Source organism: Streptomyces sp. NPDC008317 (genome assembly GCF_042955955.1).
GTDB lineage: Bacteria > Actinomycetota > Actinomycetes > Streptomycetales > Streptomycetaceae > Actinacidiphila.
The window spans coordinates 627,536-742,878 of the sequence record NZ_JBIBFQ010000001.1; the positions used below are offsets into that span (position 1 = coordinate 627,536).

Consider the following 115,343-nt stretch of genomic DNA (forward strand, 5'->3'; position numbering starts at 1 on the left):
CCACGCCCCTCGTCCTGCTCTACCAGGGCTGGACGTACTGGGTCTTCCGCAAGCGCATCGGCACCCAGCACATCGCGGGCGCGGCGACCGGTCACTGACGCGACCGATCACTGAGGGCCGATCACTGAGGGCCGATCACTGAGGGCCGATCACTGACAGCCGGTCACTGACCGAAGGGAGATGTTCCACGTGAAACCTGTCGATCCGCGACTGCTGCGGTACGCGCGTACGACCCGGGTCTTCCTCGTCGGGGCGGTGCTGCTCGGGCTGGCCGGGGCGGGGCTGATCATCGCCCAGGCGGTGCTGATCGCCGATGTGGTGGTCGGCGGGTTCCGGGACGGGGAGGGTGTCGGGGAGCTGCGCGGGACGCTCGCGTGGCTGGTGGCGGTCGCCGTCGGGCGGGCGCTGGTCGGCTGGCTCACCGAGCTGTGCGCGCACCGGGCGGGGGCGGCGGTGAAGTCGCAGCTGCGCGGGCAGCTGCTGGAGCGGGCCACCGCGCTGGGCCCCGGCTGGCTGACCGGGCGGCGCAGCGGTGAGCTGACCACGCTCGCCACTCGCGGGATCGACGCGCTGGACGACTACTTCTCGCGGTATCTGCCGCAGCTCGGCCTCGCGGTGGTCGTGCCCGCGGTCGTGCTGGCCCGGATCGTCACCGCCGACTGGATCTCGGCCGCCACCATCGCGGTGACGCTGCCGCTGATCCCGCTGTTCATGGTGCTGGTCGGCTGGGCGACCCGCGAGCGGATGGACCGGCAGTGGAAGCTGCTGGCCCGGCTGTCCGGGCACTTCCTCGACATCGTCGCGGGGCTGCCCACGCTCAAGGTCTTCGGCCGGGCCAAGGCGCAGGCCGACAACATCCGCGCCATCACCGGCGAGTACCGGCGGGCCACGCTCAAGACGCTGCGGATCGCGTTCCTGTCCTCCTTCGTCCTCGAACTGCTCGCCACCATTTCCGTCGCGCTGGTCGCGGTCGGGATCGGCATGCGGCTCGTCCACGGCGAGCTGTCCCTGCGGACGGGCCTGCTGGTGCTGATCCTCGCGCCCGAGGCGTATCTGCCGCTGCGGCAGGTGGGCGCGCAGTACCACGCGGCGGCCGAGGGGCTGGCGGCGGCGGAGCAGGTCTTCGAGGTGCTGGAGACCTCGCCGCGGACCGGGGCTGGTGCGGTACGGGGGCGGGCCGCCGCGCCGGATCCGCGGGGTGCCGCGATCAGGGTCGAGGGGCTGGTCGTACGGGAGGGCGGGTCGCTGGCCGCGACGACGTTCACCCTCGCGCCGGGTGAGACGGTGGCCGTCACCGGGCCCAGCGGGGCCGGGAAGACGACCCTGCTCAACGCGCTGCTCGGCTTCGTTCCCGCCGCCGAGGGGCGGATTCTGGTCGGTGACACCGACCTCGCCGCGATCGACCCGGCCGACTGGCACCGCTGGATCGCCTGGGTCCCCCAGCACCCGCACCTGTTCGCCGGGACCGTCGCCGACAACGTACGGCTCGCCCGGCCCGACGCCGACGACGCCGCCGTACGTACCGCGCTCGCCGACGCCGACGCGCTCTCCTTCGTCTCCCCCGCCACCGTCCTCACCGAGGACGGCACGAACCTCTCCGCGGGTCAGCGCCAGCGCATCGCCCTGGCCCGCGCCTTCCTCGCCGACCGCCCCCTGCTTCTCCTCGACGAGCCCACCGCCAACCTCGACGGCGCCACCGAGGCCGAGATCGTCACGACCCTCCACCGCCTCGCCGCCACCCGCACCGTCCTCCTCATCGCCCACCGCCCCGCCCTCCTCCCCCTCGCCACGAAAGTCCTCTCCCTCCGCCCGCCCCGCATCTCCGCCGTCGACGGCGACCCGACCGCGGCGGGGGACGGGGCGTCGGCGGCGACGGATCTGGTGCCTGGCGGCACGGTGGTCTCCGCGGGGGACGTCACCCCGTCCGAGCCCACGCCTGTCGTGGCGGCGGCTCGCGCGGCGGCGACGGCGACGCCTGTGGTGGGGGATGGCGGGGTTCTCTGGCGGGTGGGGCTGCGGGTGCGCCGGGCGGCTGTGGGGGTGGTGGGGCGGTCCGGGCCGGAGGCGCTTCGCGTTCGTGGTGGCGGGGCGCGGGGGCGGTTCGTGGGGGCCGTCGGGCTGGGGGCGGCGGCGTTGCTGTCGGCCGTGGGGCTCATGGCGACGTCGGGGTGGCTGATCAGCCGGGCGTCGCAGCAGCCGCCGGTGCTGTATCTGATGGTGGCCGTGACGGCGACGCGGGCGTTCGGGATCGGGCGGGCCGTGTTCCGTTACGGCGAGCGCCTGGTGGCGCACGACGCGGTGTTCCGGGCGCTGGCCGGGGTGCGGGTGGCGGTGTTCCGGCGGCTGGAGCGGCTGGCGCCCGCGGGACTCGGCGGGACGCGCCGCGGTGACCTGCTCTCGCGCCTGGTCGCGGACGTGGACGCCGTCCAGGACCACTACCTGCGGTGGCTGCTGCCCGCGCTGACCGGCGGCCTCGTGTCCGTGGCGACCGCGGCCTTCACCGGCTGGCTGCTGCCCGCCGCCGGGCTGATCCTGGCCTGCGGGCTGCTCGCCGCGGGCGTGGCCGTCCCCGCGCTGTCGGCCGCCGTCGCCCGCCGTACCGAGGCGCGCCTCGCGCCCGCCAGGGGCGAACTGTCCGCCCGCGTCCTCGGCCTGTTCACCGGCACCGCCGAACTGACCGTGGCGGGCGCCCTCCCGCGCCGCCGCGCCGACGCCGCGCGCGCCGACCGTACGCTCACCCGGATCGCGGCCCGTTCGGCCGCCGCGACCGCGCTCGGCGCCGGACTGACCGCGCTGGTCAGCGGGGTGACGGTGACGGCGTGCGCGTACGTCGGCGTCCGGGCCGTCAGCGGCCACCACCTCCAGGGCGTCGCGCTGGCCGTGCTCGTGCTGACGCCGCTGGCCGCCTTCGAGGCCGTCGCCGGGATGCCGCTCGCGGCCCAGCAGCGGCAGCGGAGCCGGCGCTCGGCGGCGCGGGTGAGCGAGGTGCTGGACGCGCCGCTGCCCGTACGCGAGCCGGAGCGGCCCGCGCCCCCGCCCGCGTCACCGTTCCCGCTGGTCGTACGGGAGGTGACGGCCCGCCACCCGGGCCAGGACGCACTGGCGCTGGACGGCGTCGGCCTCACCCTCACCGAGGGCCGCAGGATCGCGGTCGTCGGCGCCTCGGGCGCGGGCAAGACGACCCTCGCCCACGTACTGCTGCGGTTCCTGGACACCGAGTCGGGCACGTACACGCTGGCGGGGCAGGACGCGGCGGGCCTGGACGGCGACGACGTACGCCGCCTCGTCGGCCTGTGCGCCCAGGACGCGCACGTCTTCGACAGCACCGTCCGGGAGAATCTGCGGCTCGCCCGCCCCGGCGCGGACGACGGCGAACTCCGGGAGGCGCTGGCCGCCGCCCGGCTGGACATCGACCTGGACACCCTCGTCGGCGAACACGGCGCCCGGCTGTCCGGCGGCATGCGCCAGCGCCTGGCCCTGGCCCGCGCGCTGCTCGCCCGTTTCCCCGTCCTCGTCCTGGACGAGCCCGCGGAACACCTCGACCTGGCCACCGCCGACGCCCTGACCGCCGATCTGCTGGCTGCCACGCGCGGCCGTACGACGCTGCTGATCACCCACCGGCTGGCCGGTCTCGCGGGCGGCGCGGTCGACGAGATCGTGGTGCTGGAGCGGGGACGGGTCGTGCAGCGCGGCGGCTACGAGGAACTGGCGGCGGCCGAGGGGCCGTTCCGCCGCACCCTGGAGCGGGAACGGCTCGCGGACACGGCTCTGGCGGGGGCCACGGCCGCCGCCTCGGGACCGCGTTCGCTCGTGGGGACGGGTACCGCCTGACTTTCCCGGACATACGCCACCAAATAACCTCGGCTCATGGCCTCAGACAGCGAGACGCCCGGCGGGACGCCCGAGGAAGCGCGCCAGGAGACGGCCGGGGCGGCCCCGAACGACGAGGGCGCCCCGGCATACGCCCCGGCCTACGGCGCGGCACCCCCCGCGGGACCGACCTCTTCCGGAGACGCTCCGGGCGACGGGGAGACCCCCGAGCCGACCACCCTCAGCTTCCAGGGCATCGCCTCCCAGATCACCGTCCGGCTGCCGGAACTGCTGGAAGCGGTCGTCTCGGTCGGCACCGGTATCGAGCTGCACACCACGCTGCGCCGCATCGTGGAGACGGCGGCCGAGCTGGCCGGGGCGCGTTACGCCGCGCTCGGCGTCCTCGACGCGGACGGCTCGGGACTCGCGGACTTCATCACGTACGGGATCAACGAGGCCGACGCCGAGCGGATGGGCGCGCTGCCCGACGGCCACACCGGGCTGCTCGGCGAGCTGATCCGGCACCCGGTGCCGCTGCGGCTGGCCCACCTGTCGGACGACGCCCGCGCGGTGGGCCTGCCACCGGGCCATCCGCCGATGAGCAGCTTCCTGGGCGTCCCGATCCGCGTCCACACCGAGATCTTCGGCAATCTCTACCTCACCGAGAAGCGCGGCGGCCGTCCGTTCACCGACGAGGACACCGCCATGCTGCGCATCCTCGCCATGGAGGCCGGGATCGCGATCGGCAACGCCCGGCAGTACGAGGCCACCCGGCAGCGCGAGCACTGGATCAGCGGCGCCGCCGCCGTCACCACGGCCCTGCTCACCGGGGACGGCACCAGCGACGCGCTCGACGTCGTCGCGGTGTGGGCCCGCAAGCTCGCCGAGTCCGCCGCCGCGCTGGTCATGCTGCCGAGCCTCGACGAGAACGGGGCCGGGGACGGCGGCCTCGAGGTCGTCGCGGCCTCCGCCGCCGAGCCGGCCGGCATGGTCGGCACCGTCATCCCGCCGCAGAATCCGATCGCGGCCCAACTCCTCAACGGCGAGGCCGTCTTCGTGGCGGACGCCGCCTCCGACCCGCGCACCACCACGCGGCTGGCGGAACGCTTCGGGCCGACCATGATGCTCCCGTTGCGGAGCAACGACCGTGTCATCGGCATCCTCGCGCTGCCGCGCGAGCCCGGCGGCCGTCCGTTCACCGAGGCCGAACGCGTACTGGCCACCCAGTTCGCCGCCCAGGCCGCGCTCGCCCTCGTCCTGGCCGACGTGCAGCGCGACCGCGAACGCCTCGCCGTCTACAAGGACCGCGACCGTATCGCCCGCGACCTGCACGACCTCGTCATCCAGCGGCTCTTCGCCACCGGCATGATGCTGGAGGGCGCGGGGCGCAGGGCCCGCACGCCCGAGGTGCGCGAGGGCATCGGCCACGCCGTCGACGAACTCGACGCCACCATCCAGGAGGTGCGCACCGCCGTCTACGCCCTCCAGCAGGCGCCCGACGACGCCCCCTCAGGACTGCGCGCCCGCGTCCTGCGCGAGGTCGGCACCGCCGCCGTCCCGCTCGGCTTCCAGCCGTCCGTACGTTTCATCGGACCGGTCGACGCGCTGGTGGGCGAGCCCACCGCCAAGAACCTCGTCGCGGCGCTGCGCGAAGTCCTCTCCAACGCCTTCCGGCACGCCCGCGCCTCGCGCATCGACATCACTCTCGACGCCACCGCCACCCTTCCCGGCGGCGGCGACGCGGTCCGCCTGACCGCCACCGACGACGGCGTCGGCATCCCCCCGGCCGGCCGCCGCAGCGGCCTGCGCAATCTCTCCCGCCGCGCCCAATCGCTGGGCGGATCGAGCCAGTTCGGGCCGGGCCCCGAGGGTGCGGGCACGACGGTGCGGTGGGAGGCGCCGCTGCGTACTGACTGACCGGGCGGTGCGGTGCGACTGGCCGTCCCCGTACAAGCTAGGGCCTGTCCGCGTGCCGGGCGGCGATGATCCGCTCGATGACGCGGGCGACCCCGTCGTCGTTGTTGGACTCGGTGCGGTGCGTGGTCGTGGCCAGGACGCGGGGATGGGCGTTCGCGACGGCGTACGACGTACCGGCCCATCCGAGCATCGCGAGGTCGTTCGGCATGTCGCCGAAGGCGACGACCTCGGCGGCGGACACCCCGCGCTCGGCGCAACATCGCGCCAGCGTCGTGGCCTTGCTGACGCCCTCGCCGCTGATCTCCAGCAGCGCGCTGTCGCTGGACCGGGTGATCTCGCCGTGCTGTCCCGCCACGCTCAGCCCGATGGCGAGGAATTCGTCCGGGTCGATGGACGGGTGCTTGGCGAGCAGCTTCAGCAGCGGCTGGCGCGGGTCGCGCACGGCGAGCAGTTCCTCGATCGGGGCCGTGGGGCCGAAGTCCGGCTCGATGACGCGGGGGTAGTCCGGCTCGCGGTAGAAGGTGTCGGCGCGTTCGACGGCGAAGGTCGTGCCGGGCACGGCGGCGCGCAGCGCGTGCGCGACGGCGAGGGCGTCGTCCTCCGGCAGCGGGAACGCCTCGATCAACTCGCCTTTGTGCAGGTCCCAGACGGAGGCGCCGTTGGCCAGGATGGCCATGCCGTGCCCCGCGAGGTGGGCCGCGACGGTGTCCATCCAGCGTGCGGGGCGCCCGGTGACGAAGAAGACCTCGATGCCCGCGGCCTCGGCGTCGGCGAGCGCCGCGACCGTACGCGGGGACACCGTCTTGTCGTCGCGCAGCAGCGTGCCGTCCAGGTCGGTGGCGATCAGCCGCGGCGGAGGGGCGGTGTAGGAGGCGGCGGACGACACGTCCGCTGATCGATGCTGCCCGCTGGGCTCATTGGCTGAGGTCACGGGCCCATCCTTGCGCATCCTTGCCCCGCCCGCACAAAGGTGCGGATACCCGCTCAGCCGAGCCCGTTTCGGCCGCGATTCCGGCTTGATCCCATCGCTCCCGGGGGCGTCACAGGGGCGCGGGTCACGCGATCACGGCAGGGGTACGGGCTGACGGACTGGCAGCGGATACGGCTGACGGTACGACTGGCTGGTGCGGCCGCCGGCGCGGCTGCTGGTGCGGCTGCTGGTGCGACGAGGGTGAGCGCTGCGCTTGTGGGGCGCAGAAATCTGTGGGGTTGGTGCGGTGCTGGTCGTACAACAAGCTTGTACAGAAGGGGAGTTCGTGCGGGGACTGGGTCCCGGGAAGTTCCTGCGGGATCTCCGTGCGGGGACCACCTACGGGATCTACGTACGCGGTCCGGCTCAGCGGACGAGCACCGCTTCGTCCGCGGTGCTGGTCAGGGCGTGGTCCGCGAGGGCCGGACTGGCGGGGTACGGCAGGGCCTCGCCGGTGTCCGGGGCGATGCTGCGGGCGGAGGGGGAGGAGCCGTGCGCCTCGGCCCTGATGCGCTGCTTCATCGTGGGCGGCAGCGAGCGGCTGCTGGGGCGCGGGGCCGGCAGCAGTGCGGCGCAGGACGGTGTCCTGGTGGGGGTCGGCTTGGCGCCCGTACCGTTCGCCGCGGCGACGGTGGCGGCCGGGACGGCGGCGGCCTGGTCGGCGGCGGTGTGGACGCGGGCGGTGCGGGCCGGAGTGGCGAAGCCGAGCCCGGCGACGAGCTTGAGGAGCACGCCGACGAAGGCGCTCCAGAAGGCGGTGACGTTCTTGAAGACGTTCATGACCTCTCGATTCCTTGGTGCGGAAATCTGACTTCTCCGATCATGAGGAAGACGGCACGGAATCGTGGGAGCCGCACCCCGGATTCGCGGATATACACATAAACGCCACTCATTCGGACCAAGGGGGTCCTGTGCCGCCCCGCACCGACGGGGCCGCGGCCGGTCCTGAGGCGCTGGATAAGGTGGCGGCGTGTCCCCTCCCGAGGAGCCGCCCCGGCGCGGCGAACAGGCCGAGGTCGCCGCGTTCCGCCAGGCCCTGGGCCTCGACGCCCTCATCGACGTGCACACCCACTTCATGCCCGAGCGCGTCATGGCCAAGGTGTGGGCGTACTTCGACGCGGCCGGTCCGCTCGTCGGCCGCGCCTGGCCGATCGCGTACCGCGAGGAGGAGCGGCGGCGTGTCGAGACCCTGCGCGGCTTCGGCGTACGGGCCTTCACCTCGATGCTCTATCCGCACAAGCCCGGCATGGCGCGCTGGCTGAACGACTGGGCCGCCGACTTCGCCGCCCGCACCCCGGACTGCCTGCACACCGCGACGTTCTTCGCCGAGCCCGGCGCCCCCGACGACGTACGCCGCGCCCTCGCCCAGGGCGCGCGCGTCTTCAAGTGCCACCTCCAGGTCGGCGGCTACGACCCCAACGACCCGCTGCTCGACGACGTCTGGGGCCTGCTCGCCGACACCGGCGTTCCCGTCGTCACCCACTGCGGCTCCGGCCCGGTCCCCGGCCCCTTCACCGGCCCCGCCCCCGTCGCCGCCCTGCTCGCCAGGCATCCGCGGCTGCGGCTCGTCGTCGCCCACCTGGGAATGCCGGAGTACGAGGACTTCCTCGGCCTCGCCGAACGGCACGAGCGGGTCCTGCTCGACACCACCATGGCCTTCACCGACTTCAGCGAGTCCGCCGCCCCCTTCCCGCCCGCGGCCCTGCCCCGCCTGTCCGCCCTCGCCGACCGCGTCCTGCTCGGCACGGACTTCCCCAACATCCCCTATCCCTACGCCCACGCCCTCCACGCCCTGGAATCCACCGGCCTCGGCGCCGCCTGGCTCCGCGCCGTCTGCCACGACAACGCCGCCCGCCTCTTCGCCCTCCCGGCCCTCCCCTAGCGGGCGGAGTCGGGGTCCGGGGCCGGGTCCGGGCCGGAGTCGGGGTCCGGGCTCGGGCCTTGGGGGGTCAGCATCTGGAGGAGGAGGGTGCGGAGCTCGGCGTCGGGGAGGGCGGGGAGGCGGGTGAAGGCGCCGGAGCCGCGGGCCAGGACGACGCCGATGAAGGCGGCGGCGATGAGTTCGGCGCGCAGGGCGGGGTCGGGGGTGCCCTCGGCGAGCAGGCGCCGGTGGAGGGGGTCCACGACACGGCGGTGCAGCTCCGCGCGGGTGGCCTGCTGACCGGCCGGGTCCTCGTGGGGGCGGACGGCGACCTGGTAGACGGGGTTGGGGCCGTGGCGCCGGGTGCGGTCGAGGATGGTCGCCAGACGGTCGGGGTCGAGGAGGTCGACGATGTCGTCCGGGCCGTCGTTGGTGCGCAGCGTGGCGATGTAGAGCTGGGCCTTGCCGCCGAAGTAGCGGGCGATCATCGCCGGATCGACTCCGGCGCGGCTCCCGATGGCCCGCGCGGTGGTGCGGTCGTACCCGTGCTCTGCGAACAGCTCGCCCGCGGCCTTCAGCAGGCGTTCGCGGCTGCCCGCCGCGTCGCGCCGGTGCTGGGCCGCCCCGGCGGGCCGTTCGTCGGCCGGTGTCGTTCCACTCATTCCGCGGCCGTTCCGTCCAGTTCGTGGAGGTCGTCGTGTTCGCCGGGCCGCGCCCGCACCCGGGGGCGCGCCTGGGCCGCCGCCGCGGGCCGTGCCGACGCCGCAGGCCGTGCCGACGGACCGGGCCGTGCCGACGAACCGCGTCGGCGCCACGGCACGGCCACCGCCACCACGGCGGCGGCGAGCCAGACGCCGCAGCTCAGCAGCCCCACCGCACTGTACCCACCGGACGTGGGGAACGCCGCGCCTTCCGCGGTGTGCGCTTCGAGCATGGCCGCGCTCAGCGCGCTGCCGACCGCGTAACCGATGTAGCGCAGCACCTGGTTGAAGCTCATGGCGCTGCCCGTCTCGTGCGCGGGCACCGCGCGGACGAGGAAGCCCGGCACGACCGCGAAGATGACCCCGACGCCGAGGCCCGCGACGAACATGACCGCCATGATCTGCGCCATGTTCCCGCGCCATGCGGTGAACAGGGCCATCGCGGCGAGCAGCACCAGGCAGCTCATCGGCAGGACCCGCTGGGGCGAGATCCGGCGGACCAGCACCGGGGTGAGCCGGTTGGCCAGGAAGCTGCCCAGGGAGAACGGCGTCAGGGCGAGACCGGCCACGACCACCGTCCGGCCCAGCCCGTACCCCGTGGTGGCGGGCGTCTGCACCAGCCTGGTGACGGTGGACAGCAGCAGGTACATGCCGACGCCCGCGAGCACCGCCGCGACGCTCGCGGTCAGCACCGCCCGGTCACGTACGAGCCGCAGTGTGACCAGCGGATGATCCGTACGCAGCTCCCACCACACCCAGCCCGCGAAGAGCAGGACGGACGCGGCGATCATGCCGTCCACGCGCGCCGAGGCCCAGCCCCAGCTCTCGCCCTCGCTGATCGCGACCAGCAGCGACGCGGTGGCCACGGCCAGCAGCACCGCGCCGACCCCGTCCAGCCGGACGCGGGCGCGATGCCGCGCGGCCGGGACGACCCACGCGGCGGCGGCCAGGCCGAGCACGCTGACGGCCACGCCGAACCAGTACGCCGCGCGGACGCCGCCGCCCTGCGCGATCAGACCGGTGAGCGGATAGCCCAGGCCCACCCCCGTCACGGCCGTGATCGACAGCAGGGCGATCACCGGAACGGCGCGGGCGGCGGGCAGTACGTCCCTGGCCACGGCGATGGTCAGCGGCGTGAGCCCGAGACCGATGCCCTGGAGGGCGCGGCCGACGAGCAGCGCGGCGAAGCCCAGGGGGAGCGCCGCCAGCACGCAGCCGACGACGACCAGCGCGAGGGTGCCGACGACGACGGTCCTGCGGTGCGGCCCGTCACCGAGCCGCCCCATCACGGGCGTGGCCACCGCCGCCACCAGCTGGGTGATCGTCAGCGACCACTGCGCGTCGGTCACGGACACGTGGTCCATCGAGGCGATGGACGGGATGAGCGGTGCCCCGAGGCTGCCGATCACGGCGGTGACCAGGCATATGAACGCCAGACAGGGCACCAGTGCCCGCGACCGTGCCGACTCCATCGTGCTCCTCGCGCCCGGGCCCTGAGGCACCGTGTGATGCGTTCGCCCGACAGGGGCGGACCGATGCCTACAGCCGATGTCTACATGTGATGTCTACACCTGATGATAAGCAAGGGTGAGCGGCGCGATCAGCCCCGCCCCCGGGGTCCGGGGCCCGGGGGCGGGGGGGCGGGGGGGCGGGGCGGGTTTGGCGCGGGCGGCGCGGGCCGGAGCGGACTTCCCGGTGCCGCCCGTCAGCCCACGGCTCCGGCTCCGGTTCCTGCTCCTGCTCCTCCCACGGGGCCGACCGGCGTGTCCCCGCTCAACGTGATGCGGTGCATGACGCGGTGCTGGTCGCCGTAGTCGCGGTTGGCGTAGTGCGCGGTGCTGCGGTTGTCCCACAGGGCCACGTCACCGGCGCTCCACCGGTGGCGTACGAGGTGCTCGGGCTTGGTGAGGTGGGCGTAGAGGATGTCGAGCAGCCCCCGGCTCTCGTGGTCCGACACCCCGAGGACGTGCGAGGTGAAGCCCGGGTTGACGAAGAGCCCCTTGCGCCCGCTCTCGGGGTGCACCCGCACCACGGGGTGCTCCACCGGCTTCAGCTCGGTGTACTCCTCTCCCTCCCACACGTTCCCGCGGCCCTTCCTGCGCTGGGCCAGGTAGTACCCGAACTCGCGGGTGCCGTCGTGCACCGCCGTCAGCGAGTCGGCCCACGCCCGCAGCCCCGGCGACAGCGACTCGTAGGCGAGCTGGCTGTCGGCCCATGTCGTGTCGCCGCCGTTGGGCGGCAGCAGCACCGCGCGCAGTACGGAGATCGCCGGCGGGCGCCGTACGAACGTCACGTCCGTGTGCCAGACGTCCGCGAAGCCGTTGTCCTGGCTGTCGACGGCGTACACCTCGGGGGCCACGTCGCCGGAGTCGTGGATCGGGTGCCCGGTGGTGACCTCGCCCAGGCGGCGGCCGAACTCGATCTGCGCCGCGTCGTCGATGTCCTGGCCCCGGACGAAGAGCACCTTGTGCTCCACGAGGGCCGCCCTGATCGCGGTGACCTGGTCGTCGTCCAGCCGGCCGAGGTCGATGCCGTGGATCTCCGCGCCGAAGCGCGGGCCGAGCGGGGTGATCGGCAGACGGGACGCCGTTGACGACGCGGTCGCCCTCGGCGACGGGGACGGCGTTGACGACGGGGACGGCCTTGACGACGTCGTCGGACGGTCGGCGTCGGTTACGGCGGGCTGCTCGCTGGTGATGCTCACCTGTGGTTCCTCCTCTGTCGCGGATGGTGTGGGTGTCGCGGGTGTCGCGGATGTCGCGGATGTCGTCGATACGGAGCGCGGGTGTCGTGGACGGAGAGGTCGTGAGGACCGGGGACCAGGGATCAGGCCGCCGCGGCCTTCACGGTGTGCGCGACCCGGGCGCGCAGCTCGGCGAATTCCTCGCTGTCGCGCAGCGCGTCGGCGTCGATGTCGCCGCGCGGCAGCGGGATCGGCAGGTCGAGGGCCACGGTGCCCGGCCCCTTGGTCAGCACCACGATGCGGGTGCCGAGGAAGACCGCCTCGTCCGCCGAGTGCGTGACGAAGACGGTGGTCCGCCCGGTCTGCGCGGTCACCAGGCGTACGTCCTCCTGGAGCCGTTCGCGGGTCAGCGCGTCGAGCGCCGCGAACGGCTCGTCCAACAGGAACAGCGGGTGGTCGGCGGCCAGGGCGCGGGCGATGGCGACGCGCTGCTGCTGGCCGCCGGAGATCTCCCAGATCCGCCGCTTCTCGGTGCCCTCCAGGCCGACGCGCGCGAGCAGTTCCGCACGGCGCCGGGGCCACTGGTCCCGGTCGACCCCGGCGTAGCGCAGGGCCAGGTCGATGTTGCCCTTCACCGTGCGCCACGGGAAGAGCCGGGGCTGCTGGAACACCACGCCGGCCGCCTTGCCGGGCAGCGGCTCGACGCCCGACACCCGTACCGAGCCGTGGGCGGGCCGCTCGAATCCGGCGATCAGCCGCAGCAGCGTGCTCTTGCCGCAGCCGGACGCGCCGACGAGCACCAGGAACTCGCCCGCGGGCACGGTCAGATCGACCGGTCCCACGGCGGTGACCGCCTCCTCGCCCTTGCCGTACCGGTGGGTGACGCGGTCGAGCGCGATGACCCCGGCGGCGGGTGTGGCGTCGGCACGGTTGGTGTCGGAGCGGGTGGTGTCGGCACGGTTGGTGTCGGAGCGGGTGGTGTCGGCAGCCGCGGCAGCCTCGGGCCCGGTGGTCTTGTCGGCCGTCCGGCCAACGGTCCCGCTCGCCGTCTCACTTGAGGACATCGGGCAGCCCCTTCAGATACAGCGCCTTGCCGACGACGTCCTCGGACGGCGCGGCGTCGATCTGCTTCTGGTCGGCCAGGAACCGGGCGGTGCCGGTGAGATACGTCGCGAGCTTGCCCGGCTGCCCCTCCGTACCCAGCCACGCGGCGGAGGCGACCTCGTCGGGGGTGAGGAACACGCCCTGCGCGAGCTGCTTCCTGGCGTCGTCCGCGCTGATGTTCAGCTCGGCGGAGACGGCCTTGACCGTGCCCTCGGGGTCGGACTTGAGCAGCCCGAGCGCCTGCGCCTGCGCCTTGCGCCACACGTCGATCGCGTGCGGGTCCTTGGCGATCAGCGCGTCCGAGACCACGGCCAGGTCCAGCGTCGGCTTGCCGCCCGCGCTGATCTCCTTGCTGCTGATCAACTGCGTTCCGGTCTTGCGCAGTTCGTCCAGGGTCGGCAGCCACACATACGCGGCGTCGATGTCCCCCCGCTGCCACGCGGCGAGGATCGCCTGCGGCTGGAGGTCGACGAGCTTGACGTCCGACGCCTTGAGGCCCGCCGCGTCCAGCGCCGCCAGCAGGCTGTAGTGCGAGGTGGAGGCGAACGGCGTCGCGACCGTCTTCCCCTTGAGACCGGCCACATCGGATATGCCGGTGCTCTTGCGGGCCACCAACGCCTCGTTCTCGCCCGCGACATCGAGGATGAACGCGGCCTTGTACGGGATCGGCGAGGAGCCGGAGATCCCGCGCGCGAAGGGGCTGGAGCCGAGGGCGCCGATGTCGAGGGACTTGCCCAGGAACGCCTGGTTGACGCTGGCGCCCGAGTCGAACTTGATCCAGGTGATCTTGTAGTCCGGCAGCGCCTTCTCCAGCAGCTTGTGGTTCTTCACGAGCAAGTCGCCGCTGGGGAAGGCGAAGTAGCCGATGCGCAGCCGCTTGGAACCGCCGGACGAGCTGCCGCCGTCCGAGCCGCAGGCGGTGAGGGCGACGGAGGCCGCGGCGGCCAGCGCACCGCCGAGCAGCAGGCGGCGCGAGGGTCCTTGGGCGGCGGTGCCGACGGGAACTCGGTGCTTCCAGGCAGACATGGGGAGCCGTTTCTGTGCGAGGAGGGGACGGGCGGGGCGAAGGGCGTACGGGGTACCGGTTGCGGGTTGCGGGTTGCGGGTTGCGGGTTGCGGGTTGCGGGTTACGGGGGCCCGGAGTCGCGGGCTGCTCGCTGCGGGCCGCGAGGGACCGGGCCACGGACGGGGGGCGGGCGGTCGGCCGGGAACTAGGAACGGCCGCGCCACGGCACGACGCTGCGCTCCAGCCACAGCAGCAGACCGTCGATGACGAGTCCCGAGACGCCGATGGTGAAGATGCCGACGAGCACCACCGGCGTGTTGTTGTAGTTGGCGGCGTCCTTGACCATGCCGCCGATGCCGGGCAGCCCGTTGACCAGCTCGGCGGCGACGAGGGAGGAGTACGTGACCCCGACCGCCAGCCGGACGCCGGTGAGGATCTCCGGCAGCGCCGACGGGGCGATGACGTCCCGCATGACGTCCCACCGCGACCCGCCGAGCGCGTGGGCCGCTTCGACAAGGCCGCGCGGCGCGGCGGCGACGGCCGCGGTGGTCGACACCGCCACGGGCGGGAAGGCGGCGATGGCCAGCAGGGTGATCTTCGGTTCCTCGTTGATGCCCAGCCAGATGATCAGCAGGGAGAAGTACGCCAGCGGCGGCAGCGTCCGCAGGAAGGTGATCCAGGGTTCGAACAGCGAGCGCACCCAGCCGACCGTGCCCATGAGCAGGCCGAACAGCACTCCGAGGGCGATGCCGATACCGCCGCCGATCGCAATGCGGCGCAGGCTGATGGCCAAGTGGTCGACGAGAGTGGTGCCGTTGTAGCCCCGCACCCCGTCGTGCGTCGTGGACACGTCGATGAACGCGTCCCACACCTTGGCCGGGGGCGGCACCAGCGTCTCGCTCCACTTCCCGCTCGCCGCCAGCAGTTGCCACAGCACGAGGAAGAGCAGGAGCGAGCCGAGCGGCAGCGCGAGACGGCGTACGCGCGCCCAGACGCCCTTCGCGCGAGGACGGCCGCGCCCCGGCGGCTCGGCCGGATCGGTCGGCTCGTCGGATATCGCGGCGGGACCGGCTTCTGGCAGGCGTGAGGTGGCGGACAACGGACTGCCTCCATGGGGGTGCCAGGGCAGGCGCGGTCGACGTCAAGCGACAGCGGCGACTGTCCCCGAGCGAGAGCAGAAGGGGAAAAGGGCAGAGCCGAACGCCCCACGACGGGGTGGGCTCAACGAAGTTCGGGAAAGGGGCCGCGCCGGGTCGAGGACCGAACGGCGGGCGGCGTCAGAGACGCGTGATCAGCGACAACACGAAACCGGGCGTCGGCACAGGTCGATGACCAGGCGTCGCACCAAAAGATCGTGATTCATGGGTCATATTTGTACAGCAGACCCGTCCCCGCACCAAGAGTCCGTCCACCCTCTGGTACAAACCCCTCCGCCCCCGCCCCTCCTGACGCGCCCGTTCCGCCACTACGGACGGCGCCCGGCGCCCCGCGTATCGTCGGGCCCATGCGTCTGAGTGTTGTGATTCTGCCGATCTACCGCTGGGCCGCCGAGGGGCGGGAGGTGTGGCGGCGGGCCGAGGACCTGGGGTTCGGGACCGCCTATACGTATGACCATCTTTCCTGGCGGAGCTTCCGGGACAAGCCGTGGTACGGCGCGGTGCCGACGCTGACCGCCGCCGCCGCGGTCACCGGCCGGATGCGCCTGGGCACCCTGGTGACGTCGCCGAATTTCCGGCACCCGGTCACGCTCGCCAAGGACTTGATGACGCTCGACGACGTGAGCGAGGGGCGGGTGACGCTGGGGATCGGTGCCGGGGGGAGCGGGTTCGACGCGACGGCGCTGGGGCAGGAGCCGTGGTCGCCGCGGGAGCGGGCGGACCGGTTCGGGGAGTTCGTACGGCTGCTGGACCGGCTGTTGACGAACGGCCAGGTGTCGTACGAGGGGGAGTTCTACTCGGCGCACGAGGCGCGGACGATTCCGGGGTGTGTGCAGCGGCCGAGGATTCCGTTCGCGGTGGCGGCGACGGGACCGCGGGGGATGCGGCTGGCCGCGCGGTACGGGCAGGCGTGGGTGACGACGGGGGACCCGGCGCTGTACGAGACGGGGACGCCGGAGGAGTCGCTGGCGGCGGTACGCGGGCAGGTGGAACGGCTGGGCGCGGCGTGCGCGCAGGCCGGGCGGGACGTGCTGAAGGTGCCGAAGGTGATGCTGATCGGCTTCACCCCTGACCAGGGGCGCCCGCTGGAGTCGGTGGACGCCTTCGTGGACTTCGCCGGCCGCCACGCGGAGGCCGGAATCGACGAGATGGTCATCCACTGGCCCATCCCCGACAGCGACTTCGACACCGACCCCGCCGCCTTCGAGCGGATCGCCCTGGAGGCCCCCGCCCAACTGGCCTGATCCGCGCGCCGGGTGGTCAGTGTGCAAGGTCGTCAGCGCGCCGGGTCGTCGGGGCGCCGGTCGGTCAGGGCGTCCATGCGGCGGGCCGCGATCTCCCGGTCGGCGGCGGCCGTCACGAACTCCGGTACGTGGTCGGGCCCGACCAGCTCCCGGACCGCGGCGACCGTGGCCGCCGGGAGGGGCACCGGGACGTGCGAGGGCGGCTCGGCGGCCGGGCGCGGCGGCGGCGCGGGGAGCACGGCGTCGCCGAGGTGACGGCGTACGTGCTCGGTGGCGAGCATCCGCATGGCGCGTGCCAGCTCCGCGTCCACGGTCTGCTGGGCCAGCGGGCGCAGCCGCCGGACCAGGGCCGCCGCCTCCTCGGCTTCCTCGTCGGTCGGCGGGTGGCGCAGGAACCGCTCGAAGACGTACTCCGTGGTGAACTCCAGGAACCGCTCCGAGATGTGCTCGACCTGGACCCGCAGCTCCCGCAGGTGGCCGGTGATCGCGGGCAGCGGCACACCGGCGGCGTGCAGCTCCGCGGCGACCGCCAGCTCCTGGGGGCTCGGTACGAGGAATTCCTCGTCGCTGCCCGGCACCGGCTCCAGGATGCCCAGTTGCAGGCCCTCCTCGACGGCCGTCAGATCCGCCGTCCCGCCGAACGCCTCGATCAGCTCGGCCAGGCTGATACGCGCGGGCGTCTCGTCCGACCACGGCCGGTCCACCTCCCCGACCAGGCCGAGCACTCCGCCGAGGCCGGTGCCCGCGTCCCACGCCGCCAGCAGCTCCTTGATGCTGGCCAGCGTGTAGCCGCGCTCCAGGAGATCGGCGATCTGCCGCAGCCGGGCCAGATGCGTGTCGTCGTACACATTGGCCCGGCCGCGGCGCTCCGGCTTCGGGAGCAGCCCGCGGTCGGTGTAGGCGCGGATCGTACGGACCGTCGTCCCGCTCAGATGGGACAGGTCCTCGATCCGGTACGCGCGCTGCTCGGCGGCGGTGGTCACGCCCACACTCCTCCGTACTCCTCGGTGGTCAGGAGGCCGCGGTGCGGCCCGCCGGTCTTTCGCTGGCCCTGGCCGCGGGGGACATGGCCAGATACTCGACGGCCTTGCTCAGCGACCCCTCCTGTGACGGATGGTACGACCGGCGCAGGTACCTGGGCATCGCCCCGTTGAGCGCGGCCCAGGACGGCAGCAGGCCGCGGCGGGCGGCGGCGCGGTGGTTCCTGAACCGGTACTTGCCCTTGACCAGCCCCGGGTCGTGCCGCATCAGGTAGCGGGCCCCGACCACCCACAGATAGAACAGCGTCGGCCACGCGAACGCCATGCCCTCCGCGCGCCGCAGATACCGCCCCGCGCCGCCCCCGCCGACGTGCTGGTACATGTCGAACGCGACCGCCCGGTGCTCGACCTCCTCCGCGCCGTGCCAGCGCAACAGGTCCAGCATCACCTCGTCGGTGTCCACCTCGTCCAGCGCGTCGGCGTCCAGGATCCAGTCGCCGAGGACGGCGGTGAAGTGCTCGATCGCCGCGATCAGCGACAGCCGGAACCGCAGCCACTCGCGCCGGGTGACCGGCGCGCCCCACGGCGGCTTCTCGCCGAGCAGCACGTCGAACATCCACTCCACGTGCTTGGTGTAGCCGCTGGTGTCGAGATTCTGCTCGGCCAGGTGCTCCAGTACATACGCGTGCTGCACGCTGTGGGTGGCCTCCTGGCCCATGAACCCCTTGACGTCCTTGAGTAGTTGCTCGTCGCTGACGTAGGGGAGCGCCTCCTTGAACACCTTCACGAACCACCGCTCCCCCGCGGGCAGCAGCAGATGCAGCACATTGATGACGTGCGTCGCGGTCGGCTCGCCCGGAATCCAGTGCAGAGGGGTCTGCTTCCAGTCGAACGTGACCCGGCGCGGCTTGATCGCGTAACTCATGGCGGTGCGTCCTCCTTCGGAGAAGATCGGCGGTGTCGGCGTGGGGATCGGTGCTGCCAGCAGGGTGCCGGTGGTGAGCCGGCGGCGGGCCTACAGCGGCGGGTCCACGCGGGCCAGCGCCCGCAGCGTCTTGGGGGAGAGCCGGGACAGCAGCCGCGCCCCGCGGGCCTCCGGCGTGACCGGGACGACCGCGGAGTTGCGCTCCACCGCCCGGACGATCGCGCGGGCGACCTTCTCCGGCGGGTAGTTGCGCAGCCCGTAGAGCCGGGCGGACCGCGCCCTGCGCCGCTCCTGCTCCTCCTCGCCGACCCCCGCGAACCGCGCGCTGCGGGTGATGGGCGTGTTGACCAGCCCCGGGCAGATCGCGCTCACCCCGATGCCGTGCGGCGCCAACTCAGCCCGCAGGCACTCGCTGAGCATCAGCACCGCCGCCTTCGACGTGCTGTACGCGGGCAGGGAGCGGGACGGCTGGAAGGCGGCGGCCGACGCGGTGTTGACGATGTGACCGCCCTGGCCGCGCTCCACCATCTGCCGGCCGAATAGGCGGCAGCCGTGGATGACGCCCCACAGATTGACGTCGAGCACCTGCTTCCAGTCCTCGGGGGTGGTGTCGAGGAAGGCGCCCGCCAGACCGATCCCCGCGTTGTTCACCACCACGTCGGGGACGCCGTGGAGGCCGGCCGTGCGCTCGGCCAGTTCCTCCATCGCCTCGGCGTCCGACACGTCGACGGTCTCTGGCCACGCGTCGGGCGCGCCGATCAGCCGGGCCAACTCGGCGGTTCTGGCGGCGCCTTCCGCGTCCCGGTCCACCGCGACGATCCGGGCACCCGCCTCCGCGAAGGCGAAGGCGGTGGCCCGGCCGATGCCGCTGGCCGCGCCGGTGACCAGCACCAGTTGGCCGCCGAACCGCTCCTTGGCGCCGGTCTCCGCCTTCCCGAGCACCGTCCCGCCCGCCCCGGTGACGGTCGAGGTCGCGGCCGGGACGGCGGGGCCGCCGTACTCGTGCGCCGTGACGAACTCGCCGATCCAGCGCGACAGTTGCTCGGGCCGGGAGCGCGGCACCCAGTGCTTGGCGGCCACGGTGCGCCGGGTCAGCCGGGGCACCCACTGCTCCAGGTCGTCGTAGAGCCGCTGCGACAAGAAGGCGTCGCCGGTCGGCGTGATGAGCTGCACGGGGACGTGGGCGTACGCGTCGGTGCGCGGACTGCCCAGCCTGCGGCGGACGTTGTCCCGGTACAGCCAGGCGCCGTGCGCCGCGTCCTCGGGGAGCGAGGCGGTCGGGTAGCCGTCGGACGGCAGCTTCTCGGCGCGGGAGAGCAGCTTGGGCCACTGCTTGCCGAGCGCTCCGCGCCAGGCCAGCTCCGGCAGCACCGGGGTGTGCAGCGCGTACACGTACCAGGACTTGGCCCCCTGGCCGAGCACTTGGGCGACCCGGCGCGGGGTGGGGCGGCGCACCCGGCGCTTGATCCAGTGGCCGAAGTGGTCGAGCGACGGGCCCGAGATCGAGGTGAAGGAGGAGATCCGGCCCTCGGTCCCGCCGACCGTGACGAATTCCCAGCCCTGCACCGAACCCCAGTCGTGCCCGACCAGGTGCACCGGGCGGTCCGGGCTGACCGCGTCCGCCACCGCCAGGAAGTCCTCGGTGAGCTTCTCCAGCGTGAAGCCGCCCTTGAGCCGCGCCGGGGCGCTCGACCTGCCGTGCCCGCGCACGTCGTAGAGCACCACGTGGAAGCGGTCGGCGAGCAGCCCGGCCACCTCCGACCACACCTCTTTGCTGTCCGGGTAGCCATGCACCAGCACCACCGTCGGCAGCGCCGCGTCCCCGTACTCGGCGACGCACAGCCGTACGCCGCCGCCCCCGGTCACGAACCGCTCCCGCGCCGCCGCGTCGGCCGCCCCGTCCCGCACCTCCCCGTCCCGTACCGCTTCGCCCGGGCTCTCGCCGCCCTCGCCCGGACCCGCGCCCTCGTCCCGGTCGTCCCGCTCTTCCCACTGGTCCCGCGTCATGCCGCCACCCCCGTCCCCGTCCCCGAACTCGATTCCGTGCCCGTCCCCATCCGTGACCTCGACATCGATCCCGTCCTCGTGTCCGCGTCCGTCTCCCGCCAGCGCCTGACGTGCGGGAGGTCGTCGTCCAGCCAGTAGGCGCCGGTCTCCGTGACCACGAGGATCTCCTCGAACTTCGCGCCGGTGCCGCGGAATCCCACATGTGGCTCCACCGCCCACAGACCGGGGTATGGGGGGTGGTCGGACATGCGGTGCGGACTCCACAGCGGTGACCAGCCCTCGCGGTGTCCGTGCAGCGCGTCGGAGGCCAGGCCCTTCAGGCTCCGCGTGCCGAATCCGGCGATCCGCGGCGACCAGCGGCGCTCGCGCACCCGGTCGACCTTGTGGGCGATCACGCCGAAGGGATACGCGCGATGCCGGTTGGCGTACCCCTGCCTGACCATCAGCCGGTCGACGTCCTGGTAGACGGTGCGCAGCGGGCGCCGCTCGCGCACCCCGCGCAGGATCAGCTCGCGGTGCTCGCGCAGATCCGCCATCAGCCGTTCCTGCACCGGATTGGGGCCGAGCGAACCGGAGTAGCCGACGTCGGCGGTACAGCCCGCGTATACAGGGGCCAGGTCGAGGATGAACGGCATGCCGGGTTCGAGCCGCCGCCCGGTCGGGAAGAACTGGAGCGGCACCTTGAAGCCGGTGAAGGCCGTACGGTCGCCGAACCAGGCGAAGGGCAGATGGAACCAGTCGCGGACCCCGCGCTCCCGCGCCCACACCCGCATCGCGTGCGCCGCGTCCCGCTCGGTCATCCCCGGCCGCAGCTCCGCCGCGACCGCCTCCGCGCACGCGTACGCCAGCCGCTGCACCTCACGGAACCCGTCGAGCCCGTCGACCTCACGGAACCCGTCGCGCCGGTCGACCTCACCGCGCCCGTCGAGTTCGGTGAGCCGATCGTGTCCACCGAGCCCGTCGAGCCCGTCGTGTCCACCGACCCCGTCGCGTCGACCGCGCGCGTCACACCCGTCGCGCCCGCCGTCCCACCCCTCGCCCATGGCCGCTCACCCCAGACCCCGCGCCGACATTCGAAAGCTGACAGCAATCAATGTGACATCGGCTCGTGGCAGGGTCAAGAGCCCCGCGACCCCCTGTGGATAACTCCCCGAAACCCCCCGACCCCTACGGGTGGTCAGCCCGCAGGAGTACCCCGATCGCGGCGGATCCGATCCTCGGGACGGACGCGGGAGCGTGGCGCCCGCCACTACGGTCGGACACGTGACTGTGATCGCTACCGAAAGCCTGAGCAAGCGGTACCCGAGGGTGACCGCTCTTGACCGGCTGACCGTCGACATCACCCCCGGTGTGACCGGGCTGGTGGGTGCCAACGGCGCCGGGAAATCGACCCTGATCAAGATCCTGCTGGGACTGTCCCCGGCGACCGAGGGTCGTGCCGCCGTGCTCGGACTCGACGTGGCCACCAACGGCGCCGAGATCCGCGGCCTCGTCGGCTACATGCCCGAGCACGACTGCCTGCCGCCCGACGTCTCGGCGACCGAATTCGTCGTCCACATGGCCCGGATGTCGGGGCTGCCGCCGACCGCCGCGCGCGAGCGGACCGCCGACACGCTGCGCCACGTCGGCCTCTACGAGGAGCGGTACCGCCCGATGGGCGGCTACTCGACGGGCATGAAGCAGCGCGTCAAGCTCGCGCAGGCGCTGGTCCACGACCCGCAGCTCGTCCTGCTCGACGAGCCGACCAACGGCCTCGACCCGGCGGGCCGCGACGAGATGCTGGGCCTGATCCGCCGCGTGCACACCGACTTCGGCATCTCGGTGCTGGTCACCTCGCACCTGCTCGGCGAGCTGGAGCGCACCAGCGACCACATCGTCGTCATCGACGGCGGCACACTGCTGCGCGCCTCCTCCACCAGCGACTTCACGCAGGCCACGGCGTCGCTCGCGGTCGAGGTCACCGACCGTGAGAAGGAGCTGCTGGCCGCGCTGACCGGCGCCGGGCTCACCGCCCAGACCAAGGGCCACCTGCTGCACGTCGACATAGCGGACGACGCGACGTACGACACCGTCCGCGACGCCGTCGCCGCTCTCGGGGTCGGCCTGGTGCGCATGGAGCAGCGCCGCCACCGCATCGCCGAGCTGTTCACGGACGACGAGGACCTGACGTACGACGACCCGGACGACCCCGACCGCCCGGACCCCGACCCCCCGCACGACCCCGGCACCCGGCCCGACAAGAGCACTTCGCACGACAAGAGCACCCCGCCCGGCAAGAGCACTTCGCCCGGCAAGAGCACCCCGAACACCCCGGACACCGCGACCCTGACCAAGGAAGGAGAAGGCCGTGACGCAGCCTGACACGGTGACGCCCGGCACGCCGAACCCCGGCCCCCCGGGCACCGGCACCGCCCCCGACGTCATCCACAACATCGGTTACCGCAAGTACACCGGCCCGCGCCTCGGCCGCGCCTACGCCCGGCGCTCCCTCTTCAGCCAGAGCCTGCGCGGCGCGTACGGCCTCGGCCGCAGCGCGAAGTCCAAGGTGCTGCCGATGATCCTGCTCGCCGCGATGTGCGCGCCCGCGCTGATCATGGTGGCGGTCGCGATCTTCACCAACATGACGAAGCTGCCGGTCGACTACACCCGCTACGCGGTGATCCTCCAGGCGGTCATCACCCTCTTCGTCGCCTCGCAGGCCCCGCAGTCGGTCTCCCGCGACCTGCGGTTCAAGACCACGCCGCTGTACTTCTCGCGGCCCATCGAGCGCGTCGACTACGTGGCCGCCAAATACGCGGCGCTCGCCACGGCGCTGTTCCTGCTGACCGCGCTGCCCCTGCTCATCCTCTACGTCGGCGCGCTGCTGGCGAAGCTCAGCTTCGGCACCCAGACCGCCGGGTTCGCGAAGGGTCTGGTGTCCGTACTCCTGCTGTCGCTGCTCTTCGCGGGCATCGCGCTCGTCATCGCCGCCATCACCCCGCGCCGCGGCTTCGGCGTCGCCGCGATCATCGCGGTGTTCGTCATCACCTACGGCGCGGTCTCCAGCGTCCAGGGCGTCGCCTCCGTGCAGGAGAACTACGAGGTGATCGGCTGGCTCGGCCTCTTCTCGCCGATCACGCTGATCGACGGCTTCCAGACCTGGTTCCTCGGCGCGAGCTCGGCCTTCCCGCACGCCTCGGGACCGCCGGACGCGCTGGCCGGCATCGTCTACCTCCTGGCCGTCCTCACCATCATCACCGGCAGCTTCGGCCTCCTGATGCGCCGCTACCAGAAGGTCGGTCTCTCGTGACGACGATCAGCATCGACAACGTCTCGCGCTGGTTCGGCAACGTGGTGGCGGTCAACGACATCACCATGACGATCGGCCCCGGTGTCACCGGCCTGCTCGGCCCCAACGGCGCCGGAAAATCCACCCTCATCAACATGATGGCGGGCTTCCTGGCCCCTTCCACCGGCGCCGTCACCCTCGACGGGACGCCCATCTGGCGCAATGAGCAGTCGTACCGCGAGATCGGCATCGTGCCCGAGCGCGAGGCGATGTACGACTTCCTCACCGCCCGCGAGTTCGTGGTCGCCAACGCGGAGCTGCACGGCCTGCCCGACCCGGACGCCGCCGCCCGGCGGGCGCTGGCCACGGTCGAGATGGAGTACGCCCAGGACCGGCAGATCGACACGTACAGCAAGGGCATGCGGCAGCGCGCCAAGATGGCGTCCGCGCTGGTCCACGACCCGTCGGTGCTGCTGCTCGACGAGCCGTTCAACGGCATGGACCCCCGGCAGCGGCTGCACCTGATGGAGCTGCTGCGGCGGATGGGCGCCGAGGGCAGGACCGTCCTGTTCTCCTCGCACATCCTGGAGGAGGTCGAGCAGCTCGCCCACCACATCGAGGTCGTGGTGGCGGGGCGCCACGCGGCCTCCGGCGACTTCCGCAAGATCCGCCGCCTGATGACCGACCGCCCGCACCGCTATCTCGTACGGTCGAGCGACGACCGGCTGCTCGCGTCCGTGCTGATCGCGCACGCGTCCACCGCCGCGATCGAGCTGGACTGGTCGGAGAAGGCGCTGCGCGTCCAGGCCATCGACTTCGCCGGATTCACCGAATTCCTGCCCCGGATCGCCCGCGACCACGGCATCCGGCTCTTCACCGTCTCGCCGTCCGACGAGTCCCTGGAGAGCGTCTTCTCCTACCTGGTCACGGCATAAGGAGCCGACACAGATGTCCGCCACACAGACCCCCGCGCCGCCGAGCGGCAGGGCCGCGGCCCCCGCCCGCTCAGGGCCCGCCGTGTTCCACCCCACCGTGGCCCGGCTCACCTACCGCGCGCTGCTCGGCCGCCGCCGCGCCCTGCTGCTCTTCGCGCTGCCGATGCTGCTGCTGATCATCTCCGTCGCGGTCCGCGCGCTGACCGGCGCGGACGACTCCACCGCCAACGACATCCTCCAGGGCTTCGCGCTCAGCGCGATGGTCCCGCTGGTCGGCGTCATCGCCGGCACCGGCGCCATCGGTCCGGAGATCGACGACGGCGCGATCGTCTACCTGCTGGCCAAGCCGATCAGACGGTCCACGATCGTGTCCACCAAGCTCATCGTGGCGATAGGCGTCGTCGCCGCCTTCTCCGCCATCCCCACCCTGCTCGCCGGATTCATCCTCAACGGCAACGGGCAGAACGTCGCGGTCGCCTTCGGGGTCGCCGCCGCCGTCGCGTCCGTCGCCTACGCGGCGATCTTCCTGATGCTGGGCGTCCTCACCCGGCACGCGGTGATCGTCGGCCTGGTCTACGCCCTGGTCTGGGAGTCCGTCATCGGCAATGTGGTGCCGGGCGCCAGGACCCTCAGCGTCCAGCAGTGGTCGCTCGCGGTCGCGCAGAAGCTGGGCCACGGCGGCATCGTCAGCTCCGACGTCGGTCTGCCGACGGCGATCGTGCTGCTCGCGGTGGTCACCGTCGGCACCACCTGGTTCGCCGGACACAAGCTGCGCACCCTCAAGCTCGCGGGTGAGGAGTAGGGACCGGGGTACGTCACCCGCAGGGAAGGGACCGGGGCCGAGGCACCGGCAGGGAAGGGGCCGGGGCCGAGGCACCGGCGGGGAAAAGACCACCCGCGGGAACGGGAACACGGTGTGACGGCGGCGCAAGCTGTGAATGCGGTGTCAATGGAAGGGAGCGAGTCGCAGCCCGGCTGTGATCGGTGAAGACTGGTCGCGATGGCCCCGGCTCACGAGTCCTCCACCGCCGCCCGCGAGCGCCGCCGCGTCACCCCGAGTGACGCGCGGCGCTTCGCCGCGCAGTGGATACGTGCCTCGCCCGGCACCCACATCTGGCTGCTGATCCTGATCATCACCAGCGGCATCGTCGCCGTCGTGTCGCCGCACGTCCGCTCGTATCTGCTGCACCACGTCAGCACCAACCTGGTCCAGCTGCGGCAGCACCCGCTGCGGGTGCTGTTCGCCAGCGCCCTGTGGATAGAGACGCCCTCGGGCCTCGTCCTCTACTTCTTCCTCTTCGAGCTGATCCACGCCCCGGCCGAACGTTGGCTCGGCACCTGGCGCTGGCTGGTCGTCGTCGCGACCGCGCACATCGGCGCGACGCTCGTCAGCGAGAAGGCCGTCATGTTCGGCATCAGGGACCAGCGGCTGCCGCGCTCCCTCGCGCACACCGTGGACATCGGGGTCAGCTACGGCCTCGCGGGCATCGTCGGCGTCCTCACGTATCTGGTGCCGCGCCCCTGGCGCTGGGGATATCTCCTCGGCGTGCTGGGCTTCTTCGGCTATCCGCTGCTCGGCGACGCGACCTACACCGACCTCGGCCACTTCACGGCCGCGCTGATCGGCCTGAGCTGTTACGCGATCACGCCGCCGGGGCGCGCCCGCGAGAAGACCGCCTGAGCGCCGCGACCCAGCCGCGACCCAGCCGCGACCCAGCCCCCACCCCGCCCCGACACGTTTCAGCCCCGCCCCGGCCTCCTGCGCACCCCCGGCACACCCGGCCGGGCCGTTCAGAACGGCCCGAAGAGCCGTTCCAGCACCACCGCGATGCCGTCCTCGTCGTTCGACAGCGTCACCTCGTCGGCGACCCGCCGCAGCTCCGGGTGGGCGTTGGCCATCGCCACGCCGTACCCCGCCCAGGCGAACATCGGCAGGTCGTTGGGCATGTCACCGAAGGCGATCGTCTCGGCGGCCGTCACGCCGAGCCGCCGCGCGGCCAGCGAGAGCCCGGTCGCCTTGGTGAGGCCGAGCGGCAGCAGCTCCACGATGCCCTCGCCCGCCATCGTCACGCCCACCAGGTCACCGGCCACCTCGCGGGCGGCCCGCGCCAGACCGTCGTCCCCCAGCTCCGGGTGCTGTATGTACAGCTTGTTGATGGGCGCGGACCACAGCTCGGCCGGGTCGGACATGAGGATGACCGGCAGCTCGGGGTTGTACCGGTACCCCTCGCCGATCAGGACGTCGCCGGCCAGGCCGTCGCGGCTGGCCGCGAGGAACAGCGGGCCCACCTCGGCCTCGATCTTGGCCAGCGCGAGCCCGGCGAGCTGCCGGTCGAGGGTGACCGAGGTCAGCAGCCGGTGCGCGCCCGCGTCGTAGAGCTGCGCGCCCTGGCCGCAGACCGCCAGGCCCTCGTACCCGAGGTCGTCCAGTACGTGCCGGGTCCACGGCACCGAGCGGCCGGTGACGATGATGTGCACCGCGCCCGCCGCCACCGTCGCGGCGAGCGCGTCCCTCGTCACCCGCGAGACGGTGTTGTCGCCGCGCAGCAGCGTCCCGTCCAGGTCGGTGGCGACCATCCGGTACGGAATCCGCGCCGGGTCGGTCGCGTCGGCGGCCGGGGCCCTGTGCGCGGCCCTGTCCGTGGCCCTGTCCGTGGCTCTGTCCGCGGCTCCGGTGACGGTTCCGGCTCCGGTCACGGCTTCGGCGCCGGTCACGGCTTCGGCTCCGTCCGCGGCACCCGCACCCGGTCCCGTACCGGCGAGGGCCCCGGCCTCCGACTCGCTCACTTGGCGCTGGACGTGACGGGCTCCAACAGCTCCCGGCCGCCCAGGTACGGCCGCAGCACTTCCGGCACCCGTACGGAACCGTCCGCGAGCTGGTGGTTCTCCAGGATCGCCACGATCGTCCGCGGCACCGCGCACAGCGTGCCGTTCAGCGTGGCCAGCGGCCGGGTGCCCTTCTCGTCACGCAGCCGGATCGACAGGCGGCGGGACTGGTACTCGGTCGTGTTCGACGTCGAGGTCAGCTCGCGGTACTTGCCCTGCGTCGGGATCCACGCCTCGCAGTCGAACTTCCGCGACGCCGAGGAGCCCAGGTCGCCCGAGGCCAGCTCGATCACCTGGAACGGCAGCTCGAGCGCGGACAACCACTGCTTCTCCCAGGCCAGCAGTCGCTGGTGCTCGGCCTCCGCGTCCTCCGGCGTGGTGTAGACGAACATCTCCACCTTGTCGAACTGGTGGACGCGGATGATGCCGCGGGTGTCCTTGCCGTACGAGCCCGCCTCGCGCCGGTAGCAGGGCGAGAAACCGGCGTAGCGCAGCGGCAGCTTGCCCGCGTCGATGATCTCGTCCATGTGGTACGCGGCGAGCGGGACCTCGGAGGTGCCGACCAGGTACAGGTCGTCCTTCTCCAGGTAGTAGACGTCGTCCTCGACCTGGCCGAGGTAACCGGTGCCCGCCATCGCGGACGGCTTGACCAGGGTCGGGGTCAGGACGGGCGTGAAACCGGCGGCGGTGGCCTGCGCGACGGCCGCGTTGACCAGGGCCAGTTCGAGCAGGGCGCCGACACCGGTCAGGTAGTAGAAGCGCGAGCCGGACACCTTGGCACCGCGGTCGACGTCGATGGCGCCGAGCAGTTCGCCCAGCTCCAGGTGGTCCTTGGGGGTGAAGCCCTCGGCTGCGAAGTCGCGCGGCGCGCCGTGCTGTTCGAGGACGACGAAGTCCTCCTCGCCGCCGATCGGCGCGTCCGGGTGGACGAGGTTGCCGAGCTGGAGCAGGAGCCGCTGGGCCTCTTCCGCCGCCTCGTGCTGCTCGGCGTCCGCGGCCTTGACGGCGGCCGACAGCTCGCCGGTCCGCTTGAGCAGCTCGGCCTTCTCCTCGCCCTGCGCCTTCGGGATCAGCTTGCCGAGCTGCTTCTGCTCGGCGCGCAGCTCGTCGAAGCGGGTACTGGACGACCTGCGCCGCTCGTCGGCGGAGAGGAGGGAGTCGACGAGCGCGACGTCCTCTCCACGGGCGCGCTGCGAGGCGCGCACACGGTCGGGGTCCTCACGAAGCAGACGAAGGTCAATCACGCGACCAGGTTACCGGGGAGCGGGCATCGGCCGCGACAACTTACGGACTTTATGGTGTGCTTTGTCCGCTTCGGGGGTAAAGCGAGGAAATTCCGTAAAGGGGAGAAAGGGGGGACGGTCAACCAAATTCGCCGCGTCCCTCCCCCGGGTCATCGCGCCTGTGGAGAACCGGAGTTGATCATCGCCGCCGGGGCTCCGGCGGGGCCTTCGCGGGCCTCTCGGGGGCCGTCCGGCCGAAAGTTATCCACAGGCTGCTGGGGATTTCCATTCTTTGTCCACAGGGTGTGGGGAAGATCTGTGGAGAAGGAGGGAGATCTTTCGGCCGGGCTCGATGCTCGGCTATGGATTCCCCCTTCAAACCCGTTCCACACTCACTTTCGAGTGAGAAGTGTTCCCTCGGGAGAGTTGGTCGGGGGAATTGGGGTGACGAGGGGTGACCTGCCCCGCTGTGGACAGCGATGGTGTCTGTGTACAGATTTGTCGACTAGGTCGGGTTGCTGTGTCGACATGTCCCCAGTTACCCACAGGCTGCGCTCGAAGCCTGTGGATAACTTTTCCCCACGGTGGAAGAACACGCCCTGCCCGGTTCAGTGCCGCCCGGTTCAGGCCCGCCCGCCTCAGGGCCGCCCGTCCAGCGCCCGCCTCAGGCCCGCCCGTCCAGCGCCCGGTTCAGCCAGTCCGCCGCGTCCGTGAACTCCGAGTCCGTCGTTCCCCGCGCCACCCGCACCTCGACCTCGTCGGCCCGGGGGTACGAACCGAGGAAGCGGACGTTCAGGCAGCGGCGGCGCAGCCCCATCAGCGTCTCGCCGACCCGGCGGTCCGTGAGGTGACCCTCGGCGTCCACCGAGAAGCAGTACTGACCGAGGCCGCGACCGGTCGGCCGGGACTCGATCCGCATCAGGTTCACCCCGCGGATCGCGAACTCCTGGAGGAGTTCGAGCAGCGCGCCGGGGTGGTCGTCGCGCAGCCAGAACACCGCCGACGTCTTGTCCGCGCCGGTCGGCGCCGCCAGCCGCGCCGGACGCCCGACGAGCACGAAGCGCGTCGTCGCGTTCTGCGCGTCGCGGATGTCGGTGGCCAGCGGTTCGAGACCGTACGTCGGCGCCGCGAACTCGCCCGCGAAGGCGCCGTCGAAGCGGCCCTCCTGCACCAGCCGCGCGCCGTCCGCGTTCGACGCGGCCGACTCCCACACCGCGTCGGGCAGATTGCCCGACAGCCAGTTGCGCACCTGAGACTGCGCGGCCGGGTGCCCGGTCACCGTCTTCACGTCGGACAACGCGGTGCCCGGCCTGACCAGCAGCGCGAAGGCGATCGGCAGCAGCACCTCGCGGTAGATCATCAGCGGGTCGCCGAACGCCAGCTCGTCGAGCGTGGCGGTGATGCCGCCCTCGACGGAGTTCTCGATCGGGACCAGCGCACCGCCCGCCTCGCCGTTGCGCACCGCGTCGAGCGCCGCGGGCACCGACACCATCGGTACCAGCTCGCGCGTGGCGGCCTCGGGCAGCAGCCGCAGCGCGGCCTCGGTGAACGTGCCTTCGGGACCCAGATAGGTATAACGGCTCGCTGGCGACATGCGTTCAGCCTAATGGCCCGCACCGACCCGGAATGCCGGTCTGTTCATCAGCCCGGAACACCGCCACCAGATCGTGCGATCACTCTTCGAGCAGCCGCTGACCCACGTATTCTCCGGGCCCGCAGCCGCCCGGCACCGCGAAGAGTCCGCTCGCCTCGTGCCGCAGGAAGCGCGACAGGCCGTCGCCGCCGTCCAGCTTGCGCTGCACCGGCACGAAACCCTTGAGCGGATCGGCCTGCCAGGCCACGAAGAGCAGCCCGGCGTCCGGAGTCCCGTCCGTCCCGATGCCGTCGTGGTACGAGAACGCCCGCCGCAGCATGGCGGCGCCGCCGTTGGAGGCCGGGGCCGCGACCCGGACGTGCGCGTCGCCCGCGATGGCCAGGGCGCCGTCCGCGCCGACCTTCGCCAGGTCGACCGGCGTGGTCTCGGTGCCGCCCGACAGCGGCGCCCCGTCCGACTTGCGGCGGCCGATCACCTTCTCCTGCCGGGCCACCGACAGATGGTCCCAGGAGTCCAGCAGCATCCGGATGCGGCGGACGACGGCGTACGAACCGCCCGCCATCCAGGCCGGGGAGCCGGAGTCGGCGGAGCCGCCCGCCGGTACGAAGATCCGCTGATCGAAATCGGCGTCGGTCGGCTTCGGATTGTTGGTCCCGTCGATCTGGCCCATCAGATTGCGCCCGGTCATCGGGTGCGCGGTCGCGCCCGGCGTCCGGTTGAACCCGTTCATCTGCCAGCGCACCCCGGCGGTGTCCCGCGCCGCCTTCTGGAGCACGCGCAGCGCGTGGAAGGCGACCAACGCGTCGTCCGCGCCGATCTGCACCCACAGATCGCCGTTGCTCCGCTTCGGGTCGAGGGCGTCGCCCGCGAAGTCCGGCAGCGGCGCCAGCGCCCCGGGCAACCGCCCGGTCAGCCCCGTACGGCCGAAGAAGGTCCGGCCGAAACCGAAGGTGACCGTCAGCGAGGACGGCCCGGCGTCGTACGCGATCTGATCGTCGTACGACGAGGGCAGCGCGTCCCGGCCCCCCGGCGAGGTCCCGCTCCGCGTCCCCGGCCGCGTCATCGTCGTTCCCGGTCGCGTCATCGTCCGTACCGCGTCCGACCAGCGGCGCAGCAGCGCGGCGGCGGCCTTGCGGTCCGCGCCCGGTACCAGGTCGAAGGCGACGAGGTGGCCGACGGCCTGCGCGGGCCCGACGATTCCCGCCTGCCGCGCGCCCTCGAAGGGGACGTACGCGGAACCGACCGTGTTCAGCGCGACCGGTTCGTCCCGCACGGCCCGCGCGACGCCCGCACCGGCACCGCCGCCGACGACCAGTCCGGCCGCGCCCGCGGCCCCGGCCGTAGCGAGCAGCCGCCGCCTGCTGAGCCCGGCGGGGGCCGCGTCCTCGGTCCGCACGGACTCCGCGGGCTTCACGTCTTCCGCCGAATCGGATGACTTCACGGGTTGACCTGCATGTTCCTCGTCTCCGTCACTTCGTCGATGTCCGAGGTGCGGACGGTGACGGCCACCTGCCAGGCGCCCGGCAGCGGCAGTTGGACGCCCGCCGCGGTCCAGTGGCCCACCGTCAGGTGCTGCAAGGGGACGTCGATGGGGCCGATCTTCTTGGCCGGCAGCGTGAACTGGAGGCGCACCTCCGGCACGTCCACCGAGCTTCCGGCGGGCGTGCTGAGGAAGAGGTGGACCTCGTTGGCGCCCGACCGGGCGGGGGAGACCGTCAGGCCCGCCGTGCCCTTGCCGTGGGGACCGCCGGTGTCGTACGGGATGGACAGGACGACCTCGGTCGGGGCCGTCGCGTTCCCGCCGCCGGTCGCCGCGGGCGGCGCCTTGAGGTCCTTCTGCTCCTCCGCGGCCCGGCCCGGCTGCGAGCCGGTCAGCATCGTGGTGACGGTCAGCAGGACGACGGCGATGCCGACCTCTATCAGGACCGAACGCCGGAGCCGGTTGCGCGCGGGATCCGCGTCGCGCACCTTCTTCGCCTTCGCCGAGTCCCGCGCGTCCTGCTGCCGCCGCAACTGCGCGGCCCGCGCCGGGTCGTCGGAGCCGGACCCCGTACCCGCCACGGCGGAATCCGAACCCGAACCCGAACCCGAGCCCGTACCGGAGCCCTTGCCCCTGGCGGAACCCGTACCGGACCCGGTACCGGACCCCGTACCCGACGCCGTACCGGCGGACGCGGCGGCCGGAGCCCCCACCGCGGACGCCACCGCCTCCGTCCGCGCCACCGGCGTCACCCCCAGCTCCCGCGTCCAGCGCCGCGAGAACCAGGCCACGCCGACCAGCGCGCACACCAGCCAGATCTTGATGAAGAGCAGCTGCCCGTAGTGGGTGTCGAAGAAGGCCGCCCAACTGCCCATCTGCCGCCACGCCTGGTACGTGCCGGTGCCGATCAGGGTCGTCACGGCGGTGAGCGCGATGAGGGAGAAGCGGCGCACGGCGTACGGCTCGACCGTACCGGCGGTGGAGCGGGCGAACAGCGCGGTCAGCAGGGTGATGAGCCCGCCCAGCCAGACCGCCATGGACAGCAGGTGGACGATGTCGACCGGCATCGCGACCTGCCGCTGGATGCCGACGGAGGCGTGCTCGGCCATCGCCCAGGTGGCGGCGATGCCGATCGCGACGACCGTGCCGCCGATGCCCAGACCCCAGGCCAGGTCGGCGCGTTCCTCCGGGTCCTCGCGCTTGGCGTAGCTGCCGAAGAGCACGGCGAGGAAGACGGCCGCCGCCGCGAGCAGCAGCAGCCGGGAGACGAGCGCCGCGCCCGGCCGGGTCTCCAGCACCGCGCGCATCACATCGGGGTCGACCGCGTCGCCGAGCCCGGTGCCGTTGGCGTACGGGCCGCGCAGCATCAGCAGCGCGATGGTGGCCGCGACCAGCGTCGCCCAGCCGCCCGCCGCGATCCGCCGCATGGGACGCAGCAGGGCGCCGCGCGGCCAGCACACGGACAGGAACACCGCGCTGCCGACCAGCAGCGCGAAACCGGCGTAGGCGAAGTAGCGGGCGATCCCGTAGAGCGTGGACGCCGCGCCGCCGCCCGCCGCCGCCGCGCCCGACAGGTCGACGCTGGTCTTGGAGGCCGCGCCGACCGAGAAGGTGAACGCCCCGGCCACCGGGTGGCTGTCCTGCGACACCGCCTTCCACGCCACGGTGTACGTGCCGTTGCCGATGCCCGGCCGCAGCCCGACGGTGGCCGTGGACCCGGAGTCCTTGCCGCTGTCGTGCTGCGGCTTGCCGACCGCCACGTCCTTGCCCTGCGGGTCGAGCACGCGCAGCGAGTCCGCCGACAGCAGCACGCCCTCCGAGAAGGTGAGCACCACGCGCTGCGGCGCGCTCTGCACGACCGAGCCGTCGGCCGGGTCGGTACGGAGCAGCGCCGCGTGCGCGGACGCGGGCGCAGCGACGCCGAGCAGCAGCGCGAGCAGCCCGCCGAGGCAGGCCGCGAGCGCCGCCAGCCGCCGCCCGCCGGTCTGGCGACGTGGTGGCCTCAAACGTGGCAACCGGGCGTTCTTCTTCGCTGCGGGCGCTGTGCGCGCTGGCGTCGCTGGGTTCACTGCGGTCAGCCCTTCGGGTCCGGGCGGTACGTCGTCGCCTCGACGGGCACGGTGACCGTGACCGTGGCGGGCGTGGCGTGGGCGAAGTGGAGTCGCAGGGTGACTGTTTCACCGACCCGCGGCTTGTGGGTGAGGTTCTCCAGCATCATGTGGTCGCCCCCGGTGCCGAGGGTGAGGGTGCCGCCCGCCGGTACGGTCAGGGCCGTCACCTGGCGCATGGTGGTGCCGGTCGTGCTGTGCAGGGTGACGTGCGCGGCCAGCGGCGTGCTGACCGAGGTGAGTTCGGCGTCCCCGCCCCCGGCGTTGGCGACGGTGACGTACGCGGCGGCCTCGTCGGTCAGCAGCGGCTGCGGTATGTACCCGCCGCTCACCGACACTTTGCCGGACCCGCTGCCCGACCCTTTGCCGGACGCGCTGCCGGACGCCTTGTCTGACCCCGCGCCGGACCCGGCGCCGGACCCGGACGATCCGTCGCTCAGCGCGACGCCCGCGCCGGTCGCCAGCGCCACCGCCGCGACACCGGAGACGGCGCCCAGCAGCGCGCGCCGCCTCACGGCGCCTCGCTCCTGACGATCTTCGGCAGGTCGGCCGCGAACTGCCCGGCCGTCGTCCCCGACATGTAGAGGACGTGCGCCTTGTCGTCCTTGGGCCAGAAGGCCAGCACCTCGGCGCCGTGCGTGACGGTGACGCTGCCGTCCTTCTCCTTGACCGGCGGGTCGATGCCGACGCCGACCGAGCGGGCCGCGGCCTGGATGGCGTCGAACTTACCGGTCAGTCCGATGAAGGACTTGTCCATCGCGCCGAGCCACGCCGTCAGCCGCGCAGGGGTGTCGCGCTCCGGGTCGGTGCTGACGAAGACGACCCGCAGCGCGTCCTGGTCGGCCTTCGGCAGCTTCGCCTTGGCCAGCGCCAGGTCGCTCATGGTCGTCGGGCAGACGTCGGGGCAGTGCGTGTAGCCGAAGAAGAGCAGCATCGGGTGGCCCGCGGTCTCTTTCACCAGGTCGTACGGCTTGCCCTGGTTGTCGGTCAGCACGAGCGCGGGCTTCGTGAACGGCGTGTCGAGCAGCGTGCCCGCCTTCTGCGGGGCTTCGGCGGACACCGCCGCCACATTGGCGTTCGCCGACGAGTCGCCGGAGCCGCCGCAGCCGGACAGCAGCAGCGCCCCCGCGACGGCGAGCGCGGCGGCCCCGGTCACGGCGGTGGTACGGGCACGGGTGCGGGTGCGCGTACGGGTCGTGCCGGACGTGCCGGTCGTGCGCGGGGAAGCGGTCGTGCGGGTGGAGCGGGTGGTGCGCATGAAGGTGATGCCCCTTCAGTGGACGGGTGGTGCCGGGCGGCCACGGCTCGCGTGGCCGCCCAGCGGGCTGTTCGGGTCGAACGGGACCGCGAGCGGTCCGGTGGATCCGGTGGAGCAGGTGCTTCAGGTGCTACAGGTGAATCCGGCGATCCGGCCGACACCGGTCGAGCGAGGACCGGCGCCGGCCGTCAGCCGGACCAGCCGTCGGTCGGACCAGCCGTCGGTCGGACCAGCCGTCGGCCGGAGCCGTCGGCCGGACCGGCCGTCAGGTGTCCGGCGTCAGGCCGACGGGTTGCGGCGGCGACCGGCGAAGACGCCGTAGCCGATCCCGATCGCGCCGACCACGATTCCGGCGACGCCCAGCGCACGGGCGGTCCCGTCGCTCGTGTCGGACGAGGCCGCCTGCGTACCGGCGGACGAGCCGCCGGACTTGGCGTCGGCGGCCGGGGTCGCCGTCACGCTCGGCGTGGCCGATGAGCCGTCGGAGGCCGCCGCCGCCGTCAGCTTCAGGGTCGGCGCCGGGTGCTGCGGCTCGGCCTGGCCCTCCTTCGGCACGTCGATCCAGCGCACGATGTCACCGTTGTCGTACGTCTGGAGCGTCTTGAAGACCAGCGCGTCGGTGGTGGCGGGCAGCGGCCCGAACGACACCGGGAACTGCTGGAACTGGCCCGGCGCGATCTTCCCGCCGCTCCAGGTGATCTTCGTGACCGCCTCGTCGATGGTGCCGTCGTCCGACTTCAGCGGGGTCGCCAGCTTCGACTTCGTCACCTGCGCCGTCCAGCCGGGCACCGGCTGGATCGAGACCGAGGCGACCGGGTGGTCGGTGGGCAGATTGACCTCGACCTTCGTCGTGGACGCGCTGTCCTCCTCGTTCGGCACCTTGAAGGCGACCGTGCTGTAACTGCCCTGGGCCGCGCTGTTCGGCGTCACCGTGACATGCGCGAAGGCGGGCACGGCGGCCAGCAGGACGGTGGCACCGGCGAGGGCGGCGATGGTCGCGGCACGGCCGCGCATACGTGAGCTGCTCATTACGAGGGTGCTCCAGTTCTCCACAGGTCTGTGGGAAGTGGGCTGACGGTGGCATGGAACCGCGGACCACGGCGCGTCAGGCGCCCGCGGTCGGCGGAGGCGTGGGCGGACCCGCGCGCCACCGTCGCCGTGCTCCCCGGAAGGCGGCGTAAGTCCTATGGACCTATGCCGTATAAGTCCTATGGACCTACGTAGGACCGATGGACTCATCAGCCCAGTGAGGGCCTCTCAGGTCCGCAAGGACCTGCGAGTCCCCGGGGGCCTACGCCAAGGGGGAGTCAGCGGGGGTGCGTCGCGTCAGACCGCCGCGAGGCCGAACGGCGGCCCGCGCCTGGCCAGCGAGTGCCGCAGCAGCCACACCGTGCGGTGCCTGGCCGCCGTCGCGTCCGCCGTGCAGCGCCGCCGCGGCCGTACGCCCGCGGTCCCGGCCGCCTGCGCCGCGAGCGCGGACAGCAGCGCGTGGGCGCGGCGCAGTACGGCGGGCGAGAGCGCGGCCAACTCGGCGGCGCCGCGCACCGACAGCCGTATCAGCCGCCAGAGCGCCGCCTCGCCGCGCCGCAGCACCCAGCCCGCCACCACGGCGGCGAGCAGGTGGCCGAGGAACATCGGCAGGGAGCAGAAGGGCAGCGACATCACGGCGTGCGCGACGCTTCCCGTACCGCCCGCGGCCGTACCGCCGCTCATGTCCATGCCCGGGGTGTGCACGGGCGCGCCCATCGCGGACGGGTCGAGCCCCGCCTGCTGGACGACCCACTGCGCCTTCCGCGGGGTGAGCGGCGCCGCGGCCGTGCTCCCGCAGACCAGCCGGGCCGCGACGGCCAGCAGACCGCCGGAGCCGGACCCCGCGCCGCCGCCGTGCCCGGCGGCCGTCGTACTCGCGCACATCTGCCCGGCGTTGAAGACGCTGTGCAGCGCGAGCTGTCCGACAGCGAGGGCGGCGGCGATGCCGGGCAGGGTGCGTTCGCGCCCCGCGAGCGGCGCCACGACCGCGAAGACCGAGAGCCAGCCGACGACCAGCGCCCACACCGGCACCGTACGGCCGGACGCCATCGCGTGCCCGACCGCGGCCAGCACGACGCAGACCGCGGTGAACACCGCGGCCCGCAGCAGTCGCATTCCGGCGCCGGCGCGCACGGAGGGGACGGAGCCCCGCGTGGCAGTCATGACGGCGGTCATCTTCTCACCGCGCGCTCCGGGCGGATACGGCGGGTGTCCGGCTCGCGGGGGTGTGCGCGTGAAGTCCCCTTACACCCGTACGCCGGGCATGGGCATCCGCCGAATGAGCGATATCACGTCAACATCGCGCTTACGGGACGCTCTTCGCGGCAATACGTAACCTTATGTCGAGCCGCAGCCAGGAGGCTGGAGCATGAGCATCTGGTGGTCACTCCATTTGCGGCGCGAGGCTGCGAGCGTTCCGCTGGCCAGAAGGCTGCTGATCGGGACCATGGAGACGGCCGGAGTCGATCCGGACATCTCCTTCGACCTGGCGGTGGCCCTCTCGGAAGCGTGTGCCAACGCCGTCGAACACGCCGGATCCGGCACGGAGTACAGCGTCACCGCGCGGATCGACGGCGACCAGTGCCGTATCGAGGTCGCCGACTCCGGTCCCGGATTCCCCCGCGACCGCTTCCGCCACCCGGCCCGGCCGCTGAGCCCCAGGGGCCAGCAGGCCGAGCACGGACGCGGACTCTTCCTCATCGAGGCGCTGGTGGACCACGTCCACTTCCAGAACCGGCCGGGTCACGGCACGGTCGTCTCCTTCGACAAGGTGCTCAAGTGGCGTGACGACGCCCTGCTGAAGGCGTCGTAGCGCCACTCGACTCCGGTTCCGGTGGGACCGGCCGGTGAGACCGGCCGGGACCGGCGGACCGGCTAGGGTCGGCGGACCGGCTGCGCCCGGCGGGACCTGGTGGGGACCATCGGCCGGGCCCGGTGTTCAGCCGCGCAGCCCCGCCATCCACGCCTCGACCTCGTCCGAGCGCCGCGGCAGCGCGTCCGACAGATTGCGGTTGCCGTCGTCCGTCACCAGGATGTCGTCCTCGATCCGGACGCCGATGCCCCGGTACTCCTCGGGCACCGACAGGTCGTCCGCCTGGAAGTACAGGCCGGGCTCGACCGTCAGCACCATGCCGGGCTCCAGGGTGGAGTCCACGTACGCCTCGGTCCGCGCGTGCGCGCAGTCGTGGACGTCCATGCCGAGCATGTGGCCGGTGCCGTGCAGCGTCCAGCGGCGCTGGAGGGCCAGTTCGAGCACCCGGTCGACCGGGCCTTCGAGCAGCCCCCACTCGACCAGCTTCTCGGCCAGCACGCGCTGCGACGCCTCGTGGAAGTCACGGAAGGCCGCGCCCGGCTTCACCGCGTCGATACCGGCCTGCTGGGACTCGTAGACCGCGTCGTAGACCTTGCGCTGGACCGGCGAGAAGCGGCCGCTGATCGGGAGGGTGCGGGTGACGTCCGCGGTGTACAGGTGGTGGGTCTCCACGCCCGCGTCGAGCAGCAGCAGGTCGCCGGAGCGGACCGGGCCGTCGTTGCGCACCCAGTGCAGGGTGGTGGCGTGCGGGCCCGCGGCGCAGATCGAACCGTAGCCCACGTCGTTGCCCTCGACTCGGGCGCGCAGGAAGAACGTTCCCTCGATGTACCGCTCCGAGGTGGCCTCCGCCTTGTCCAGGACCTTGACGACGTCCTCGAAGCCGCGCGCCGTCGAGTCGCACGCCCGCTGCAACTCGGCGATCTCGAACTCGTCCTTCACCGCACGCAGCGCGGACAGGAATTCGGTCAGCTCGGCGTCGCGCTCGGCCGTCACCTTGTCGGTGAGCGCCGCCTCGATGCCCGCGTCGTGCCCGCGCACCACGCGGACCGGACCGGCCGCCTCGCGCAGCGTCTCCGCGGCCTTGCGGACGTCCCGGCACGGCATCCCGAGCAACTGCTCGGCCTCGGTGAGGCTGTGCCGCCGCCCGACCCACAGCTCGCCCTGGCCGTCCAGCCAGAATTCGCCGTTCTCCCGGTTGGAGCGCGGCAGCAGATACGCGGTCGCCGCGTGCCCGCCGCCCTTGCGCGGCTCCAGCACGAGGACGGCGTCCTGCGTCTGGTCACCGGTCAGATAGGCGTACTCGGTGGCCGCCCGGAAGGGGTACTCGGTGTCGTTGGAGCGGGTACGGAGATTGCCCGCCGGTACGACGATCCGCTCGCCGGGGAAGCGCTCGGACAGCGCGGCACGGCGCGCGGCGGCGTACGCGGCCTGCGGCAGCGGGGCCAGGCCGTGCAGCTCCGTGTCGGCCCAGTCGGCCTTCATCACGGCCGCCAGCTCGTCGGAGACAGCCGGGTAGAGGCGGTTCTTGCGCTGCTTGATCGGCTTGTCGTCGCCGTCCGCCGCGTCGCCGTCCGCCGCGTCCGTGGCCGCCGCGTCGCCGTCCGCCGTGGCCGCCGCGTCGGTGGCCGCTTCGACTGCCGCGTCCGTGGCCGCCTCGGCCGCCTTCACGGCCGTCCCCGTCGTCTCAGGAGTCTCGGGCGTCTCCTGTCCGACCCGCTCGACCTGCTCGTCCGGCTGTGCCTGGGCCTCGGCCACGTCCTGTCCTCCTCGCTGTCGTCGCCATAGCTGCCTGGAGGTCCCGCCGGGACCCGCTATGGACCTCTACGCATCGTATGTGCGCGCGGAAGAGGGCGTGCGGGGGGCATAGGTCCTGAATCGCTCACGAATCAGGACCGGGCGGACCGAAGCGGACGCGGGTGACCGCGGCCCGTCTCTCTCAAGGGCCCGTCTCGCAGGGGCCCGTCTCTCAGCCGCCCGTCTCCCGCAGCCGCCCGTCTCCCGCAGCCGCCCGTCTCTCCGTGCCCCGTCTCTGTCAGCCTCAGCCGAAACGGACGGCGAGCAGGACCACGTCCTCCACGCCCTCTGACCGGTCGAGGCCGTCGGGCAGGACGGCGTGCAGGATGTGGTCGACGAGACGGTCGGGGTCGTCGCGGGCCGGGCGCGGGGCGCTCTGCGCGGCGGCGTGCAGCCGGGCGAGCGCCCGGTCGGCGGACTCCCCCGTACGGTGCAGCAGCCCGTCCGTGAACAGCACCAGGGTCTCGCCGGGCCGCGCGTACAGCTCGACGCTGGGCGCCTCCCAGCAACTGAGCATGTTCAGCGGCGCGGACAGCGACGTCTCGACGTACTCGCAGCGGCGGTCGCCGATCACCAGCGGCGGGCAGTGTCCCGCGCCCGCCAGGATCAGCTTGCGGCCGCCGGGGCCGCCCGCCGGGCGCGGGCCGCCGTTCGCCGCCTCCGCCTCCACGTACGCGAACAGCGCCGTCGCGGACCTGGCGGGCTCGGTGAGCCGCATCAGCAGTTCCAGGTCGGACAGGACCGCGACCGGGTCCTCGCCCTCCATCACCGCGTACGCGCGCAGGCTCGCGCGCAGCCGACCCATCGCGGCCACCGCGCCGGGGCCGCGCCCCGTCACCCCGCCGACGGCCAGGCCGAGCGCGCCCTCGGGCAGCGGCAGCGCGTCGTACCAGTCGCCGCCGCCGCGCGGATTCGTCCGGTGCCTGACCGCCAGCCGTACGCCGGGGACGCGCGGCAGCCGTTCCGGCAGCAGTTCCGCGGCCAGCGCCGCCGTGGTGTCCCGTGCGCGCCGCAGGTCGAGCACGCGTGCGGTGTGCTCGGCGGCGAAGCGCAGATACAGGCCCATCAGGCGGCGCTGCCGGTCGTCGGGCTCCGCGGGTTCGTCGTAGAACCACACGGCCGTGCCCAGCCTGCCGGCCGACTGCGCCGTCAGCCGCAGCGCGTAGCTCGCGCCGAGGCCGAGCTGGACGGCGACCTCGCGGTGCCGCCGGTCGAGGCCGGGTTCGTGCAGCAGGTCGGCGTGGACGCGTTCGCCGTCCGCGTCCCGCGCCGCCGATCCGTCCTTCGCCGCTGATCCGTCCTCTGCCCCCGATCCGTCCCGCGCTCCTGACCCGTCCCGCGCTCCTGATCCGCTCGCGTCACTCGGCACGCCGGTGTCGGAGGCGGACGTACGGGGTACGGGCACGGTCTCGATCGTGCCGAGGTCGGCGTGGCCGAGGCCGAGGCCGACGGTGCGTTCGGGGCCGAGGCCGTCGGCTGGCTCCAGCGCGACCATGCCGCGGCGGGCGCCGACCAGGGTGGCCCCGGCGCGCAGCACCTCGTGCAGCGTGTCGTCCAGCGCGGTCGTCCGGGCCAGCCGCTCGGTCAGCTCGTGCACCAGGGACAGGTCGCACACCCAGGAGGCCAGCCGGTCCTGCACGGCGGGGGAGCCGTACCGGTCACCGACCGCTTGCTCCGGCGCCCGGGGACGGCCCGCACCGGGTACGGTCACGGGCTTGGCCGCGGGTTCGGCGGCCTGGTCGGTCGCGGAACCGGTCGTGGAATCGGGTGCGGAATCGATCGTGGAATCGATCGTGGAATCGGCCGCCGGTTCCGTCGCCGGTCCCGTCACCGGTTCCGTCCTCGGTCCCGCTGGTTCCGTCGCGGGTGCGGGCGGAGCGGCGGGGGAGACGGCGGGGACCGCGGAGGCGGCCGTGACCTGCGCGGGGCCTCCCGCGGGGGACGCATTCTGCGCCGCCGCGGAAGGAGGTGGCTCTGTTCCGGCCACTTTTTTCATGTGAGCGGCGCTCATGGCCGGGGGCTTCCGGCCAGTCGCCAATGGATGGGGCATTCCGCGCTTTTCGTCCGCAAAGCGCGGCGCATCTGCATCAATAGCATCGCAAACCCCCATGTCGTGGCGCGTCGCTACCAAGGAACCCACTTGTACACGCACAATCGCGGGCATGTCCAGGATTGTCCTGGTAGACGGAGTGGTGTCGGGACGTGACCGGCGTCACGTGCCGTGGTGCGCCGGTGGCCTGGAGTAGCCGTCAGACCGCCGCAGGTTGGCCAGAAAGAGCTACCCCCGTCTCATGCGCGCTGTCGACTGATCCCGGCCAACAGCGCGTCATATTTGCGGGTGATGGGTAGGAACCCGGAGTCCGGCTCAAGCGTCGTAGTACGTAAGCAATTGACAGCCGACCCCACCCCGAGTGGCGAGCGGGAGCTGCGCCCAACGGGATCCACGACTAGTGGCTCGCGATCGGGGCAAGTGAGCAAGCGCCATGCGCACGCCACCCACCGCCACGTTCCACGCTCGGCCGGCGGCGTGATGCGCTGCCTCGTGAACGGCGTGCTCGACAGATACGTGTGCAAGGGCAGATCCCTGGGCGTTAACGGAAAGGAACGAGCGCTGATGCGCGAGATCCTCGGAAGGCGACGCAAGCTCTCACTGCCGCGAAAGGGGCGGACCGCGTTGCGTGACGCGGCGCTCACCTATGCCGAGCAGTGGCAATGGCGTGTGGTGCCCGGTGTCGGATACGACAAACGCGGCACATGGCGGGCGACCGGTGCGCAGCCGTGCGCCTGCGCCCGCCCCAACTGCCCGGTGCCCGGCGCCCATCCGCACGAGCCGGGACTCCTGGCCGCCACCCGTGACCCGCGCATGGTGCGCTGGTGGTGGACGCGCAGGCCGGACGCGCCGGTGGTCCTCGCGACCGGCGACCGGGTGTCCGCGGCGAGCCTGCCCGCGGTGGCCGGCACGCGGGCGCTCGACGCGATCGAACGCCTCGGCGTACGGCTCGGCCCGGTGGTCGCCACCCCCACCCGGTACGTGATCCTCGTCGCGCCCTACTCGCTCGCCGAGCTGGGCGAACTCCTCGACAGCCAGGACTGGGTGCCGACGTCGCTGCGCTACCACGGCGACGGCGGATACGTGGCGCTGCCGCCGTCGAGCAGCAGCGCGGGGCAGCTCCGCTGGGTGCGGCCCCCGGTGCCCGAGGCGACGGGGCCCGACGCGCCGGTCGGGCTCGGCGGCGCCGCGCCGTGGCTGCCGCGGATCGGCGACCTCGTGGACGCCCTCGTCCGCGCGGGCCGGACCGCGCCGGACGGCGACCGGCTCACCTATTGATCCGCGTATTGATGCGCCGCGTTGACACCGCGCCTGTTCTGAACGCTGTTCAGGGCGGGCGCGGTGTCGTTCGCCGCGCGCTCTGTCACTCGTTCGGGTAGCCGAGGGCCCCGGCCCTGCGCTGAACGGCGCCTGATCGTTCCGAAGTCCCCGGTCCGCCCGCTACGTTCGGCGGACCGCAACCGTCGAGCGCAGGTGGGGTCGTGCCCGTGGAGCCGAAGTCACAGCCGCAGCCGCATTCGCAGGCCGTTCAGCAGGTCGCGCAGGACCATGTGTCGGGGCTTCGCATGGTGGCCCTCGCGAGCGTCGCCGCCCTGGCCGTCGTCCTGCCGCTGGCCGCCGCCACGGACGGCCCCTCGGAACACCCGGGCCACGGCGGCCACTCCGGTCACGCGGGCCTCGGCGCCCCGCACGCCAGGACCACGTCCGTGGACGGTTACGGAATGCTTCCGCCGCCCGCCGAAGGCACCTGAACCGCTACCGACCGGTACGACGAAAAGCGTCGCCGTCGTCTCCCTCGCATGGCGAAAAGCGCCGTCCGGCGCCCCGCGGGCATGGAAACGCCCGGTCGCTGGCGACGGGGGATGCACCAGCGACCGGGCTGACCAAACGGTAACAAGACTTCGTCCGTTAGCAAATTCCCCGATGCCGACGGGGCGCCGATTAGCCGCGATTCAACGGGAGTTGTGACCGGAATCACGGCCTCCCCCTCCGCGCAGCCCCCGCCCCCACCGGCCGGTGGTCCGCAGACCTCCCGATCTGCCCCGCCGGGGCGGGCGGTGACGTCCGGGAGCGCCGTGGCTGGTGGCGCAGTCCCCCGCGCCCCTGAAAAGACCGGCCCCCGCCTGGACGAAAGTGGGTGCGCCCCGTCAGGGGCGCGAGGAACTGCGCGAGCAACCCACCACCGGCGGGTGGTCCGGGGGCGACCGGTTTGCCCTGCCGGGGCGGGTGGTGAGGTGCGGGAGCGCTTCGGCTGAGCGCGCAGTTCCCCGCGCCCCTTAGAAGATCGGCTCGCCGCGAGGCGTAAGGCGGTCGGCGTCAGCTCAGGGTGATCTGGCGGTTGGTGAAGCCGCTGCGGGCGCGCCGCTCGTCGGCGGTGAGAGGGCCGGACTTGGCAAGCGTCTCGGCCAGACGCTCGTTGAAGGCGGCGGCGGGCTTCTCCACCTCGTCGGCGCCCATGCCGACCGGCAGGTCCCACACCGGCACCACGAGCCCGTGCGCGCGGAAGGAGCCGACCAGCCGCGTACCGTCACCCAGCGACGACACCCCGGCGGCGTGCAGCCGGGCCAACGCGTCGAGCAACTCCTCCTCGGGGTGCGGCATGACCCACCGCAGGTGGTTCTTCTCCGGCGTCTCGCACCAGTACGCGGCGTCCACGCCGGTCAGCCGTACGGTCGGGATCGCCGCCTGGTTGGCCCGCTCCAGCGAAGCGGCCACCTCGCCGGTCGCCGCGTCGGCGTCCTCCAGCCAGAACTCGAAGCCGCTGTGCACCTCGGGCGTGAAGGGCGCGTCGAGGTCCAGCACGTCCTGGAGGCGCGGCCCGTCCTGCGGCGGGCGGCGGCCGTCCACCGGATTGCCGGGCGCCGCGGTGAGCGCGCGCAGCAGCGTGTCGGCGAGGTCGCGGCTGACGTCACCGGACGCCGCCTCGTTCTGGAGGCCGAGCAGGACGGCCCCGGTGTCGCGGCGCAGTCCGGGCCACGCCATCGGCAGCACGGTGCCGAGCGTCACCGAAGGAACGCCGTCGGGCAGCGCGTCCTTGAGGGTGAGCGGGGCGGTCGCCGCCGGAACCAGCTCGCGCAGGGCGACCCAGTCGCACTCGCCGGGCAGCCCCTCGAACGGGCGGCGCACCAGCTCGGTCACCGCGTGCGACGCCTCGCGGCCGTGACACGCCTTGTACCGGCGGCCCGAGCCGCAGGGGCAGGGCTCGCGCGCGCCGACCACCGGGACCTCTCCGCTCGTCGGGACCTTCGTCTTCGTCGCGGTCGCGCGCTTCTTGGCCATGGCTCGGTCTCTCCCGTAACGGCGGTGTTCCGGCCGTGAGCCTAGCGCCCGGCGCGGTCGCCGCCGGACCACGGCGAGGCGTGCGGAGGGGGCGGGGGAGGCCACCGGGGCGCCCTGCGTGCTGTACCCCGCGCGGCCCGGCCCGGCTCTGTGCGGCCCGGCGCGCGGCCCTACGCCTGGGCCCGCGACCTCAGCCGCGTTCGTCGACCGCGCCGAAAGCCGTGTTCAGCGACCCGAGCGCGTCGAACGCTTCGATCGATTCGGCCAGGTCCATCGACATGCCCATCGGCAGGCCGCCGCCCGCACCGACGATCGGACTGATGCCCGTACCGCCGATTCCGCCGAGTCCGGCCCGCTGGCCGCGCGTGCCGCCCGTACCGCCCGCGATCAACGGGTCGTCGCGGCGCGCGTGCCGGGCGCGTACCGGAAGGACCGCCCAGACCGTCACCTCGCCGGGCGCGTCGTCGCGCACGCCCCAGCGCAGCGACAGGCTCCCGACGATGCCAAGGCCCCGGCCGCCGTGCGCGCTCAGGGAGGGGGTGGAGGGGCGTGGCCTGGTGGGGCCGCCGCCGTCGGTCACCTCGACCGCGAGGAGTCCGTCCGTGCCTATCGCCCACGCGGCGCGTATCCCGCACTCGCCGCAGTCGGCGCGGTCGCTGTCGGTACGGCCGCCGTCCGTAAGGCCGCTGCCCGTACGGCCGCTGCCCGTACCGCCGTTGCCCGTCCGTGGGCTGTCGTGACGGCCGCCGGCCGTCCAGTCGTCGTTCACCGTACGGGGAGTGTCCCGGGCGGACCGTGCGCCATTGGCGTCACCGCCGCCCCCGGCCTCGTGCGTCTCCAAAGGACGCGCGTGCCGGAAGGAGTTGCTCAGCAGCTCCGACAGGATGAGGACGGCGTCGTCGATCACCGGCTCCGGCACGTCCTGCGCGCACAATTCGTTCCGCAGTTTCCGGCGCGCCACCGCGACGCCGGTCGGACCATGGGGCAGGGCCATGGTCGAGGACGTAGGCACCTCCTGCGCCACCATCAACGACACCCCCGAGACCTCCTTCACGCCCTTGCGCCACGGGATGGATGCCCTCTGCGACTCGGCCGGAAACAAGCCAACCGCGATCTATTGACGTACTCCGTACACATTCACGACGCACAATTGCAGCCCGAACACGATACGAACGCGCCGGGGTACGCCCTGTGACGGCTGTCGCCTGGTGATGTCGGCTGCTCTGTGTTGACTCCTGCTGTGGCCTGCGGACATCTGTGAACTTCAACGACCCAGTTGGGACAGAACCGCACTCGGGCGGTTGGTGATGATGGAATCCACCCCGAGCCGTACGCACAACTCGACATCGGCGGGTTCGTCCACCGTCCAGACGTGGACGCGGTGCCCCGCCTGGCGCAAACGCGCCACGTATCCCGGATCGGCGCGCACGATCCGCATGCTCGGCCCCGCGATCCCGACGCCCGCCGGCAGCCACCCGCTCCAGCGCCGGGGGAGCGCGTGGCGCACCAGGAAGACGGTGGGTACCGCTGGCGCGGCCAGCCGTACCCGGCGCAGCGCCCCCGGCGAGAAGCTCATCACCCGCACCTGAGCGGGCTCCCCGCGCGCCGGGCGGTCCATACCGAAGTGCCGCAACAGGTCGAGCAGCCGCCGCTCGACCTGGCCCGACCACCGCGTCGGGTGCTTCGTCTCGATCGCCACCTCCAGGCGGCGGTCGGTGTCCGCGACCAGTTCCAGCAGGCGGCGCAGCGTGAGGACGCCGCTGCGTTCGCGCACGGCGTTTTCGTCCTCTTCTTTTACGCGTCCCGCGCGAGCACCTCTTATATGCGCGTCTTTCGCACGGGCGTCTCCTGGGTGACGGTCCCGGCTTCCGGCGCCGCCGGGTCCGCCGCGGCCGTCCTTCCACGAGCCGAAGTCCAGCGCGGCGAGGTCGGCCAGGGCGAGGGAGGAGACGGCGCCCCGGCCGTTCGACGTACGGTCCACCCGCCGGTCGTGGACACACACCAGCTCGCCGTCCGAGGTCAGCCGGACATCGCAGTCCAGGGCGTCGGCCCCGTCCTCGATGGCTTTCCGGTACGCGGCGAGCGTATGTTCTGGTACGTCCGCGGAGGCGCCTCTATGGGCGACGACCTGGACAGGTCGCCCGTCCGGAAACGCCTCCGGGACCGCGCGCGCGTAAGTCACCGTGTCATGGTGCCACCGTCTCCCCGGCGGCCCGGTAACACGGCCGTACGACGGGTACGCGAAGATGCACAGCTACCGCTTACGGCGGTCCGACACGCCGTGGGAAATGCTGTGTTCGGCCCACCACCTTGTTCCGCACCCGGTTCGGAATCCTGTTCAGAACCTGTCCCGACCCTGAGGAGAATCGCTGTGAGCACCGAGAACGAAGCCGGCTCCGGCTCGGCTGCGGAGTCGGCAGCGCCCGCGCCCGACGGTGCCTCGGCGGCCCAGGCCCCCGTACCTCCTGCCGCTCCGCCGCTCGCCCCGCCGCCCGCTCCTCCGACGGCCCCTCCGGCCGCCCCGCCCGCGCCCGCCGCTCCCCCGGCGTCCGCGGACGGCGAGTCGCGTACGGAGATCCTGCCGGAGGTACGGGACGCGGCTCCGGTGCCGCCCGCGGATCCGTACCGGGCCCCGGCCGACCCGTACTCGTCGCCGTCCTCTTCTTCCTCTTCGCCCGCGCCCTCGCCTTACGGTCCGCCGAGTGGGCCGCCTTCGCCGTACGGGACGCCGCCTGCCGCGGTGTTCGCGGCGGAGCAGCCGCCCGCGGGGCCGGGCGCGTTCGGTGCGTCGGGTGCGTCGGGTGCGTCGGGTACGGAGCAGGGCGCGGGGGCGGGCCACGGCGGGGCGGGCCACGGCGGGTCCGGCCACGGTGGCGGGCCGCACGACCCGTTCGCCGCGCCGTCGTCCCCCTACGGCGCGGCGAACGCGCCCGGTACCGGCCAGCCCGGCGGCCCCGGCGGTCTGCCGCCGGCCTGGGGCACGCACGTTCCCCCGCCGCCGAACGACGGCCGCAAGCGCCGCGGCGGCATCGGCGGCATGGTCGCCGCCGTCCTGGTGGCCGCGCTGGTCGCGGGCGGCGTCGGCGGAGGCGTCGGCTACGCGATCGCCGACCACAACGACAAGTCGAGCTCCACCTCCTCGACCACCGTCTCCGACTCCGGCAGCCAGAAGGCGTTCAACCGCGCCCCGACCTCGGTGGCGGGCATCGCCAACAAGGCGCTGCCGAGCGTCGTCACCATCAAGGCCAGCGGCAGCCAGGAGAGCGGCACCGGCACCGGCTTCGTCTACGACACCGAGGGCCACATCCTCACCAACAACCACGTGGTCGCCCCGGCGGCCAGCGGCGGCAAGCTCACCGTCACCTTCTCCAACGGCAAGACGTACGACGCGGCCGTCATCGGCCGCGCCCAGGGGTACGACGTGGCCGTCATCAAGCTGAAGAACGCGAGCGGCGTCAAGCTCACCCCGCTGCCGCTCGGCAACTCCGACCAGGCGCAGGTCGGCGACGCCACCATCGCCATCGGCGCTCCCTTCGGCCTCTCCGGCACGGTCACCACCGGCATCGTCAGCGCCGTCCACCGCCCCGTCGCCTCCAGCGACGGCCAGGGCAGCAGCGCCTCCTACATGAGCGCGATCCAGACCGACGCCTCGATCAACCCCGGCAACTCCGGCGGCCCCCTCCTCAACGCCAACGGCGCCGTCATCGGCATCAACTCCGCCATCCAGCCCGCGGGCAACAGCGACCCCGGCACCCAGGGCGGCAGCGTCGGCCTCGGCTTCGCCATCCCCATCAACCAGGCCAAGCGCGTCGCCGACCAGCTCATCAAGACCGGCCAGCCCGTCTACCCGGTGATCGGCGTCAGCCTCGACACCCAGTACCAGGGCGACGGCGCCAAGATCTCCACCGACTCCAACACCGCCATCACCTCCGGCGGCCCCGGCGCCAACGCCGGCCTCAAGCCCGGTGACGTCATCACCCGCTTCGATGACACCCTCATCGACAGCGGCCAGACCCTCATCGGCGAGATCTGGCAGCACTCCCCCGGCGACAAGGCCACCATCACCTACACCCGCAACGGCACCTCCCACACCACCACCGTCACCCTCGGCCAGCGCACCGGCGACAGCAACTAGCCCCCACCCACTAAGCTGTCCCCGCGCCCCGCGCCAGGAGGCTTGCCCGAGCGGCCTAAGGGAACGGTCTTGAAAACCGTCGTGGCAGCGATGTCACCGTGGGTTCAAATCCCACAGCCTCCGCCGAGGTAGTTGTATGTGCAGGCCAAAAGGGGTGTCCCGGAAATCGGGACACCCCTTGGTCTTGCTCCCTGTCCCACCCTGACCCGCGTATGTCCCGCCGTCGACCAGTGCGTGTGGACCACGCGTGGACCGGGTCCACGGCTCTTCGTGAGCATCACTCGGGGTATTCGGCCTGTTCAGCGAGGGCGCGGGAGATGCGGTCGTTGTCCTGGTCCTGGCGGCCCTTGATGACCTTCGCGTAGAACCGGAAGAGCACAGCGACGCTGTGCCCAGCCCGCCGGGCTACCTCCACTGGATCTACGCCGGAACTCAGCCAGAGGGAGACTCCGGCGTGACGGAGGCTGTACGGCACCTCGGCGAGGGGCGTCATGCCGTCCTCTGCCGAGAGAGCCTTGCTCCGAGCGGCCTTCCAGATCCCCGTGTACTCCGTCGACCGGACCCGCCCTCCACCTGATGCCCGGAAGAACCGGCCGTCAGGGGCGGTGCCGTATGTCGCCCGGTGCGCGCGGAGCATCCCGACGAGGACGGGAGGGATCGGCACCGGACGTGTTGCCTTGCGGGCGCGGCGCTTCAGACCGCGCTTGTCGTAGGAAACGCCGTCATCAGTCCATCCCGATCCGACCTCGGGGCGGCTCTCCGAGAGCACGAGTTCGCCCCACTGACTCTCCGCGGTGCCGTTCTTCGGCGCGGGGGGAAGGCGGCATGCGTCGTCGCCGAGGGCGGCGACCTCGGCGGGACGCATGGCGGCGTAGTAGAGGCACCCGAAGAACGCTGCCAAGTGCTCGCCGCGTGGCCCTTGCTCACGCACCGCGGCGATGAGCCGCTGGGCCTGCCCCGGACTGGGCACAAACCGAAAGTCGATCTCGTCGTCCGTCTCCGGCGGCTTCCAGTCGACTTTCCCCAGGGGGAACGAAGCGAGGATTTCGCGTTCCACGGCGTAGCGAAGCGCGTTGGTGAAGACCGTGTACTTCCGGTGGACGGTCGTCTCCGCTGCCTTCGTTCCATCCAACTTGATGGAGAGGGCGCCGAGAGCAGCGCGTAAGTGGGTCGGCTTGTCGAGTTCGGCCGCGTCGACAGACTTGCGCGTGATCCATTCCAGCGCGGCTGCGATGTCCGCCGGGGCGCTCTCGGTCTCCTGCCGAGGCTTCAACTCTCCGGTTACGTCATCACGGTTGAACCGGAACGCCCACGAGTAGAGGGCAGTCCTGAGGGCCTGTTGCTTCGGTCCGCCCCGAGAGTCCTTGACGAGGACGGGCGTGATGGTGGCGAGGGCTTCGGCGATGCCAGCGCGGTGCTTGGCCGATGCGGTCGGCCATTTCATCTTGGCGTAGGCGCATGCGTGCGCGTACCACGTCGGGGACTGGAGACGGTGGAACTCGGACGCTGGGACTCCTGTCGTCTCGTCGAACTGCTCGCGGTTGCGCAGTGCGGCCAAAAGCTCCGAACGGCGGCCGTCGGCCTGCTCCTTGATCTTGTAGCTCTTGGAGTGTGGTGTTGTCCCGACCCGCCAGCGGAGCTGAAAGGGGGTCGCGCGGTCGGGGCGTTTCCGGATGCCCCAAATTTTCACGTCGTAGGTGAGCATGCTTCTCCCCTGGGTGGGGGCGCGCGCCGAGAGACGCTCACCCCCAACGTCATCGTTTCGGAGGGCGTCAGAAGGCGGACTCTTCGTGGCCCTCAAGCCAGGAGTCGAGGTCGCCGCGGCGCACGCGGAGCTGGCCGTTCGGCAACTTGATGCACTTCGGCGCCTTGCCACGCGCCCGCATCCGGTAGAAGGCGGACCTGGACATGCCGATCTCGTCCAGGACTTCGGGGAGTTTGAGGCTCGGGTGCCGCGTCGGCGGACGCGGGCGGCCCGGCGCGCGGCTGCCGCGCTGCGAGGGCGACGAGTTGTGGGGCATGCTGGGGGCTCCTCCTGTGTCGTGTTCGGGATGGGAGGGCCGGGGCAGCGGGTGTTCTTGGCGGATTGGCCGCTGCCCCGGGCGGAGTCAGGTGTCGGTGGGGTCGTCGGTCGGCGTGGCCGGGGCGACCTTGACGCTGGCGATCAGGGAGACAGTGCCTTCGGGGTCGCCCTCGAAGAAGGTCTCCATCCACTCCCAGGCGGTGTCGGCGGTGAGCGGTGCGTAGCCGAGGGCACGCAGAGCGGCGGTACGGGCGCTGACGGTGGGGACACCGTCGCCGACCGGGAACGGGACGTGCGCCCAGCGGGATTCGTCGGGCTCGGCGACGAAGACCTCCCAGGCGGCGCCGTCCCAGGAGTGGATCATGTGGGCGTTCAGGGGGCGGGTGTAGGCCACGGTCAACCCGCCTGGAGGAAGCCGTGGGCGTCCGCGAAGCGGATGAGGTGCTGGAGGGTGCGCCCGGCGCGCTCGCCGTAGGCGTACGCCAGGTCGGCGACGGTGGTGGAGAACTCCGCTTCCCCGTGGGCTTCGGCGGCGTTCTGCGCCTGCTCGCTCTCGATGAGCAGGGCGCGGAGGTCGGCGAGTTCGTGGCTTCCGGCGTCGCTGGTGACGGACTGGCTGACGTCGGGGATGCCGTCCGCGGTCACGGTGTAGTTGCCGTGGCGGTCGCGGGGGAGTTCGACGTGTCGGGGGCGCTCGCTGCGCAGGACGGCGGCGATGGCTGCGGCGGTGCCGTGCGCGTAGCCGAGCGCGGCGTTCTCGTACAACTCCTTCGTCTGGTGCTCCAGGACCATGTAGAGGTCGCTGAGCTGCCAGAGCGCTTCGTCGTGCGGGCGGACGGGTTCGGCGTCGGGGACGGTGAGGACACCGACGACGGGGACGATGCGTGCGGGGTCGGCGGTCCACGCGGTGTGGCGGGCGTGGCTGTGGGCGGTGCGCAGTTCACGGGCGGCTGCGCCGAGGGCGTACACGCTGTCGGTCAGGCTGAGGTGCCAGTCCGGGGCGATGTCGGGCATGGGGTTCCTCCGTTAGGCGGGCCGGGCGGGCTGTCCGGTCCTCCGCGCGTGCCCAACCCCCTCCTAGGGACGAGGGGTTGGGCACGCACAGGGGATCGTCAGGCCTTCAGGCGAGGTGCGGGAGGACGGGGGCGCCGACGGAGGCGGCCTGGAGGACCGTGCGCAGGTCGCCGCCGACGGCCGCGAGCCGCTGCTCGATGGCCTGCCAGGACTCGGGGTCGATGGCCATCAAACCGGCGACGGCGGTGGGGCCCTGGCCGAGTTCGAGGGCGGTGAGGACGTCGCGGAGTTCGCTGATGGCCATCAGGGAGATGCGCGGCTGGGATGCCGCGAGTGCGGGCGTGCACATGAAGTTGCCTCCTTACGAGGACACTTGACGGCTACTTGCCGGAGCTGGGGATCGCGTCCCTGAGCGCGGACATGATCTGGTCGATCGAGGGCGCGGCGTTGCTGCGTGCGAGGTAGAAGCCGAAGAGCAGGGCGACGGCGGCGGCCCCGGCGCCGACCGCGCGGTAGCGCATGAGCAGGGCCAGCAGGACGCCGAACAGCGCGAGGGCGGAAATGCTGAAGGCCATCAGCGGACCCCCTCGCGGTACAGCCGGGTGGCTACGTTGTAGAGGTGACGTCCCACGCGGATCCGTTGGCCGTATCCACGGCAGCGTCGGCACTCCCGGCCGCGCACGATCCGGCCGCGCCGGTTCTGCTTGACCTTGAAGCCGAAGCCGTGGCACTTGCGGCAACTGCCGAGCGGACTCGCGGCGCACAATGCGGCGTAACAGAGACCCGCGATGACGATGAGCGCTATAGCGCTGACGAGCGAAGGCATGCGAACCCCTTCCAGGGCGGAATCAGGGCATGCGTGAAGTGGGTCGCTAGCGGCTAGACGCCAGGTCAGAGGACCATTGGGGCGCTAGCGAGGGTGCTAGACCTAGCGGGGTGTGGTGCTAGCCGGAGTCGCTAAGCGGCGGCGCTGTCGCCGTCACGCTGCGCTATGGCGGCGAGCACGTCGGCGCGCCGAACCCCACGCCGATTCGCGCCCTTGCCGTCCTCCGTCGTGCCCCACACCTGCACGGTGCGGATGCCGTACGGCTTTACGGCGGAGGCCAGTTGCTCAGGGCTCCACTCGCCGTAGACGTCGGGCCGGAGTTCGGCGAGGCGGGCGATGATGTCCTCGCTCCAGGTCTTTGACGTCCCGGCCGGGATGGCGGTGAGCAGATCGGCGAGAAGGTCGTACGAGGGGGAAGCTCCGCCCTCGGGTTCCTCGCCGAGGGCGTGCCCGGTGAGGCGACCCGCTGCCTTGCGCAGCTCGTACAGGCGCAGCGCGAGCGCGTCAGCCGTGGGCGCGTCGAGATAGACGGAGCGCACGATCCGTGCGTCCGAGCCCTCGCCGACGAACCACGCGATGCCCTTGTCGGCCCAGGCCAGCAGATTCGCGCGGATGCCGCGCTTGTACGAGCCAGTGCCGAGGACCATGTCGTTCTCGATCTGACCCATGACCTTCAGGCACCAACGCAGCGTGGCATTCGCTGAGATGCCGGTCGGCAGTGACTTGGAGTCGGGCCGCTGTGTGGCGAGCAGCAACGTCATCCCGAGTGCGGGGCCGCGCTTGACGAGGTCGGTGCAGTGCTCCTCGAACTCAGCGCCATACGTGGGGTGTTCGAACCACTTCTGGCACTCGTCCACGCCGATGAGGATGGGGTGCAGGCCGAGCTTCCTCATGTCCGCCAGCGTGGACGTGACCTTGGACTCGGGACAGAGATCCTTGGGCAGTTCGCGAAGGACCTTCGCCCGTCGCCTCAACTCGGCGCGCAGCTCGCGGAGATCGGCGAGGGCGTAGGCGATGTCCTCGTCCTCCTCGCCCGCCCGGTAGCGGTGGGCGACGCGGCCGACCGTCGACAGGTCGCCCGTCCCCTTGAGGTCGTACGCGTGGATCTCCGCGCGCAGGTCCATGCACGCGATCAGGAGCAAGAGCCGTAGTAGGAAGGTCTTGCCCATCCTGGGCACGGCGCCGACGATCCCGGAGACGTACATCAACGACGTCAGCACCCACCGCCCGCGCTGATCGGTAGCGAACGGCTGCGCTTTGAAGAGGTCGAGCGGTTTGACGTCCAGAAGCGGCCACTTCGGTTGCCTCGTCTGCGACATGTCCTGATCGCCGACCCACAGCCGCAACCGCCCGGTGTGCTCGTCCGGCACCGCCTCCGGCCATACGCAGCCGAGCGGACGCCGCAGTCCGGACGCCAGCCGTTCGCGGCGGTCGATCACGTCCGTGACGGTGACGCCGTACGGGAGGTCGCCCTCGGCGAGCCAGCCGGGGCCGTCGCGGGTGATGGGCGCGGTGAAGGCGAAACCGGGACCGCCCTTGGCCTGAGCCTGGTTGATCGCGGGGATGCCGAGCGCTCCGAGGGCCCGCAGCACGATGTCACTCGTCAGCTTCGTGGCCTTGGGGATCTCCACAGCCCTGTGGATAACCGGATCATCTGCCGGTTGGCCGAGCCGTCCCAGAGCCGCGGTGGCCACCACACCTGACATCGCGACCAGCCAGCCCGGCGCCAGGACGTACGACCCGAGGGCGACGACCGGCCCGACGACCGAGGAGACGATGCCGACAACCGCACGCCACCGCACTCGCCGGTCACGCTGCCGCGAGAGCTTCAGGTACTCCTCGATGTCGCCGCGCGTGGCCGCTGCCTGCCGCAGCGGCTCGCCCTCGGCGTCGACCAGCCACCGCAGCGATCCGCCGACGAAACGGGCAGCACCGCGTGGCGCCCGAAGCGTAAGCCGCAGCACGTACCAGGGCGCTCGCACCACGTGATACGCACTGACGTGTCCGGCGTACACGGCGACGCCGTGCGCCGCCGACTCGAACTCACGTCGCGACCGCGCCCACGCCGGGACGACCGGCCGTCGCTTGGCGCCGCGTACGCGATCGATCAGCCCAGGGCCAGTCGGGCTGCGGGGCTTGTCGACTTCGATCGACCCGTCAGGGTCTGCCGTCTCTTCCGGGGCGAGCGCTAACGGCGCCCGCCCCGGGTCTTGCCTGTCGTGGTTCACTGGCGATTCCTTTCCTGGTTGGGAGGGAATGTCGGGGCCTGGCCCTACCCGCCAAAGCAGCGGCCGGGCCCCGGTGTTGAGAAGTGAGCGGCGAGCCGTCAAGGCTGCTTCGCCGTACGCGCTGATCCGGCCGGTCCGTTCACTGGACGGGGACCGCGTTCTGCGTCGAGCCGTACGAACACGCCGTGTACGTAGCTCGGCGCGCGTGTCGCCCGCCGCGCCGTTTCGCGGACGCTGAGACCGTCGGCCCAACCGCGCTCGATGGCCGCCATGGCCTCGGCGGTACCGAGCTTGGCGGGCGTGCGTTCAGGTGATCGGCCGCCGTCGTCCGGGTCATCCATCGGCGGAAGGTCGGTGAACAGCGTGCGCGGGTAACGGCGGATGTTCGCGGTGGCCCGTGCCATCTCGTCGCGTGTGTGCGCGGCGAGGGCGAACGCGGTGGGGTCCGGTGAACGTTCATCCCACGGCGACATCAATTCAACGGTCGCCAGCGCGGTTGCGTTCCGCCGCGCGGCGAGTTGGTCGAGCAGTACGCGGCGCTGCTCGCGGTCGTTGCCGACCGAGGACTTGGCGACCGCGACGGAAAGGCGCCGCGCGATCCCGCGCCCGCGCCGCTTCCCACGGTCGGTGGGACTCATCTCGGCGAGGCGGGACGCGAGAGCGACCGCTCGTACGGTGGCCCGGTCGCGGGTGATCTGCGCCGCGTCCCGCTGCCGCTCGGCGATGCCGAGGCGAGAGAGGAGTCGTTCACGCAACTCCCTTGCGACCAGGGCGCCGAAGCCGTTGGACGATGCCTCGGGCTTGTGGTGCCGTAGCTCGATTCCCATGGCGAGGTGCCACAGCATCGCGGCCATCACCGGACCGACGAAGGCGCGTACGGTTCCGCCGACCAGGCCGGACTCGGCGTACGCCGGGATGATCTGCACCCCGGTGATGACCCACACCAGGACTCCGGGGACGCCCGGCGCCGCGTTAGGCCCGTTGAGGTTCTGCCGGGCCATCAACGCGGTTGCGAACAGGGCGAGTTCAGCGGCGCCGAACATCGCGGCGCGCTCGACCGTACCCGCCATGTCGAGGTAGTCGGCGGCGAAGCGCCAGGACGTATCCGCGCTGTAGGCGGTGCAGCCGATCGCCGCGAGGGCGGCGACCCGGACGGCGGGAGTACCCCGGCTGCGTTTTTGTCCGATGAGCCAGACGAGGGCGACGGCGACCAGGGCGACGGAGACGTACGCCGCGTCGAGCGTGCTGGCAACGGGTCGAGGCGGGGCCGCGATCACGCCGCCTCCCCCGCCCGACTCGGCCGCATGGTGTGGCGACTGCTCCTCAGCAGCGCGACGCCGCCGAGCCACAGTGCGCAGAGCGCGTCTTCCCTGGTGATGTGGTCGGACGCGCCCTCTTCCAGCAGCTCCGCGAGCACTTCGCGGGCCGCCTCCACACGGGCGGCGCGTTGTTCGTCCGACTCGTCCGGGGGACCGAGGAACAGTTCCCGGAAGTGGTCAGGGGCGTCCGCTAACTCACATTCGTCGTCGACGACGTCGCAGCGGCCTCCATACGTACACATGGCTCTCTCCTGAGGCTGAGGGGTGGGAGAGCCGACGGCGGTGTCTGCGATCTGACGACGGCTGTTGCTGCCACCGGCTCTGGGAGCGAGTGGTCATGACCTCCGGCACCGCAGCTCAGGGCCGCCGTGCCGGGATCAAAAGCACTCGTTCGTTCAGGCGCCCTATGGAGTTCTCAAGGGACCGGCGCTGCCTTCGGACCCGTGTCACGAGGTCCTCCGGGCGTCCTTCTCACGTCTCTCCTGAAGAGAACCTGTCCTCAAGTCCTCTTTAGGAGTGGAAACGACTATGAGGCATGGGTCACTCACTCGTCAAGACCTCTTGATGACTTGTATCCTGGGGCTGCTAACGGATCAGGACGGTGAGGCCCCATGGCCAAGGCATACGAGCGGATCGCTGACGATCTCCGCCAGCTCATCCGTGCAGGTGAACTGCATCCTGGTGACCAACTGCCCTCCGAGACCAAGCTCGTTGAGCAGTACGGGAAGAGCCTTCCGACCCTCCGGCAAGCGCTCAGCCTGCTTCAGGCCGAGGGCCTGATCGAGAAGGTGCACGGCCGCGGCAACTTCGTCCGCCGCCCCCGGACCCTCGTCCAGCGCACCAATGGCCGTCACCAGTGGGAGAAAGACCGCGCTCGCGAGCCCGAGCCCCAGCGGGCCCAGACTGGTTCGACCGAGCGCGACACCGGTCTCGAACTGAACGACCTCGTCTTCTACGCCGCGTACCGCGAGATCAAGGCGGAGGAGGAGATCGCCGAGGCGTTCGGTGTCCCGGTCGGGACCGCGCTTCTGGAGCGGACCTACCGCACTCGGTATCGGGCGGAGAGCGCGCCGTTCAATCTCGTACGGTCCTACCTCGTCCGGGACGTGGTCGCGGAGAACCCTGATCTCCTGGACGAGACCAAGGAGCCCTGGCCAGGGGGCACGCAGAGCCAGCTCTTCACCGTGGGGATCGAGCTGGGCCGGATCGAGGAGCGCATCACCGCCCGCCCGCCGACCGCTGAGGAAGCGGAGGAGCTGGGGCTGCCACCGGGGACTTCCGTCCTCGTCCTCCGCAAGACCTCGTACGACATCGAGGGCCGCCCGGTCGACATCTCCGACGTCACGTTGCCCGGTGACCGCACGGAACTGCTCTTCACCACCGACCTGGAAAGGTGGTGAACGCCGTGACCCGGCGCACCATCGACGTCATCACCGCCGTCCACGAACCGGCCGCGCCGTATCTCGCGGACGCGTACAAGTCGCTGGTCAGCCAGGAACTTCCGGACGGCTGGGACTGGCACTGGATCATCCAGGAGGACGGTAAGGGCGACGCGGTCGCCCCGTTCGTACCTGACGATCCGCGTGTGACTTTCGGCCAGGGGCGCCCTGGCGGCCCCGGCGTCGCGCGCATGATGGCGATGGCCCACGCGGGCGGCGACTACGTCAAAGTCCTCGACGCCGATGACCAGTTGACGCCGGGCGCCCTGGCCCGCGACCTGGCCCTCCTGGAAGCCGACCCCACCCTCGGCTGGACCACCTCCCGCGTCCTGGACCTCCTCCCTGACGGCTCCACCGCGGGCTTCGACCAGGACCCTGACGGCGGCCCCGTCGAACGCGGCGCCGTCTTCGACCACTGGAAAGCCCACAACTTCCGCGCCCAGGTCCACCCCGCAACCCTCTTCGTCCGCCGCGACCTCCTCCTGGCCCTGGGCGGCTGGATGGCCCTCCCCGCCTCGGAAGACACCGGCCTCCTCCTGGCCCTGAACGTCGTGAGCCGCGGCTACTTCACCCGTGAATACGGCCTGCTCTACCGCAAGTGGGAAGGCCAAGCCACGGCCCAGCCCACCCATACGGACGAGGCAGAACGCGAAGCCCGCATGGCGGTCGTCGCGGCGCGGGTGCGAGCAGTCGAGGGCTATGAGTGGCGCTATCCACGCTAATCGCGTCGTGCAGAGCCTCCTGATCAGTATCAGTTGAATCTCTTGCGTCGGATACTGCCTTACCGCAGCTATCACAATGGGTTGATCAGCCGCAGAGCGTGATCGGGCAGTTGGCGAGTTAAAGAACGCATCCGTGGATGTCGGCTTGTCGTTCCGGGCGCATGCGGAGCGAAGCCATGGAGCCAGGCGAAGGACTACTCGACGACCCACCCGTACGCGCTCAGTCCGGCACCCCGTCGGGTGATGGTCGGCACTGTAGGCGGGCGAGAACGTGGTCGCGGCAAGGGGCGGGGCTGCAGGCGCGGTTACAGGAGTCCGGTTTGTACCTGTGGCCCGTGCCGACTGCTGACGGTCGGAGCTGCCGTCGTTGACGATCTTGCCGACATTCTCAGCCAGCCCGCAGTCTGGATCACATGAAACCAGGACATCACGGTATCCCGCGCGTAGACTGGTGACAATCTGCTTGAGGGGGAGTTTCCATGAAACCGATGTCTAAAGAGGAACTATGCGAGAAGTACCCTGACGTGCAGTTCCAAGCCAAGCTATTTCGACTTACCTCAATGAGTGAGATAATAGCAGCATGTTTGATAGCAAACAACTTCCGGCCATCGAAAGATTTCTACGATGCCATAAAACTGACGCCTTATGGGGATGAAAAGGTTCAGCAGCTAATCCGGAAGAAGATTCCTTATCAGGAAGCACGTTTGTACTGCTTTCTAGAGTTTTCCTGGGTAGATCTTCTCGTAGACGTAAGCGCTACGGATGACACCGCGCTCCAGTCTGCAATCGGTGAGCAGATTAGAAAGAAAGATATATTCTTTCCCTTCACGTTCGGGCGGGAGCTCTACGACCGAGCATTTCGCATGATCGATTTGAATGATGAGACCGCAACTTTGACGCTACCTCAAACCCTTGATTTCCTTGACGCCACGCCTCAAGGTGTTTTCCAAGTTCACGACATGGTCACAGGTCCGTTTGGTCTGCTCACTAGCCAACAAAAGCGTTTCTTCTCGCCGGAACGCCACCCTGGGCTGATGCATTGCAGCGACGTGAATTGTTCCACCATCCACCAAGTCCATCTGAGCACGTCTCAACTTGCTTTGATTAACAAGCATCGCCCTGAGATGGTCCGCCTCATGAAAAAGGAGAGCGAAACTCCGAGTGCGTGGGGGTCATTCCTCAGCGATTTGTTCAGTAAGGAGATGAAATCTGCCCGCGATGACATCGGTGACGGACTTATTCCTTTGATCGGGGATGCATTGACCGACGACGAACTCAGGCGCTCAACTGCATGGCTACTCGATAACACGAAAGGACGCCTGCGAAGCGTAACTGATTCGCTCTCGCTACGAGGGAGAGCGGAAGATATAACGAAAGACCTAAGTCGGGCGGAAATGATGCAACTTTGCCTATCTCTTGATGACAGAGACATCGTTAATTGCCTCGATACCCTCGTCTTCTCCAAAGAAATAAAGATTCCTACAGGAGAATATCGAGTTCCTATTGTTAACGTGAGAGCATTCGGAAAGTTTCACATGATGGCAGAAATTGGGCCGTACGGCGTCCATCTTTTGTCGCACACAATGAACTTGGCTCCGCTTCGCCTCCGTCGTCTCATCGAGAGCATGTATCGACTCGAAACCGAGTCGGACAGAGAAGAACTAGAATGGCAACTGCGCGAAGAAGAAGCCGAATCTCTCGAAGCAAAACTTGATATTTATCTACAGAAGCGCTCCCCTGAGCGTGTGCTTACGTCCCTAGTGCTTGCGAGGAAGAGCAATGCGATCACGGCCTGCGAAGTGCTCGGGTTGCGAGATGGTGCTTCAGATGATCCTGATTTTATTTCATTGATTTTGTGGAAGCTAGGATTTGCCTCTCAGCTCGACTCTGATCCACACGCGAAATTCTGGCGCCTGCACGACGAAATGGAAAAGATGGTGCGGAGCGTGCCCGGAAGCCCTCTAGGGCCTACCTATGACGACTTCCGCGGAACCGCAGCTAACTATTTTGTCGAGTTGGAATCGATATTGGATGACAGTCTGTGCTTCACCAGTTGGGCGCTAACGAACGACCATGTCATAAGCCAGAAGCCTTTCGTTTACCAGGTCGATCATGAGATTAATAATAGTCACAACTGGCTCCAAGGAGCAGCGGAACGGTCATCCGATAACATCTTGGAATACGGGGAAAATGTCTCCCTCTACGGTCTATGTCGTGGCTTTCAAGTTCTGGGTGGAGAACTGATTCACATCGCGAGTGAGAGGGAAAATTATAGGCGTTCAGTTGATCAAATACCCGAGTGGGCGCAGCAGCAAGATCTTCAGAAGTTTCCGTTTCTTCACACTGTCCCGTATCTTGATCTCACAGACGAGGCGCGCACCAATATTGCCAGCTCTCTGCACTATGTGAGCAAGATCCTAGTGAATGAAGAGGTGTACCTTGCGCGCAATGACTGGCTTCATGGACGCAGAAACGAAACGCCTGTTGAGAAGATGCGAACAAGCCTTCAGGTCATAAAGACCGCCATCCAGATGATAGAGGACTCCGGATTTGCCCGTATACCCTACGCTATATCGAAACAGTCTAGCGATGGTCATGGGCGTAGCACTACGATCATGACAAGCACTAGAGGCTTTCAGTTCAGCATTTACAATCCGAACCAATATGAATGGCTAAAGCTACCCGGTGTGGGAGATGCAAACCATGTGATGAACGCGGCGGTATTTTCGGCTCCTAATCACGTATTGCGATTCCAATCGGAAACTTCTTCGCCTTACACTCGAATGTGGGCCGACTATCCGAAGCGAAAGCCGCGGTCCCAAAGGGCCATCAAGGCCATCGATAAATTGGAAGTAGCGGAAGAGTAGCGTATTCGCTCCTGTGCAGCTTCGAGTTGGGGCCGTTCGCGGGCGCGGTAAGCGCGCTCGGAGCTTTATGCCCTTCAATGTGCCAGTGCCTATTCTCCTGAGAGTTTTTAAACCGCTGTGGTCACAAACTGGCGGTCGACCTCGCCGATACTACTCAAACGCATGCAGGCAAAGGGCATACCGTCAGCGTCGCCGTCGGTCACCGTGAAATTAGGCCCTCGATCCAAACTTTGGGGCACCGTCGAACACCGTCTATGTGTGAGCGTTAGCTATTAACGGGGACTTCGTAGACGATTTCGCAGAGTGCCGCGGGCACCACGATGTCCGCCGTCTCTACCGGGTGGCCATCGTCGCTGTAGTACGTGCGCCTGATGTGGGTGACCAGTGAGCCGCGCTGGATGCCGAGAAGTGTGGCCTCCTCTGTCGTGGCGACGCGGGGTTCGGGGCGCTCGACGGCGTGGCTGACCGTGATGCCGATTTCTGCCATGCGGGTCACGACTCCGGCGCCGGCGTGCGGGCCGCCCTCCGGGAGCACGACCAGCGTGCCGGCCGTCAGGGCGTAGGGCTCCCAACTGGTCGAGAGCTGGACGGGTTTGCTGTCCGCCAGGAACTCGTAGGCGGTGCGCACGGCCAAGTCCCCCTCGGCGATGCCGAGGCGGGCGGCGATGTCAGCCGGTACCGGCACCTTGGCCTCGGTCCGGCTCTCCCAGGTCCCGCGCTTGCCGAGCGCGGACATGTCCGCGCGGAACGGCGATCCGCCAGCCTGCTCGCGGTAGGTCGCGCGCACGATGCGGACGCGTTCGCGCGGCGCGGCCACGTACGTCCCTGATCCCGCTCGCCCTTCGAGGATGCCGCGCGAGATCAGCAGCTCCTGAGCGCGCCGGATGACGTTCTCGCCGACGCCGTGCTCCTGGGCCAGCTCGCCGCGGGACGGCAGGCGGTCCCCGGGTGTCCACTCCTGGCTTTCGATGCGCTCGCGGAGCACGTCGGCGATGCGGAGATAGGGCGGCTGCTCAGGCATGTGGACAATCTAGTCCACTAGCTCTAATCTAGTTAACTAGCTTCACTGAGAGTGCTTCCGAGGTGACGGAGATGCGTTGTGCCCGAACCCGAAGCCCGCACCGAAGACATCCGCGCGGGCCTCGCCGCCGTAGGACTCACCCCGGCCGTGAAGGAGTACCGGGACCACACGCGGATTGAGGCGGCACTGCCCGCCGCGTTCCCCACCGAAGCGTGGGGCGAGGTGCTGGCACTGCTCGCCACGGCGGACTGGTTCGGCCTCGCCGACAGCGGCGCACGCGGCCGTTCGTTATGGGCCGCCGTCACCAAGAACACCCCCACGTCTCCCGACGCCACCTGACGCCGAGGGACACCACCATCAGCCGTAGGAGCTGACTAGCGTGTTCAACCACATTCGCCGCGTTGCTACTTGGATAGCGCGACAGTTCGCCTCCGCTCCGGGACGTCACCGACAACGCCCGTCCGTGCAGGGCCCGTTCGCGACGCACGTGAGCCCGCAGACATGGCCTGTCTTACGTCGCCCGCAGCGCTCACAAGCCGCTGTGATCTGGCTCGCCGACGACACCCCGCTCGTCCGCCCGTACGTCCTGAGCCCTGAGGAACGGGCCTGGCGACGCAACCCAGCGCTGGCCGGGGAGGTGCTTGCCTCCCCATGACTTCCCGCCATCAGCATGTCGCCGACGACCTCCGCCGCCTCATCACTTCGGGGGCGCTCGCGGTCGGCGAGCGGCTGGCGCCGGAGACCCGGCTCGCCGCCCGCTATCACGTCAGTACGCCGACTCTCCGTGATGCCCTAGAACTGCTCCGCACGGAGGGGTTGATCGAGAAGTTCCAGGGGCGCGGCAACTTCGTCCGCCGACCGCCCCAACGCCTCACCTACCCGGGTGTGGCCGTCGATGGCGATGACGGTCTCCAAGTGATCGTCAGCTCAGCGGACATCACCGCGACCGGAGACCTGGCCGCCCGGCTCCGCACACCGCCGGACGCGCCGATCACCCAATACGTCTGCCTGAGCCATCGCGACGACTCCCCGCAGGGGCTCGCGCACCTCTACATTCCCCACGCCGTCACCCGTGCGACCAGCGATGTCAGGAACCCCCCTGTCAGCGCGTCTCCTTGGGCTGACGACATCGTCCGCAGCCTCACCACTGCGACGGGCGAGCCCGTGGCGAACAGCACCGACCTGGTCACCGCCCGATTCCCCACGGGGGCGGAAGCACAGTCGCTGCGGATCGCCACCCGTACACCCGTCCTCTCGATCGAGCGCACCATCACCGCCGACGACGGCCAGGTGTTGGCGTACGTCCTTCTCGTACTCCCCGGCGATCGTGCGGAGGTCGCCTTCGTCACTCCGATCGACAAGAAGACCGACAAGAAGATCGACAAGAAAGCGGAGACGCGATGAGCGCACTGCCCTGTCCCGAGAGCGCCACGCTGGTCTGGGTGCGTCGGTGGTCTCGCAGCCCCCGGCGCGTCCAACAGGCGCGGCGCGAACTGCGAGATGTGCTGAATGCCTGGGGGCTGGGCGAGTTGGCTGAATCAGCCGAACTCGTCCTGTCCGAACTCCTCACCAACGCGGTTTGCCACGCGCGCCCTCCGTACGGTCGTGAGATCGAGACGCGATGCGAGCGCGAGGGTGGCGGAGTGCGGATCGAGGTGCATGACGCCAGCGAGAAGCGGCCGGTGCTGCGGAAGGTACCGACGGACGCGGAGGAAGGGCGTGGCCTGGCACTGGTCGACGCGATCACGGGCGCGCAGTGGGGAGTGAGCAAGCGCGAAGGAGTCGGCAAGCTCGTGTGGGCGGTTGTCAGTGTCGACGGCAACGCCGAGTAGAGGGGGTCACGCCGTGAGTAGTAGCAACGCAGCGGATTCCCGTACGCGTGATGGGTCGGTGCCCGCGCTCGGGCCGGAGAAGAGGCCGGGCGAGGCCGCCGAAACGGGAGGCCGTACCTGGCGCATCACCACCACCTGTGGCTGCACCGCCTCGGGCTACTTGCCCGACTGGGCCGAGGCCGACCCGAGCGAGACGGGTGTACTCCTTGAGGAACTACCCACGCTGCTCGCCGACATGAACCACTGGGCTCGCTTCCTCGGCCAGCGTCTACCGGTCGCCTGCGATGGCGAAGAGGGGCAGGAGACTGAGGTCTTCCGGACGAGTATCGATTGCAACCCGTACGTCGGCGGCCCGCTGCCGAGGATGCCAGTGGTCAACATCAAGATCGTCGGCAACTACTGGATGCACGCCCTCTCCCCGCCCGCTCTTGCCGAGGTCGCAGCCAAGTTACGGGCTCACGCGGCGCTGTTGGACGACGAGGTACGGCCACGGCTCGTCGCCGCCCGCGAGGACTGGCTCGGCCGTCACGCGACATGATCCCGCAACCTGACGGGCACAGGTCCGGTGCTCCAATTCCCGGAGCGCCGGGCCTTGTTGGCGCTACGGCAGCGTCTCGGCGTCCATCTTGGAGAAAATAAGGTCGCTCTCGTCCGTGACGGGCCCCCGCCAGCGGACGGGTACGGCCGACGGGCCGCGTAGTGCGGACGGATACGTCGCTGCGGCGTATTCGTTGGCGAGCCGGTAGACGTGGAAGCCGTGCTCGCGCATTGAGTCCAGCAACTCCTCTACGGAGTCGCCGAGTTGGGTCATGCGCTCCGGGGTCACCTCGACCGTGATCTCCGCGTCCGGCCGGAGCTGGTCGAGCAGCGGCACCATGCCGCGTACGACGCTGCCCTCCGCGCCCTCGACGTCGATCTTGATGACGCGCGCCTTGGTGATCTCCTCCGCCTCAAGCACCTCGGGCAGCGGGAACGCCTCGATGTCGAACGTCGACTCCGCCGGACCGTCCCACGGCACGATGCTGTTCGCGCCCATGTTGGCGGAGCTGGCCAGTATGAAGGTGAGCGTCTGCTGCTTGTCGGAGACGGCGGTGTGGACGGCGCGGATGTTGGTGAGGTCGTTGAGCCGGGCGTTCTGCTCCAACCGGTCGTTGAAGGCCTGAGACGCTTCGATCGCCACGACCCGCCCCTCGGTGCCGACGAGTTGCGCGGCGAGCACGCTGAAGTACCCCACATTGGCGCCGACATCGACGTACGTGTCCCCGGGCCGGAGCCGCCGCTGGAGCCACTGCGTCATCCGCGGCTCCCATACCCCGAACAGGTAGAGATATCGCTGGATGAGGTCTTGGGTATCGACAGCGAAACGGGCTCCGGTCGTGGATTCGATGACGCGCCGCCGCGGCTCGTCCCGTAGCCGCGGATTGAGGTAGCGACCCGCCAGCGGCGCCTTTCCGAAGGTCCCGGGCGCGTTGCGTACGTACCAGCGCCCGAGGGTGACCAGCGTCTCTGACGTGGGGTTGCTCATCGGATCACCTCTCCACAGGGGCCAACGGGAACCGTAGCACTGCGGGTCGGCCCACTCTCAGAGCTTCGCCGTGGGAGGTGCGGTCTCAGGCGTCGGCGGCCTTACGGTCTCGGTCGAACGGCAGGTCCAGCATCCGGATGGCGTTGCCGCGCAGCAGTTTGTATGTGACCTCGTCGGACAGCCCCGCCATGTGGTCGGCGGCGACCTGCTTGGTGTCGGGCCAGGTGGAGTCGACGTGGGGGTAGTCGGTCTCGAAGGTCGCGTTGTCCTCACCGATGGTGTCCAGGGACGCGACGCCGTGCTTGTCGCGGAAGAAGCAGCAGTAGATCTGCCTGCGGTAGTACGTGGACGGCGGCTCGGGTATCAGGTCCTTGACCCCGCCCCAGGCCCGGTGCTCGCGCCACACGTCGTCGGCCCGCTCCAGCGCGTAGGGCACCCACCCCATCTGGCCCTCGCTGTACGCCAGGGTCAGGCGCGGGAACTTCACCAGCACCCCGGAGAACAGGAAGTCCATCATCGACGCCATCGCGTTGTTGAAGCTCAGACTCGCCTGCACCGCCGGAGGCGCGTCGGGGGACGCGGCGGGCATCTGCGACGACGACCCGATGTGCATGTTCACCACCGTGCCGGTCTCCTCGCAGGCAGCGAAGAACGGGTCCCAGTAGCCGGAGTGGATCGACGGCAGCCCCAGGTAGGTGGGGATCTCGCTGAAGGTGACGGCGCGCACCCCCCGGGCAGCGTTTCGCTTGATCTCCGCCACCGCGAGGTCGACGTCCCACAAGGGGATCAGGCACAGCGGGATCAGCCGCCCGCCGCTGTCACCGCACCACTCCTCCACCATCCAGTCGTTGTAGGCCCGCACACACGCCAGGGCCACCTCCTTGTCGTGCGCCTCCGCGAACGTCTGTCCACAAAACCGGGGGAAGGTGGGGAAGCAGAGGGATGCCTCGACGTGATTGAGGTCCATGTCCTTCAGCCGCTCGACCGGGTCCCAGCACCCGCGCCGCATCTGCTCTCTGGTGATCCCGTCGAGCGTCATCTCGTCCCGCGAGAACCCCACCGCCGCGATGATCCGCTTGTACGGGAAGAACTCGCCCTCGTACTGCCACCAGTCGGTGAGCTGACCCTCGGGATCGGTGGTGAACCGGTACTTCCCGCCGATGTAGGCCAGTTCACCGATCCCCGCCGTCAGCGGCTGCGGTCCCCGCTCGCGGAACTTCTCCGGCAGCCAGGTCGAGAAGAGATGCGCGGGCTCGATCACGTGATCGTCCACGCTGATGATCCTGGGCAGTTCCATCGGCTACTCCCTCACGCACCCGGCCGGACTCACTGATCTGACGGATCGTCAGATTGAGAGTATGGGCTCCTCTCTCAAGCGGCAAGCCTGGTGCGCCCGGACGCCATCGTGTGAGGGGCAGGGGCTTCGGGGGTCATCGTTTGACGCGTCCGCGGATCGCGAGGACTGCAAGGCCAAGCAGGACAGGTTCTGCGATCCGGGATGCCATTTCGGTGTAGGTGCCAAAAGTCGTGAGGTCGTCACTGGAAGATCGGAATATCACGGAGTTCACAACCACGCGCAGAGACTTCTCCCATCGATCACTAGTTAGTTGCGGTGGCCAGCCCTTGGGGTCGACTGGGTCGGGAGTGTCTGTAGTTAGCTTGATCCTGCCTTGGGACAATGTCCCGGTGAAATCAGGTTGCGGAGCAGACTGCGGTAGACCCCACCCCATCATCATGAAAATGGTCAGAACCATCGCGATCAGCAACCAACCTAGAGCCCGCGAGGCGCGCAACCCGTAACCGGACAAGGCCCAGTAAGCATTTATGAGCACACGTTCAGCTCTCGGCCGATCATTATCATGTCGCCGCATCTCCATTTCCCCGTAGTAGAAATCTGCGGCATCTGGCTCGTTCTTTCCATCTTCCAGAGCTTTGCGGAGGTGGCGATAGCTGGCGGCAATATGACGTGGGCCGTTGTTTATTACGTGTAAATCGGTAGGGTTTTGCCTCCATGGATTCCGAGCCCTAGGGGAGGAGGCGGCGTCGTGTCGCCAGTAGTGCTCCTCTGCAAGCATTCGGCGGGGAGTCCATCTAGTCGGAATCCCAATATTCCAAACTATCCCAGTGGGCGCCTCGGCGAACTTGTTGTCACCGTTGAAGTTGATCTGGTCAAGATGAAATGCCCCAGTAAACATGCACTGAGATAGATCTAGATCCGTAATAACAAGTTGTGCCGCATCTACGCCAGCTATAGAGAGTAGCTTGGGCTGACGAGGGGCCGGGTCACTACCGAAAGTCGTCATGGCCTCCGTCCGCTCGTCTCCTCTGAATGGCAGTAGGGAAGCAGAGACGGCCATTGGTTGATCCAGGACGGCATCCTCAAGATCCAGTAGTGCGTACCTGAGTCGCAGCGTCGCCGTGGACTCCCAGTGCGTTCGAATACATCGGACCTGGCTTGCCGATATCTTGATTGTTACCGGGGCCTGAAAAACAGCTCCGGCTAAATTTACTGAAGTTCTGCAATAAAGTGGCCCGAGTTGAGGCGTGTTCCCGAACTTTGATTTCGAGAAGTCTACGTTTTCGTGGAATCCGGTCGCGTGGAAAGAAGCTTCCCCGTCGAACGTTACATTGGAGAAGTCTGCTGGTCCGGAAAATGTCGCTGCGTCAAATCTAGCATTCTTGAGATGACGTCCTACCGCGACTAGCAGTTGAGACAGTAGAGTAGAATCGAATGCTGTTCCGCGATGATCTACATGAGAGCCAGGTGCGAGGCCACGAAAGTACGATGCGCGGTCCTCAGTCGATAGATGTGAGAGGCAGGTCTGTCGCATTACCTGCGCTCCGTAACACTCATATCTTTCGCACACGGCCCAATCTAGGGTAGTGAATGGTGCTAGTTCGCTAGTGGACCACATAAAACGCCCTCTTTTCTTCTATTCTGGTCGGCCGCTCGGATATTGTTCATTAGTCCTGAGGGTCGAACTGAGGGTACTGATCCCCTCGCTCGCGAGTAGGGGGATCGTACTTTTTGGGCTGGAAGGTGGCTATCGGGATTGTTCTGTGAGAGCGGAGCTGCAACACCTCAGTCCTTGGCGGCGCCCATTGGAACAGGTCACTTCATACACGGGGCACCCTGCTTGCGTTGCCGCCTGGACCTTTGGCACAGCCGCACCCTGGCTGCTCACAACCTGCATGCGTTCTCGGACTCCTGCTGCGGTGCAACCGTCCCCGCTCCTAAAATCCTCAAGACATCTTTACGACTCGCGGGTGGGGGATGGGGACAGCTTGGGGACCTCCGAGCAACTGTTGACGATCGCGGCCGTCCTCCTGGGCGCGATGACCACGTACGTCACCAACTACTGGACCGAGCGGCAGCGCATCCGCCGTGAACAGCTCACCCGCTGGGACAGCAAGAAGCTCGACGCATACGAGAACTATGTCGACGCGGTCCGTGCCAGCGTCTTCCTTGCCGTCGAGCTGTACGAACACCGCGAGGGCATCCGCCGCAGCGATGACCCCGAGTCCCAGATGCTCGCCGACGTGGCCGCCGCTTCCCGTTCCCGGGGCCGCGCCTTCGAACGCATCATGCTTCTGGGCGGTGACGACGTCGTTGAGGCCGCCCACGACCTCAACGCCGCTGCCCTCGCCGTCGACTGGCAGGCCACCGGCAAGACCCCGGACACCCTGGAAGCCTGGCGCGACCGCAACCGCGCCACCTTCCGCGCCATCAACGCGTTCCACGAGGCCGCCCGCGTGGACCTCGGAGTCAGCGGCACCGTCACGGGCGACACCCACCCGGACCGAGACCTCTTGCTTCCGCCAGCCCGGCGTGACGATGACGCTGGCGTTTGAGAGTGATGCAGCGCTCTACTCGCTGCTGTCCCTTGGCCGTTCGCAACTCTTGGGTGGCATTCGATGCTAATGATTGACACGAGCGACTCGCTCCCGGCCTGCGGGTCGCTGTGCTGACGAGCGAGTAGGTATCGACCTGATGGCGAATTGCATCAGTATGCGCCAGATGATTACGAGAGGGGAGATATGCCGGAGTCTCGTGAAGTAAGTAAAATCGGCTGTCAACCCGCGTAAAGCACCAGGTCACTTCCTCTGCTCCCCGCCCGCGCGGGGCTGTTCCCAGCGAGAGCTCTGGCTCGAATCGCAGCCCGGTCTGCTCCCCGCCCGCGCGGGGCTGTTCCCGTGGAGCTGGACAGGTCGAGCTGGCTGGCCAGCTGCTCCCCGCCCGCGCGGGGCTGTTCCCTTGCTGACGTCCAGGGTGATGCTGCGCGGCGCCTGCTCCCCGCCCGCGCGGGGCTGTTCCCAGGTTCGCCCACCCGCCGTTGTACGACTCCGCCTGCTCCCCGCCCGCGCGGGGCTGTTCCCAAGGTCATCGCGAGGGAGTGGCCGCTGATCCCCTGCTCCCCGCCCGCGCGGGGCTGTTCCCAAGGCCGGAGACGTGTCCGGCTCAACCGGTGTCTGCTCCCCGCGTCCGCGAGGACGCCTTTCCGCCCGCAGGCGCGGTACATCGCTGTGGCCCACCGGTGGCCCGGATATCGATTCAGCGCAGGTCAGGGTCGGCATTTCAGCAGGTCAGAGGCGGAGAGGGTCCGTCCGGCTGACCCGTCTTGAAAACCGTCGTGGCAGCGATGTCACCGTGGGTTCAAATCCCACAGCCTCCGCGGTAGGTAGTGAACATGCAGGTGGGGTCGGGTCTCGATGCGATCGGGAGCCGGCCCCACCTTTTGTGCGTCCCGCTCGTGTGCCACCGAATCCCACCGATGACCAGTGCGTGTGGTCAATCTGTGGTCAGGTTTCGCGACCCCTTCTGCGGACTACGCTCCGCTATCCCGCCTGGTCAGCGAGTGCTTGGCTGATCAGCTCGCTGGCCCGGTCCTGCACGCCGCGAAGGATCTTCGCGGAGAAGCGAAAGAGCACGGCGACGCTGTGCCCGGCCCGCCGTGCGGCCTCCACCGGGTCGACGCCCGCCTTGATCCACAAGGAGATGCCGGCCTGCCGCAGGCAGTACGGCACCTCGGCGAGCGGCGTCTCCAACTCCTCGGCGGAGAGCACCTTTCCCCCCGCCGCCTGCCGCATCTCGGTGTACTCGGTGGAGCGAACGCGTCCCCCGCCGACAGCGCGGAAGAGCCGGCCGTCCGGAGCGGTGCCGTACGTCCTGATGTGCTCGCGGAACATGCGGACGAGGACCGGCGGACGGCACCGATCTGGTCGCCTTGCGTGCACGGCGCTTGAGTCCGCGCTTCTCGTACGGCTGCCCGTCGTCGGTCCAGCCCGATCCGACTTCGGGCCATGACTCGGAGAGGACGAGTTCGCCCCAGGCATCCTCGTCCTCCTCGTCGGGGAGGAGGCACCCTGTTTCGCCGAGTGCTGCGGCTTCGGAGGGTCGTGTCGAGGCGTAGTAGAGGCAGCCGAAGAACGCTTCGAGATGCTCGCCGACGTGGCCGCCGCTTCCCGTTCCCGGGGCCGCGCCTCTGGGCGGTGACGACGTCGTTGAGGCCGCCCACGACCTCAACGCCGCTGCCCTCGCCGTCGACTGGCAGGCCACCGGCAAGACCCCGGACACCCTGGAAGCCTGGCGCGACCGCAACCGCGCCACCTTCCGCGCCATCAACGCGTTCCACGAGGCCGCCCGCATGGACCTCGGAGTCTCGGGCAATGTCACCGGCGAAGCCCACCCCGCCCGTGATCTCCTCCTCCCCCCCGGCCCGCCGCGACAACAACGCCGGCACCTGAGGGCGATGCGGGGCTCTCCTTCCTTGCGTCCTCTCGGCCGTCCATGGTCCCTGGGTGGCCAATGGATGCTAAGGATGTCGTGGGGCTCGCTCCCCGCCTGCACGTTGCTGTGTCGAAGAGCGGGCAAGTCTTGCCCTGGTAGCGAAGTGCCTGAGTGTTGGCAGATTATTGCAATAAGGAATATATGTCCGAATCTCGGCAGGTGAGTAAAATTGGCCGTCGAACCGAATAAAGCCCCAGGTCATTTACCTGCTCCCCGCCCGCGCGGGGCTGTTCCCTGACGGGCACCCGTGCCCGCATGCTCCACCATCTGCTCCCCGCCCGCGCGGGGCTGTTCCCAAATCGGCGAAAAGGTCGGTTTCCAGCTCGAACTGCTCCCCGCCCGCGTGGGGCTGTTCCCGACACCGAATATGAGGTGTTACCCGGCTCCTGCTGCTCCCCGCCCGCGCGGGGCTGTTCCCCGCAGCCGAGATCGAGCGCCTGCAACTGCTTCCTGCTCCCCGCCCGCGCGGGGCTGTTCCCACCCGCGTAACGGCGCACGACGGCACTCTCGTCTGCTCCCTGCCCGCGCGGGGCTGTTCCCGGGCTGACGTCGCTCCTCACCGACGGCTGGGACTGCTCCCCGCCCGCGCGGGGCTGTTCCCCGCCGGAGGTTTGCCACCCGACGAGTTCGACTCTGCTCCCCGCCCGCGCGGGGCTGTTCCCCACGACATCAACGGCTACGGCACCTACGTCCTCTGCTCCCCGCCCGCGCGGGGCTGTTCCCTCGAAGCCGCCGCCGCACGAGACGACCAGGACCTGCTCCCCGCCCGCGCGGGGCTGTTCCCGGCACGTCGGGATGATTTCCAGCTCCTGTACGCTGCTCCCCGCCCGCGCGGGGCTGTTCCCCACACCGGCATCGTGACGTTCGCCGGGGACAACTGCTCCCCGCCCGCGCGGGGCTGTTCCCCTCGCGGCGGCGGGCGGCGACACGGCCTCTGGCTGCTCCCCGCCCGCGCGGGGCTGTTCCCGCGTCTGGAGCGTGGACCAGCGCGACGAAGACCTGCTCCCCGCCCGCGCGGGGCTGTTCCCTCCGACAGTGCGATGCTGAGCTGTCCGGCGGCCTGCTCCCCGCCCGCGCGGGGCTGTTCCCTCCTTGGGTACCTCCGCGTCCGAGCCCAGCACCTGCTCCCCGCCCGCGCGGGGCTGTTCCCCGCTCGCTGGTGCGGTGGCGATCACCCGCAAGCTGCTCCCCGCCCGCGCGGGGCTGTTCCCTCCGACAGTGCGATGCTGAGCTGTCCGGCGGCCTGCTCCCCGCCCGCGCGGGGCTGTTCCCGGGAAGAAGAAGCGCGAGGTCGGCGTGGGCAACTGCTCCCCGCCCGCGCGGGGCTGTTCCCCCATCTGGACGGCGAGGATCTGGGCCTGCTCGCTGCTCCCCGCCCGCGCGGGGCTGTTCCCAGGGCGCCGACCTGGATGCCGCGCCAGGTCGCCTGCTCCCCGCCCGCGCGGGGCTGTTCCCAGCCGGGACCGGCGCGGGAGGCAGAGGCTCGTCTGCTCCCCGCCCGCGCGGGGCTGTTCCCTTCGCATGGGTCGCCGCGACCTGAACGTTCGTCTGCTCCCCGCCCGCGCGGGGCTGTTCCCTCTTCAGATCTGAAGTAATTACCCCTCAACTGCTGCTCCCCGCCCGCGCGGGGCTGTTCCCCGCTTGTCGAGCCGGTACTCCGACCAGCCGATCTGCTCCCCGCCCGCGCGGGGCTGTTCCCCGGCGGGGCCTCGGATGTGGTGGATTGCCCCGCTGCTCCCCGCCCGCGCGGGGCTGTTCCCGCGAACAGGGAGCCGTATGCCTGGCGGATCTCCTGCTCCCCGCCCGCGCGGGGCTGTTCCCAATGCGGCTTCTCCGGCGCCGCCCGCTGTCGACTGCTCCCCGCCCGCGTGGGGCTGTTCCCGCTTACGTTGGACGTGTGCTCCCCGCGCGCGGGGCTGAACCCCAGGTGCAGGCGATCACGGCGAACCTCTTGTAGTGCTCCCCACACACGTGGGGTTATTCAGCCGGGTCGGTCTGCATCGAGAACTTCCGCTGTGTGGCGCAAACTTGGCTTGTCGGACTTGATGGCGGCAACTGGGCGGCGCCTCAGCCTGTCGACGCTCGACGCTCTACTCGGCGTCGGTCTTATGAGGGTTGCTCCGTAGGTCTGCATCTCGCGCACCGGCAGCGTGCGACAGGAGGTCGGGTCAAGACTCGCGTCCCTGTTGGTTAGACCCTCGGCGTTGGCCCCTACCTGGGTCCGTGCCGGGATCCGTGCCCTGGGAGGCGTGCAGGCGGCACGGGCGTGGCTTCGCGTCGCGGTGCTCGTGTTCGTGCTCGTGTTCGTGTTCGTGATCCAGGTCATCCTGGTAATGCCGCGAGCATACCGATCATCCTGGTCGCCGGTGCGGTTCTAAGGACACCTTGTGTGTGCGGTGAGTAGCTTCGACTCACCGCACACACGGCAAGTAACGGGTTCGATCAAACATCTACCTTCGGACAGCCGTGGGTGAAGAATCGTTGGCACCGGTGATCACTATTGGTCAACGTGTGCAATGGTGTTGTCGCACGGGGATCGACGGTGTCGAATATGCCGATGGCTCAGCCTCGAATAGCACTCCTGAGGTCTGCCTTCTCCCTCTCTGTCGCGGCGCGGAGCGCGTGGGGGAAGCATGATCGGGACACCGATGGGTGGCTGCCGTTGTGGCGGCACATGGCGGACAGCGGGGCTGTGGCCTGCCGGTTGTGGGATGCGTGGCTGCCGGGGAATGTGAAGGCGCTGGTGGGGGAGGCGCTGCCCGGAGGGGTGGAGGACGGGCGGCGGTTGGTGGGGTGGCTGGCCGGGGTGCATGACATCGGGAAGGCCACGCCGGCCTTCGCGTGCCAGGTTGATCCGCTCGCGCAGGTCATGCGGGACCACGGTCTCGACATGCCGTCGTTCGAACGGCTCAGGGAGGACCGCAAGTTGGGCCCCCACGGGCTGGCCGGTCAGCTCTTGTTGAGTGAGTGGCTCAATGAGAGGCACGGGTGGTCCAACCGGGTCAGCGGACAGTTCGCCGTGGTGATCGGCGGCCACCATGGTGTGCCGCCAGGGCACCAGCGCCTTCACGATCTCGCGCTGCATCCTGAGCTGATACGTACGCGGGGGAAGAACGAATCGCGCTGGAAGGCCGTGCAGTTCGAGCTGATGGCCGCCTGCGCGGAGGTGGCGGGCATCCGTGAGGACGACTTCAGCGCGTGGAAGTCGGTGAAGCTCTCCCAGCCGGTCCAGGTCACGCTGACCGCGATCGTGATTCTCGCGGACTGGCTCGCCAGTTCGGCAGACCTGTTTCCGTACATCACGGCGGAGGGGACGCGGCAGTCGCAGTCGGAACGGTTGGAGGCGGCCTGGCTGGGCCTCGACCTTCCCGGCCCCTGGGAGCCGGACGAACCGGCGGGTACAGCAGCCGACTTGTTCGCCGCGCGCTTCGACCTACCGCAGGGCGCGTCCGTCCGCCCCGTGCAGGAACAGACGGTCGGCATCGCGCGGGAAATGGACCCGCACGGCCTGTTGATCATCGAAGCACCCATGGGTGAGGGCAAGACGGAGGCGGCTCTCGCGGCGGCAGAAATTTTGGCCGCGCGCACCGGGGCGGGCGGTCGCATGATCGCATTGCCCACGCGGGCGACCGGCGACGCGATGTTCGCCCGGCTGATCGACTGGATCGGCCGACTGCCGTCCGACGGGCCGCAGTCCGTCTTTCTCGCCCATGCCAAGTCCGCGCTCAACGACACCTGGGCGGGCCTCGCCAGCCGCAGTGCCCGCACGGTCGCGGCGGTCGATCTCGACGGCGGGGACGAGTTCGACGGCCCCAACGCCCGGCAACGACGTCGTCCTTCCGGACTCCAGGCCCACCAGTGGCTACGTGGACGGAAGAAGGGGCTGCTCGCGTCCTTCGCGGTGGGGACGATCGACCAGGTGTTGTTCGGCTCGTTGAAGAGTCGCCACTTGGCCCTGCGCCACCTCGCATTGGCGGGCAAGGTCGTCGTGATCGACGAAGTCCACGCCTATGACGCCTACATGAGCACGTACCTGGAACGTGTGCTGGAATGGCTGGCCGCATACCGGGTTCCGGTCGTGCTGCTGTCGGCGACCCTGCCCGCCGGCCGCCGCCGGGCGCTCGCCGAAGCGTACGCAGGTCACCCTGTGTCCGAGGCCGACCGGTCCGGCGACACGTCCGCCGCAGCGTCCGCCGGGACGTATCCACTGCTGACCGCCGTCTCGCCCGGCGGCCCCACCGTGGTCCGGCAGCCTCCCGCCGCGTCCGGCCGCCGCACCGACGTCCATGTTCAGCCGCTCGACGACGACGTGACCATCCTGGTCGACCGCTTGGAGGACGAACTCAGCCAAGGCGGTTGCGCACTGGTGGTACGTAACACCGTCGACCGCGCGCAGGAAGCGGCGGCGCGGCTGCGGGAGCGCTTCGGTGAGGAGCGGGTCACGGTCGCCCACTCGCGCTTCGTCGCTGCCGACCGGGCCCGCAAAGATGTTGAGCTGCTCGACCGCTTCGGCCCCAGGAGCAGACGCCCCGAAGGCGCGCACATCGTCGTGGCGACCCAGGTTGTCGAGCAGTCCCTCGACCTCGACTTCGATCTCTTGGTCACCGACCTTGCCCCGGTCGACCTGATATTGCAGCGGATGGGTCGGCTCCACCGGCACGACCGACCGCGCCCCCCTCGCCTCCGGGACGCGCGCTGCCTGATCACCGGCATAGCCGACTGGGCACAGGATCCGCCGGAGATCGCCCGCGGCTCGGTCAAGGTCTACGACGGAGAACACCTGCTGCTGCGCTCGATTGCCGTCCTCCGGCCGCACGTGGAAGGGCGCCGCTTACGTCTGCCCGAGGACATCAGCCCACTCGTACAGGCGGCGTATGGCGATGATCCGCTCGGCCCGGACAGTTGGGCCGCAAAGATGGCGCAGGCCAGAGTCGCCTACCGCGCGCTCCTGGCCGAGAAGTCCGACCGGGCCGAGGCATTCCGGCTCGGTCCCGTACGCCGCGCGGGTCGACCGATCATCGGCTGGATCGACGCCGGAGTCGGCGACGCCGACGACACCGCGGCAGGACGCGCCCAGGTGCGCGACACCGACGACACGCTCGAAGTCCTCGTGATCCAGAGGCGAAGCGACGGAACGCTGACCACATTGCCGTGGCTGGACAAGGCAAGGGGCGGACTCGACCTGCCCGAGCACGCCGTACCGCAGGGGAGAGCGGCCCGCGCCGCCGCCGCGAGTGCGCTGAACCTCCCCTGGCACTTCTCCAAATCCTGGGTGATCGACCGGACGATCCGCGAGTTGGAGAAATTCTGTCCTGCGGCCTGGCAGGTGAAGGAAAGCCCTTGGTTGGCAGGGGAGTTGTTCCTGGTCCTCGACGAGGACCGCCGAGCCCGGCTGGTCGGTGCCGAGGTCCGCTACAGCCCGTCCGACGGGCTTCTCGTGGTGCCGGAAGGTGCCCACGACGTAAGGGTGGTAGACGGAGTGCCCTCATTCGACCTGGTGTCCCGGCCCTGGATTCCCGTGCAGCGACTGGACGGGACGACGGACGAGATGTCCCTGCGCGACGTCTTCGCAGAGGCTGCCGGGCTGCGGCGGATCGTCGGCGACGTACCGACGCAGGAGTTCGCCCTGATTCGACTACTGCTCGCCGTCCTGCACGACGCCGTGGACGGCCCGCGAGAGATCGAGGACTGGGGTGAACTGTGGGAGTCCGACGAGCCCTTCACCGCGGTACCGGAGTATCTCGACCGGTATCGCGACCGATTCGATCTGCTCCATCCTCAGCAGCCGTTCCTCCAAGTCGCCGGTCTGCACACGGAGAAGAACGACATCGGTCCACTGAGCAGAATCGTCGCCGACGTTCCCAACGGCGATCCCTTCTTCAGCATGCGTCAACCCGGTCCCGATCGGCTCGGATTCGCCGAGGCGGCGCGCTGGCTCGTGCACACTCACGCTTTCGACACATCTGGGATCAAGTCGGGAGCCGTTGACGATCCGAGGGTGAAAGGCGGCAAGGGCTACCCGTCAGGTGCTCTGGGCGTCGGTTGGGCCGGGAACCTCGGCGGCGTCTTCGCCGAAGGCGACACCCTCAAGGAAACCCTGCTGCTCAATCTGATCTCTGCGGACAACGACTTCCTCCAGGTCCACACGGACGACAGGCCCGTATGGCGCCGACCTCCCCTCGGCCCGCAGCCGATCGCGGCGGACCCCGACGACCCCCGCCCGTCCGGCCCTCGTGACCTCTACACCTGGCAGAGCCGACGCATCCGTCTGCACCACGGCGACGGCGAGGTGACGGGTGTCGTCCTCTGCTACGGCGACCCCTTCGCCGTGCGCAACCGGCATCGGCGCGAACCCATGACCGCCTGGCGCGACAGTCCGACTCAGGCGAAGAAGTGGGGCGAGCCTCAAGTCTTCATGCCCAGCCAGCACGACCCGAGCCGCGCGGCGTGGCGCGGTCTCGCCGCTCTTCTCGGTGACAAGGGCCGGGGGAGGGAAGGCGCCGAGCAGCGGCAGAGAGCAGAGCGCACTCTGCCGCCCGGAGTCGTCCAGTGGCTTGCCCGGCTCACGTACGAGGAGTATCTGCCGCGACTCGGCCTGCTGCGCACCCGGATCGTCGGGGCCAAGTACGGCACACAGCAGTCGGTCATCGACGAGATCACGGACGACGAGATCCTGCTCCCGGTCGTCGCGCTTCACGCGGAGCGACCCCTCTACGGGAAAGTCGCGGTCGCTGCCGTCGCCGACGCCGATGACGCGGTGAGGGCGCTGGGTCACCTCGCGGGCAACCTCGCCCAGGCAGCTGGTTCCGACCTGGGACCGGCCACGGCCACAGCCCGTGACCTCGGCTTCGCCGCGTTGGACAGCCCGTACCGGGCGTGGCTCAGCGGCCTGCGGAACATCTCCGACCCTGAGGAGTACCGCGGTCAGTGGCAGCGGACGGTCGGTACGACGATCCGCGCCCTGGGGCGAGAACTCCTCAACGACGCGGGGCCGGCGGCGGCCGAGGGACGGTACGTGGACCTGCCGGACGGCAATGGCCGACGCTGGCTGAATGACGCACAGGCCGAACTGTGGTTCCTGGTGAAGCTGAGGAAAGTCCTGCCGTTGGCGCCGAGTCCGTCTGTCGCGCCCACCGGCGCCGCGATCGGCTCGGGCGGTGCGGAGTCCGGTGAGGAAACAGTGCTCGTCGCTCACTACGCGGCCGGCACACAAGACGCAGCAGACGCAGCAACGGAGCCCGCGTGATGACCACAACCGTCCCCAACCCGTCCGGCGCCCGCGGATACGACCTCATTGGCACAGCGACCGACCGCTGCATCCGCAGGCTCCAAGGCGGCTACCGAAACGACCGGCCGGCCGCGGTCGCGACCGTGGCCAGGCTGCGGCGCGGCGTCGGCCGTCCCGCCTACGACGTACAGGACCTCTGGGGACTGACCGGCACGGAGGAACTCGCCCTCGTCATCGCCGAATCCGCGACCGGCACCGTACAACGGCCGGACGAGGAGCGAGCGGACGAGGCGCTGAACATGGCGGTCACCTTGTGGGCCCTGCACCAGCAGTCCCACCGCGACACCGACACACACGTCCCCGGTTACGGGCTCGGCCGGTCCGTGCGCCTGCTGATGGTGCCCGCGGCCGTCAGGACAGTGGGCGGTCCGGCCCCGGCATCACCGGTCCCTGTGCCTTCCGAACCGGAGATCGACGAGGTGATCCGCCGACGGTTCGTGCGGGTCGGCACCGCCACCACCCTCGATGTCCTCGCCCAGCGCCTGCGGGAGATCGTCCTGCTGCTTCGGAAGAACTCCATTCCGCTCGACTACGCGCTCCTGGCCGATCAGCTCTACCGCTGGCAGCGGCCCTCGGCCCAAGCCGACGTCCGCAGGACATGGGGCCGGGACTTCCACGCGGCGGGTGTGGTGCCCGGCCGCCGAACGCCAAAGGACTGAAAGCGCGCACGCCGGGCAACGCCGAACGGCCTGCTGGCTTCTGACGTTCCCTCAGACACTTATCCGCACTTCCATGCGACAGGACTCAGGACCGTGACCCGAACCATCATCGACGTGCACATTCTTCAGACCGTTCCGCCGAGCAACATCAACCGCGACGACACCGGATCGCCCAAGACCGCGGTCTACGGAGGTGTCCGTCGGGCCCGGGTCTCCAGCCAGGCCTGGAAGCGGGCCACGCGAAAGGCGTTCGACGACCTCGTTGACCCTGCAGAATTGGGCGTGCGAACCAAGAAGGTCGCTGAAGCGGTCGCGGAGCGGATCCTCGCGCACGAGCCGGCCCTCGACCGTACGGCCGCGCTCGCGCTGGCCGCCGAGACGCTGCGTACCGCCACCGGTTCGAAGATCGATCCGCCCAAGCGCAAGGCCAAGGAGGGCGAGCCCGAACCAGCGCCGGAAGCGTCGTACTTGATGTTCCTCAGCGCCCGCCAGCTCGACGCGCTCGCGGAACTCGCCCTCAAGGGCAGCGAAGGCAAGGGCGATGTCGCCGTCCTCAAGGGCTTCTTCAAGAACAAGGACAACAAGGCTCTCGCCAAGCACCTGGTGGACACCCGCCACTCGGTCGACATCGCACTCTTCGGCCGAATGGTCGCCGACGATGCCGGACTCAACGTCGAGGCGGCCACCCAGGTCGCCCACGCCCTGAGCGTGCATGCCGTCGACAACGAATCGGACTACTACACGGCCGTGGACGACCGGAACACCGGCGCGGAACCCGGCGCGGGCATGATCGGCGTCATCGACTTCAACTCCGCGACGCTCTACCGTTATGCGGCTCTGGATGTCGACCGCCTGCATGCCAACCTCGGCGCGGGACTGCGCGAGGAAGAGCACGCGGCGGCTCCTACCCGTCGCGCCGTCGAGGCGTTTCTGGAGGGCTTCATCACGTCTCTGCCCAGCGGCAAGGTCAACACCTTCGGCAATCACACGCTGCCGAGCGTCGTCCTCGTCAAACTCCGTTCGAAGCGGCCCGTCAGCTTTGTGGCGGCCTTCGAGCGAGCCGTCGCCCCGAAGCGCCGCGAGGACGGCTTCGTCGAGGAGGCGTGCCGCCGACTGGCCGCTCACGTACCGGAGTTGGAAGCGGCGTACGGCATCGCGGGCGACGAAGGAACCTGGCTTGTGCGGGTGGGCGAGGGAACCGGGCCGCTCGCCGCCCTTGGCGAGAGCATCAGCATTCCCGAACTGGTCTCGTCGATCGGCGAGTCGGTGGCTGAGCGGTTGATCCATGGCACGGCGGATTCCGCAGGGCGGGAGTCCGGCGCGTGAGCGTGCTCCTGCTGCGCCTGGCCGGTCCATTGCAGGCATGGGGCTCAGCCGCGCGATTCGCCCGCCGCACCACCGAGAACGCCCCCACCAAGAGCGGCGTACTCGGCTTGCTGGCCGCTGCCGAGGGCAGGGAACGCGATGCCGACCTCAGCGATCTGACGGAGCTGCGCTACGGCGTCCGCATCGATCAACCCGGCACGCGTATCAGGGACTTCCAGACCGCCCACCACTTCGACACGGACAAGGCGATGCCGTTGTCGGAGCGCTTCTACCTGGCCGACGCCGTATTCGTGGCGGCGGTCGAGGGGAACCCGCGCTGATCGGGCGCTTGAACGCGGCCGTACGGGCACCGGTGTGGCTGCCGTATCTGGGACGCCGCTCGTGCCCACCGTCCCAGCCGCTCGACCTGGGTGTGTGCGACGACGCGGACATTGTGACGGCGCTGGGAGAGGTGCCCTGGCAGGCATCGGGCTGGTACCGGCATCGTCACGGCACGCCGCGCGAGCTTGCGCTGCTGCTCGACTGCCCGCCCGGCACGTCCCCCGACCAGAGCTTCCGTGACGCGCCGGTCAGCTTCGACCCGCGGCACCGGCGTTACGGGCTGCGCGGTGTGGTGGCGGACTGTGTTCCGAACCCGTCTGTCGAGCGCGCCTCTGTTCACGATCCGACGTCGGCCCTGGGAGCCGTGTGATGTTTATGACCCGGTTTCGCCTCAACACCGCCCGCCGTGACGGCCGCGCATTGCTCGGTTCGCCGCACCGGATGCACGCCGCCGTCGCGATGGCGTTCCCCGAACTGCCCGTGCGAGACGGCTCAGGGCCGCGTGTGCTCTGGCGCGTCGACCGCAACTCGGCCGCCGAAGTGGTGCTGTTCGTCGTCAGCCCCACCCGTCCTGACCTGACACATCTGGTGGAACAGGCCGGCTGGCCCGCCGCCTCGGACACACCGGGCTGGCAGACGTACGACTACGGGGCCTTCCTCGCCCGGCTGTCCGTCGGGAGTACGTGGACCTTCCGGCTCACCGCCAACCCCGTGCACTCCATCCGTCGCACGGACGACGAGCAACGCAAGCGCACCGCGCACCTCACCGCCCGCCATCAGAAGGCGTGGCTGCTGGAGCGGCAGGCCCCAGCGGGCTTCGCCGTCGTCGAAAAGCCGCCCGAGACAAGGCTGTTGGAGTACGGCGACGAACTCCAGCTCGTCCTCCGGGACAAGCGGGACCTGCGGTTCGCAAAAGCAGCCGAGCGCCGCACCGTCTCCCTCACCTCGATCACGTACGACGGCCGGCTCACGGTGACCGACCCGGACGCGCTGCGCCGCACCCTCACCCAGGGTCTGGGCAAGGCGAAGGCGTACGGGTGCGGGTTGATGACCCTTGCTCCGGTGGGCTGACCGATGAGCACGGTCGGCAGGCGCGGCGCCGCCACGCCGCGCGAACTCACCCGTATCGGGGACCGGTTGTCCTTCATCTACCTGGAACGGTGCGTCGTCCACCGTGACGACAACGCCATCACGGCCGAGAGCGCCGACGGCGTGACACACATACCGTCCGCCACGATCGGCACGCTGCTGCTCGGTCCCGGCACGCGTATCACCCACCAGGCGATGAGCGTCCTCGGCGACTGCGGGGCGGGCGTCGTCTGGGTCGGGGAGCACGGCGTCCGCTTTTACGCGGGCGGGCGCGCTCTGACCCGCTCCTCCGGACTGGTCGAGGCCCAGGCTCTCGCGTGGGCGAATCCGCGGCGACGGCTGGACGTCGCCCGCGCGATGTACCGTCTGCGGTTCCCCGACGAAGACCCGGCGGGCAAGACGCGCCAGGAACTCCTCGGCATGGAGGGGCGCCGCCTGCGCCAGTGCTACCGCGCCGAATCCGAACGCACCGGCGTTCCGTGGCGCCGCCGTGAGTACAACCGGGACGACTTCGCGGCTGGTGACCCGCCCAACCAGGGTGTCACCGCTGCGGCTCAGTGCATGTACGGCATCGCGCACGCCGTCGTCGCCGCCCTCGGCTGCTCGCCGGGCCTCGGGTTCGTGCACTCGGGTCACGAACGCTCCTTCGTCCTCGATATCGCCGACCTCTACAAGACCTCGGTGGGCATTCCCGCGGCCTTCGACGCGGCGGCGGAAGGACCGGAAGACGTGGCGTCCCGAACGCGGCGGGCCGTCCGGGACCGGGTCAACAGAACGCGGCTGCTGGAGCGTTGCGTACAGGACATCAAAGACCTGCTGGGCTACGACGCCGTGCGGGAGGATTCGGACACCGCGGCAGGCGACCGCGTAAGTCTCCAGTCCGACCACGGCGTCGAAGTCGAGAGCGGCCGCAACTACGAATCCGAGATCGTTTGGTGAGGGCATCCCCGTGACCGTCATCATCCTCACCAACTGCCCGGCCGGTCTCCGTGGCTTCCTGACCCGCTGGCTCCTGGAGATCTCCCCGGGCGTCTTCCTCGGCACCCCGTCCGCCCGTCTTCGCGACGTCCTCTGGGCCGAGGTCCGCCAATACGCCAACCAGGGCCGTGCCCTCCTCGCCTACCAAACCGACACCGAGCAGGGCTACACCTTCAAGACCCACGACCACGCCTGGCACCCGGTCGACCACGAGGGCCTCACTCTCATCCACCGCCCCCACCCCGGCCGCCGCTCCGACTCCTCCCGCTCCTCCGCTTCCCCACCCACCACCGGTTGGAGCAAGGCAGCGAAGCGCCGCCGCTTCGGCGGCGGAAGCTGAGGGGTGCGCGATGCGGTGGCGCGGAACCCGCGCCGCGCCGTGCGCGGCGCGGGAGCGACGGGGACATCGAGGCGATATGTCGGAATCTCTCAACTTAAGTAAAATCCGGGGCTGGCCGTTCCAACACACCAGGCCAAACACTGTGCTCCCCGCGCCCGCGGGGCTGTTCCCACCAGGCCGGCTGCTACCTGTGCGAGGACGAAGTGCTCCCCGCGCCCGCGGGGCTGTTCCCCTACAGCCTTGCCGAGGCTCACTCCCGCGGAAGTGCTCCCCGCGCCCGCGGGGCTGTTCCCTCGCGGCCGAGCACCTCGTCGTAATGTACGACGTGCTCCCCGCGCCCGCGGGGCTGTTCCCGCGTACCGGCTGAGGGCCGGGTCGGCGGCCAGGTGCTCCCCGCGCCCGCGGGGCTGTTCCCCGGACTCCCCAGGCAGCCGGGCGGCACGCGAAGTGCTCCCCGCGCCCGCGGGGCTGTTCCCTACTTGGTCCCAATCGGCCCTGATCGTGGCAGGTGCTCCCCGCGCCCGCGGGGCTGTTCCCTGGCCGCGCTTGACCGGCATGTGCTGTGCGGCGTGCTCCCCGCGCCCGCGGGGCTGTTCCCGACCCGGCCGTGCACGCCGAGATCGAGAAGGCGTGCTCCCCGCGCCCGCGGGGCTGTTCCCGGTGTCAGTAACGCCCCGCGTAACGGCGTTACGTGCTCCCCGCGCCCGCGGGGCTGTTCCCGGCGGCAGGTCGATGTCCCGGAGACTGCCGTCGTGCTCCCCGCGCCCGCGGGGCTGTTCCCCACGAGGCGCAGATCGTCGGCGCCACCGAAACGTGCTCCCCGCGCCCGCGGGGCTGTTCCCATCGAGTAGAGCCGAAACGGCTCCAGGTCCAGGTGCTCCCCGCGCCCGCGGGGCTGTTCCCCACATCGTGGGCTGTCCGCTGGACTGCGGATAGTGCTCCCCGCGCCCGCGGGGCTGTTCCCCGCGAGTTGTCGCCCGGGGCCGCCGCACGATGGTGCTCCCCGCGCCCGCGGGGCTGTTCCCGCGCAGTTGAGCAGTGCCGACGGATTCGAGCAGTGCTCCCCGCGCCCGCGGGGCTGTTCCCGTCCTCTCGGAGCTGGCGCTGATCGACGTCAAGTGCTCCCCGCGCCCGCGGGGCTGTTCCCTGCTCAAGGCCGCAGTCGCAGAGGTCACGGAAGTGCTCCCCGCGCCCGCGGGGCTGTTCCCCGACGAAGTCCGCCAGCCACGCCAGCGTCGAAGTGCTCCCCGCGCCCGCGGGGCTGTTCCCCAGCCGCCTCTCCCGCACGTCGGTCCTGCGGTGTGCTCCCCGCGCCCGCGGGGCTGTTCCCATCTGGGCGGCCCGCCTGGTCCCGACTGCCGCTCTGCTCCCCGCGCCCGCGGGGCTGTTCCCCCGGCGTCGACGTAGGCGGTGTACAGCTTGTGCTGCTCCCCGCGCCCGCGGGGCTGTTCCCTCCCAGCCCAGCCCGGTGAGGTCGACGACGCCCTGCTCCCCGCGCCCGCGGGGCTGTTCCCCAAGTCCCCGGCCGCCATGGCGGAATTGGGCACTGCTCCCCGCGCCCGCGGGGCTGTTCCCAGGAGGCGGCGATCCGCGCCGGCGGCTGGGTCCTGCTCCCCGCGCCCGCGGGGCTGTTCCCATGCCCCAGGGTCCCGGCGAGCCGGAAGTACCCTGCTCCCCGCGCCCGCGGGGCTGTTCCCAGGCCGGTGTCCTGCGGCGGCAGCGCCTTCAACTGCTCGCCGCGCCCGCGGGGCTGTTCCCTGGGGCCGACGACGGACCAAGGTGGGGTGCGTCTGCTCCCCGCGCCCGCGGGGCTGTTCCCGGACAGGGCGCGCTCACGCAAAGGCGAGGCTCCTGCTCCCCGCGCCCGCGGGGCTGTTCCCCGGGCGGCGGCCTCGCGGTAGGACGGCGGCGACTGCTCCCCGCGCCCGCGGGGCTGTTCCCGGGGCGCAGGTTCGCTGCACCGGCGACGATGTCTGCTCCCCGCGCCCGCGGGGCTGTTCCCGGCACCAGCGTGTCGGGCGGTGCCAACAACGCCTGCTCCCCGCGCCCGCGGGGCTGTTCCCGCACGGCCGCAGCGGTGACACGTCGCCAGGTCGTGCTCCCCGCGCCCGCGGGGCTGTTCCCCCCGGCCCGCAGCAACTCGCCCTCCTCCGCCGCTGCTCCCCGCGCCCGCGGGGCTGTTCCCTTCGGGATTGAGGTCGGGTGGCGGCCGATCATCTGCTCCCCGCGCCCGCGGGGCTGTTCCCAGGCCGAAGGTGATCCCCTCGCTACTGCCGCTCTGCTCCCCGCGCCCGCGGGGCTGTTCCCTCCGGCCGCATCATGGGCCGCATCCGGAAGGCCTGCTCCCCGCGCCCGCGGGGCTGTTCCCGCGGCCAACACCTCCAGCCGCGGCACCTGGCCCTGCTCCCCGCGCCCGCGGGGCTGTTCCCTCGTGCCCCGACGACGAGATTGACGTACCGCTCTGCTCCCCGCACCCGCGGGGCTGTTCCCATGCCCTTGACCGCGCGGAGGGACTGGACAAGCTGCTCCCCGCGCCTGCGGGGTTGCTGCTCGGGGTGGGAGGGCGTTGGTTCTGCGCCCGTGTCGCGGTCATGCGTGTGGGCGACCTGTGGTCGGGGCGTCGTCTTCTTGAGAGGAAGGGCCAGGCTCTTCGTAGGAAGGAAGCGGGGCGAGTCTGTATGGCCGAGCGGTTTTGAAGGCCGTCGTGGCAGCGATGTCACCGTGGGTTCAAATCCCACAGGCTCCGCGGTAGGTAGTGAACATGCAGGTGGGGTCGGGTCTCGATGCGATCGGGAGCCGGCCCCACCTTTTGTGTGTCCCGTCGCGCTCCCTGTGCCGTCGGTTTCTGGTGGTGACCGGAAAATGGCTGAAAAGGGGCAGGAACGTTTTGGCGCTTGGGGGGACTGGGGGGGTGGGGGGTGCGGGTGGGGGAAAGGTGGGGGATGGGGGGTTTGTCGACAGATCGTCACGCTTGCGGGGGAAAAGAAGGGGAGGGGCGGGTTCGGGAGGGGTGGGGTGGGCAACTCTGGTCTCGGCGACGCCGCTCGAAGAAGCAAGACGGCACCGCGGTCGGCCAACCGCGGTGCTCCGGATCGGACCGGGCTTCCACAAGTCCGGACAGTTCAACTAGTCCCGCAACATGTCCCCTTGGAGGGAACACCATGGCAAGCATCCGTACCGTCCGTGCCCTGGCCGCCGTTGCCGCACTGCCGCTGGCGGCTGTGCTGTTCGCCGGCACGGCCTCGGCAGACGACGGCGCGTTCGCGGGTGGCCACTCGAACGCGACGGTGGTGAGCAACTCCGGCGGCAACGTGGGGGGTGGCAACTTCGGCAATGTGACGACGACGCAGCAGGCGGCCACCGGGGCCGGGGCGTCGAACCAGAACAACACGGCGAGCGTGGCCGGTTCCGGCTTCACCGCCATCCACCAGGACAACGTCAGCATCCACTTCGCGCAGCTCTGGTGACCCGCGCCGCGGGTTCGGCGGCGGCGTGAGGGGGCGCCCCGCCACTCCTGACCGGTGACGCGTACGCGCGGCGGCACGCCATGTGCCGCCGCGCGCACGCGTTCCACGGCAGGATGATCGAAGCGGGGAACGGCGAGGACGGTGAACGGTGGGCAGGAGTACGGCGGACGGCGTGACGCTGCTGGTGGTGGGGTCGGCCAACGCGGACCTGGTGGTCAGGGTCGACCGCCATCCCGCGCCCGGCGAGACGGTGCTCGGTACGTCGGGCGTGGCCGTGCACGCGGGCGGCAAGGGGGCCAACCAGGCCGTCGCCGCGGGCCGGTTGGGCGCGCGGGTGGGTTTCTGCGGGCGGGTCGGGGTGGACGCGTACGGGGAACGGCTCACCGCCGAACTGCGGTCCGCCGCCGTGGACACGACCGCGCTCGGCACCGAGAAGACGGTGCCCACCGGCATCGCGCTCATCACGGTCGCGGCCGACGGCGAGAACGCGATCGTGGTCGTACCGGGCGCCAACACCGTGCTCACGGCGGCCGAAGTGACCGCCGCGGTCGGGTCGGCCGTGCGCGTGGTGTCCGCGCAGTGCGAGGTCCCGATGGACGCGGTACGGGCCGCCGCCCGCGCGGCCGAGCGGCACGGCGCCCGCTTGGTGCTCAACCCCTCACCGCCCGAAGCCGTCAGGGACGATGCCGAGTCGGGTCAACTCCTGTCCTGCGCAGACCCGTTGGTGGTCAACGAGCACGAGATGCGCGTCCTGCTCGGCGCGGCTTCCGCCGCGGAGGCCGACCCGCGTGACCTGCTCCGGCTCGGTGTCCGGTCCGCCGTCGTGACCTTGGGCGGCGCGGGCGTGACCGTCGTCGAGCGCCAGGACGTAAGCGCGGGCGGGCGCGAGGACGTAAGCGGGGGCGTACGCGAAGACGTGAGCAGGGACGTACGTGCGGGCGTACGCGAAAACGTACGCGCGGACGCGGAGCCGCCCCGGGGGCGTACGACGCGGCTGCCCGCCGTCCCGGTCGAGGTGGTCGACACGACCGGTGCGGGTGACGCCTTCACCGGGGCGCTGGCCTGGCGGCTGGCGGAGGGGGACGGGCTGGTCGAGGCGGCGGGCTGGGCGGTACGCGTCGGGGCGGCGGCGGTCGGCGAATCCGGTGCCCAACTTTCGTCCACAGCCTGTGGAAAACTTCTGGCCGAGAGCGAGGGGGGTCGCGGGCCGGGCGGAAAACCCGCACAAGAGTCCGCCCCCGCCGCTGTCCCCGGACCCGCGCCCGCCTCCGGACCCGCGCCCGCCTCCGGGCCCGCCCCCGCTCCCGGGCCCGCCCCCGATCCCGGCACGGAAGAGCCCCCGGCCTGAACCCGCCACCCCCGCACGCCCATTGACAACAGCCGCCCTCCCGTCCGAATCTGACGGACAGTCAGATTGTCGAGGGAGGGCGGCACCGCCATGGACGGATCGGACGGAACGGCAGAAAACGACCCGCTCCACGCCGAGTTGCGCCGCTACGAAGGCACCCCGGCCGCCACGGGCGGCATCGGCAAGGACCCCGTCAACGCCCCGATGATCCGCCACTGGTGCGAAGCCCTCGGCCACCCCGTACCCCCAGACGGCACCGCGCCCGCCACCATGCTCCAGGTGTGGACGATGGGCGGCCTGTCCGGCCACGAGGGACGCACTCCCGGCTACGACGACCTGCTCGGACGGCTGGACGAGGCCGGTTACGCGGCCGTCGTGGCGACCGACTGCGAGCAGGAGTACGTGGCGCCGCTGCGGCCGGGTCAGCGGGTCACCTTCGACGCGGTCGTCGAATCCGTCTCGCCGCGCAAGTCCACCAAGCTCGGGGCCGGTTACTTCGTCACCACCCGCACCGAGGTCCGCGCCGACGGCGTCCTCGCGGGCACCCACCGCTTCCGCATCCTCAAGTACGCACCCGCGCGGGCCGCTTCGGCGCGGGACCCGGCTCCCGCCCCCGCACGTACGAAGTCCGCGACCCGCCCCCGCCCGGTCGTCAACCGCGACAACGCCGCTTACTGGCAGGCCATCCGCGAGGACCGCCGACTCCTCATCCAGCGCTGTACCGCCTGCGGCACCCTGCGCCTGCCGTGGCTCCCCGGCTGCAACGCCTGCGGCTCCCCCGACTGGGACACCGTCCCCGCCTCCGGCACCGGCACCGTCTTCTCGTACGTGGTGATGCACCACCCGCCGTTCCCGGCCTTCGATCCGCCGTACGCGGTCGCGCTCGTCGAACTGGCCGAGGGCGTACGGCTGTTGGGGAACGTCATCGGCGTCCCGTACGACAAGGTCCGGATCGGCGCGCCCGTCCTGCTCGACTTCCTGGACGCGGACGACGACCTCACCGTGCCGGCCTTCCGCGCCGTCGACACGGAACCCGCCGATACGGGACCCGCCGACACGGAACCCTCCAGTACGGTCACCACCCCTGAAGCGGAGGCCCCCGCATGACCGCCGTCGGCGACACCCTCCCGCCCTGCCGTATCGACGTCACCCGCACCCTCGTCGTCGCCGGGGCGCTGGCCACGCGCGACTTCCAGGACGTGCACCACGACCCCGAACTCGCCCGCGCCAAAGGCTCACCCGACATCTTCATGAACATCCTCACCACCAACGGCCTGGTGGGCGGCTACGTGGCCGCGCACTTCGGCCCTGACGCGGTGACGACGGCGGTACGCATTCGGCTCGGCGCGCCCAACTACCCGGGAGACACGATGGAGTTGACGGGTACGGTCACAGCGCTCGCGGACCGGACGGCGACCGTCGAGGTGGTGGGCGTGAACGCGCTCGGCCGGCACGTCACCGGCACGGTCACCGTGGAGATCCCGCAACTCCCGGAGGGGTCATGAGTGTTCGGCGGCGGGACGCGCTCGGCGGGCGGGCGGCCGTCGTCGGGATCGGGGCGACGGAGTTCTCGAAGGACTCCGGGCGCAGTGAGTTGACGCTGGCCGTCGAGGCGGTGCGGGCGGCGCTGGACGACGCGGGGCTGACGCCCGGGGACGTCGACGGCATGGTGACGTTCACGATGGACACCAGCCCCGAGATCACGGTGGCGCAGGCGGCCGGAATCGGCGAGCTGTCCTTCTTCTCGCGCGTGCACTACGGCGGCGGCGCGGCGTGCGCGACGGTGCAGCAGGCCGCGATGGCGGTGGCGACCGGGATCGCGGAGGTGGTGGTCTGCTACCGGGCCTTCAACGAACGCTCCGGCCGCCGCTTCGGCTCCGGCGTCCTCGGGCGCGAGCCGTCGGCGGAAGGGGCGGCGCTCGGCGTCAACCTGCCCCCCGGTCTGCTCACCCCCGCCTCGTGGGTGGCAATGTCGGCAAACCGATATTTGTCCGTCTACGGACTGGAACCGTCGGTTTTCGGCCATGTCGCGGTCGCCGACCGCAGGCACGCGGCGAACAACCCGGCCGCGTACTTCCACGGCCGCCCGATCACCCTCGCCGACCACGCCGCCTCGCGCTGGATCGTCGATCCGCTGCGGCTGCTCGACTGCTGCCAGGAGACCGACGGCGGCCAGGCGATCGTCGTCACCTCCGCGGAACGCGCCCGCGACCTGCGGCACGCACCCGCCGTCGTCACGGCCGCCGCGCAGGGCGCGGGGCGCGCGCAGGAGCAGATGACCAGCTATTACCGGGACGCCGACGACCTCGCCCGGCTGCCCGAAATGGGCGTGGTGGCACGGCAGTTGTGGCGCACGAGCGGCCTCGGCCCGGCTGCCGTCGACGTAGCGGTGCTCTACGACCACTTCACGCCGTTCGTGCTCATGCAGTTGGAGGAGTTCGGCTTCTGCGGGCCCGGCGAGGCGGCGGACTTCGCCGCGGACGGTGGCCTGGAGATCGACGGCCGCCTCCCGGTCAACACCCACGGCGGCCAGCTCGGTGAAGCGTATCTGCACGGCATGAACGGCATCGCGGAAGCCGTCCGCCAGGTGCGCGGCAGCAGCGTCAACCAGGTCGCCTCCGTCGGCCACGCCCTCGTCACGGCCGGCACCGGCGTCCCCACCTCGGGCCTGATCCTGTCGGCGGACGGGGCCTGAGGCGGGCGCGGGGTTCCGAAGGCCCGAAGGCCCGAAGGCCCGAAGGTCCGACGGTCCCGGGGCCCGGTGGGATCGGGGTCCCGGACCCCCGGAGGGAAGGGCGGCGGCCGACCGGCCCAGGCCGTCGGCAGCCGCCGGAATCGTGTCAGGCCGTCGGAATCGCGCGCGTCGGGCAGTAGTCGGGATTCGGCGCGTTGAACCAGGCGTCGCCGCTGAACGCGTTGTACCGACAGGACAGCTCGGCGTGCGGGCTGTAGCTGCACACCAGCCAGCCCTGCCCGTACGTCCACACGTACAGACCGTGCGCGCCGTCGTTGAGGAAGTAGGGGCACATGTACGGGGTGGGCGGGGTCGACGCCTGAGCGGACGGGGCGGTGCCTGCGACAAGCCCTGCGGCGGCCAGCGCCACGGCGGCGCCCGCGGCGGCGATACGAGCACGGAGCACGAGAAGGTCCTCCCTACTGGGCCACGCGGTCGACGCCGAAGCGGCCCCGCTCGCGTGGGTGCAAATAGCGACGGGGTGACCGTAGCAATCCGACGCCATCATGCAAATAACCCACGTACTACGGTAATTTGCGTATCAGGCCCGCGTTCCGTCGGCGTATCCGAGTGCCGGGAAGCGCGCACGCGCAGCCGAGCGCGGTAGCGGGTCAGCAGGTCCGGGAGGGGGGAGGGACGGCCCCGACCTCGGGTCCGGCGCCAGGCCCGGCGGAGCCGACGCGGCGGCAGTGCCCGCCGCCCGAGCGGTTCGGGGCCCGTACGGCCCGACCCGGCGGCGTGTCTCCGCCCGTGCGGGCCGCCCGCCACGTTGACTCGGCGAATGACCGAAACAAGTAGGTTTATCCGTTACGCGCACCGCGTGCGCCGTACGCGCCGCACTCGTTACGTCCTCGCCGCCGCGCTGACGCTGACCGGTCTGCTGTTTCCCGCGGTGTCGGCCGTCGCCGACAGCGATGTCCCGGCGGCCAGCGCGGGCCCCGCGAGCGCGGGGGCAGCGGCGGCCGATGGGCACATCGACCCCGTCGACAACAGGACGGACCCCGCCGGCTGGATCGCGGACGCCGAAGCCCAAGCCGCGGCCGCCGAAGCCCAGGCGTCGGATGACGGCCAAGCCTCGGATGACGGCCAAGCCTCGGACGACGGCCAGGTTCCGGACGGCGCCCAGGCTCCCGACGACGCCCAGGCTCCCGACGAGACCGGATTCCCCGGCACCGACGACGCGTCCGACGACGCCGCCACCTTCCCCGAGGACGCCGCCGTCGCCCCGCGCGTCTTCAAGGGCCGCGGCTTCGACACCTGCCAGGCCCCCGACCTCGCCACGATGCGCGCCTGGCGCGCCTCCTCCCCGTACCGCGCCGTCGGCATCTACTTCGGCGGCCGGGCCCGCGCCTGCAAGACGCAGCGCAATCTGACGAACAACTGGGTACAGCAGACCACCGCGGCGGGCTGGAGCCTGCTGCCGATCTACGTCGGTTCGCAGAGCCCCTGCGTGAGAGGGTCTAACAAGAACCCGTTCCGCATCGACCCCCAGCGGGCGACGGCCCAGGGCACGAGCGAGGGCGCGGACGCGGCGAAGGCCGCGGGCGCGCTCGGAATGAAGCGCGGCAGCGCGCTCTACCTCGACATGGAGGCGTACGACCTCAGGAAGGCGAGCTGCGCGAACGCGACGCTGTCCTTCGTACGCGCCTGGGACCGCCAGGTGCGGGCGCGCGGTTATGTGCCCGGCTTCTACAGCAGCGCCGACTCCGGCATCGCGCACATGGAGAAGGCCCGCAGGGCGGGTACGTCCGACCTCCCGGGCGCCATTTGGTACGCCCGCTGGGGCGTCGCCCCCACCCTCACCGCCGAACCGGTCCTGCGCCCCTCCGCCTGGGCCTCGCACAGCCGCATCCACCAGTACACGGGCGCCGTCACCGAGACGCACGGCGGTCACAAGCTGTCGATCGACCGGGACCTGATCGACGCGCCCGTCGCCAAGCTCTGAGCGCCCGAGTCGTGAGCACCTACCGCTGAGCACCGGTCCGAGGCCGGTCCGAGCTTCCAGGACGCTCGGACCGCGCTGATGTACGACCACGGGCTGACGCCGAGGTCGTACGGGGCTGACCCGGGGATGACACCGGGACCGCCCCGGGGCGGACGTCAGGGCCGACCCCGGCGCGGCCCGTGGCGGCGACGGCCGCACGCGTACGGCGACGGCCCCCGCGTACGGCGGCAGCCCGCACACGTAAAGCGGCGGTCCGCCCATACGGCCACCAGGGCAGCGCCCGGACGGCGGCCACGGGCCCGCGCAGGGACCGTGTCCGCCCCCCGGACCCCGCTCTTCTCCGGAGGAACCCCTGCGGGACCCCGGCCCCCGGCTCCCCCCTCGGGGGGTGGGGACAACCCCCGTCCTACGACCTGAGAGTGATCCCGCTTCGGCACCTGCGGCCGATCCGCCACGGGCATGTCGGCTCCTAACGTGAAGCCATGACCACGCCTGTGTGCACCAGCGCCAATACGACGCAGTTCACGGCCTACGTCCGGACCAAGGGCCCGACGCTGCTGCGCACCGCGCGCTCCCTGACCCCCAACCCTTCCGACGCCGAGGACCTGCTCCAGACCGCCCTGACCAAGACCTATCTCGCCTGGGACCGGATCGACGACCACCGGGCCGTCGACGGATACGTCCGCCGTACGCTCGTCAACACGCGCACCTCGCAGTGGCGCAAGCGCAAGGTCGACGAGTTCAGCACCGACGAGGTGCCGGAGCCCGCCGCGACCGGCGCCCCCGACATCACCGAGCAGCAGGCCCAGCGGGACGCGCTGCTCCGCGCGGTCGGACGGCTGCCGCCGCGCCAGCGGGCCATGGTCGTCCTGCGGTACTACGAGGACATGAGCGAGGTGCAGACGGCGGAGGCGCTGGGCGTCTCGGTCGGCACGGTGAAGAGCGCGGTCTCGCGCGCCCTCGGCAAGCTGCGCGACGATCCGGAGCTGGAGCTGTGCGTCGCCTAGGGCCTGCCCGGGCCCTGAGGCGGGCGTCGCACACATCCCCACGACACGTGCCACGCCGTCCGGCGGGCCGCGCCCCGGTCCCCCCGACCGCCGCGCCGCCCGGAACGAACCGGCGGCAATACCGCGCGGGGTAGTGACGTACCGATCGGTATGCACGCAGAATCGCGAGGACATTACCCTCGCGTAGCCGCCGGAGGCCCCCTGTGCTGAGCACGATGCAGGACGTACCGCTGACCGTCACCCGCATCCTGGTCCATGGGACGCTGGTCCACGGAAAATCGCAGGTCACGACCTGGACCGGGGAGGGTGAGCCGCAGCGCCGCTCCTTCCGCGAGGTCGGTCTGCGCGCCGTCCGGCTCGCCAACGCGCTGCGTGACGGGCTCGGGGTCGCCGAGGGCGACCGGGTCGGGACCCTCATGTGGAACAACGCCGAGCACCTTGAGGCGTACTTCGCGATCCCCGCCATGGGCTCGATCCTGCACACCCTGAACCTCCGGCTGCCCGTCGAGCAGCTCACCTGGATCATCAACCACGCCGCCGACCGCGTGATCCTCGTCAACGGCTCGCTGCTCCCGCTGCTCGCGCCCCTGCTGCCGCGGCTCGACTCGGTCGAGCACGTCGTCGTGGTCGGCCCCGGCGACCGCTCGGTGCTGGACGGCGTACGTCCCTCCGTGCACGACTACGAGGAGCTGCTGGACGGGCGGCCGACCACGTACGCCTGGCCCGAGCTGGACGAACGCAGCGCCGCGGCCATGTGCTACACCTCCGGCACCACCGGCGACCCCAAGGGCGTCGTCTTCTCGCACCGGTCGATCTACCTGCACTCGATGCAGGTCAACTCCACCGAGTCGATGGGCCTCAGCTCGCACGACACCTCGCTGCCCGTGGTGCCGATGTTCCACGTCAACGCGTGGGGGCTGCCGCACGCCGCCTTCATGTCCGGCATCAACCTGCTGATGCCGGACCGTTTCCTCCAGCCCGGCCCGCTGGCCGAGATGATCGAGAGCGAGCGCCCCACGCACGCCGCCGCCGTCCCCACCATCTGGCAGGGGCTGCTCGCCGAGCTGACCGCCAAGCCGCGCGACATCACCTCGCTCAAGCAGGTCACCATCGGCGGCTCGGCCTGCCCGCCCGCCCTGATGAAGGCGTTCGACGAGCAGCTCGGCGTACGCCTGTGCCACGCGTGGGGCATGACGGAGACGTCGCCGCTCGGCACGGTCGCGCAGCCGCCCGCCGGGGTCACCCCCGAGGAGGAGTGGGCGTACCGGATCACCCAGGGCCGCTTCCCCGCCTCCGTCGAGGCCCGGCTGATCGGGCCGGACGGCTCCGTCCAGCCGTGGGACGGCGAGTCCGCCGGTGAGCTGGAGGTGCGCGGGCCCTGGATCGCCGCCGCGTACTACGGCGGCGTCGGCGAGGAACCGGTGCGGCCCGAGGACAAGTTCAGCCCCGACGGGTGGCTGCGCACCGGGGACGTCGGCGTCATCTCGGACGACGGTTTCCTCACCCTCACCGACCGGTCCAAGGACGTCATCAAGTCCGGTGGTGAATGGATCTCCTCCGTCGACCTGGAGAACCACCTCATGGCCCACCCGGACGTCGCCGAGGCCGCCGTCGTCGCCGTCCCCGACGAGCGCTGGGGCGAGCGCCCGCTCGCCACCGTCGTCCTGCGCGAGGGCGCCACCGCCGACTACGCCGCCCTGCACGACTTCCTCGCCGGGCGCGTCGCGCGCTGGCAGATCCCCGAGCGCTGGGCGATCGTTCCGGCGGTGCCGAAGACGAGCGTCGGCAAATTCGACAAGAAGGTCATCCGCAAGGCGTTCGCCGAGGGCGAGTTGGACGTCACGCAGCTCTGACGGTGTCCCGGCCGGGGGGTGGTGAGCCCCCGGAGTGCGACCGCTTGGCGACGGGCGGCTCCTACGAAGTGACCGTCCTTCGTACGCCTGTCGCCACGGCGGGCCGTGCCGCTTCGCAAACTTTCCCGGTTGCGCAATGATCAGGTAAAACGATCTGCTGGTGCGGCGGGAGAGCCTGGTCGGCTCGGCGGACGCCGCTTTCGACGCGCCCTCGGCCAGGACGGACACGGGTACTCCCATGACGCACCGATGATCAGCGACGGCAGGTCCGAGGGTGCGCCTGACGGCGGGTCCGCCGGTGTGCGCGGCGGCGGGTCCGGCGGCGTGCCCGAGGACGTATCCGCCGACGTATACGGCGGCGGGTCCGATGGCGGGTCCGGCGGCGGGTCCGATGGCACGTCGTACGCCGGGGGCACCGCGCGCCCGTGGCTCGCCGCCGACGCCCGCGGGTGGCGGGCGGCCGGGCCCAGGGCGGCGTGGGTGCGGCCGACGCTGCCCGCCGTGGTCCTGGTGGTCGCCGTGTTCGCCGCGGTCCTGATGAGTCCCGACCCCACCTGCACTCCGCAGGCGCCCTGCGGCGAGGAATGGGTGGACAAGACCGGCACGATGCTCTTCCTGCCCCACCTCGTGTGCCTGTTCTTCCTGCCGGAACTGGCCGTCCTGACCGCCCCGCTGCTCCTGCTCTACCTGGCCCGGCCCGGCCAGTGGGAGGGCGGGGCCGGCGAGAAGGTCGCGGCCGCGGTGGTCGTCGCCGCGCTGTGCTGGGGCTGGCTGGTTGTGGCGCAACGGCTGCGGGCCCGCCGCCGCCAGCGCGCCCTCATCGCGGAGGCCGCCGGGGGCGTCACCGCGTCCGCTCCCATGCCGGACGGCATCGAGCCGGGGCAGCGGGGCCTGTTCCGTCGGGTCGCCGGGCTGCTCATGTGCGCGGTGGGCGCCGCCCTGATCGTGACCGTCGTCGTACAGGACCGGTCCGATGACCGTACCGCGCGGGTGGCCGTGGCCCGGGACGTTCCCGTCGTCGCCTACAACCCGGACGATTACCTGCTCACGGTGCGCATGCCGGACGGCTCCCGTCACCGCTTCGACGTGGACGGCGACTACCGGGACGTCGGGACCGTGACCGTACTGCTCCACGGCGACTGGGTACGGCTGGCGGGCGAGCCGTACCCCGACGACCTGTCCCACTTCCTCCGCCAGGCCGGCGGCATGGCCCTCGTAGGGCTCGGCATCGCCTCGGCGCTCTCGGGGCAGCTCGCCCGCCGCCGCGTGCTCGCCCTTCGGCGCGGCCCGGTACCGGTCCTGCGGGCGCGTGCCCGGACGAGGGCGGACGGTTTCACCGAGATATACGGCGCCGATGGCCTCGGGTCCGAGGCGGTGCTGCACTACGAGCCGTTTCCGCACGCCCGTTCCGGCGTACACGACGTCATCCTCTACGGCGCGCTCAGCGAGGACGGCACTCTCGTCCTGACGTCCGCCGAGAGCGGCCCCGCCGCGAAGCCGTCCGTCGAGGTGTCCCTGTCCCCGATACGCGGCGGGCCGGCCGTCGACCACGGCGACGCGGGCTCGACGGCCGGGCGACGCGAGGCCGGACACCGTCAGGCCGCCGAGATCGACGTCCAGCGGGCCCTCGGCACCGTGGTGGCCGCCGCCGGGCCGGTGCGCTGGCACGCGGGGCCTGTCGCGCGCTGCGTCGGTGCGGTCATGCTCGTGACCGGAGCCGGAGCGGTGACGTCCGCCGCCGTCGGCGACTGGCCCTGGTCGCGCGTGCTCTGGTTCTCCTTCGTGGCCCTCACCTGGTTCTACGGCGGCTGGTGCCTCATGACCTGGCAGATCACCGCGGACAGCGTCGGCCTGCGCGTCCGCGGCCTCCCGTCCTCCCGCGCCCGCCACATCCCCTGGGACGCGGTCGGCCACGCCCGCTACGGTCGCGGCGGCGCCCTGACCATCACGTGCGTCGAGGCCGACCCCGAGGGTTCCGGTGCCCCGGGTGGCTGGGACGGGGGTTCCGGTGCCCCGGGTGGCTGGGACGAGGGTTCCGGTGCCCCGGGCGGCTTCGACGAGGGTTCCGGTTCCCCGGGTGGCCCCGGTCGTCACCGTGGGCTCGGCGGTTCCGAGGAGATCTCCCTCGGCGTGGTCGGCTGGCCCTTCGCCGAGCGCCTCCTCAAGCGGCCCGGCCGTGCCGCCGTCGCCGCCGCCGAGATCACCGCCATGATCCGCCAGCCTGGCCTCCGGCCCGGCCCTCCCGAACACCTTCCCTGACCCACGCCGCGTCTGCCCTGCTGGGGCCGGTGGTGACGTGCGGGCTCGTCGTGGCTGAGCGCGCAGTTCCTCGCGCCCCTAAATGCCCGTGCCTGGCCCTCGGCCGAGAGGCGGTGCGGGCCGTTAGGGGCGGGAGCGTCGTGGCTGAGCGTGCCCGCGCGGCGGCGGCCGCAGATTGAACACAGTCCCGCGCCCCTGAAAAGACCGGCCCACCGCCCGGACGAAAGACGGTGCGGCCCGTTAGGGGCGCGGGGAACTGCGCGGGCAACCCACCACCGGCCGGTGGTCCGGGAACAGCCGATCTGCCCCGTTGGGGCGGTGGTACGTGTGCGCTCGTTGTGGCTGAGCGCGCAGTTCCCCGCGCCCCTAAATGCCCGTGCCTGGCCCCCGGACAAGAGGCGGTGCGGGCCGTTAGGGGCGGGAGCGTCGTGGTTGAGCGCGCCCGCGCGGCGGGGGCCGTAGATCAAACACAGTCCCGCGCCCCTGAAAAGACCGGCCCACCGCCCGGACGAAAGACGGTGCGGCCCGTTAGGGGCGCGGGGAACTGCGCGGGCAACCCACCACCGGCCGGTGGTCCGGGAACAGCCGATCTGCCCCGTTGGGGCGGGTGGTGAGGTGCGGGAGCGCCGTGGCTGAGCGCGCCGCCCGCGCGCGGCGGCGGCGGGCGCAGATTAGACACGGTCCCGCGGCCCTTGAAGGATCGGCTCGCCGCCCGGGGGAGGGAACCGCGCTGGGGCCGCGCCCCCAAGGATGGGGGACCTCCCCGGAGGGGTCAGGCTCCGATTTTGGCGAGCAAATCGACGATTCGGGCCTGGACGTCGGGGCTGGTGGAGCGCTCGGCGAGGAAGAGGACGGTCTCGCCGGAGGCGAGGCGGGGGAGCTCGGCGGGGTCGATGTCGGCGGAGGTGTAGACGACCAGGGGGGTGTTGTTGAGGCGGGCGTTGCCGCGCAGCCAGTCGACGATGCCCTGGCGGCGGCGCCGGATGAGCATGAGGTCCATGACGACCAGGTTGGGATGCATCTGGGCGGCCTTGGACATGGCGTCGGTCTCGGAATCGGCGTGCGAGACCTGCATGCCGCGCCGTTCGAGCGTGGCCGCGAACGCCTGGGCGATCGGCTCGTGGCTCTCGACGAGCAGAACCCGCGGGGGGTGCTGCTCGCTGTCGCGCGGGGCGAGCGCCTTGAGGAGTACGGCCGGGTCGGCGCCGTACGCGGCCTCGCGGGTGGCCTGCCCGAGACCGGCCGTGACCAGGACGGGCACGTCGGCCGCCGCGGCGGCCTGCCGTAGCGACTGGAGCGCCGTACGCGTGATGGGCCCGGTGAGCGGGTCCACGAAGAGCGCGGCGGGCGGCTCGGCGATCTGCGCGTCGACCTCCTCGCGGGAGCGCACGATCACCGGCCGGTAGCCGCGGTCGGTCAGGGCCTGGCGGGTGGAGGTGTCCGGCTCGGGCCACACCAGCAGGCGGCGCGGCTCGTCGAAGGACTCCTCCATGCGGTCGTCGGCGATGTCGGTGACGTCGACCGCGCCATTGGGGCCGTCCAGCGGTTCGGGGCCCTCGGCGGCGCCCTCCGCGGGCGCGCCTATGGCGTACGCCCGGCCGCCCGCCTCACGCGGCACCGGCGGCTGGGACTTCGGAACGGGATCGGCCGCCGGGACCGGCCGCAGCAGCGCCGTCTCGCGGTCGTCGTCGTCCGGCGCCGGGGCCTGGCCGGGGATCGCGGACCGGCCCGCGCCGCGCTGCGGCTGGGGTTCGGGGCGGCGGATGGGGAGTTGACCGCTGTCCGGGTCGGCCTGCGGGTGCTGACGGGCCTGCGTCTCGCCGCCGGGACCGTGCTGTAGCTGTTGCTGTTGCTGTAGCTCGGGCCGGCCGTTCTGCTCGGGCTGGCCGTTCTGCTCGGGCTGACCCGGTTGTACGGGCTGACCCGGTTGTACGGGCTGCGGCTGCTGCGGCGGGTTCAGCCTGCGGCGGCGGCCGGAACCGCTCGCCGTCACCTGCGCGGGCAGCCCCGACTGGGCCTGCACCGCCTGCGTCTGGGTCTGCGGATCGCCCGCCTGCTGCCCGAACGGCATGCCCTGCCCGAGCGTACGCACGCTTATGGCACGGCCGTGGCTGCTCTGGGACGGGTCCTGCTGCGGCGCCGGGCCGCCGCGCTGCGGGGACGGTCCCGCCGTACCCGGTCCGGCCGCCGACGCGGCCGGAGCCTGCGGCGGCTGACCCTGGCCGGGCGACGGCGGCTGCGAGGACGGCGCCTGCTGCTGCGACGGCAGCGAGGTCGACGGCTGCGGATTCTGCGGCGCCGCGGGCCACGCGGTCGGCTGCGGCTGCGGGGGCTGCTGCGACGGCGCGGGCCACGACCGTGGCGGTACGGGTCCTTCCGGCTCCTCGTCCGCCGCCTGACCCGCGCTCTGGCCGGGGCTCGGCCAGGTCTGCGGCTGCGGCTGCCGCGGCGGCTCGGGCGCGTGGCCCTGCTGCTGCGGTACGACGGCGGCGCCGCTGTCCGGCGCGGCGGTCTCGATGGCGCGGCGCGCGCGACGGCCGGTGCCCGCCTCGGGAGCGGGAAGCCCGCGCGGGTCCTGGCCGGGGCTCTGCTGAACAGGCGGTTGGACGGCCGGCTGGACGGGCGGCAGGGCGTGCGGGACCTGGGCCTGCGGAATCTGCGGCTGCGGAAGGTGGGTCTGGGGGAGCGGGCTCTGCGGTAGCCCCGCCTGCGGCTGCGGAAGCTGGCTCTGCGGAAGCCCCGCCTGCGGAAGCGCGGACTGCCCCTGCGGGAGGGCGGGTTGACCCGCCGCGCCCCCGCCTCGTTCCTGCTCCTGGTCGTCGGTCCTGGCCCGCCGCGCCCTGCGGCCGGTGGGCTGCGCCCCGTCGGCGGGCGCGATCTCACGCCCCGCGCCGCCGTTGCCGCCCGCGCTCCCGCCGTCCGACTCGTCGCCGGGCCGACGCAGCGCGCGGCGCCGCCCGGTCGGGGCGGAGTCCTGGTCGGGCGCGGCCGGGATCGACCAGGGCGCGACCGCCGCCCCGCTGTCCTGCGGCGCCTGCCGCTGGTGCGGTCCCCGCCGTACGCCGCTCCCGGAGTCCGGCCCGGCGCCATTGCCCGCGCCCGGCGCCGCGTTCGACCCCTGCCCGGTGGTCCCGCGCATCGGCTCGGTCGGCAAGGGCATCACGGTGGTCTCGGACTCACGCGGCTGCTCCGACGCGTCGCCCGACCCCGACGTACCCGAGCCCGTACCCGAGCCCGTATCCGTACCCGTACCTGATTCCGTACCGCCGTCCGTACGGCCACCCGTGGCCGATTCCGTACCCGTACCCGAGGCGTCGGAAGCGGCGGCCGAGCCGTTCCTCTGACGGGCGCGGCCGACCGGGACCTCCAGGACGTACGCGCTGCCGCCGGGCACCTCGTGGGTCTGGAGCACGCCGCCGTGCCGTTCCACGATGCCGCGGGCGAGCGGGAGATGGACGGGGTCGCCGCCCGCGTGCGGGCCGCGGACGTCGATCCTTATGACGTCGCCGCGCTGGGCCGCCGCGACCACGATCGTCGAGTCGCCGGCGTACGCGATGGCGTTGCCCGCCGAGTCGACGCCCGCGACGTCGGCGACGAGGTGGGCGAGGGCCTGCGCCATCCGCTCGGCGTCCAGGGACGCCTCGATCGGCGGCGCGTGCACCGCGTACTGCGCGCGCCCCGGCCCGATCAGCTCGACCGCGCCCTCCACGGCCGCGGCCACCACCTTGTCGAGCCCGACCGTCTCGCGCCGCAGCTTGTCCTCGCCGCGGTCGAGCCGCTGGAAGGCCAGCACGTTGTCGATGAGGGTGGTGATGCGGGAGTAGCCGGCGGACAGGTGGTGCAGGATCTGGTTGGCCTCGGGCCAGAGCTGCCCGGCCGGGTCGGCGGCCAGGCCCGTCAGCTCGCCGCGCAGTTCGGCCAGCGGCCCGCGCAGCGAGGTGTCGAGCAGCGCGCCGAGTTGCAGTGCGCGGGCGGCGAGCGCGTCGTACGCCGTACGGTCGGTGAACGTCATCACCGCGCCGACGAGCTGGTCGCCGTCCCGTACCGGCGCCGTCGTCAGGTCCACCGGCACCGCGCGGCCGTCCTTGCGCCACAGCACCTGGCCGCGGACGCGGTGCTTGCGCCCGGAGCGCAGCGTGTCGGCGAGCGGGGTCTCCTCGTACGGCAGCGGAGAACCGTCCCTGCGCGAGTGGTGCACCAGCGGGTGCAGCTCCTTGCCGCCCAGGTCGGTCGCCCGGTGGCCGAGGATCTGCGCGGCCGACGGGTTGACGAGGACGACCTTGCCCGCGGTGTCCACACCGACCACGCCCTCGGCCGCCGCGCGCAGGATCATCTCCGTCTGGCGCTGCTGGCGGGCCAGTTCGGCCTCGGTGTCGAGCGTGCCGGTGAGGTCGCGGACCACCAGCATCAGCAGCTCGTCGCCGGTGTAGTGGGGCGGCTGGGGCTCACCGAAGTCGGCGTACGGGGTGCGCGGGTCCTCCAGATTGGCGCTGGTGACCTCGACCGGGAACTCCGTGCCGTCGGTCCGCCGCGCCACCATCCGGGTGGGCTTCGTGCGGGTGTCCTCCGCGGCCTCGCGCGGGCTGCGCATCGAGCCGGGAATCCGCTTGGAGTCAAAGGAGGGCAGCAGATCGAGCAGGCCCCGCCCCACCAGCGCCGTACCCGGCGACTCGAACGTCTCGATCGCTATCGCGTTGGCGTTGACCACCGTGCCGTTGACGTCGACCAGCAGCAGCGCGTCGGGCAGGGCATCGAGTATCGAGGCGAGGCGAGCAGCGCCTCTGGATGGCCTGCTGCTCACGAGACGCGTCCTCCCTGTTACCGCACGTGCCGCACTGTCCTGCGCCGCCGTTTTCCCGCGCTGATGTCCGCTCTTGCTTGCGCTTTCGTTTCCGCTCTTGTGCTGCCAGCTCTCACGGGCGGGCGGCTTGTCACGGGCGGCCCATCTTGCCGCCACCCCCGGGACATGTCACTAGACCGAGTGTACGGGTCGGGCCCCCTCGCGCGGCCCCGGATGTCCATGTGCCCCTTGGGAGCGGGGTGTTCGGGCGCCGCGTTCGGCCGGGGGCGCGCGGGTGTGGCGTACGTCACGAACGTACGGTCGTGTCCGTCCGTGTACCTCCGGCGCTCGCGTCGGCGCTGTTCACCGCGTCGCTCGCGGTATTCGCGCCGTTCAGGCCGTTCGCGCCGTTCGCGGCCGGGAGCGCGGGCACCATCCGCTGCCAGCGCGACACCTCGCAGCCGTTCGTCCTGCTGTACTCCTCGTCGACCGTCCGGCCCCGCCACACGCCCGTCACATGGGCCGTCTGCGGTCCCCCGTAGATCATCGAGCACATCTGCCCCGCGGGCACCGCACGCTCCGGTCCCCCGATCTCCACGAGATGCTCACACGCCGGGTCGGTCTCCTCCTTCGCCCCGGCGGGGCCGCAGTCGAGGGTGTACGTCCGCGGCTGGGCGTCGGGCGCCGCCGCGTACGTCACGGTCAGGCGGCTCTCCATCAGCCGCTCGACGGGGGTGGGGCGCGGGACGCCGACCGCCGCGGCGCCGCCGGCGGCCACGAGGGGAGCGGCGAGGGGCGCGGCCAGGGTGAGAAACGCGAGGACGGTACGGGTGCCCTGGGGTGCGCGGGTGCCCTTCGGGGCGCGGTTCCGCGTCGTACGGGGTGCGGTGGCTCGGGGGTTTCGCATGCGCCCCTCCCTACCCGCGCGGGCCCGCCCGCCCCCGCAACCCACTCCTTCGTGGGCGCGTCCCCGCACTACCCCTTTGCCCTGCCCACCGGCGGCCTTGTACCGTAGTCTGCGATTGGTCGCGGCCCGCACGGCTGTGTCATCATCTGCACACGCGCCCGCTCACCCGGGCACGTACCAGGAGGCGTCGCCTAGTCCGGTCTATGGCGCCGCACTGCTAATGCGGTTTGGGCTTTACCGTCCATCGAGGGTTCAAATCCCTCCGCCTCCGCCACCACCCCGGAGCCCCGCCCGTCCTCCACCGACGGCGGGGCTCCTTCCGTTCCACCCCCCGGCCCCCACCCCATTCCCGCAGGTCACCCCGCCTCCCGGTTATGGATTTCACCTCCCGCCACACCTCATGTAATGTTGTTCCCGCAACGCCGACCGGCCCAAAACCCCGCGAAGCGCTCGCACTCGTAGCTCAACGGATAGAGCATCTGACTACGGATCAGAAGGTTGCAGGTTCGAATCCTGCCGAGTGCACCACAGGTCAGAGGCCCTGTGCCCCTTCGGGGGTGCGGGGCTTCTGTCGTAATTTCTCACAATCGCCGAATGATCTTGCGTCAGCGCAACAGCTCGGCAAGCTTCTCCGAACCGGCCCGCAGTGACTGAGGGTCAGGGTGCACGTAAGTCCGCTTCGTGAACGACAGATCCGAGTGGCCCGCCCACGCCGACACGGAGGTTTCCGGGCGCCGGGCGGGCAGCGGGCGGACCTCGAAGCTGGGCACCGGGTTGGCGTACTGACGGTGCTTCGGATCGAGGCTCACGACATCCTCGCTTTCAGGTCGCTCTGGATTCGGGTGGCTCGGAGCTGGCCGACGCCGTAGCGGTCCTTGAGTACGCGGATCGACGCCGCGAGGCCCTGCGGGTGGCAATCCGCGTCCACCGGTCACGGGTGATCTGCGCCGCGTCCCGCCCCCGCTGGGCCAGGCCGAACCGGGACAGCAGCCGCTCCCGCAGCTCCCCCCCGGTCACCACCCACACCAGTACCCCTGGCGTACCCGGCACCCCGAGGGCGCCCAGGTTTTGCCGGGCCATCAGCGCCATGGAGAACAGCGCCACCTCGGCGGCGGCGAACATCACCACCCGCTCCGTACCGGACGCTCATGGGGTGCTCCGAGGGGGGTCGGAAAGGCCCGCTACGGTGGCAGCCATGGAAAAGCGGGGGGACGGGTCGCCGCTGAGCGCGATCAAGTGGGCGTTGGTCACCGGGGTGGTGCTGGCCGCGGGGGCGCTGGTGCCGATGCTGTGGGGCAACGCCACCTGGCCGCAGTCGCGGCACGCGCTCTGGGTCACCGTGCCGGTGCCGGTGGTGGCGGTGCTTGTCGTCAGGCTGGTGCTGCCCTGGCGCGAGCGGCGGGCGGCGCGGCGGGCGGCGGATCGGGCTGCGTTCACTTCGTCCTCCGGATCGAATGACCAGTGATTCGCGGCCGGGCCAGCAGCCCGGGGTGAACGCCCACAGGACGGGCTGGCAGGCCACCCAGTGGGCGGCCGTGGCGGCGGGGTCGGCGCCTCGCCCGGCCAGGTGCGGGAACGCCAGCGCCAGGCCGAGCAGGGCACCGAGGACGATGTGTCTCATGACGGCTCACCCGCCCGGACGGCGTCGAGGCGGCGGCCGGCCGGGACGATGCGCCGGGCGGCGTCCGGGGTGAGGAGCGCGGCACCGCGCTCGACCGCGTCGGCCAGCTCCCGCAGGTTGGTGGCGAACGCGACGGCGTCGGCGCGGTTGGTGGTCCGCAGCAGGTCGCGGCCGTCGTTGCCCTCCCAGATCACCAGGTGCGTGGTCCGGTCCTCCTCGGAACTGACGTTGACGACGAGCGTCGCGCCCGGCGTGGTGATGTCGGCGAAGGTCGCCTCGCACACCCCTTCCTGGTGCCACACGCCGTCGCAGCCGGGGATGCGGTGCTGGTCGACGGTCTGGTCTCGTGTCGGCCGTGGCGTTCGCGTGGCGGTGTGAGGTGACGGTCCGGCAGATGTGAAGAGGGGTAAGCACAGTCGGGGGCGGCGGAGGGTGAGCGACGCGCCGGGGGATGTGGTCTGAACGGGGCAAAAATGGTGTGAAGGTGTGTGAATAAGTCACATTATTCGTATCTATGACTTCGTTGGGCACGTACGTCCCCCTTCTCGGGCCATCAGGGTCCGAGGGCGTGCCCTCGCGAAGGAGTCCCATGCGTTCCGCTCGTGCTCTCGCCGCTCTCGCCATCTCCAGCATTGCCCTCAGCGGCGGCGCTCTGGCGCTCTCCGCCCCGATGGCGTCCGCCGAGACGGGTCCCCACTCGGAGATCTGTGAGCAGGCCCAGGTCAAGACCCATGAAGCGCAGAAGGAGCTCGACCGGCTGGAGAAGCTGCCGAACAAGACGCCGGAGATCCGTAAGCAGATCGCCACGGCCGAGGAGATCCTGGAGCAGGCGCAGGTCGGCGAGCGGGACGCGTGCGCGAGCGTCACCGGTCCGGTGCACGCCGGTTCCGGCGGCCTGGCGGGCGGGATCAGCGGCACCGAGATGACCGCGGGCGCGGCTGTGCTCGCCGTCGCGGTCGCCGGTGGCGTCGTGATGATGCGCCGCCGTTCCGTCGAGGGCTGACCTCGGTTCCACCTCCGCCCCTTGTGGCCGCGCGCCCCGCTCGAAGCGGAGCGCGCGACCGCAGGGGGCGTCATACGTCCGCAGCTCGTTCGGCACCAGGCACCAGGCACCAGGCACCAGGCGTCAGGTGCTAAGCGCCAATCGCTAGGCGCCAGGCGCCAGGCGCTGATCGCTGGGCCCCGGCCCGAGGCGGACGGACGCAGACTTCGAGAAAGGCCCGCCCCGCATGCAGCACCCCCGCGCCGCCCACCGCCGCCGCCATGCGGGCCTCGCACTGCTCCTGGCAGGCATGGCCGTGGGCGGCTTCCTCGTGGTCGACAGCGCCTCCGGCACCGGACTCACCCCGCCCAGGCCCTCGGCCGCCGACGCCTTCTCCGGCCCCGTCGCACCGGCCGTCCCGGCCCCCGCGGTGGACCCGCTGCCGCCGTCGCCGCCCACCCGCATCACGATCCCCGAGATCGGCGTCGACGCGCCGATGACCGGTCTCACCACGGACAAGGACCACACCCTGCAACCCCCGCCGCCGGACGACAAGAACCTCGCCGGGTGGTACCGGAACGGCCCCACGCCCGGCAGCACCGGCACCGCGGTCGTCGTCGGACACCTCGACACCCACAGCGGCCCCGCCGTCTTCTACCGCATCGGCCAGCTCCACAAGCAGAACACCCTCACCGTGCGGCGCCAGGACGGCCGCACCGCCGTCTTCACCGTCGACGCCGTCGAGCAGTACGAGAAGAGCGACTTCCCCAGCGAGAAGGTCTACCGGCAGGCCACCCGCCCCGAACTCCGCCTGATCACCTGCGCCGGCACCTACTCCCGGGCCACCAGCTACAGCGCCAACATCGTCGTCTACGCCCACCTCACGAAGGTCGGTCCGCCCGCTCCCGCCCCGGTGGCGTCTCCCGTGGCCACGGCAGCCTCGGCGCCTCCGGCCTCCCCCGCCGCTACGTGGACCGCGCCGTGGTGAACGGGAGGAGCTGAGCCGCGGTCTGCGGCGGCGACGCAGCCGCAGCCGCAGCCGCAGACGCAGCCGCAGCCTCGGCCTCGTCCGTGTCGACCACCTCGCCGCCGGGGTCGGCTGGAGCCGCGAGCGCCTGTGGACCCGCTTCCACGCCCAACTCGGCTTCCTGCCCGAACCGTTACGGCGCGCCCGCGGGCGCGGGCCGTCGCGGCGGGCGAGGTGATCCTCAGTGGCGGAGTCGAACCCGGCGCCCTCGTGGCCTCGTTGACCCGCCTCTCCTGCCTCCCCGGCCTCGCCCCGGACGCCGCCCGGACGATCGCCCACCGCCTCGGCGCCCGGCTCCGGCGCGCCGCGTACCGCCCGTAAAGCCCTCGCGTCCCGCCCGCCCGGGTCCGTAGCATCCGGCCCGTGCTGACGATCCCCAGTCGGGAACTGACCCCCGCCGACCACGAACTCATCGCGTACGCCCGCGCCATCGTCGACGAGAACACCGACGGCGACGGCGGCGTCCACACCATGGGCGCCGCCGTCCGTGACGCGGACGGACGCATGCACGGCGGCATCAACCTCTACCACTTCACCGGCGGGCCCTGCGCCGAACTCGTCGCCCTCGGCCACGCCCGAGCCTGCGGGGCGCGGCAGTTGACCACCATCGTGGCTGTCGGGAACCTCGGCCGCGGCCCCGTCGGCCCGTGCGGCCGCGACCGCCAGATCCTCTTCGACTACCACCCGTCCATCCGCGTCCTCCTGCCCACCCCGGACGGCGTCCGGAGCGCCCGCATCACCGACCTGATGCCCCTCGCCGCCCTCTGGACCCCGGACGAGGGCACCCAGCCCTTCGACCCGGCGCTCTTCACCGACCCCGCGCCGGAGGATCCTCCACCTGGAAGGTGACCCCTTCTGCCTCGGCCGCGCCGCAGACGCGGAGCATGCGGTGTTGCGACGGGGTGCAGCGCACCGTCGTGCCCCGGGGGAGGCGGAGGGTGGTGCCTGCGCAGTGGGCGTCGAGGAAGGAGAGCGGGGTGAGGTCGAGGAGGGCGGGCGGGGGGTCGCTGGTGAAGGCGGCGCGGAGGGCGAGGTCGAAGTGGAGGCGGGTGGCGAGGTCGGCGGTGCCGGTGAGGCGGAGGCAGGAGCCGGTGCGGTCGGCGTGGAGGGTGTCGAGGGAGGGCAGGACGGCGAGCGGGTGCAGGGCGGCGATACGTGAGAGCAGGGGCGCCGGGACGGCGCCGTGGTCGTACTCGCAGATCGCGGTGAAGCCGGTCCTGGCCGAGAAGGGCGTCAACTCCGCTTCGTAGGAAGAGAGTTCGGACTCGGGGAGGCCGGAGTGCGCGGCGGCGGCCCACGTCATGTCGCCGACCACCCGCATGCCGGTGAAGCCGCGCCGCCGCGCGGTGCTGGTGCCCGCCGCCCAGAAGGCCGTACGGGCCGCCGGGTCGAAGGCGCCGGACGCGGGGTCGTAGCCGGGGGCTTCGGAGGAGAGCGCCAACTGCCCGGTGCGCGCGCAGCGTTCGGCGGGGACGCCGTGCGCGGAGAGATGGGCGAGGGCGTCAGGACCGGCGGTGTCCCCGCCGGTGAAGATCATGACGCGCTCACCGAGGGCGAGGCCCGCGACGGTGAAGGCGGCGCGCACCGCCCACCGGTCGTCGTCGCCGTGGATTCCGAGGCAGGCGTGGTCACCGGGGCCCATACGGTCGACCGCGACCGCCCGCGGTATCGCCTCGGCCACCGACGTACACCCGGCCCCGCTCCCGTCATGGCCGCCTGCCGCGACCGACCGGTCGCGCTCCGCGCCCACGGGGTCACCGCGGCCACCCCCGCCGCCCGCCATGCCACCTCCCATGGACCGAACGTACGCCGCCCGCACCAACCTTTCGGCCCGCGCATCGCATATCGGCCGCCGATGACGAAAAGTGCCCAGGAAGATGCCCAGAACGACCGCCGAACCGTCCGCCTCCGACCGTTCACCCCTTGATCGTTCTCCGCGCCGGAGTCGGCACCCGGTCCCGCGCGGCACCCGCCGCCGTGCGCACCGCCATGCGGACCGCCGTACGGCCCGCCGCGCGCACCGCCGCAAACAACCCTCACCCCGATTCTCAGACGATTCACAGAATCGGCCAAGGCTCCTCTCATAGCGCGCGCACAGGGTGAACACCATGCCTTCCACATCGATGAGCACCGCCACCGCAGCCCCCGCGACCGCGCACGCGGCCACCACCGCCACCGCCACCGACCTCGCGCGCCCCGACGGCTCGCCGGTACGCGTCCTCGTCGTCGACGACGAGGCGCCGCTCGCCGACCTGCTGTCGATGGCGCTGCGCTACGAGGGCTGGCAGGTACGCACCGAGGCCGACGGCGCGGGCGCGCTGCGGGCGGCCCGCGAGACCCGGCCCGACGCGGTCGTGCTCGACGTGATGCTGCCGGACATGGACGGCCTGGAGGTGCTGGCGAAGCTGCGCCGCGACACCCCGGACGTCCCCGTGCTGTTCCTGACCGCGAAGGACGCGGTCGAGGACCGGATCGCCGGGCTCACCGCGGGCGGCGACGACTACGTCACCAAGCCGTTCAGCCTGGAGGAGGTGGTGGCCAGGCTCCGCGGCCTGCTGCGCCGCTCGGGCGCCGCCGCCGTACGCAACGAGTCGCTGCTGGTCGTCGGCGACCTCGTACTGAACGAGGACAGCCACGAGGTCAGCCGCGGCGGCGACAACGTCCACCTCACCGCGACCGAGTTCGAGCTGCTGCGGTACCTGATGCGCAATCCGCGCCGGGTGCTGAGCAAGGCGCAGATCCTCGACCGCGTGTGGTCGTACGACTTCGGCGGTCAGGCCAACGTCGTGGAGCTGTACATCAGTTACCTGCGCCGCAAGCTCGACGCCGGCCGCGCGCCGATGATCCACACCCGGCGCGGCGCGGGCTACCTGATCAAGCCCGGCGAGCCCGCCGCCTGACGACCCCGGAAGCCGAGACGATGCCCCACGCCTCCCCGCCCCCTACTCCCCACGCCTCCCCGCCCCCCACTCCGCGCGCCGACCCGAAGCCCAACTCCCGTACCCGCAAGCGCCCCTGGTCCCGTCCCTGGTCCCGCCCCTGGTCCCTGCGCCGCAGGCTCGTCGCGTCCTGCGTCGCGCTCGTCGCCGTCGTGTGCGCGGTCATCGGCGCGGTCACCATATTCGCGCTGCACGACTTCCTGTACGGGCAGCTCGACGGCAAGGTGCAGGACGTGGCGGTACGGGCGGCGGGGCCGCACGGCGGCCCCGGGGACGGCCCGGAGGCCAACCGCGCGGCACGGCTCCCGCAGAGTCCGCTCACCGAGCGGCCGTTCGGATTCCTGGCGGGCGGTGGCCAGCCCGGCGAGACCGTCGGGGCGATCGTCGGCGCGAACGGCACGGTCACGCGGGCCGCGGTCAGCGCGACACCGTCCGGCGGCGGCCTGCTCGAAGCGGACCCGCTCACCGCGCGGCAGACCGCCGCCTTCGCCTCCGTACCGAGGGACGGCAAGGCCCACACCCTCAGCGTCCCCGGCCTCGGCACGTACCGCGTCGCGTCGGCGCAGCAGTCCTCGGACGGCAGCACCGTACTGGTCGGCCTGTCCACCAGCGGGATCGAGGACACCCTCAACACCCTGATCTGGGTGGAGTTCTCGGTCGCCGCCGCCGGTCTCGTCGCGGCGGGCCTCGCGGGCGCGGCGCTGATGCGGATCGCCCTGCAACCACTGCGCCGGGTCGCCGCGACGGCCACCCGCGTGTCCGAACTCCCGCTGCACAGCGGTGAGGTGGCGCTGCACGAACGCGTCCCCGACTCCGACACCGACCCGCGGACCGAGGTCGGCCAGGTCGGCGCGGCGCTCAACCGCATGCTGGGGCACGTGGGTTCGGCCCTGCACGCGCGGCAGGAGAGCGAGACACGGGTCAGGCAGTTCGTCGCGGACGCCAGCCACGAGCTGCGTACGCCACTGGCCTCGATCCGCGGCTACGCCGAACTCACCCGCCGCGGAAGGGAACCCGTCGGCCCCGACACCCGGCACGCGCTCGGCCGGATCGAGTCCGAGGCCGGACGGATGACGACCCTCGTCGAGGATCTGCTGCTGCTGGCCAGACTGGACGCGGGCCGCCCGCTCAGCTTCGCCGAGACCGACCTGTCCCCGCTGGTCGTGGACGCGGTCAGCGACGCCCGCGCGGCGGGCCGCGACCACATCTGGCGGCTCGACCTGCCCGACGACCCGGCGACCGTGCACGGCGACGCGCAGCGCCTCCACCAGGTGCTGACCAATCTGCTGGCCAACGCCCGCACCCACACCCCGGCCGGTACGACGGTCACCGCCCGCGTCGTACGCGACGGGCCCGGCGTCCTGCTCCAGGTCCAGGACGACGGCCCCGGCATCCCCGCCGACCTGCGACGCCATGTCTTCGAGCGGTTCGCGCGCGGCGACGCCTCCCGTACCCGGACGGCCGCCGCCGCGCGGTCCGGCAGTACGGGGCTCGGCCTGGCGATCGTGCGCTCGGTGGTCACCGCGCACGGCGGCGAGGTGTCCGTGGACAGCGTGCCCGGACGTACGGTCTTCACCGTCCGGCTGCGCGCCGCACACTCACAGCCGCCGCTCAGGCTCGCCACAACGTCGTGACAGCGCGCCCGCCGAGGGTCGGATCATGCGAACCCAACTCGGCAATCTGCCCGCCCGGCAGCACCTGCCGGCCGCGGGCACAGCTCCGGAACACCCGGCCGGGCCCGGTGCCCAGGCGGCCCCGGTCCTCGACGTCGTCATCCCCGTGTACAACGAGGAGAACGACCTGGAGCCCTGCGTCCGCCGCCTGCACGCGCATCTGTCGGGCACCTTCCCCTACCCCTTCCGGATCACCGTCGCCGACAACGCCAGTACGGACCTGACGTCCGCGGTGGCGAAGGCGCTGGCCGCCGAACTCCCCGAGGTCGAGTCCTTCAGGCTCGAACAGAAGGGCCGCGGAAGGGCGTTGAGGACGGTGTGGTCCGCCTCCGACGCGCCCGTGCTGGCGTACATGGACGTGGATCTGTCCACCGACCTCAACGCGCTGCTCCCGCTGGTCGCGCCGCTGATCTCCGGCCACTCCGACCTGGCGATCGGCTCGCGGCTCGCCCGCTCCTCGCGGGTGGTGCGCGGCGCGAAGCGGGAGTTCATCTCCCGCGCCTACAACCTGATACTGCGCGGCTCGCTGGCCGCGCGCTTCTCCGACGCGCAGTGCGGATTCAAGGCCATCAGGGGCGATGTCGCCCAGCGGCTGCTGCCGATGGTCGAGGACACCGGCTGGTTCTTCGACACCGAGATGCTGGTGCTCGCCGAACGCGCGGGCCTGCGCATCCACGAGGTGCCGGTCGACTGGGTCGACGACCCGGACAGCAGCGTCGACCTCGTCCGCACCGCCACCGACGACCTGCGCGGCGTCTGGCGGGTCGGCCGGGCCCTGGCCACCGGGCAGTTGGCGCTCGACCGGCTGCGGCGGCCCTTCGGGGACGACCCGCGCGACCGCGAACTCACCGGCGTGCCCGCCGGGTTGGCGCGGCAGCTCGTCGGCTTCTGCGTCGTCGGGGCGCTCAGCACGCTGGTCTACCTGGCGCTCTTCTCGCTCTTCCGGCTCGGCACCGGCTCCCAAGTGGCCAACGCCCTGGCGCTGTTGCTCTCCGCCTTCGGCAACACCGCCGCCAACCGGCGGCTCACCTTCGGCGTACGCGGGCGCGACCAGGCCGTACGCCACCAGGCGCAGGGCCTCGTCGTCTTCGCCATCGGCCTCGCCCTGACCAGCGGTTCACTGGCCGCCCTGCACGCGGCGACCGCCCACCCGGACCACGGCACGGAACTGGCCGTCCTGATCGCGGCGAACCTCGCGGCGACGGTGCTCAGATTCCTGCTCTTCCGGGCGTGGGTCTTCCCCGAGGGCGCGACCGGCGGCGCGGCCTTCCCCGAGGGCGCGACCGGCGGCTCGGCTTTCCGCGAGGGCGCGACCGGCGGCGCGGCCTTCCGCGACGGTGAGACGGTCACGGCGGCCTGCCGCGACGGTGAGACGGTCACGGGGGCCGGCCCCGTCTCGTACGAGGCCCGGTCCGCCGACCTCCCGGCCCACGAAACCCCTTCCCCCCGCGACGACTTGAGGAGGGCGCGATGAGCGCGCCGGGCAACACCACAGTGGACACGGACGTGTTCGGGCATCCGGTCGCGGAACCGGCGCCGCGACCAGCGGGGCACCGGGGAGGGCTCGCGCGGCGGACCTGGCGGGGCCGGGCGGAGGACGCCGCCTGGGTGCGCCCCGCGTTCTTCGCCCTGCTGCTCGGCACCCTGGTCCTCTACCTGTGGAATCTGAGCGCCGCCGGATACGCCAACTCCTTCTACTCCGCGGCCGTCCAGGCCGGGAGCCAGAGCTGGAAGGCGTTCTTCTTCGGCTCCTCCGACGCCGCGAATTCCATCACCGTCGACAAGCCGCCCGCCGCGCTGTGGCCGATGGCCCTGTCGGTGCGGCTGTTCGGCCTCGGCTCCTGGCAGATCCTCGTGCCGGAGGCGCTGATGGGCGTCGCCACGGTCGGCGTGCTCTACGCGGCCGTACGCCGCCGGTTCAGCGCGGGCGCGGGCCTGATCGCGGGCGCCGTCCTGGCGCTCACCCCCGTCGCGGCGCTGATGTTCCGCTTCAACAACCCCGACGCGCTGCTGGCGTTGCTGATGGTCGTCGCCGTCTACGGCGTGCTGCGCGCGCTGGAGGACGCCCGGTCGAAGTGGCTGCTGATCGCGGGCGTCGCGCTCGGCTTCGCCTTCCTCACCAAGACCCTCCAGGCGTGGCTGATCGTGCCGCCGCTCGCGCTGGTCTACGCGGTCTGCGCGCCGACGACGCCGCGCCGCCGTATCGGCCAACTCCTCGCCGCGGGCGGTGCGATGGTGGTGTCCGGCGGCTGGTGGGTGACGATCGTCGAGTTGTGGCCGACGTCGTCCCGCCCGTACATCGGCGGCTCGCAGGACAACAGCTTCCTGTCGCTGACCTTCGGCTACAACGGCTTCGGCCGCATCACCGGCAACGAGACCGGCAGCGTCGGCGGAGGCGGCGGGGGCCGCGGTGGCGGCGGTGGCGGTGGCGGGATGTGGGGCGAGACCGGCATCGGGCGGCTCTTCAACTCCGAGATGGGCGGCCAGATCGCCTGGCTGCTGCCCGCGGCCTTCGTCCTGCTCGCCGCGGGACTGTGGCTGACCTGGCGCGCCAAGCGCACCGACACCGTCCGCGCGGCGTTCCTGGTGTGGGGCGGCGCGCTGCTGATCACCTTCGCGACCTTCAGCTTCATGTCCGGGATCTTCCACCAGTACTACAACATCGCCCTCGCCCCCTACATCGCCGCCGTCGTCGGCATGGGCACGGCACTGCTGTGGGCCCGGCGCACGCACATCGCCGCCGCGGCCGTGCTCGCCGTGACCGTCGCGGGCACCGGCGTGTGGTCGTACGTACTCCTCGACCGTTCCTCCGACTGGCTCCCGTGGCTGCGCGGCGCGGTCCTGATCGGCGGGTTCGTCGCCGCCGCGGGGCTGCTCGCGGGTGCGATGCCCGGGGTACGGGTCGCCGCCCGGCTCGGCGTGATCGCCGCGTTCGTCGGCGTCGCCGCGGCGCTCGGCGGGCCCGTCGCGTACACCCTCAACACCGTGAACACCGGTCACTCCGGCTCCATCGTGACCGCGGGGCCCGCCGTCCAGGGC

General features: G+C 71.2%; 92 protein-coding genes, 3 tRNA genes, 2 pseudogenes and 3 CRISPR repeat arrays (2 of these 100 running past the window's edge). Of the genes and pseudogenes, 49 read left to right on the forward strand and 48 right to left on the reverse strand.

The window, feature by feature from the left end:
• The 3 genes from cydB to ACFY9V_RS02600 all read left to right on the forward strand — a co-directional run.
• A protein-coding gene (gene cydB, locus ACFY9V_RS02590; RefSeq protein ID WP_355336621.1) for a cytochrome d ubiquinol oxidase subunit II crosses the window boundary here: on the forward strand, positions 1–98 show its 3' end. It extends 913 nt beyond the left edge of the window; 98 of the gene's 1,011 nt are visible here — the last part of the coding sequence; its start codon lies beyond the left edge, outside the window; the stop codon is at positions 96–98.
• 91 nt (positions 99–189) lie between these two features.
• Positions 190–3,831 carry a thiol reductant ABC exporter subunit CydD gene (cydD, locus tag ACFY9V_RS02595; RefSeq protein ID WP_391158889.1) on the forward strand — a complete coding sequence of 1,214 codons (3,642 nt, stop codon included), beginning with the start codon at positions 190–192 and terminating at the stop codon, positions 3,829–3,831.
• 36 nt (positions 3,832–3,867) lie between these two features.
• Positions 3,868–5,727, forward strand: coding sequence for a GAF domain-containing protein (locus ACFY9V_RS02600; RefSeq protein WP_391158891.1), 1,860 nt, complete (start codon positions 3,868–3,870; stop codon positions 5,725–5,727).
• Between the two features lie 37 nt (positions 5,728–5,764).
• Here ACFY9V_RS02600 and ACFY9V_RS02605 read toward each other — a convergent pair whose 3' ends face one another.
• On the reverse strand, positions 5,765–6,676 hold the full coding sequence (locus tag ACFY9V_RS02605; RefSeq protein WP_391042094.1) for a Cof-type HAD-IIB family hydrolase: 912 nt from the start codon (positions 6,674–6,676) through the stop codon (positions 5,765–5,767).
• 387 nt (positions 6,677–7,063) lie between these two features.
• The gene (locus ACFY9V_RS02610) at positions 7,064–7,477 is read right to left on the reverse strand and encodes a DUF6344 domain-containing protein (protein WP_391158892.1); all 414 of its coding nucleotides are present in this window, start codon (positions 7,475–7,477) and stop codon (positions 7,064–7,066) included.
• 190 nt (positions 7,478–7,667) lie between these two features.
• Between ACFY9V_RS02610 and ACFY9V_RS02615 the strand changes: the two genes are divergently transcribed.
• Complete coding sequence (locus ACFY9V_RS02615) at positions 7,668–8,579, forward strand: amidohydrolase family protein (protein ID WP_355336616.1); 912 nt, start codon at positions 7,668–7,670, stop codon at positions 8,577–8,579.
• Here the strand turns inward: ACFY9V_RS02615 and ACFY9V_RS02620 are convergent.
• The 6 genes from ACFY9V_RS02620 to ACFY9V_RS02645 form a co-directional block, all read right to left on the reverse strand.
• On the reverse strand, positions 8,576–9,220 hold the full coding sequence (locus ACFY9V_RS02620; protein ID WP_391158896.1) for a TetR family transcriptional regulator: 645 nt from the start codon (positions 9,218–9,220) through the stop codon (positions 8,576–8,578). The two genes, ACFY9V_RS02615 and ACFY9V_RS02620, sit on opposite strands and share 4 nt — an antisense overlap.
• Entirely contained in the window at positions 9,217–10,731 is a 1,515-nt protein-coding gene (locus tag ACFY9V_RS02625; protein ID WP_391158898.1) for an MFS transporter, read from the reverse strand. The genes ACFY9V_RS02620 and ACFY9V_RS02625 overlap by 4 nt, the downstream gene beginning before the upstream one ends.
• A 233-nt stretch (positions 10,732–10,964) precedes the next feature.
• On the reverse strand, positions 10,965–11,837 hold the full coding sequence (locus ACFY9V_RS02630) for a TauD/TfdA family dioxygenase (protein ID WP_391159557.1): 873 nt from the start codon (positions 11,835–11,837) through the stop codon (positions 10,965–10,967).
• 248 nt (positions 11,838–12,085) lie between these two features.
• Entirely contained in the window at positions 12,086–12,841 is a 756-nt protein-coding gene (locus tag ACFY9V_RS02635; protein WP_391043497.1) for an ATP-binding cassette domain-containing protein, read from the reverse strand.
• A gap of 151 nt (positions 12,842–12,992) precedes the next feature.
• The gene (locus ACFY9V_RS02640) at positions 12,993–14,072 is read right to left on the reverse strand and encodes an ABC transporter substrate-binding protein (protein WP_355336612.1); all 1,080 of its coding nucleotides are present in this window, start codon (positions 14,070–14,072) and stop codon (positions 12,993–12,995) included.
• A gap of 185 nt (positions 14,073–14,257) precedes the next feature.
• On the reverse strand, positions 14,258–15,019 hold the full coding sequence (locus ACFY9V_RS02645; RefSeq protein WP_391159559.1) for an ABC transporter permease subunit: 762 nt from the start codon (positions 15,017–15,019) through the stop codon (positions 14,258–14,260).
• 537 nt (positions 15,020–15,556) lie between these two features.
• Here ACFY9V_RS02645 and ACFY9V_RS02650 point away from each other — a divergent pair.
• Complete coding sequence (locus ACFY9V_RS02650) at positions 15,557–16,453, forward strand: LLM class flavin-dependent oxidoreductase (protein ID WP_391158900.1); 897 nt, start codon at positions 15,557–15,559, stop codon at positions 16,451–16,453.
• 32 nt (positions 16,454–16,485) lie between these two features.
• Here the strand turns inward: ACFY9V_RS02650 and ACFY9V_RS02655 are convergent, their stop codons facing one another.
• From ACFY9V_RS02655 to ACFY9V_RS02670, 4 genes are all read right to left on the reverse strand, one after another.
• Positions 16,486–17,436, reverse strand: a complete 951-nt coding sequence (locus ACFY9V_RS02655; RefSeq protein ID WP_391158902.1) for a MerR family transcriptional regulator — start codon at positions 17,434–17,436, stop codon at positions 16,486–16,488.
• A 28-nt stretch (positions 17,437–17,464) separates the two neighbouring features.
• Positions 17,465–18,358, reverse strand: coding sequence for a metal-dependent hydrolase (locus ACFY9V_RS02660; protein ID WP_391158904.1), 894 nt, complete (start codon positions 18,356–18,358; stop codon positions 17,465–17,467).
• Positions 18,359–18,448: 90 nt separating this feature from the next.
• The gene (locus ACFY9V_RS02665; protein ID WP_391158907.1) at positions 18,449–20,365 is read right to left on the reverse strand and encodes an SDR family oxidoreductase; all 1,917 of its coding nucleotides are present in this window, start codon (positions 20,363–20,365) and stop codon (positions 18,449–18,451) included.
• Entirely contained in the window at positions 20,362–21,408 is a 1,047-nt protein-coding gene (locus ACFY9V_RS02670; protein ID WP_391158909.1) for a M24 family metallopeptidase, read from the reverse strand. Before ACFY9V_RS02670 ends, ACFY9V_RS02665 begins: the two co-directional genes overlap by 4 nt.
• 226 nt (positions 21,409–21,634) lie before the next feature.
• Between ACFY9V_RS02670 and ACFY9V_RS02675 the strand changes: the two genes are divergently transcribed.
• From ACFY9V_RS02675 to ACFY9V_RS02695, 5 genes are all read left to right on the forward strand, one after another.
• The gene (locus ACFY9V_RS02675; RefSeq protein WP_391159560.1) at positions 21,635–22,726 is read left to right on the forward strand and encodes an ATP-binding cassette domain-containing protein; all 1,092 of its coding nucleotides are present in this window, start codon (positions 21,635–21,637) and stop codon (positions 22,724–22,726) included.
• A 4-nt stretch (positions 22,727–22,730) separates the two neighbouring features.
• Positions 22,731–23,654, forward strand: coding sequence for an ABC-2 transporter permease (locus ACFY9V_RS02680; RefSeq protein WP_391159562.1), 924 nt, complete (start codon positions 22,731–22,733; stop codon positions 23,652–23,654).
• A complete protein-coding gene (locus tag ACFY9V_RS02685) occupies positions 23,651–24,568 on the forward strand; it encodes an ABC transporter ATP-binding protein (RefSeq protein WP_355336602.1) in 918 nt (305 codons plus the stop codon). The genes ACFY9V_RS02680 and ACFY9V_RS02685 overlap by 4 nt, the downstream gene beginning before the upstream one ends.
• Before the next feature lie 82 nt (positions 24,569–24,650).
• Complete coding sequence (locus ACFY9V_RS02690; RefSeq protein ID WP_355336760.1) at positions 24,651–25,370, forward strand: ABC transporter permease subunit; 720 nt, start codon at positions 24,651–24,653, stop codon at positions 25,368–25,370.
• Between the two features lie 198 nt (positions 25,371–25,568).
• Positions 25,569–26,249: a rhomboid-like protein gene (locus tag ACFY9V_RS02695; protein ID WP_391158912.1), complete on the forward strand. Its 681-nt coding sequence runs from the start codon at positions 25,569–25,571 to the stop codon at positions 26,247–26,249.
• Positions 26,250–26,359: 110 nt separating this feature from the next.
• Here the strand turns inward: ACFY9V_RS02695 and ACFY9V_RS02700 are convergent, their stop codons facing one another.
• The 9 genes from ACFY9V_RS02700 to ACFY9V_RS02740 form a co-directional block, all read right to left on the reverse strand.
• Positions 26,360–27,145: an HAD-IIB family hydrolase gene (locus tag ACFY9V_RS02700; RefSeq protein WP_391043506.1), complete on the reverse strand. Its 786-nt coding sequence runs from the start codon at positions 27,143–27,145 to the stop codon at positions 26,360–26,362.
• Positions 27,146–27,351: 206 nt separating this feature from the next.
• Positions 27,352–28,638, reverse strand: coding sequence for a serine--tRNA ligase (serS, locus tag ACFY9V_RS02705; RefSeq protein WP_355336600.1), 1,287 nt, complete (start codon positions 28,636–28,638; stop codon positions 27,352–27,354).
• A gap of 643 nt (positions 28,639–29,281) precedes the next feature.
• Positions 29,282–30,211 (reverse strand): prephenate dehydratase, encoded by a 930-nt coding sequence (gene pheA / locus ACFY9V_RS02710; protein WP_355336599.1) that lies wholly within the window; start codon positions 30,209–30,211, stop codon positions 29,282–29,284.
• A 79-nt stretch (positions 30,212–30,290) separates the two neighbouring features.
• Positions 30,291–31,607, reverse strand: a complete 1,317-nt coding sequence (efeB, locus tag ACFY9V_RS02715; RefSeq protein WP_391159563.1) for an iron uptake transporter deferrochelatase/peroxidase subunit — start codon at positions 31,605–31,607, stop codon at positions 30,291–30,293.
• A 41-nt stretch (positions 31,608–31,648) separates the two neighbouring features.
• Positions 31,649–33,697, reverse strand: a complete 2,049-nt coding sequence (locus ACFY9V_RS02720) for a copper resistance protein CopC (protein ID WP_391158915.1) — start codon at positions 33,695–33,697, stop codon at positions 31,649–31,651.
• A 68-nt stretch (positions 33,698–33,765) separates the two neighbouring features.
• The gene (locus ACFY9V_RS02725) at positions 33,766–34,314 is read right to left on the reverse strand and encodes a copper chaperone PCu(A)C (protein WP_391158918.1); all 549 of its coding nucleotides are present in this window, start codon (positions 34,312–34,314) and stop codon (positions 33,766–33,768) included.
• On the reverse strand, positions 34,311–35,057 hold the full coding sequence (locus tag ACFY9V_RS02730) for an SCO family protein (protein ID WP_391158921.1): 747 nt from the start codon (positions 35,055–35,057) through the stop codon (positions 34,311–34,313). Before ACFY9V_RS02730 ends, ACFY9V_RS02725 begins: the two co-directional genes overlap by 4 nt.
• Positions 35,058–35,336: 279 nt before the next feature.
• Positions 35,337–36,086, reverse strand: a complete 750-nt coding sequence (locus tag ACFY9V_RS02735; protein WP_391042121.1) for a DUF1775 domain-containing protein — start codon at positions 36,084–36,086, stop codon at positions 35,337–35,339.
• A gap of 297 nt (positions 36,087–36,383) precedes the next feature.
• Positions 36,384–37,250: a hypothetical protein gene (locus tag ACFY9V_RS02740; protein WP_355336594.1), complete on the reverse strand. Its 867-nt coding sequence runs from the start codon at positions 37,248–37,250 to the stop codon at positions 36,384–36,386.
• Positions 37,251–37,455: 205 nt separating this feature from the next.
• Between ACFY9V_RS02740 and ACFY9V_RS02745 the strand changes: the two genes are divergently transcribed.
• Positions 37,456–37,899, forward strand: coding sequence for an ATP-binding protein (locus ACFY9V_RS02745; protein WP_391042124.1), 444 nt, complete (start codon positions 37,456–37,458; stop codon positions 37,897–37,899).
• 126 nt (positions 37,900–38,025) lie between these two features.
• Here ACFY9V_RS02745 and ACFY9V_RS02750 read toward each other — a convergent pair whose 3' ends face one another.
• Both ACFY9V_RS02750 and ACFY9V_RS02755 read right to left on the reverse strand, forming a co-directional pair.
• Positions 38,026–39,438: an aminopeptidase P N-terminal domain-containing protein gene (locus ACFY9V_RS02750; protein ID WP_391159565.1), complete on the reverse strand. Its 1,413-nt coding sequence runs from the start codon at positions 39,436–39,438 to the stop codon at positions 38,026–38,028.
• 499 nt (positions 39,439–39,937) lie between these two features.
• The gene (locus tag ACFY9V_RS02755) at positions 39,938–41,857 is read right to left on the reverse strand and encodes a SpoIIE family protein phosphatase (protein WP_391158923.1); all 1,920 of its coding nucleotides are present in this window, start codon (positions 41,855–41,857) and stop codon (positions 39,938–39,940) included.
• 450 nt (positions 41,858–42,307) lie between these two features.
• On the opposite strand from ACFY9V_RS02755, the gene ACFY9V_RS02760 reads away from it, so the two are divergent.
• Both ACFY9V_RS02760 and ACFY9V_RS02765 read left to right on the forward strand, forming a co-directional pair.
• Positions 42,308–43,021 (forward strand): bifunctional DNA primase/polymerase, encoded by a 714-nt coding sequence (locus ACFY9V_RS02760; RefSeq protein WP_355336591.1) that lies wholly within the window; start codon positions 42,308–42,310, stop codon positions 43,019–43,021.
• 209 nt (positions 43,022–43,230) lie between these two features.
• Positions 43,231–43,494, forward strand: a complete 264-nt coding sequence (locus ACFY9V_RS02765; protein WP_391158925.1) for a hypothetical protein — start codon at positions 43,231–43,233, stop codon at positions 43,492–43,494.
• Positions 43,495–44,059: 565 nt separating this feature from the next.
• Here ACFY9V_RS02765 and ACFY9V_RS02770 read toward each other — a convergent pair.
• The 3 genes from ACFY9V_RS02770 to ACFY9V_RS02780 form a co-directional block, all read right to left on the reverse strand.
• The gene (locus tag ACFY9V_RS02770; protein ID WP_188281531.1) at positions 44,060–45,022 is read right to left on the reverse strand and encodes a DUF5926 family protein; all 963 of its coding nucleotides are present in this window, start codon (positions 45,020–45,022) and stop codon (positions 44,060–44,062) included.
• A gap of 190 nt (positions 45,023–45,212) precedes the next feature.
• Positions 45,213–46,049, reverse strand: coding sequence for an ATP-binding protein (locus ACFY9V_RS02775; protein WP_391159567.1), 837 nt, complete (start codon positions 46,047–46,049; stop codon positions 45,213–45,215).
• A 237-nt stretch (positions 46,050–46,286) separates the two neighbouring features.
• Positions 46,287–47,204, reverse strand: a complete 918-nt coding sequence (locus ACFY9V_RS02780) for a glycerophosphodiester phosphodiesterase family protein (RefSeq protein ID WP_391158927.1) — start codon at positions 47,202–47,204, stop codon at positions 46,287–46,289.
• Positions 47,205–47,393: 189 nt separating this feature from the next.
• Here ACFY9V_RS02780 and ACFY9V_RS02785 point away from each other — a divergent pair, with 189 nt between their 5' ends.
• Both ACFY9V_RS02785 and ACFY9V_RS02790 read left to right on the forward strand, forming a co-directional pair.
• Positions 47,394–49,157: a trypsin-like peptidase domain-containing protein gene (locus tag ACFY9V_RS02785; RefSeq protein ID WP_391158930.1), complete on the forward strand. Its 1,764-nt coding sequence runs from the start codon at positions 47,394–47,396 to the stop codon at positions 49,155–49,157.
• Positions 49,158–49,193: 36 nt separating this feature from the next.
• Positions 49,194–49,280: transfer RNA gene (locus ACFY9V_RS02790), tRNA-Ser, on the forward strand.
• 154 nt (positions 49,281–49,434) lie between these two features.
• Here the strand turns inward: ACFY9V_RS02790 and ACFY9V_RS02795 are convergent.
• From ACFY9V_RS02795 to ACFY9V_RS02840, 10 genes and pseudogenes are all read right to left on the reverse strand, one after another.
• On the reverse strand, positions 49,435–50,862 hold the full coding sequence (locus tag ACFY9V_RS02795; protein WP_355336586.1) for a site-specific integrase: 1,428 nt from the start codon (positions 50,860–50,862) through the stop codon (positions 49,435–49,437).
• A gap of 67 nt (positions 50,863–50,929) precedes the next feature.
• Positions 50,930–51,100 (reverse strand): annotated as a pseudogene (locus tag ACFY9V_RS02800) (helix-turn-helix transcriptional regulator); the annotation flags it as partial.
• Positions 51,101–51,265: 165 nt separating this feature from the next.
• Positions 51,266–51,574, reverse strand: coding sequence for a DUF6303 family protein (locus tag ACFY9V_RS02805; protein ID WP_355336585.1), 309 nt, complete (start codon positions 51,572–51,574; stop codon positions 51,266–51,268).
• 2 nt (positions 51,575–51,576) lie between these two features.
• Positions 51,577–52,194, reverse strand: coding sequence for a hypothetical protein (locus ACFY9V_RS02810; RefSeq protein WP_391042136.1), 618 nt, complete (start codon positions 52,192–52,194; stop codon positions 51,577–51,579).
• Positions 52,195–52,300: 106 nt separating this feature from the next.
• A complete protein-coding gene (locus ACFY9V_RS02815; RefSeq protein WP_391042138.1) occupies positions 52,301–52,543 on the reverse strand; it encodes a hypothetical protein in 243 nt (80 codons plus the stop codon).
• Between the two features lie 31 nt (positions 52,544–52,574).
• The gene (locus ACFY9V_RS02820) at positions 52,575–52,769 is read right to left on the reverse strand and encodes a hypothetical protein (RefSeq protein WP_391158933.1); all 195 of its coding nucleotides are present in this window, start codon (positions 52,767–52,769) and stop codon (positions 52,575–52,577) included.
• Positions 52,769–53,020: a hypothetical protein gene (locus ACFY9V_RS02825; protein WP_391158935.1), complete on the reverse strand. Its 252-nt coding sequence runs from the start codon at positions 53,018–53,020 to the stop codon at positions 52,769–52,771. The genes ACFY9V_RS02820 and ACFY9V_RS02825 overlap by 1 nt, the downstream gene beginning before the upstream one ends.
• A gap of 131 nt (positions 53,021–53,151) precedes the next feature.
• Positions 53,152–55,248, reverse strand: coding sequence for a cell division protein FtsK (locus tag ACFY9V_RS02830; RefSeq protein ID WP_391158937.1), 2,097 nt, complete (start codon positions 55,246–55,248; stop codon positions 53,152–53,154).
• Between the two features lie 98 nt (positions 55,249–55,346).
• A complete protein-coding gene (locus tag ACFY9V_RS02835) occupies positions 55,347–56,525 on the reverse strand; it encodes a hypothetical protein (protein ID WP_391042145.1) in 1,179 nt (392 codons plus the stop codon).
• Positions 56,522–56,809, reverse strand: coding sequence for a hypothetical protein (locus ACFY9V_RS02840; RefSeq protein ID WP_391042146.1), 288 nt, complete (start codon positions 56,807–56,809; stop codon positions 56,522–56,524). Before ACFY9V_RS02840 ends, ACFY9V_RS02835 begins: the two co-directional genes overlap by 4 nt.
• A 369-nt stretch (positions 56,810–57,178) precedes the next feature.
• On the opposite strand from ACFY9V_RS02840, the gene ACFY9V_RS02845 reads away from it, so the two are divergent.
• The 3 genes from ACFY9V_RS02845 (at position 57,179) to ACFY9V_RS02855 (ending at position 61,595) form a co-directional block, all read left to right on the forward strand.
• Positions 57,179–57,967 (forward strand): GntR family transcriptional regulator, encoded by a 789-nt coding sequence (locus tag ACFY9V_RS02845; protein ID WP_355336579.1) that lies wholly within the window; start codon positions 57,179–57,181, stop codon positions 57,965–57,967.
• Positions 57,964–58,728, forward strand: a complete 765-nt coding sequence (locus tag ACFY9V_RS02850) for a glycosyltransferase (protein WP_391158940.1) — start codon at positions 57,964–57,966, stop codon at positions 58,726–58,728. The genes ACFY9V_RS02845 and ACFY9V_RS02850 overlap by 4 nt, the downstream gene beginning before the upstream one ends.
• 479 nt (positions 58,729–59,207) lie before the next feature.
• On the forward strand, positions 59,208–61,595 hold the full coding sequence (locus ACFY9V_RS02855; RefSeq protein WP_391158942.1) for a hypothetical protein: 2,388 nt from the start codon (positions 59,208–59,210) through the stop codon (positions 61,593–61,595).
• Between the two features lie 265 nt (positions 61,596–61,860).
• Here the strand turns inward: ACFY9V_RS02855 and ACFY9V_RS02860 are convergent, their stop codons facing one another.
• Positions 61,861–62,616: a UTRA domain-containing protein gene (locus ACFY9V_RS02860; RefSeq protein WP_391158945.1), complete on the reverse strand. Its 756-nt coding sequence runs from the start codon at positions 62,614–62,616 to the stop codon at positions 61,861–61,863.
• Positions 62,617–62,694: 78 nt separating this feature from the next.
• Here ACFY9V_RS02860 and ACFY9V_RS02865 point away from each other — a divergent pair, with 78 nt between their 5' ends.
• The 4 genes from ACFY9V_RS02865 to ACFY9V_RS02880 all read left to right on the forward strand — a co-directional run bounded on the left by ACFY9V_RS02865 (position 62,695) and on the right by ACFY9V_RS02880 (position 64,986).
• Positions 62,695–62,955, forward strand: a complete 261-nt coding sequence (locus tag ACFY9V_RS02865) for a hypothetical protein (RefSeq protein ID WP_391042154.1) — start codon at positions 62,695–62,697, stop codon at positions 62,953–62,955.
• Between the two features lie 312 nt (positions 62,956–63,267).
• Positions 63,268–64,020 carry a GntR family transcriptional regulator gene (locus ACFY9V_RS02870; RefSeq protein WP_391158948.1) on the forward strand — a complete coding sequence of 251 codons (753 nt, stop codon included), beginning with the start codon at positions 63,268–63,270 and terminating at the stop codon, positions 64,018–64,020.
• Positions 64,017–64,448 (forward strand): ATP-binding protein, encoded by a 432-nt coding sequence (locus ACFY9V_RS02875; protein ID WP_355336573.1) that lies wholly within the window; start codon positions 64,017–64,019, stop codon positions 64,446–64,448. Before ACFY9V_RS02870 ends, ACFY9V_RS02875 begins: the two co-directional genes overlap by 4 nt.
• A gap of 13 nt (positions 64,449–64,461) precedes the next feature.
• Positions 64,462–64,986 (forward strand): DUF6907 domain-containing protein, encoded by a 525-nt coding sequence (locus ACFY9V_RS02880; RefSeq protein ID WP_391158951.1) that lies wholly within the window; start codon positions 64,462–64,464, stop codon positions 64,984–64,986.
• Positions 64,987–65,049: 63 nt separating this feature from the next.
• Here the strand turns inward: ACFY9V_RS02880 and ACFY9V_RS02885 are convergent, their stop codons facing one another.
• The 3 genes from ACFY9V_RS02885 to ACFY9V_RS02895 form a co-directional block, all read right to left on the reverse strand.
• Positions 65,050–65,973 carry an FkbM family methyltransferase gene (locus ACFY9V_RS02885; RefSeq protein WP_391158953.1) on the reverse strand — a complete coding sequence of 308 codons (924 nt, stop codon included), beginning with the start codon at positions 65,971–65,973 and terminating at the stop codon, positions 65,050–65,052.
• 85 nt (positions 65,974–66,058) lie between these two features.
• Entirely contained in the window at positions 66,059–67,270 is a 1,212-nt protein-coding gene (locus ACFY9V_RS02890) for an amidohydrolase family protein (protein ID WP_391158955.1), read from the reverse strand.
• A gap of 133 nt (positions 67,271–67,403) precedes the next feature.
• Positions 67,404–68,888, reverse strand: a complete 1,485-nt coding sequence (locus tag ACFY9V_RS02895; RefSeq protein ID WP_391158956.1) for a pentapeptide repeat-containing protein — start codon at positions 68,886–68,888, stop codon at positions 67,404–67,406.
• A 370-nt stretch (positions 68,889–69,258) separates the two neighbouring features.
• On the opposite strand from ACFY9V_RS02895, the gene ACFY9V_RS02900 reads away from it, so the two are divergent.
• Positions 69,259–69,825: a hypothetical protein gene (locus ACFY9V_RS02900; RefSeq protein WP_391158957.1), complete on the forward strand. Its 567-nt coding sequence runs from the start codon at positions 69,259–69,261 to the stop codon at positions 69,823–69,825.
• A gap of 252 nt (positions 69,826–70,077) precedes the next feature.
• Positions 70,078–70,472: a CRISPR direct-repeat array (repeat unit 29 nt; unit sequence CTGCTCCCCGCCCGCGCGGGGCTGTTCCC).
• Between the two features lie 337 nt (positions 70,473–70,809).
• Here ACFY9V_RS02900 and ACFY9V_RS02905 read toward each other — a convergent pair.
• Positions 70,810–71,160: a hypothetical protein gene (locus ACFY9V_RS02905; RefSeq protein ID WP_391158960.1), complete on the reverse strand. Its 351-nt coding sequence runs from the start codon at positions 71,158–71,160 to the stop codon at positions 70,810–70,812.
• 807 nt (positions 71,161–71,967) lie between these two features.
• Positions 71,968–73,643: direct repeats of the CRISPR family, unit length 29 nt; unit sequence CTGCTCCCCGCCCGCGCGGGGCTGTTCCC.
• Positions 73,644–74,318: 675 nt separating this feature from the next.
• On the opposite strand from ACFY9V_RS02905, the gene casA reads away from it, so the two are divergent.
• The 12 genes and pseudogenes from casA (at position 74,319) to ACFY9V_RS02965 (ending at position 91,272) form a co-directional block, all read left to right on the forward strand.
• Positions 74,319–79,007: a type I-E CRISPR-associated protein Cse1/CasA gene (gene casA, locus ACFY9V_RS02910; protein WP_391159568.1), complete on the forward strand. Its 4,689-nt coding sequence runs from the start codon at positions 74,319–74,321 to the stop codon at positions 79,005–79,007.
• Positions 79,007–79,708 (forward strand): type I-E CRISPR-associated protein Cse2/CasB, encoded by a 702-nt coding sequence (casB, locus tag ACFY9V_RS02915; protein ID WP_355336566.1) that lies wholly within the window; start codon positions 79,007–79,009, stop codon positions 79,706–79,708. The genes casA and casB overlap by 1 nt, the downstream gene beginning before the upstream one ends.
• A gap of 93 nt (positions 79,709–79,801) precedes the next feature.
• Positions 79,802–81,034: a type I-E CRISPR-associated protein Cas7/Cse4/CasC gene (gene cas7e, locus ACFY9V_RS02920; RefSeq protein ID WP_391042170.1), complete on the forward strand. Its 1,233-nt coding sequence runs from the start codon at positions 79,802–79,804 to the stop codon at positions 81,032–81,034.
• Positions 81,031–81,725: pseudogene (gene cas5e / locus ACFY9V_RS02925) on the forward strand (type I-E CRISPR-associated protein Cas5/CasD). The gene cas7e and the pseudogene cas5e overlap by 4 nt, the downstream one beginning before the upstream one ends.
• Entirely contained in the window at positions 81,725–82,426 is a 702-nt protein-coding gene (cas6e, locus tag ACFY9V_RS02930) for a type I-E CRISPR-associated protein Cas6/Cse3/CasE (RefSeq protein ID WP_391158963.1), read from the forward strand. Before cas5e ends, cas6e begins: the two are co-directional and overlap by 1 nt.
• Before the next feature lie 3 nt (positions 82,427–82,429).
• Positions 82,430–83,383 (forward strand): type I-E CRISPR-associated endonuclease Cas1e, encoded by a 954-nt coding sequence (cas1e, locus tag ACFY9V_RS02935; RefSeq protein WP_391158965.1) that lies wholly within the window; start codon positions 82,430–82,432, stop codon positions 83,381–83,383.
• Positions 83,384–83,393: 10 nt separating this feature from the next.
• The gene (gene cas2e, locus ACFY9V_RS02940; protein ID WP_391158967.1) at positions 83,394–83,762 is read left to right on the forward strand and encodes a type I-E CRISPR-associated endoribonuclease Cas2e; all 369 of its coding nucleotides are present in this window, start codon (positions 83,394–83,396) and stop codon (positions 83,760–83,762) included.
• 143 nt (positions 83,763–83,905) lie between these two features.
• Positions 83,906–86,313: direct repeats of the CRISPR family, unit length 28 nt; unit sequence TGCTCCCCGCGCCCGCGGGGCTGTTCCC.
• A gap of 610 nt (positions 86,314–86,923) precedes the next feature.
• Complete coding sequence (locus ACFY9V_RS02945; RefSeq protein WP_355336560.1) at positions 86,924–87,229, forward strand: hypothetical protein; 306 nt, start codon at positions 86,924–86,926, stop codon at positions 87,227–87,229.
• Between the two features lie 148 nt (positions 87,230–87,377).
• Complete coding sequence (locus tag ACFY9V_RS02950) at positions 87,378–88,577, forward strand: PfkB family carbohydrate kinase (RefSeq protein ID WP_391158969.1); 1,200 nt, start codon at positions 87,378–87,380, stop codon at positions 88,575–88,577.
• A gap of 90 nt (positions 88,578–88,667) precedes the next feature.
• A complete protein-coding gene (locus tag ACFY9V_RS02955) occupies positions 88,668–89,684 on the forward strand; it encodes an OB-fold domain-containing protein (RefSeq protein ID WP_391158970.1) in 1,017 nt (338 codons plus the stop codon).
• Positions 89,681–90,082 (forward strand): MaoC/PaaZ C-terminal domain-containing protein, encoded by a 402-nt coding sequence (locus ACFY9V_RS02960; RefSeq protein WP_391158972.1) that lies wholly within the window; start codon positions 89,681–89,683, stop codon positions 90,080–90,082. Before ACFY9V_RS02955 ends, ACFY9V_RS02960 begins: the two co-directional genes overlap by 4 nt.
• Complete coding sequence (locus ACFY9V_RS02965; protein ID WP_391158974.1) at positions 90,079–91,272, forward strand: lipid-transfer protein; 1,194 nt, start codon at positions 90,079–90,081, stop codon at positions 91,270–91,272. Before ACFY9V_RS02960 ends, ACFY9V_RS02965 begins: the two co-directional genes overlap by 4 nt.
• 145 nt (positions 91,273–91,417) lie before the next feature.
• On the opposite strand, the gene ACFY9V_RS02970 is transcribed toward ACFY9V_RS02965, so the two are convergent.
• Positions 91,418–91,717: a hypothetical protein gene (locus ACFY9V_RS02970; RefSeq protein WP_355336556.1), complete on the reverse strand. Its 300-nt coding sequence runs from the start codon at positions 91,715–91,717 to the stop codon at positions 91,418–91,420.
• 375 nt (positions 91,718–92,092) lie between these two features.
• Between ACFY9V_RS02970 and ACFY9V_RS02975 the strand changes: the two genes are divergently transcribed.
• The 4 genes from ACFY9V_RS02975 to ACFY9V_RS02990 all read left to right on the forward strand — a co-directional run bounded on the left by ACFY9V_RS02975 (position 92,093) and on the right by ACFY9V_RS02990 (position 98,375).
• Entirely contained in the window at positions 92,093–93,256 is a 1,164-nt protein-coding gene (locus ACFY9V_RS02975) for a glycoside hydrolase domain-containing protein (protein ID WP_391158976.1), read from the forward strand.
• A 482-nt stretch (positions 93,257–93,738) separates the two neighbouring features.
• On the forward strand, positions 93,739–94,263 hold the full coding sequence (locus tag ACFY9V_RS02980) for a SigE family RNA polymerase sigma factor (RefSeq protein WP_391126948.1): 525 nt from the start codon (positions 93,739–93,741) through the stop codon (positions 94,261–94,263).
• Between the two features lie 203 nt (positions 94,264–94,466).
• On the forward strand, positions 94,467–96,116 hold the full coding sequence (locus tag ACFY9V_RS02985; RefSeq protein ID WP_355336553.1) for a long-chain fatty acid--CoA ligase: 1,650 nt from the start codon (positions 94,467–94,469) through the stop codon (positions 96,114–96,116).
• A 249-nt stretch (positions 96,117–96,365) separates the two neighbouring features.
• Positions 96,366–98,375: a hypothetical protein gene (locus ACFY9V_RS02990; protein WP_391158978.1), complete on the forward strand. Its 2,010-nt coding sequence runs from the start codon at positions 96,366–96,368 to the stop codon at positions 98,373–98,375.
• A gap of 772 nt (positions 98,376–99,147) precedes the next feature.
• On the opposite strand, the gene ACFY9V_RS02995 is transcribed toward ACFY9V_RS02990, so the two are convergent.
• Both ACFY9V_RS02995 and ACFY9V_RS03000 read right to left on the reverse strand, forming a co-directional pair.
• Positions 99,148–103,176, reverse strand: a complete 4,029-nt coding sequence (locus tag ACFY9V_RS02995) for a PAS domain-containing protein (RefSeq protein ID WP_391158980.1) — start codon at positions 103,174–103,176, stop codon at positions 99,148–99,150.
• A 286-nt stretch (positions 103,177–103,462) separates the two neighbouring features.
• Positions 103,463–104,062 (reverse strand): SSI family serine proteinase inhibitor, encoded by a 600-nt coding sequence (locus ACFY9V_RS03000; protein WP_391042205.1) that lies wholly within the window; start codon positions 104,060–104,062, stop codon positions 103,463–103,465.
• 180 nt (positions 104,063–104,242) lie between these two features.
• Between ACFY9V_RS03000 and ACFY9V_RS03005 the strand changes: the two genes are divergently transcribed.
• Together ACFY9V_RS03005 and ACFY9V_RS03010 are read left to right on the forward strand one after the other, a co-directional pair.
• Positions 104,243–104,336, forward strand: a tRNA-Ser gene (locus tag ACFY9V_RS03005).
• A 178-nt stretch (positions 104,337–104,514) separates the two neighbouring features.
• Positions 104,515–104,590, forward strand: a tRNA-Arg gene (locus ACFY9V_RS03010).
• 77 nt (positions 104,591–104,667) lie between these two features.
• Here ACFY9V_RS03010 and ACFY9V_RS03015 read toward each other — a convergent pair.
• On the reverse strand, positions 104,668–104,871 hold the full coding sequence (locus ACFY9V_RS03015) for a hypothetical protein (protein ID WP_391158983.1): 204 nt from the start codon (positions 104,869–104,871) through the stop codon (positions 104,668–104,670).
• 13 nt (positions 104,872–104,884) lie between these two features.
• Positions 104,885–105,184 (reverse strand): hypothetical protein, encoded by a 300-nt coding sequence (locus ACFY9V_RS03020; RefSeq protein ID WP_391158986.1) that lies wholly within the window; start codon positions 105,182–105,184, stop codon positions 104,885–104,887.
• Between the two features lie 73 nt (positions 105,185–105,257).
• Here ACFY9V_RS03020 and ACFY9V_RS03025 point away from each other — a divergent pair, with 73 nt between their 5' ends.
• The gene (locus ACFY9V_RS03025; RefSeq protein WP_391158988.1) at positions 105,258–105,527 is read left to right on the forward strand and encodes a hypothetical protein; all 270 of its coding nucleotides are present in this window, start codon (positions 105,258–105,260) and stop codon (positions 105,525–105,527) included.
• A 152-nt stretch (positions 105,528–105,679) separates the two neighbouring features.
• Here the strand turns inward: ACFY9V_RS03025 and ACFY9V_RS03030 are convergent, their stop codons facing one another.
• Complete coding sequence (locus ACFY9V_RS03030) at positions 105,680–105,985, reverse strand: hypothetical protein (protein ID WP_391158991.1); 306 nt, start codon at positions 105,983–105,985, stop codon at positions 105,680–105,682.
• Positions 105,986–106,272: 287 nt separating this feature from the next.
• Between ACFY9V_RS03030 and ACFY9V_RS03035 the strand changes: the two genes are divergently transcribed.
• From ACFY9V_RS03035 to ACFY9V_RS03045, 3 genes are all read left to right on the forward strand, one after another.
• Positions 106,273–106,686 (forward strand): hypothetical protein, encoded by a 414-nt coding sequence (locus ACFY9V_RS03035; protein ID WP_391158993.1) that lies wholly within the window; start codon positions 106,273–106,275, stop codon positions 106,684–106,686.
• Positions 106,687–106,912: 226 nt separating this feature from the next.
• Complete coding sequence (locus tag ACFY9V_RS03040) at positions 106,913–107,653, forward strand: class F sortase (protein ID WP_391158995.1); 741 nt, start codon at positions 106,913–106,915, stop codon at positions 107,651–107,653.
• A 402-nt stretch (positions 107,654–108,055) separates the two neighbouring features.
• Positions 108,056–108,541: a cytidine deaminase family protein gene (locus ACFY9V_RS03045; protein ID WP_391158996.1), complete on the forward strand. Its 486-nt coding sequence runs from the start codon at positions 108,056–108,058 to the stop codon at positions 108,539–108,541.
• Here the strand turns inward: ACFY9V_RS03045 and ACFY9V_RS03050 are convergent.
• On the reverse strand, positions 108,501–109,373 hold the full coding sequence (locus ACFY9V_RS03050) for an MEDS domain-containing protein (RefSeq protein ID WP_391158999.1): 873 nt from the start codon (positions 109,371–109,373) through the stop codon (positions 108,501–108,503). The two genes, ACFY9V_RS03045 and ACFY9V_RS03050, sit on opposite strands and share 41 nt — an antisense overlap.
• A gap of 442 nt (positions 109,374–109,815) precedes the next feature.
• Here ACFY9V_RS03050 and ACFY9V_RS03055 point away from each other — a divergent pair, with 442 nt between their 5' ends.
• The 4 genes in view from ACFY9V_RS03055 to ACFY9V_RS03070 are tightly spaced (at most 25 nt apart) and all read left to right on the forward strand, a layout consistent with a single transcriptional unit that may run on beyond the window.
• The gene (locus ACFY9V_RS03055) at positions 109,816–110,592 is read left to right on the forward strand and encodes a response regulator transcription factor (protein WP_355336754.1); all 777 of its coding nucleotides are present in this window, start codon (positions 109,816–109,818) and stop codon (positions 110,590–110,592) included.
• 20 nt (positions 110,593–110,612) lie between these two features.
• Positions 110,613–112,265 carry an ATP-binding protein gene (locus ACFY9V_RS03060; protein WP_391159002.1) on the forward strand — a complete coding sequence of 551 codons (1,653 nt, stop codon included), beginning with the start codon at positions 110,613–110,615 and terminating at the stop codon, positions 112,263–112,265.
• A 25-nt stretch (positions 112,266–112,290) separates the two neighbouring features.
• Positions 112,291–113,778, forward strand: coding sequence for a glycosyltransferase (locus tag ACFY9V_RS03065; RefSeq protein WP_391159004.1), 1,488 nt, complete (start codon positions 112,291–112,293; stop codon positions 113,776–113,778).
• Positions 113,775–115,343: the 5' portion of a glycosyltransferase family 39 protein gene (locus ACFY9V_RS03070; RefSeq protein ID WP_391159006.1), read on the forward strand. It continues 672 nt past the right edge of the window; only the first 1,569 of its 2,241 coding nucleotides appear in the window; its start codon is at positions 113,775–113,777; its stop codon lies beyond the right edge, outside the window. Before ACFY9V_RS03065 ends, ACFY9V_RS03070 begins: the two co-directional genes overlap by 4 nt.

Coding starts and splice junctions, on each gene's coding strand:
- cas1e (WP_391158965.1), top strand. CDS start 82,430: ATGAGCACGGTCGGCAGGCGCGGCGCCGCCACGCCGCGCGAACTCACC.
- cas6e (WP_391158963.1), top strand. CDS start 81,725: ATGTTTATGACCCGGTTTCGCCTCAACACCGCCCGCCGTGACGGCCGC.
- ACFY9V_RS02820 (WP_391158933.1), bottom strand. CDS start 52,769: ATGGCCTTCAGCATTTCCGCCCTCGCGCTGTTCGGCGTCCTGCTGGCC.
- ACFY9V_RS02700 (WP_391043506.1), bottom strand. CDS start 27,145: ATGGTCGCCACCGACCTGGACGGGACGCTGCTGCGCGGCGACAACACC.
- ACFY9V_RS02960 (WP_391158972.1), top strand. CDS start 89,681: ATGACCGCCGTCGGCGACACCCTCCCGCCCTGCCGTATCGACGTCACC.
- ACFY9V_RS02875 (WP_355336573.1), top strand. CDS start 64,017: ATGAGCGCACTGCCCTGTCCCGAGAGCGCCACGCTGGTCTGGGTGCGT.
- ACFY9V_RS02695 (WP_391158912.1), top strand. CDS start 25,569: ATGGCCCCGGCTCACGAGTCCTCCACCGCCGCCCGCGAGCGCCGCCGC.
- ACFY9V_RS02890 (WP_391158955.1), bottom strand. CDS start 67,270: ATGGAACTGCCCAGGATCATCAGCGTGGACGATCACGTGATCGAGCCC.
- ACFY9V_RS02955 (WP_391158970.1), top strand. CDS start 88,668: ATGGACGGATCGGACGGAACGGCAGAAAACGACCCGCTCCACGCCGAG.
- ACFY9V_RS02770 (WP_188281531.1), bottom strand. CDS start 45,022: ATGGCCAAGAAGCGCGCGACCGCGACGAAGACGAAGGTCCCGACGAGC.
- ACFY9V_RS02610 (WP_391158892.1), bottom strand. CDS start 7,477: ATGAACGTCTTCAAGAACGTCACCGCCTTCTGGAGCGCCTTCGTCGGC.
- ACFY9V_RS02815 (WP_391042138.1), bottom strand. CDS start 52,543: ATGTGCACGCCCGCACTCGCGGCATCCCAGCCGCGCATCTCCCTGATG.
- pheA (WP_355336599.1), bottom strand. CDS start 30,211: ATGTCGCCAGCGAGCCGTTATACCTATCTGGGTCCCGAAGGCACGTTC.
- ACFY9V_RS03040 (WP_391158995.1), top strand. CDS start 106,913: ATGCAGCACCCCCGCGCCGCCCACCGCCGCCGCCATGCGGGCCTCGCA.
- ACFY9V_RS02775 (WP_391159567.1), bottom strand. CDS start 46,049: ATGGTGGCGCAGGAGGTGCCTACGTCCTCGACCATGGCCCTGCCCCAT.
- ACFY9V_RS02730 (WP_391158921.1), bottom strand. CDS start 35,057: ATGCGCACCACCCGCTCCACCCGCACGACCGCTTCCCCGCGCACGACC.
- ACFY9V_RS02845 (WP_355336579.1), top strand. CDS start 57,179: ATGGCCAAGGCATACGAGCGGATCGCTGACGATCTCCGCCAGCTCATC.
- ACFY9V_RS02855 (WP_391158942.1), top strand. CDS start 59,208: ATGAAACCGATGTCTAAAGAGGAACTATGCGAGAAGTACCCTGACGTG.
- casB (WP_355336566.1), top strand. CDS start 79,007: ATGACCACAACCGTCCCCAACCCGTCCGGCGCCCGCGGATACGACCTC.
- ACFY9V_RS02990 (WP_391158978.1), top strand. CDS start 96,366: ATGATCAGCGACGGCAGGTCCGAGGGTGCGCCTGACGGCGGGTCCGCC.
- casA (WP_391159568.1), top strand. CDS start 74,319: ATGGCTCAGCCTCGAATAGCACTCCTGAGGTCTGCCTTCTCCCTCTCT.
- ACFY9V_RS02640 (WP_355336612.1), bottom strand. CDS start 14,072: ATGTCTGCCTGGAAGCACCGAGTTCCCGTCGGCACCGCCGCCCAAGGA.
- ACFY9V_RS02870 (WP_391158948.1), top strand. CDS start 63,268: ATGACTTCCCGCCATCAGCATGTCGCCGACGACCTCCGCCGCCTCATC.
- ACFY9V_RS03060 (WP_391159002.1), top strand. CDS start 110,613: ATGCCCCACGCCTCCCCGCCCCCTACTCCCCACGCCTCCCCGCCCCCC.
- ACFY9V_RS02945 (WP_355336560.1), top strand. CDS start 86,924: ATGGCAAGCATCCGTACCGTCCGTGCCCTGGCCGCCGTTGCCGCACTG.
- ACFY9V_RS02625 (WP_391158898.1), bottom strand. CDS start 10,731: ATGGAGTCGGCACGGTCGCGGGCACTGGTGCCCTGTCTGGCGTTCATA.
- ACFY9V_RS02905 (WP_391158960.1), bottom strand. CDS start 71,160: ATGTTCCGCGAGCACATCAGGACGTACGGCACCGCTCCGGACGGCCGG.
- ACFY9V_RS02895 (WP_391158956.1), bottom strand. CDS start 68,888: ATGTGGTCCACTAGCGAACTAGCACCATTCACTACCCTAGATTGGGCC.
- ACFY9V_RS02980 (WP_391126948.1), top strand. CDS start 93,739: ATGACCACGCCTGTGTGCACCAGCGCCAATACGACGCAGTTCACGGCC.
- ACFY9V_RS03055 (WP_355336754.1), top strand. CDS start 109,816: ATGAGCACCGCCACCGCAGCCCCCGCGACCGCGCACGCGGCCACCACC.
- ACFY9V_RS02755 (WP_391158923.1), bottom strand. CDS start 41,857: ATGCCCGCGATTGTGCGTGTACAAGTGGGTTCCTTGGTAGCGACGCGC.
- ACFY9V_RS03020 (WP_391158986.1), bottom strand. CDS start 105,184: ATGTTCGCCGCCGCCGAGGTGGCGCTGTTCTCCATGGCGCTGATGGCC.
- ACFY9V_RS02860 (WP_391158945.1), bottom strand. CDS start 62,616: ATGCCTGAGCAGCCGCCCTATCTCCGCATCGCCGACGTGCTCCGCGAG.
- ACFY9V_RS02665 (WP_391158907.1), bottom strand. CDS start 20,365: ATGACGCGGGACCAGTGGGAAGAGCGGGACGACCGGGACGAGGGCGCG.
- ACFY9V_RS02840 (WP_391042146.1), bottom strand. CDS start 56,809: ATGTGTACGTATGGAGGCCGCTGCGACGTCGTCGACGACGAATGTGAG.
- ACFY9V_RS02660 (WP_391158904.1), bottom strand. CDS start 18,358: ATGAGTTACGCGATCAAGCCGCGCCGGGTCACGTTCGACTGGAAGCAG.
- ACFY9V_RS03025 (WP_391158988.1), top strand. CDS start 105,258: ATGGAAAAGCGGGGGGACGGGTCGCCGCTGAGCGCGATCAAGTGGGCG.
- ACFY9V_RS02735 (WP_391042121.1), bottom strand. CDS start 36,086: ATGAGCAGCTCACGTATGCGCGGCCGTGCCGCGACCATCGCCGCCCTC.
- ACFY9V_RS02795 (WP_355336586.1), bottom strand. CDS start 50,862: ATGCTCACCTACGACGTGAAAATTTGGGGCATCCGGAAACGCCCCGAC.
- ACFY9V_RS02825 (WP_391158935.1), bottom strand. CDS start 53,020: ATGCCTTCGCTCGTCAGCGCTATAGCGCTCATCGTCATCGCGGGTCTC.
- ACFY9V_RS02670 (WP_391158909.1), bottom strand. CDS start 21,408: ATGGGCGAGGGGTGGGACGGCGGGCGCGACGGGTGTGACGCGCGCGGT.
- ACFY9V_RS02810 (WP_391042136.1), bottom strand. CDS start 52,194: ATGCCCGACATCGCCCCGGACTGGCACCTCAGCCTGACCGACAGCGTG.
- ACFY9V_RS02975 (WP_391158976.1), top strand. CDS start 92,093: ATGACCGAAACAAGTAGGTTTATCCGTTACGCGCACCGCGTGCGCCGT.
- ACFY9V_RS02650 (WP_391158900.1), top strand. CDS start 15,557: ATGCGTCTGAGTGTTGTGATTCTGCCGATCTACCGCTGGGCCGCCGAG.
- ACFY9V_RS02745 (WP_391042124.1), top strand. CDS start 37,456: ATGAGCATCTGGTGGTCACTCCATTTGCGGCGCGAGGCTGCGAGCGTT.
- ACFY9V_RS02760 (WP_355336591.1), top strand. CDS start 42,308: ATGCGCGAGATCCTCGGAAGGCGACGCAAGCTCTCACTGCCGCGAAAG.
- ACFY9V_RS03035 (WP_391158993.1), top strand. CDS start 106,273: ATGCGTTCCGCTCGTGCTCTCGCCGCTCTCGCCATCTCCAGCATTGCC.
- ACFY9V_RS03000 (WP_391042205.1), bottom strand. CDS start 104,062: ATGCGAAACCCCCGAGCCACCGCACCCCGTACGACGCGGAACCGCGCC.
- ACFY9V_RS02605 (WP_391042094.1), bottom strand. CDS start 6,676: ATGCGCAAGGATGGGCCCGTGACCTCAGCCAATGAGCCCAGCGGGCAG.
- ACFY9V_RS02620 (WP_391158896.1), bottom strand. CDS start 9,220: ATGAGTGGAACGACACCGGCCGACGAACGGCCCGCCGGGGCGGCCCAG.
- ACFY9V_RS02740 (WP_355336594.1), bottom strand. CDS start 37,250: ATGACTGCCACGCGGGGCTCCGTCCCCTCCGTGCGCGCCGGCGCCGGA.
- ACFY9V_RS02885 (WP_391158953.1), bottom strand. CDS start 65,973: ATGAGCAACCCCACGTCAGAGACGCTGGTCACCCTCGGGCGCTGGTAC.
- ACFY9V_RS03065 (WP_391159004.1), top strand. CDS start 112,291: ATGCGAACCCAACTCGGCAATCTGCCCGCCCGGCAGCACCTGCCGGCC.
- ACFY9V_RS02600 (WP_391158891.1), top strand. CDS start 3,868: ATGGCCTCAGACAGCGAGACGCCCGGCGGGACGCCCGAGGAAGCGCGC.
- ACFY9V_RS02965 (WP_391158974.1), top strand. CDS start 90,079: ATGAGTGTTCGGCGGCGGGACGCGCTCGGCGGGCGGGCGGCCGTCGTC.